The sequence below is a fragment of the Embleya sp. NPDC001921 genome (assembly GCF_053594475.1).
Genome location: NZ_JBSFEO010000032.1, coordinates 1 through 114,187, shown reverse-complemented (window position 1 = coordinate 114,187; position 114,187 = coordinate 1). Strand labels below are relative to the sequence as shown.

Annotated in this window: 105 protein-coding genes and 2 pseudogenes (1 of these 107 cut by a window edge); 32 read left to right on the top strand and 75 right to left on the bottom strand. The window is 71.6% G+C overall.

Annotated elements, in window-relative coordinates:
• Window positions 1-30, top strand: the end of a protein-coding gene (locus ACWCPW_RS32340; RefSeq protein WP_449765099.1) for a UTRA domain-containing protein. Its footprint begins 141 nt before the window's first position; only the last 30 of its 171 coding nucleotides appear in the window; its start codon lies off the left edge, out of view; its stop codon occupies window positions 28-30.
• Between the two features lie 164 nt (window positions 31-194).
• Here ACWCPW_RS32340 and ACWCPW_RS32335 read toward each other — a convergent pair whose 3' ends face one another.
• The 3 genes from ACWCPW_RS32335 to ACWCPW_RS32325 all read right to left on the bottom strand — a co-directional run bounded on the left by ACWCPW_RS32335 (window position 195) and on the right by ACWCPW_RS32325 (window position 3,264).
• On the bottom strand, window positions 195-1,280 hold the full coding sequence (locus tag ACWCPW_RS32335) for an amidohydrolase family protein (RefSeq protein ID WP_449765098.1): 1,086 nt from the start codon (window positions 1,278-1,280) through the stop codon (window positions 195-197).
• A 98-nt stretch (window positions 1,281-1,378) separates the two neighbouring features.
• On the bottom strand, window positions 1,379-2,008 hold the full coding sequence (locus tag ACWCPW_RS32330) for a response regulator (RefSeq protein ID WP_449765097.1): 630 nt from the start codon (window positions 2,006-2,008) through the stop codon (window positions 1,379-1,381).
• Window positions 2,005-3,264 (bottom strand): sensor histidine kinase, encoded by a 1,260-nt coding sequence (locus ACWCPW_RS32325; RefSeq protein ID WP_449765096.1) that lies wholly within the window; start codon window positions 3,262-3,264, stop codon window positions 2,005-2,007. Before ACWCPW_RS32325 ends, ACWCPW_RS32330 begins: the two co-directional genes overlap by 4 nt.
• A 211-nt stretch (window positions 3,265-3,475) precedes the next feature.
• Here ACWCPW_RS32325 and ACWCPW_RS32320 point away from each other — a divergent pair, with 211 nt between their 5' ends.
• The gene (locus ACWCPW_RS32320) at window positions 3,476-4,552 is read left to right on the top strand and encodes an ABC transporter permease (protein WP_449765095.1); all 1,077 of its coding nucleotides are present in this window, start codon (window positions 3,476-3,478) and stop codon (window positions 4,550-4,552) included.
• Between the two features lie 71 nt (window positions 4,553-4,623).
• Complete coding sequence (locus tag ACWCPW_RS32315; RefSeq protein WP_449765140.1) at window positions 4,624-5,328, top strand: ABC transporter ATP-binding protein; 705 nt, start codon at window positions 4,624-4,626, stop codon at window positions 5,326-5,328.
• A 117-nt stretch (window positions 5,329-5,445) separates the two neighbouring features.
• On the opposite strand, the gene ACWCPW_RS32310 is transcribed toward ACWCPW_RS32315, so the two are convergent.
• From ACWCPW_RS32310 to ACWCPW_RS32300, 3 genes are all read right to left on the bottom strand, one after another.
• Window positions 5,446-6,402, bottom strand: coding sequence for an exonuclease domain-containing protein (locus ACWCPW_RS32310; protein ID WP_449765094.1), 957 nt, complete (start codon window positions 6,400-6,402; stop codon window positions 5,446-5,448).
• Between the two features lie 53 nt (window positions 6,403-6,455).
• The gene (locus tag ACWCPW_RS32305; protein WP_449765093.1) at window positions 6,456-7,139 is read right to left on the bottom strand and encodes a YidC/Oxa1 family membrane protein insertase; all 684 of its coding nucleotides are present in this window, start codon (window positions 7,137-7,139) and stop codon (window positions 6,456-6,458) included.
• Between the two features lie 74 nt (window positions 7,140-7,213).
• Complete coding sequence (locus ACWCPW_RS32300) at window positions 7,214-7,519, bottom strand: DUF6412 domain-containing protein (RefSeq protein ID WP_449765092.1); 306 nt, start codon at window positions 7,517-7,519, stop codon at window positions 7,214-7,216.
• 375 nt (window positions 7,520-7,894) lie between these two features.
• Here ACWCPW_RS32300 and ACWCPW_RS32295 point away from each other — a divergent pair, with 375 nt between their 5' ends.
• A complete protein-coding gene (locus tag ACWCPW_RS32295; RefSeq protein ID WP_449765091.1) occupies window positions 7,895-9,103 on the top strand; it encodes a hypothetical protein in 1,209 nt (402 codons plus the stop codon).
• 93 nt (window positions 9,104-9,196) lie between these two features.
• Here the strand turns inward: ACWCPW_RS32295 and ACWCPW_RS32290 are convergent, their stop codons facing one another.
• Window positions 9,197-9,802 carry a TetR/AcrR family transcriptional regulator gene (locus tag ACWCPW_RS32290; RefSeq protein WP_449765090.1) on the bottom strand — a complete coding sequence of 202 codons (606 nt, stop codon included), beginning with the start codon at window positions 9,800-9,802 and terminating at the stop codon, window positions 9,197-9,199.
• A gap of 176 nt (window positions 9,803-9,978) precedes the next feature.
• Here ACWCPW_RS32290 and ACWCPW_RS32285 point away from each other — a divergent pair, with 176 nt between their 5' ends.
• The 5 genes from ACWCPW_RS32285 to ACWCPW_RS32265 all read left to right on the top strand — a co-directional run bounded on the left by ACWCPW_RS32285 (window position 9,979) and on the right by ACWCPW_RS32265 (window position 15,360).
• Window positions 9,979-10,773 carry an acetoacetate decarboxylase family protein gene (locus tag ACWCPW_RS32285; RefSeq protein ID WP_449765089.1) on the top strand — a complete coding sequence of 265 codons (795 nt, stop codon included), beginning with the start codon at window positions 9,979-9,981 and terminating at the stop codon, window positions 10,771-10,773.
• Between the two features lie 45 nt (window positions 10,774-10,818).
• Entirely contained in the window at window positions 10,819-11,709 is an 891-nt protein-coding gene (locus tag ACWCPW_RS32280) for an SDR family NAD(P)-dependent oxidoreductase (RefSeq protein WP_449765088.1), read from the top strand.
• A gap of 5 nt (window positions 11,710-11,714) precedes the next feature.
• Window positions 11,715-13,055: an amidohydrolase family protein gene (locus ACWCPW_RS32275; protein ID WP_449765087.1), complete on the top strand. Its 1,341-nt coding sequence runs from the start codon at window positions 11,715-11,717 to the stop codon at window positions 13,053-13,055.
• A gap of 6 nt (window positions 13,056-13,061) precedes the next feature.
• A complete protein-coding gene (locus ACWCPW_RS32270; protein WP_395862679.1) occupies window positions 13,062-14,348 on the top strand; it encodes an amidohydrolase family protein in 1,287 nt (428 codons plus the stop codon).
• A 208-nt stretch (window positions 14,349-14,556) separates the two neighbouring features.
• A complete protein-coding gene (locus tag ACWCPW_RS32265; protein ID WP_449765086.1) occupies window positions 14,557-15,360 on the top strand; it encodes an SAM-dependent methyltransferase in 804 nt (267 codons plus the stop codon).
• On the opposite strand, the gene ACWCPW_RS32260 is transcribed toward ACWCPW_RS32265, so the two are convergent.
• The 7 genes from ACWCPW_RS32260 to ACWCPW_RS32230 all read right to left on the bottom strand — a co-directional run bounded on the left by ACWCPW_RS32260 (window position 15,330) and on the right by ACWCPW_RS32230 (window position 22,147).
• Window positions 15,330-15,767, bottom strand: coding sequence for a nuclear transport factor 2 family protein (locus ACWCPW_RS32260; RefSeq protein WP_449765085.1), 438 nt, complete (start codon window positions 15,765-15,767; stop codon window positions 15,330-15,332). The two genes, ACWCPW_RS32265 and ACWCPW_RS32260, sit on opposite strands and share 31 nt — an antisense overlap.
• A gap of 37 nt (window positions 15,768-15,804) precedes the next feature.
• Window positions 15,805-17,082, bottom strand: a complete 1,278-nt coding sequence (locus ACWCPW_RS32255; protein WP_449765139.1) for an MFS transporter — start codon at window positions 17,080-17,082, stop codon at window positions 15,805-15,807.
• 63 nt (window positions 17,083-17,145) lie between these two features.
• Window positions 17,146-17,925, bottom strand: coding sequence for a hypothetical protein (locus ACWCPW_RS32250; RefSeq protein WP_449765084.1), 780 nt, complete (start codon window positions 17,923-17,925; stop codon window positions 17,146-17,148).
• Between the two features lie 102 nt (window positions 17,926-18,027).
• Complete coding sequence (locus ACWCPW_RS32245) at window positions 18,028-19,203, bottom strand: hypothetical protein (RefSeq protein WP_449765083.1); 1,176 nt, start codon at window positions 19,201-19,203, stop codon at window positions 18,028-18,030.
• Window positions 19,204-19,295: 92 nt separating this feature from the next.
• Window positions 19,296-19,805, bottom strand: a complete 510-nt coding sequence (locus tag ACWCPW_RS32240; protein WP_449765082.1) for a SigE family RNA polymerase sigma factor — start codon at window positions 19,803-19,805, stop codon at window positions 19,296-19,298.
• Window positions 19,806-19,871: 66 nt separating this feature from the next.
• The gene (locus ACWCPW_RS32235) at window positions 19,872-21,497 is read right to left on the bottom strand and encodes a protein kinase domain-containing protein (RefSeq protein WP_449765081.1); all 1,626 of its coding nucleotides are present in this window, start codon (window positions 21,495-21,497) and stop codon (window positions 19,872-19,874) included.
• Entirely contained in the window at window positions 21,494-22,147 is a 654-nt protein-coding gene (locus ACWCPW_RS32230) for a hypothetical protein (RefSeq protein WP_449765080.1), read from the bottom strand. The genes ACWCPW_RS32235 and ACWCPW_RS32230 overlap by 4 nt, the downstream gene beginning before the upstream one ends.
• Window positions 22,148-22,445: 298 nt before the next feature.
• Between ACWCPW_RS32230 and ACWCPW_RS32225 the strand changes: the two genes are divergently transcribed.
• Window positions 22,446-23,249 (top strand): SURF1 family cytochrome oxidase biogenesis protein, encoded by an 804-nt coding sequence (locus ACWCPW_RS32225; RefSeq protein WP_449765079.1) that lies wholly within the window; start codon window positions 22,446-22,448, stop codon window positions 23,247-23,249.
• A 30-nt stretch (window positions 23,250-23,279) separates the two neighbouring features.
• Here the strand turns inward: ACWCPW_RS32225 and ACWCPW_RS32220 are convergent, their stop codons facing one another.
• Entirely contained in the window at window positions 23,280-24,038 is a 759-nt protein-coding gene (locus ACWCPW_RS32220) for an SIR2 family NAD-dependent protein deacylase (protein WP_449765078.1), read from the bottom strand.
• 80 nt (window positions 24,039-24,118) lie between these two features.
• On the opposite strand from ACWCPW_RS32220, the gene ACWCPW_RS32215 reads away from it, so the two are divergent.
• Entirely contained in the window at window positions 24,119-24,883 is a 765-nt protein-coding gene (locus ACWCPW_RS32215; RefSeq protein WP_449765077.1) for an SDR family oxidoreductase, read from the top strand.
• 229 nt (window positions 24,884-25,112) lie between these two features.
• Here ACWCPW_RS32215 and ACWCPW_RS32210 read toward each other — a convergent pair whose 3' ends face one another.
• From ACWCPW_RS32210 to ACWCPW_RS32185, 6 genes are all read right to left on the bottom strand, one after another.
• Window positions 25,113-25,745, bottom strand: a complete 633-nt coding sequence (locus ACWCPW_RS32210; RefSeq protein ID WP_449765076.1) for a hypothetical protein — start codon at window positions 25,743-25,745, stop codon at window positions 25,113-25,115.
• Window positions 25,746-25,752: 7 nt separating this feature from the next.
• Entirely contained in the window at window positions 25,753-26,379 is a 627-nt protein-coding gene (locus tag ACWCPW_RS32205; protein ID WP_449765075.1) for a DUF6286 domain-containing protein, read from the bottom strand.
• Window positions 26,376-26,732: an Asp23/Gls24 family envelope stress response protein gene (locus tag ACWCPW_RS32200; RefSeq protein ID WP_449765074.1), complete on the bottom strand. Its 357-nt coding sequence runs from the start codon at window positions 26,730-26,732 to the stop codon at window positions 26,376-26,378. The genes ACWCPW_RS32205 and ACWCPW_RS32200 overlap by 4 nt, the downstream gene beginning before the upstream one ends.
• Window positions 26,732-26,914 (bottom strand): hypothetical protein, encoded by a 183-nt coding sequence (locus ACWCPW_RS32195; RefSeq protein WP_078977717.1) that lies wholly within the window; start codon window positions 26,912-26,914, stop codon window positions 26,732-26,734. Before ACWCPW_RS32195 ends, ACWCPW_RS32200 begins: the two co-directional genes overlap by 1 nt.
• A 111-nt stretch (window positions 26,915-27,025) precedes the next feature.
• Window positions 27,026-27,304: a hypothetical protein gene (locus ACWCPW_RS32190; protein ID WP_360305301.1), complete on the bottom strand. Its 279-nt coding sequence runs from the start codon at window positions 27,302-27,304 to the stop codon at window positions 27,026-27,028.
• Window positions 27,301-27,792, bottom strand: coding sequence for an Asp23/Gls24 family envelope stress response protein (locus tag ACWCPW_RS32185; RefSeq protein WP_449765073.1), 492 nt, complete (start codon window positions 27,790-27,792; stop codon window positions 27,301-27,303). The genes ACWCPW_RS32190 and ACWCPW_RS32185 overlap by 4 nt, the downstream gene beginning before the upstream one ends.
• Window positions 27,793-28,071: 279 nt before the next feature.
• Between ACWCPW_RS32185 and ACWCPW_RS32180 the strand changes: the two genes are divergently transcribed.
• The 3 genes from ACWCPW_RS32180 to ACWCPW_RS32170 are packed head-to-tail and all read left to right on the top strand — an operon-like array spanning window position 28,072 to window position 29,650.
• A complete protein-coding gene (locus ACWCPW_RS32180) occupies window positions 28,072-28,626 on the top strand; it encodes an RNA polymerase sigma factor (protein WP_360305297.1) in 555 nt (184 codons plus the stop codon).
• The gene (locus ACWCPW_RS32175; protein ID WP_449765072.1) at window positions 28,617-29,309 is read left to right on the top strand and encodes an Asp23/Gls24 family envelope stress response protein; all 693 of its coding nucleotides are present in this window, start codon (window positions 28,617-28,619) and stop codon (window positions 29,307-29,309) included. Before ACWCPW_RS32180 ends, ACWCPW_RS32175 begins: the two co-directional genes overlap by 10 nt.
• Complete coding sequence (locus tag ACWCPW_RS32170; RefSeq protein WP_449765071.1) at window positions 29,306-29,650, top strand: Asp23/Gls24 family envelope stress response protein; 345 nt, start codon at window positions 29,306-29,308, stop codon at window positions 29,648-29,650. Before ACWCPW_RS32175 ends, ACWCPW_RS32170 begins: the two co-directional genes overlap by 4 nt.
• A gap of 164 nt (window positions 29,651-29,814) precedes the next feature.
• Here the strand turns inward: ACWCPW_RS32170 and ACWCPW_RS32165 are convergent, their stop codons facing one another.
• The 5 genes from ACWCPW_RS32165 to ACWCPW_RS32145 form a co-directional block, all read right to left on the bottom strand.
• Complete coding sequence (locus ACWCPW_RS32165; protein WP_449765070.1) at window positions 29,815-31,068, bottom strand: FAD-dependent monooxygenase; 1,254 nt, start codon at window positions 31,066-31,068, stop codon at window positions 29,815-29,817.
• A 43-nt stretch (window positions 31,069-31,111) separates the two neighbouring features.
• On the bottom strand, window positions 31,112-33,001 hold the full coding sequence (locus ACWCPW_RS32160; RefSeq protein WP_449765069.1) for an ABC transporter ATP-binding protein: 1,890 nt from the start codon (window positions 32,999-33,001) through the stop codon (window positions 31,112-31,114).
• 165 nt (window positions 33,002-33,166) lie between these two features.
• The gene (locus tag ACWCPW_RS32155) at window positions 33,167-33,916 is read right to left on the bottom strand and encodes an enoyl-CoA hydratase/isomerase family protein (protein WP_449765138.1); all 750 of its coding nucleotides are present in this window, start codon (window positions 33,914-33,916) and stop codon (window positions 33,167-33,169) included.
• A gap of 226 nt (window positions 33,917-34,142) precedes the next feature.
• On the bottom strand, window positions 34,143-34,376 hold the full coding sequence (locus ACWCPW_RS32150) for a helix-turn-helix domain-containing protein (RefSeq protein WP_020553538.1): 234 nt from the start codon (window positions 34,374-34,376) through the stop codon (window positions 34,143-34,145).
• Window positions 34,377-34,785: 409 nt separating this feature from the next.
• The gene (locus tag ACWCPW_RS32145; RefSeq protein ID WP_449765068.1) at window positions 34,786-36,384 is read right to left on the bottom strand and encodes an ABC-F family ATP-binding cassette domain-containing protein; all 1,599 of its coding nucleotides are present in this window, start codon (window positions 36,382-36,384) and stop codon (window positions 34,786-34,788) included.
• 262 nt (window positions 36,385-36,646) lie between these two features.
• Here ACWCPW_RS32145 and ypfJ point away from each other — a divergent pair.
• Window positions 36,647-37,541, top strand: a pseudogene (ypfJ, locus tag ACWCPW_RS32140) (KPN_02809 family neutral zinc metallopeptidase).
• A 415-nt stretch (window positions 37,542-37,956) separates the two neighbouring features.
• Here ypfJ and ACWCPW_RS32135 read toward each other — a convergent pair.
• The gene (locus tag ACWCPW_RS32135; protein ID WP_449765067.1) at window positions 37,957-38,475 is read right to left on the bottom strand and encodes a hypothetical protein; all 519 of its coding nucleotides are present in this window, start codon (window positions 38,473-38,475) and stop codon (window positions 37,957-37,959) included.
• A 205-nt stretch (window positions 38,476-38,680) separates the two neighbouring features.
• A complete protein-coding gene (locus ACWCPW_RS32130; RefSeq protein ID WP_449765066.1) occupies window positions 38,681-39,169 on the bottom strand; it encodes an ATP-binding protein in 489 nt (162 codons plus the stop codon).
• Window positions 39,170-39,554: 385 nt separating this feature from the next.
• Between ACWCPW_RS32130 and ACWCPW_RS32125 the strand changes: the two genes are divergently transcribed.
• Window positions 39,555-42,443, top strand: a complete 2,889-nt coding sequence (locus tag ACWCPW_RS32125; RefSeq protein WP_449765065.1) for a hypothetical protein — start codon at window positions 39,555-39,557, stop codon at window positions 42,441-42,443.
• Window positions 42,444-42,666: 223 nt separating this feature from the next.
• Here ACWCPW_RS32125 and ACWCPW_RS32120 read toward each other — a convergent pair whose 3' ends face one another.
• The 8 genes from ACWCPW_RS32120 to ACWCPW_RS32085 are packed head-to-tail and all read right to left on the bottom strand — an operon-like array spanning window position 42,667 to window position 49,335.
• Window positions 42,667-42,999, bottom strand: a complete 333-nt coding sequence (locus ACWCPW_RS32120) for a metal-sulfur cluster assembly factor (RefSeq protein WP_355541487.1) — start codon at window positions 42,997-42,999, stop codon at window positions 42,667-42,669.
• Window positions 42,996-43,457 (bottom strand): Fe-S cluster assembly sulfur transfer protein SufU, encoded by a 462-nt coding sequence (sufU, locus tag ACWCPW_RS32115; protein ID WP_395862628.1) that lies wholly within the window; start codon window positions 43,455-43,457, stop codon window positions 42,996-42,998. Before sufU ends, ACWCPW_RS32120 begins: the two co-directional genes overlap by 4 nt.
• A 36-nt stretch (window positions 43,458-43,493) precedes the next feature.
• Window positions 43,494-44,753: a cysteine desulfurase gene (locus ACWCPW_RS32110; protein WP_449765064.1), complete on the bottom strand. Its 1,260-nt coding sequence runs from the start codon at window positions 44,751-44,753 to the stop codon at window positions 43,494-43,496.
• On the bottom strand, window positions 44,750-45,514 hold the full coding sequence (gene sufC, locus ACWCPW_RS32105; RefSeq protein WP_391582527.1) for a Fe-S cluster assembly ATPase SufC: 765 nt from the start codon (window positions 45,512-45,514) through the stop codon (window positions 44,750-44,752). Before sufC ends, ACWCPW_RS32110 begins: the two co-directional genes overlap by 4 nt.
• A 7-nt stretch (window positions 45,515-45,521) precedes the next feature.
• Window positions 45,522-45,839, bottom strand: a complete 318-nt coding sequence (locus ACWCPW_RS32100) for a non-heme iron oxygenase ferredoxin subunit (RefSeq protein WP_395862622.1) — start codon at window positions 45,837-45,839, stop codon at window positions 45,522-45,524.
• Window positions 45,836-47,068 (bottom strand): Fe-S cluster assembly protein SufD, encoded by a 1,233-nt coding sequence (gene sufD, locus ACWCPW_RS32095; RefSeq protein WP_449765063.1) that lies wholly within the window; start codon window positions 47,066-47,068, stop codon window positions 45,836-45,838. Before sufD ends, ACWCPW_RS32100 begins: the two co-directional genes overlap by 4 nt.
• A gap of 3 nt (window positions 47,069-47,071) precedes the next feature.
• A complete protein-coding gene (gene sufB, locus ACWCPW_RS32090; RefSeq protein WP_078977698.1) occupies window positions 47,072-48,484 on the bottom strand; it encodes a Fe-S cluster assembly protein SufB in 1,413 nt (470 codons plus the stop codon).
• Complete coding sequence (locus tag ACWCPW_RS32085; protein ID WP_449765062.1) at window positions 48,481-49,335, bottom strand: helix-turn-helix transcriptional regulator; 855 nt, start codon at window positions 49,333-49,335, stop codon at window positions 48,481-48,483. The genes sufB and ACWCPW_RS32085 overlap by 4 nt, the downstream gene beginning before the upstream one ends.
• Before the next feature lie 201 nt (window positions 49,336-49,536).
• Here ACWCPW_RS32085 and ACWCPW_RS32080 point away from each other — a divergent pair, with 201 nt between their 5' ends.
• From ACWCPW_RS32080 to ACWCPW_RS32070, 3 genes are all read left to right on the top strand, one after another.
• A complete protein-coding gene (locus tag ACWCPW_RS32080) occupies window positions 49,537-50,466 on the top strand; it encodes an ABC transporter ATP-binding protein (RefSeq protein WP_449765061.1) in 930 nt (309 codons plus the stop codon).
• An 83-nt stretch (window positions 50,467-50,549) separates the two neighbouring features.
• Window positions 50,550-51,266 carry an ABC transporter permease gene (locus tag ACWCPW_RS32075; RefSeq protein WP_449765137.1) on the top strand — a complete coding sequence of 239 codons (717 nt, stop codon included), beginning with the start codon at window positions 50,550-50,552 and terminating at the stop codon, window positions 51,264-51,266.
• Window positions 51,267-51,358: 92 nt separating this feature from the next.
• Window positions 51,359-52,312: a COX15/CtaA family protein gene (locus ACWCPW_RS32070; RefSeq protein WP_449765060.1), complete on the top strand. Its 954-nt coding sequence runs from the start codon at window positions 51,359-51,361 to the stop codon at window positions 52,310-52,312.
• A 100-nt stretch (window positions 52,313-52,412) separates the two neighbouring features.
• Here ACWCPW_RS32070 and egtD read toward each other — a convergent pair whose 3' ends face one another.
• From egtD to ACWCPW_RS32045, 5 genes and pseudogenes are all read right to left on the bottom strand, one after another.
• Window positions 52,413-53,390, bottom strand: a complete 978-nt coding sequence (gene egtD / locus ACWCPW_RS32065) for an L-histidine N(alpha)-methyltransferase (RefSeq protein ID WP_449765136.1) — start codon at window positions 53,388-53,390, stop codon at window positions 52,413-52,415.
• A gap of 252 nt (window positions 53,391-53,642) precedes the next feature.
• Window positions 53,643-54,251: pseudogene (locus ACWCPW_RS32060) on the bottom strand (hypothetical protein); the annotation flags it as partial.
• Window positions 54,251-55,726 (bottom strand): ergothioneine biosynthesis protein EgtB, encoded by a 1,476-nt coding sequence (egtB, locus tag ACWCPW_RS32055; RefSeq protein ID WP_449765059.1) that lies wholly within the window; start codon window positions 55,724-55,726, stop codon window positions 54,251-54,253. The pseudogene ACWCPW_RS32060 and the gene egtB, both read right to left, overlap by 1 nt.
• Window positions 55,723-56,976 carry an ergothioneine biosynthesis glutamate--cysteine ligase EgtA gene (egtA, locus tag ACWCPW_RS32050; RefSeq protein WP_449765058.1) on the bottom strand — a complete coding sequence of 418 codons (1,254 nt, stop codon included), beginning with the start codon at window positions 56,974-56,976 and terminating at the stop codon, window positions 55,723-55,725. The genes egtB and egtA overlap by 4 nt, the downstream gene beginning before the upstream one ends.
• Window positions 56,977-57,208: 232 nt before the next feature.
• Window positions 57,209-57,340: a hypothetical protein gene (locus ACWCPW_RS32045; RefSeq protein ID WP_449765057.1), complete on the bottom strand. Its 132-nt coding sequence runs from the start codon at window positions 57,338-57,340 to the stop codon at window positions 57,209-57,211.
• A gap of 101 nt (window positions 57,341-57,441) precedes the next feature.
• Here ACWCPW_RS32045 and ACWCPW_RS32040 point away from each other — a divergent pair, with 101 nt between their 5' ends.
• Window positions 57,442-58,011 carry a hypothetical protein gene (locus tag ACWCPW_RS32040; RefSeq protein ID WP_449765056.1) on the top strand — a complete coding sequence of 190 codons (570 nt, stop codon included), beginning with the start codon at window positions 57,442-57,444 and terminating at the stop codon, window positions 58,009-58,011.
• Between the two features lie 24 nt (window positions 58,012-58,035).
• Here the strand turns inward: ACWCPW_RS32040 and ACWCPW_RS32035 are convergent, their stop codons facing one another.
• From ACWCPW_RS32035 to ACWCPW_RS32025, 3 genes are all read right to left on the bottom strand, one after another.
• Window positions 58,036-58,974 carry a MerR family transcriptional regulator gene (locus ACWCPW_RS32035; RefSeq protein WP_449765055.1) on the bottom strand — a complete coding sequence of 313 codons (939 nt, stop codon included), beginning with the start codon at window positions 58,972-58,974 and terminating at the stop codon, window positions 58,036-58,038.
• Between the two features lie 93 nt (window positions 58,975-59,067).
• Window positions 59,068-59,427 carry a hypothetical protein gene (locus ACWCPW_RS32030; protein WP_449765054.1) on the bottom strand — a complete coding sequence of 120 codons (360 nt, stop codon included), beginning with the start codon at window positions 59,425-59,427 and terminating at the stop codon, window positions 59,068-59,070.
• Window positions 59,428-59,517: 90 nt separating this feature from the next.
• Window positions 59,518-60,462 (bottom strand): heme o synthase, encoded by a 945-nt coding sequence (locus tag ACWCPW_RS32025; RefSeq protein ID WP_449765053.1) that lies wholly within the window; start codon window positions 60,460-60,462, stop codon window positions 59,518-59,520.
• 425 nt (window positions 60,463-60,887) lie between these two features.
• On the opposite strand from ACWCPW_RS32025, the gene tkt reads away from it, so the two are divergent.
• The 7 genes from tkt to ACWCPW_RS31990 all read left to right on the top strand — a co-directional run bounded on the left by tkt (window position 60,888) and on the right by ACWCPW_RS31990 (window position 71,307).
• The gene (gene tkt, locus ACWCPW_RS32020) at window positions 60,888-62,978 is read left to right on the top strand and encodes a transketolase (protein ID WP_449765052.1); all 2,091 of its coding nucleotides are present in this window, start codon (window positions 60,888-60,890) and stop codon (window positions 62,976-62,978) included.
• Window positions 62,979-63,104: 126 nt separating this feature from the next.
• Entirely contained in the window at window positions 63,105-64,217 is a 1,113-nt protein-coding gene (gene tal / locus ACWCPW_RS32015; protein WP_449765051.1) for a transaldolase, read from the top strand.
• 194 nt (window positions 64,218-64,411) lie between these two features.
• Window positions 64,412-66,094, top strand: a complete 1,683-nt coding sequence (locus ACWCPW_RS32010) for a glucose-6-phosphate isomerase (protein WP_449765050.1) — start codon at window positions 64,412-64,414, stop codon at window positions 66,092-66,094.
• On the top strand, window positions 66,091-67,647 hold the full coding sequence (gene zwf / locus ACWCPW_RS32005; protein WP_402231660.1) for a glucose-6-phosphate dehydrogenase: 1,557 nt from the start codon (window positions 66,091-66,093) through the stop codon (window positions 67,645-67,647). Before ACWCPW_RS32010 ends, zwf begins: the two co-directional genes overlap by 4 nt.
• Entirely contained in the window at window positions 67,644-68,801 is a 1,158-nt protein-coding gene (opcA, locus tag ACWCPW_RS32000; protein WP_449765049.1) for a glucose-6-phosphate dehydrogenase assembly protein OpcA, read from the top strand. Before zwf ends, opcA begins: the two co-directional genes overlap by 4 nt.
• Window positions 68,798-69,553, top strand: a complete 756-nt coding sequence (gene pgl / locus ACWCPW_RS31995; protein WP_449765048.1) for a 6-phosphogluconolactonase — start codon at window positions 68,798-68,800, stop codon at window positions 69,551-69,553. Before opcA ends, pgl begins: the two co-directional genes overlap by 4 nt.
• 146 nt (window positions 69,554-69,699) lie before the next feature.
• Window positions 69,700-71,307: a pentapeptide repeat-containing protein gene (locus ACWCPW_RS31990; RefSeq protein ID WP_449765047.1), complete on the top strand. Its 1,608-nt coding sequence runs from the start codon at window positions 69,700-69,702 to the stop codon at window positions 71,305-71,307.
• Window positions 71,308-71,448: 141 nt separating this feature from the next.
• Here ACWCPW_RS31990 and ACWCPW_RS31985 read toward each other — a convergent pair whose 3' ends face one another.
• Window positions 71,449-72,060 carry a hypothetical protein gene (locus tag ACWCPW_RS31985; RefSeq protein WP_449765046.1) on the bottom strand — a complete coding sequence of 204 codons (612 nt, stop codon included), beginning with the start codon at window positions 72,058-72,060 and terminating at the stop codon, window positions 71,449-71,451.
• Between the two features lie 275 nt (window positions 72,061-72,335).
• On the opposite strand from ACWCPW_RS31985, the gene ACWCPW_RS31980 reads away from it, so the two are divergent.
• On the top strand, window positions 72,336-73,700 hold the full coding sequence (locus ACWCPW_RS31980; protein ID WP_449765045.1) for a tetratricopeptide repeat protein: 1,365 nt from the start codon (window positions 72,336-72,338) through the stop codon (window positions 73,698-73,700).
• A 244-nt stretch (window positions 73,701-73,944) separates the two neighbouring features.
• On the opposite strand, the gene ACWCPW_RS31975 is transcribed toward ACWCPW_RS31980, so the two are convergent.
• The 16 genes from ACWCPW_RS31975 to uvrA all read right to left on the bottom strand — a co-directional run bounded on the left by ACWCPW_RS31975 (window position 73,945) and on the right by uvrA (window position 94,339).
• Complete coding sequence (locus ACWCPW_RS31975) at window positions 73,945-74,232, bottom strand: RNA polymerase-binding protein RbpA (RefSeq protein WP_020553570.1); 288 nt, start codon at window positions 74,230-74,232, stop codon at window positions 73,945-73,947.
• Window positions 74,233-74,441: 209 nt separating this feature from the next.
• Window positions 74,442-74,678, bottom strand: a complete 237-nt coding sequence (secG, locus tag ACWCPW_RS31970) for a preprotein translocase subunit SecG (protein ID WP_026218871.1) — start codon at window positions 74,676-74,678, stop codon at window positions 74,442-74,444.
• 126 nt (window positions 74,679-74,804) lie between these two features.
• Window positions 74,805-75,158 carry a hypothetical protein gene (locus tag ACWCPW_RS31965; RefSeq protein WP_449765044.1) on the bottom strand — a complete coding sequence of 118 codons (354 nt, stop codon included), beginning with the start codon at window positions 75,156-75,158 and terminating at the stop codon, window positions 74,805-74,807.
• The gene (locus ACWCPW_RS31960) at window positions 75,155-76,816 is read right to left on the bottom strand and encodes a hypothetical protein (RefSeq protein WP_449765043.1); all 1,662 of its coding nucleotides are present in this window, start codon (window positions 76,814-76,816) and stop codon (window positions 75,155-75,157) included. The genes ACWCPW_RS31965 and ACWCPW_RS31960 overlap by 4 nt, the downstream gene beginning before the upstream one ends.
• Window positions 76,817-77,125: 309 nt before the next feature.
• A complete protein-coding gene (gene tpiA / locus ACWCPW_RS31955; RefSeq protein ID WP_449765042.1) occupies window positions 77,126-77,926 on the bottom strand; it encodes a triose-phosphate isomerase in 801 nt (266 codons plus the stop codon).
• Window positions 77,927-77,931: 5 nt separating this feature from the next.
• Window positions 77,932-79,119 (bottom strand): phosphoglycerate kinase, encoded by a 1,188-nt coding sequence (locus ACWCPW_RS31950; RefSeq protein WP_449765041.1) that lies wholly within the window; start codon window positions 79,117-79,119, stop codon window positions 77,932-77,934.
• 120 nt (window positions 79,120-79,239) lie between these two features.
• Complete coding sequence (gene gap, locus ACWCPW_RS31945; protein ID WP_449765040.1) at window positions 79,240-80,244, bottom strand: type I glyceraldehyde-3-phosphate dehydrogenase; 1,005 nt, start codon at window positions 80,242-80,244, stop codon at window positions 79,240-79,242.
• Between the two features lie 197 nt (window positions 80,245-80,441).
• The gene (locus tag ACWCPW_RS31940; protein ID WP_449765039.1) at window positions 80,442-80,990 is read right to left on the bottom strand and encodes a hypothetical protein; all 549 of its coding nucleotides are present in this window, start codon (window positions 80,988-80,990) and stop codon (window positions 80,442-80,444) included.
• 145 nt (window positions 80,991-81,135) lie between these two features.
• Window positions 81,136-84,261 carry a M14 family zinc carboxypeptidase gene (locus tag ACWCPW_RS31935; protein ID WP_449765038.1) on the bottom strand — a complete coding sequence of 1,042 codons (3,126 nt, stop codon included), beginning with the start codon at window positions 84,259-84,261 and terminating at the stop codon, window positions 81,136-81,138.
• A gap of 280 nt (window positions 84,262-84,541) precedes the next feature.
• Window positions 84,542-85,786: a GNAT family N-acetyltransferase gene (locus ACWCPW_RS31930; protein WP_449765037.1), complete on the bottom strand. Its 1,245-nt coding sequence runs from the start codon at window positions 85,784-85,786 to the stop codon at window positions 84,542-84,544.
• A gap of 143 nt (window positions 85,787-85,929) precedes the next feature.
• Window positions 85,930-86,910, bottom strand: a complete 981-nt coding sequence (whiA, locus tag ACWCPW_RS31925) for a DNA-binding protein WhiA (protein WP_020553580.1) — start codon at window positions 86,908-86,910, stop codon at window positions 85,930-85,932.
• A complete protein-coding gene (locus tag ACWCPW_RS31920) occupies window positions 86,901-87,866 on the bottom strand; it encodes a gluconeogenesis factor YvcK family protein (RefSeq protein WP_449765036.1) in 966 nt (321 codons plus the stop codon). Before ACWCPW_RS31920 ends, whiA begins: the two co-directional genes overlap by 10 nt.
• Window positions 87,863-88,756, bottom strand: coding sequence for an RNase adapter RapZ (gene rapZ, locus ACWCPW_RS31915; RefSeq protein WP_449765035.1), 894 nt, complete (start codon window positions 88,754-88,756; stop codon window positions 87,863-87,865). Before rapZ ends, ACWCPW_RS31920 begins: the two co-directional genes overlap by 4 nt.
• A gap of 24 nt (window positions 88,757-88,780) precedes the next feature.
• A complete protein-coding gene (gene uvrC, locus ACWCPW_RS31910; RefSeq protein WP_449765034.1) occupies window positions 88,781-90,874 on the bottom strand; it encodes an excinuclease ABC subunit UvrC in 2,094 nt (697 codons plus the stop codon).
• A gap of 39 nt (window positions 90,875-90,913) precedes the next feature.
• Window positions 90,914-91,390, bottom strand: coding sequence for a Rieske (2Fe-2S) protein (locus ACWCPW_RS31905; protein WP_449765033.1), 477 nt, complete (start codon window positions 91,388-91,390; stop codon window positions 90,914-90,916).
• A 102-nt stretch (window positions 91,391-91,492) separates the two neighbouring features.
• The gene (gene uvrA / locus ACWCPW_RS31900; protein WP_449765032.1) at window positions 91,493-94,339 is read right to left on the bottom strand and encodes an excinuclease ABC subunit UvrA; all 2,847 of its coding nucleotides are present in this window, start codon (window positions 94,337-94,339) and stop codon (window positions 91,493-91,495) included.
• Between the two features lie 363 nt (window positions 94,340-94,702).
• Between uvrA and ACWCPW_RS31895 the strand changes: the two genes are divergently transcribed.
• Together ACWCPW_RS31895 and ACWCPW_RS31890 are read left to right on the top strand one after the other, a co-directional pair.
• Complete coding sequence (locus ACWCPW_RS31895) at window positions 94,703-95,437, top strand: maleylpyruvate isomerase family mycothiol-dependent enzyme (RefSeq protein WP_449765031.1); 735 nt, start codon at window positions 94,703-94,705, stop codon at window positions 95,435-95,437.
• Window positions 95,438-95,507: 70 nt separating this feature from the next.
• On the top strand, window positions 95,508-96,164 hold the full coding sequence (locus ACWCPW_RS31890) for an MBL fold metallo-hydrolase (protein ID WP_449765030.1): 657 nt from the start codon (window positions 95,508-95,510) through the stop codon (window positions 96,162-96,164).
• Between the two features lie 31 nt (window positions 96,165-96,195).
• Here the strand turns inward: ACWCPW_RS31890 and ACWCPW_RS31885 are convergent, their stop codons facing one another.
• Window positions 96,196-96,753: a CGNR zinc finger domain-containing protein gene (locus ACWCPW_RS31885; protein ID WP_449765029.1), complete on the bottom strand. Its 558-nt coding sequence runs from the start codon at window positions 96,751-96,753 to the stop codon at window positions 96,196-96,198.
• A gap of 125 nt (window positions 96,754-96,878) precedes the next feature.
• On the opposite strand from ACWCPW_RS31885, the gene ACWCPW_RS31880 reads away from it, so the two are divergent.
• The gene (locus tag ACWCPW_RS31880) at window positions 96,879-97,040 is read left to right on the top strand and encodes a hypothetical protein (RefSeq protein ID WP_449765028.1); all 162 of its coding nucleotides are present in this window, start codon (window positions 96,879-96,881) and stop codon (window positions 97,038-97,040) included.
• Window positions 97,041-97,053: 13 nt separating this feature from the next.
• Here the strand turns inward: ACWCPW_RS31880 and ACWCPW_RS31875 are convergent, their stop codons facing one another.
• The 13 genes from ACWCPW_RS31875 to rpsA all read right to left on the bottom strand — a co-directional run bounded on the left by ACWCPW_RS31875 (window position 97,054) and on the right by rpsA (window position 112,738).
• Window positions 97,054-98,043, bottom strand: a complete 990-nt coding sequence (locus ACWCPW_RS31875; protein WP_449765027.1) for a TerC family protein — start codon at window positions 98,041-98,043, stop codon at window positions 97,054-97,056.
• Between the two features lie 174 nt (window positions 98,044-98,217).
• On the bottom strand, window positions 98,218-98,874 hold the full coding sequence (locus tag ACWCPW_RS31870) for a 3'-5' exonuclease (protein ID WP_449765026.1): 657 nt from the start codon (window positions 98,872-98,874) through the stop codon (window positions 98,218-98,220).
• Between the two features lie 196 nt (window positions 98,875-99,070).
• A complete protein-coding gene (locus ACWCPW_RS31865) occupies window positions 99,071-100,819 on the bottom strand; it encodes a TerD family protein (protein WP_449765025.1) in 1,749 nt (582 codons plus the stop codon).
• A gap of 104 nt (window positions 100,820-100,923) precedes the next feature.
• Window positions 100,924-101,496 (bottom strand): TerD family protein, encoded by a 573-nt coding sequence (locus tag ACWCPW_RS31860; protein WP_020553592.1) that lies wholly within the window; start codon window positions 101,494-101,496, stop codon window positions 100,924-100,926.
• A 212-nt stretch (window positions 101,497-101,708) separates the two neighbouring features.
• The gene (gene uvrB, locus ACWCPW_RS31855) at window positions 101,709-103,787 is read right to left on the bottom strand and encodes an excinuclease ABC subunit UvrB (protein WP_449765024.1); all 2,079 of its coding nucleotides are present in this window, start codon (window positions 103,785-103,787) and stop codon (window positions 101,709-101,711) included.
• A 118-nt stretch (window positions 103,788-103,905) separates the two neighbouring features.
• Window positions 103,906-104,505 (bottom strand): dephospho-CoA kinase, encoded by a 600-nt coding sequence (gene coaE, locus ACWCPW_RS31850; RefSeq protein WP_449765023.1) that lies wholly within the window; start codon window positions 104,503-104,505, stop codon window positions 103,906-103,908.
• A 149-nt stretch (window positions 104,506-104,654) separates the two neighbouring features.
• Window positions 104,655-105,410, bottom strand: coding sequence for a decaprenylphospho-beta-D-erythro-pentofuranosid-2-ulose 2-reductase (locus tag ACWCPW_RS31845; protein WP_402231693.1), 756 nt, complete (start codon window positions 105,408-105,410; stop codon window positions 104,655-104,657).
• 51 nt (window positions 105,411-105,461) lie between these two features.
• A complete protein-coding gene (locus ACWCPW_RS31840; protein ID WP_449765022.1) occupies window positions 105,462-106,847 on the bottom strand; it encodes an FAD-binding protein in 1,386 nt (461 codons plus the stop codon).
• Window positions 106,840-107,817, bottom strand: coding sequence for a decaprenyl-phosphate phosphoribosyltransferase (locus ACWCPW_RS31835; protein ID WP_449765021.1), 978 nt, complete (start codon window positions 107,815-107,817; stop codon window positions 106,840-106,842). The genes ACWCPW_RS31840 and ACWCPW_RS31835 overlap by 8 nt, the downstream gene beginning before the upstream one ends.
• Before the next feature lie 4 nt (window positions 107,818-107,821).
• Complete coding sequence (locus tag ACWCPW_RS31830) at window positions 107,822-108,385, bottom strand: phosphatase PAP2 family protein (protein ID WP_449765020.1); 564 nt, start codon at window positions 108,383-108,385, stop codon at window positions 107,822-107,824.
• Window positions 108,386-108,716: 331 nt separating this feature from the next.
• Window positions 108,717-109,766: a hypothetical protein gene (locus ACWCPW_RS31825; RefSeq protein WP_449765019.1), complete on the bottom strand. Its 1,050-nt coding sequence runs from the start codon at window positions 109,764-109,766 to the stop codon at window positions 108,717-108,719.
• Window positions 109,756-111,045: an MFS transporter gene (locus ACWCPW_RS31820; RefSeq protein ID WP_449765018.1), complete on the bottom strand. Its 1,290-nt coding sequence runs from the start codon at window positions 111,043-111,045 to the stop codon at window positions 109,756-109,758. Before ACWCPW_RS31820 ends, ACWCPW_RS31825 begins: the two co-directional genes overlap by 11 nt.
• Before the next feature lie 205 nt (window positions 111,046-111,250).
• The gene (rpsA, locus tag ACWCPW_RS31815; protein ID WP_078977653.1) at window positions 111,251-112,738 is read right to left on the bottom strand and encodes a 30S ribosomal protein S1; all 1,488 of its coding nucleotides are present in this window, start codon (window positions 112,736-112,738) and stop codon (window positions 111,251-111,253) included.
• A gap of 281 nt (window positions 112,739-113,019) precedes the next feature.
• On the opposite strand from rpsA, the gene ACWCPW_RS31810 reads away from it, so the two are divergent.
• The gene (locus ACWCPW_RS31810) at window positions 113,020-113,886 is read left to right on the top strand and encodes a class I SAM-dependent methyltransferase (RefSeq protein WP_449765017.1); all 867 of its coding nucleotides are present in this window, start codon (window positions 113,020-113,022) and stop codon (window positions 113,884-113,886) included.
• Window positions 113,887-114,187: the final 301 nt, after the last annotated feature.

The window sequence follows — 114,187 nt, the reverse complement described above, 5'->3', positions numbered from 1 at the left end:
TACATCCTGGAGTACGACTTCGACGCCTGACGCGCGGCGTTCGCGGACCTCGCCCCGACCGGCCCGCCCCCGGGGTGTGAAGCTCTCTTTCTCGGATTTCGCCGAGGCGGACCACGCCGGCGCCGAGGGCGTCTTCCGGTCCTTCGGACGCTGATCCCCGTAGTCCTCGACCCGGCTCGGCGGCGCCCGGCCGGTCAGCGGGGCATCACCGCGCCGCGCAACACCACCGCTCGGGGGTCGGCCAGGGTGGCGATGTCGGTGCGCGGGTCGGCCGCGTAGACGACCACGTCGGCGGAGGCGCCCTCGGTGATCGCGTCCCGGCCCAGCCAGGTGCGCGCGGACCAGCACGCGGCGGAGAGCGCGTCCACGGCGGGGATGCCGGCCTCGACCAGCTCGGCCACCTCGTCGGCGACCAGGCCGTGCGGCAGCGAGCCGCCCGCGTCGGTGCCGACGAAGATCGGAATGCCCGCGTCGTACGCCGCCCGGACCGTGGCATGGCGGTTCGCGTGCAGCGCTCGCATGTGCGCGGCGTAGGTCGGGAACTTGCCGGCCGCCTGATCGGCGATGCCCGGGAAGGTGGCGATGTTGACCAGCGTCGGCACGATCGCCACGCCGCGCTCGGCGAACACCGGGATCAGGTCCTCGGTCAGGCCGGTGGCGTGCTCGACGCAGTCGATGCCCGCCTCGACCAGGTCCGGGAGCGAGTTCTCGGCGAAGCAGTGCGCGGTGACCCGGGCACCCTCGGCGTGCGCGGCGGCGATCGCCTCCTCGAGCGCGTCCAGTGGCCACAGCGGGGCCAGGTCGCCGGTGTCCCGGTCGATCCAGTCGCCGACCAGCTTGACCCAGCCGTCGCCGCGCCGGGCCTCCTGGATGACGAACGCGGTCAGGTCGCCGGGCTCGATCTCGTGCGCGTAGTTGCGGATGTAGCGCTTGGGCCGGGCCAGGTGGCGGCCCGCGCGGATCAGTCGGGGCAGGTCCTCGCGGCCGTCGATCCACCGCGTGTCGGCGGCCGAGCCGGCGTCGCGCAGCAGCAGCGCGCCCGCGTCCCGGTCGGTGCGCGCCTGGCGTTCGGAGGTGGCGGCGTCGACGGCGCCGTGCTCGTCGATCCCGACGTGGCAGTGCGCGTCGACCAGGCCGGGCAGTACCCAGCCCTCCAGCGTCGCGTCCACGGCAAGCGACGTCGGCCGGTCGAACGTGATCCGTCCGCCCACCACCCACATCTCGTCACGAACTTCGTCCGGGCCGACCAGAACGCGACCCTTCACGTGCAACACGGTCATGCCGAGACCCTACGACCACCCCACCGAAAACCGCTTCGCCCCGCCCCGAACCCGCCACCCCCACACATCACGCCCACCCGCACACCACCCGACCGCGCTCAGCGCCGACCGAGCACCCCGCGCTGCACCGCCGCCGCCACCGCCGCGGTGCGGGAGTCGACGTCGAGCTTCGCGTAGATGTGCACCAGGTGCGATTTGACGGTGGCCTGGCTCAGGAACAGCGCCTTGCTGATCGCGAGGTTGGACAGGCCGTCCGCGACCAGCGCGAGCACCTCGATCTCGCGACCGGTCAGCGTCGGCAGCGGATCGCGCAGCCGACTCAGCAGCCGGCCCGCGATCCGCGGCGCGAGCGCGGATTCGCCCGCCGCGGCGGTGCGCACCGCGGCGGCCAGTTCCTCGGGCGGGGCGTCCTTGAGCAGATAGCCCAGCGCGCCCGACTCGACCGCCGCCAGGATGTCCGCGTCGGTGTCGTACGTGGTCAGCACCAGCACGTGCGGCGCGTCGGGCAGCGCCGTGATCGCCGCCGTGGCCGCGTTCCCGTGCATCGCGCCCGGAGCGAACCGCAGGTCCATCAGCACCACGTCCGGCGCGAGCGCGCGGGCCAGTTCGACCGCGCGTTCGGCGGTGTCCGCCTCGCCCACCACCGTGAAGTCCGGCTCCGCCGCCAGCACCGCGCGCAGCCCGGCGCGCACGATCGGATGGTCGTCGGCGAGCAACAACCGGATCATCGCGCCGACCCACCCGCTGCCGGCACCGGGAACGTCACCGCGATCGCCGCACCCTGCGCCGGCCCGGACTCCACCGTCAGCACGCCACCGAGCTCGGCGGCCCGCGTCCGCATCGCGGCCAGCCCGAACCCGGTCCCGGCGGACCCGCCGGCGGCCGAGTCCGCGCCGCCCCGCCCGACCCGCGCGGCCGGATCGAAGCCGCGCCCGTCGTCGACCACGTCCAACGTCACCGAGGCGTCCATGTGGCTGAGCGTCACCTCGGCCCGGGACGCCGCCGCGTGCCGCACCGTGTTGCCCAGCGCCGACTGGGCGATCCGCAACAGCGCCACCTCGACGGCGGTCGGCAACCCCACCGCGTCACCGGTGTTGTGGAAGCGCACGTCCAAGTCCGCCTCGGCGGCGGTCCGCGCGCACAACCGCTCCAACGCCGCCGGCAGCGAGGACCCGTCCAGCTCCGGCGGCGCCAGCGCCCGCACGAACCGGCGCGCCTGGGCCAGGCTGTCGGTCGCGGTGACCCGGGCCAGCCGTACGTGCCGCTCCGCGTCGAGCGCATCGCCGGGCAGCGCCCGCTCGGCCGCGCGCAGGAGCAGTTGGATGCTGCTGAAGCCCTGCGCGAGGGTGTCGTGGATCTCCCGGGCCAACCGCTCGCGCTCGGCCAGCACCCCCGCGTGCCGCTCCGCCGCGGCCAGCGACGCGCGTGCCGCGACCACGTCCTCCACCAGCCGGCGCCGCTCCTCGCTCTCCCGGTGCAGCGCCTGGTAGCCCAGTACGGTCGCCACCGCCACCGCCGCGCCCAACACCGGGCCGAGCATCATGCCCGTCGTCACCGCGCCGCGATGCGCCGCGTAGCCCACGATCGCGACCACCGTGAGCCCGGCCACCACCGGCAGCGCGACACGCACCGGCAGCAGATGAGGGACCAGGAAGAAGAGCGGGAACGCGAACCAGACCCCCTCCGCCGTGAGTGCGTACAACCCCACCCAGGCCAGGGTCAGACACCCCAGCCACAGCGCCGAGGCCCGCACCGAGGACTCCACCGACGGCATCAGGTTGCCGACCACGTACACCCCGACGGTGATCGCCACCGCGCCCACGATCAGCGCGGCCCGCGCCGCCGGCATGTCCGTGCCGATCAGGGCGCGCAGCGCGGCGAGGGCCAGGAGCAGCACCACGAGCGCGTGCATGCAGGCACGGAGCGCGCGGGGGACCCGGGTCGAGCCGGCCGGCGTGGGCGTGGAGGTGGAGGTGGGGCACATGTCGGTTCAAGGGTAGGCGGGGTGGATTCGGGCGGCATCGATCGAAAGGTTGAGTCGGGAACGACCAGGTCGATCGATGATGCCGCGGATGGTCGAGGGGCAGAGTCGAGTCGTCCGCGGACGCCGGACCGGCCGCTTTCACCGGCCCGAAGGACGGCGTCGCCGGATCCCGCGTGCCGCACATCTTCCAGCCAGGAGGCCTCGACCAGCCGTGTTCGTCGCAGTGCGGGACCTCGTGTTCGCCCGAGGGCGGTTCGCCCTGATGATCGCCACCGTGGCGTTGCTCACCGCGCTGGTCGGCCTGGTGTCCGGTCTGACCGTCGGGCTCGGGCGGGCCAACACCTCGGCGATCGACGCGCTGCCCGCCGATCGGCTCGCGTTCGCCGCGCCCGCGTCCGGGCAGGGCGTCTCGTTCGCGGACTCGGCCGTGGACGAGAGCCAGTGGCGGCGCTGGGCGGAACAACCGGGGGTGCGCTCGGCCGCGCCGCTGGGCATCGCGACGACCCGGCTCGGCGCCGGCGAGCGCACGGTCGCCGCCGCCGCGTTCGGGGTCGAGCCCGGCGGGCCGCTCGCGCCCCGGGCGCTTGCCCCGGGCACCGTGGTGTTGTCCCGGTCGCTGGCCGAGGATCTGCGGGTCGCGGTCGGCGCCCGGCTGAGCGTGGGGACCGGCACATCGCTGACCGTGGCGGCGGTGGTGCCGGGGTCCTCGTACAGCCACACCCCGGTCGCCTGGACCACGCTGGCCGACTGGCAACCGCTGCGCCCGGGGCCGGCACTCGGCGGACCGCACGCGACGGTGATCGCGCTCGACCTGGCCGGCGCGCACACCGGTGCGGCCGACCGGGCGATCGGCACCCGCAGCACCTCGCTCGGCGCCGCCCGGAGCGCGATCGGGTCGTACACCGCCGAGAACGGGTCGCTGCGCCTGATGCGCGGCTTCCTGTTCGCGATCTCGGCGCTCGTGGTGGGCGCGTTCTTCACGGTGTGGACGATCCAGCGGGCCGGCGACATCGCGGTGCTCAAGGCGCTCGGCGCGCCCACCGGCTATCTGCTTCGGGACGCGCTCGGCCAGGCGTTCCTGGTGTTGCTGGTGGGGACCGCCGTCGGCACCGGGATCGCCGCGCTGTTCGGCGCGGTGGCGCCGGCGGGGGTGCCGTTCGTGGTGGACGCCTCGACCACGGCGTTCCCGGCAGGGGTGCTGATCCTGCTCGGCATGGTCGGCGCCGGGCTGGCCGTGCGCCGGGTGACCTCGATCGACCCGCACACCGCGCTGAGCGGCACCCGATGAGCGTCGGCCCGATCGGAGCCGGCGGCCGACCCGCGCCGCGCGCCACCTCCGGCGACCCCGAAAGGCACCAGATGCACCCGTCGCACCCGTCGCCCGGTCTCGAACTCGCCGACGTCACCCTCACCTACCCCGACGGCGACACCCGGCTCACCGCCCTGGACCGGGTCGGCCTGCTCGTGCCGCCCGGCACGCTGACCGCCGTGGTCGGCCCGTCCGGGTCCGGCAAGTCCAGTCTGCTCGCCGTGGCCGCGACGCTGACCGCACCGGAGCGCGGTCGGGTCTCGATCGCCGGCCGGGACGTCGCGGCGCTGTCCGCCGCCGAACGCGCCCGACTGCGCCGGACCACGATCGGCATCGTGTTCCAACAGCCCAACCTGCTCGCGTCGTTGACCTGCGTCGAGCAGCTCCAGGTGATGGCGCACCTGGCCGGCCGCAGCCCCCGCCGGGCCCGCGCGCGAGCGCTGGAACTGCTCGACCGGGTCGGCCTCGCGGACCGCGCGGAACATCGCCCGCAACGCCTGTCCGGCGGTCAGCGGCAACGCGTCAACATCGCCCGGGCGTTGATGAACGAGCCGAGCGTGCTCCTGGTGGACGAGCCCACCGGCGCGCTCGATCACGAACGCGGCGCGGCGATCGTCGCGTTGCTCGCCGAACTGACCCGCGCGAGCGGCACGGCCACCGTCCTGGTCACCCACGACCACAGCCATCTCCCGCACGCGGACCACACGATGGAGCTGATCGACGGCCGCCTGGGCACCCTCGCCACAAGCCACTGACCCGGCGGACGACGTGCCCGGACCGCCGAAGCGGCGGACGGCCGACGCCCGGGCCGGCGAAGCTGCGGCCGACCGCGGGGCCGCACCGAAACCCCCACCGCCCCCCACCGAAAGCGCCTACCCGCCCTCCCCCGGCCGCCACGCGCTCGACCCCGACCGCTCCCGCTCGGCGTCCGGGTGCCACGCGCTGGACCCGGAGCCGGCGCCCGGCGGGCCCGGCGTCGCAGCGCCGTCCGAATCCCCCGGAATCACCGGCCAGTTCGGGTCTACCACCTCGCCGCCGTCCGGGTTGCGGCGGTCGAAGTACTGCTGGAGCGAGGCCGCCTGCTCGGCGTACCAGCGGACCTGCTTCTCGTGCAGCGTGCGCAGCGAGTCGGCGGCCAACTCCGGGAAGCGCGCGCCCAGATCCCGGGCGAGCAGCAGGCACGCGAGCGCGTCGCCGTCGGCGGTGTGCGCGTCGGTGAGCACCACCTCGTAGAACGCGCTGGTCGCGGCCAGCGTGCGCTTGCCCTTGCGGTACCGGTCCAACTGCTTGTCGATCACCAAAGGGTCGATGATCGGTGCAGTGTACGGGAGTTGCGGCAGGTTGTGCCGTCGCAGCTCGGTCTGCAGGATGGTCAGGTCGAACGGCGCGTTGTAGATCGCGATCGGCGTGCCGGCCTCCAGGTACGCGGTCATCGCCGCACCGATCTCGGCCAGGCAGAGCGCGGGCGCGCGTCCCTGGGCCCGGGCCCGCTCGGTGTCGATCCCATGGATCGCGGTCGCCTCGGCGGGGATCTCCCGCTCGCCCGGGTCGAGCAGCCAGGACCGTCGGGTGCCGGTCGCGTCGACCAGGGCGGCGGTGACCACGAAGTCCGTGCGCGGGTCGACGCCGGAGGTCTCCACGTCGAACGCGGCCATCGGCCCGCGATGCCAGCCGTCGTGGTTGCCTCTCGGTGGCGCGGCGGGCTTGGGCTCGCCGCAGGTCGCGCAGTACGTCACCCATTTGCCGTCCTTGCGGACCAACAGGCCGTCGCCCGCCTTGACGTAGGTCGTGCACGTGGCACAGGTCGCACCGAACTTGTTCGTAGCCATGGGGTGCTCTTTTCCGATCGCGGATCAGATTCACGTCGTCACTGCGCGAAACGCTAGTGCCCGGGTACGACGCGATCCGCGCGTCGGGTGGCGACCCGGCGCAGCAGCGGGCGTTCGACGGTGGTCCACGCGGTGCTCGTGAGCAGGTACACGCCGGCCGCGAGCGGCACGAGGGCCGCGGTGAGTACGGTGCCGAAGGGCAGCCACCGGATCAGCGCGGGCGCGTCCGGGACGGCGCGGGCGGCACGGTACTGCGCGTAGGCCACGCCCGCGAGCAGCGCCAACAGGCCCACGAGCACGAGCGTGTGCGGCCCGCCGAGCCCGGTCACCGGGTGCAGGCCGAGCGGTGCGCCGGCCAACGTGTGGCTCAACAGGGCGCGGTCGCCGCTGAACAGACGGTACGTCAGGAACAGGAACGGCAGGCCGGCCAGGGCCGGGAGCATGCCGGCGAACATCGAGGTGCCGGACTCCTTGTGCAGCGCGGTGAGTTCGCGGGCCAGGCGCTGCGGATCGCGCGCGTGCCGCTCGCGGAGCCGGCGGACCTGCGGGGCGAGCCGGGCGCGGGCCACCTCGGCGCGGGCCTGGGCGTAGCCCAGGGGCACGAGGGCGAGTCGCACGCACGCGGTGAACACGACCACGGCGCCGGCCACCGAGCCGGTGCCGAGCAGCGGCGCGAGGGCGTCGGCGAGAGTGAGCAGGACGTCGTGCGCGACGCCGAGAACGGGGATACCGAACATGGGAAGGGCCTTCCGTGACGCGGGAATCGGGCTGCGTCAGGCGGCCGTGCCGAACCTGTGGACCCAGGTCGGGGTCAGCAGCGGGCCGCCGGGCCCGCTCCCGGTGCTCTGGGCCGCGATCGGCCCGGCCCGTCGGGATCCCGTGCGGGCAGGAAGGCCAGCCGATCGGCTTGCCTGCGCAACACCGCGCCGCGAACGTACGCGCGCTCGGCGGACGGCGCGCACGCGGCGGCGGTACAGCAGGCCAGCGCGAGCACCGCGGTCACCGCGACGGCGACCAGACCGGGCAACGCCCCGTCCACGAACAGCCCGAAGCCGACCAGCGCGAGCAGCGCCGCGAACAGCGACGTCGACGCGGTGGCGGGGTCCGAGCGGTACATGCGCCCCACCTTAAACCGACACCGCACCGCACCGCACCGCTCCGTGCCGGCTCCGCGCGCCACCCTTGCCGCATCCCCGCTCACCCGGCCCCGGCTCCACGATCCACCCAGACCCGACACCGCACCGCACCGTGCCGCACCGCACCGGCTCCGACTCCGCGTGCCACCCTTCCGGATCCAGCCCCACCCCCGCCCCACGATCCGCCCGGGCCCGACACCGCACCCCCACAACCCGGCTCCACGCCGCACCCGCCGCACCCGGACGCGACGCACCGGCCTCGCCCCCGCCCGGATCCGAGCCCGCCCGAGCCGAGGATCCGAACCCGCACCGGCCGAGAGGTGAGCACGCACGCACGTTCGTGCCAGGATGACCCCGTGCGCGTGCTGCTAGGGGACGGCTTCGGGGTGACGTCACGTCAGATCGCGATGGCGATCGGGCGATCGGGGCAGGACGTGGCGGTGCTCGCACCGCCCGGTCGGCCGGTTCACGCACGCCCTCGCTCGGTCACGGTGGTGCACGAGGTGCCCGCGTTCGGCGCGGATCCCTGGGCCTGGCTGGCCCGGACCGAGGCGGTGCTGCGCGCCGAGCCGCACGACGTGCTGCTGGCCACGAACGAGCACGTCGCGGTGCTCGCGCGCGAGCCGGAGCGGATCACCGCGCACGGTGTGGCCCTGGCCGTACCGCCGTTCGCGGCGCTGCGCCGGGTCGCGGACCGGGCCTCGGCGGCAAGCACCCTCACCGAGATCGGGATGCCGCAGCCGGCCGGGACGGTGGTGGTGCGCTCCGCCGAGGAGTTGCGCCAGGTCGCCGATCCGCCGTTGTACGTGAAGACCTTCGCGGGTTCGCACCGGGTCGAGCGGCGCGAGCAACTGCTGCGGCTGGCCGACACGCTGGATCAGGGCGGCGCGTTCGTGGACGGCGCGGGCGTGCTGGTGCAGGAGCCGGCCCAGGGCCCGGTCCTGTCCGCCCAGGCGGTGTTCGAGCACGGACGCCTGGTCGCGGTGCACGCGTACGAACACCTGCACGGCAGCGCGGTCAGGCGCAGCGTGGTGGTGCCGGAGGTGCGCGAGCAGGTCGCGATGCTCGGCGGCCACCTCGGCTGGCACGGTGGCCTGTCGCTGGACGCGGTGCGCACCGCGCACGGCGGCCCGGCCTGGCTGGACGTGCGCCCCTACCTCGCCGAACCGGGCAACGCCGGCGCCGCCGGCACCGATCTGGTCGCGGCGCTGATCGCGGTCTCCCGGGGCGAGGCGCCCGCCTCGATGCCGTGGGGCCGGCCGGACGTACGCACCCGGCAGGCGCACGGCGCGCTGCTGACCGCCGCCCGGGCCGGGCGCCGCCGGGCCGGCCGCGAACTGCTGCGGATCGTGTCGCGGGCGAGTCCGTACCGGGACGCCGTCGAGGAGACCCTGAGCCTGCGTCGGGAGCCGCGTCGGATCGCCGGATCGATGTGGCTGACCTCGACCCTGCTCACCGCGCCGGCGCGCGTCCTGGCCCGGATCGACGCACAGGAGGCCCGGGGCACGCTGTCCCCCGCCGCGTGGCGCCGCGTCCTGGCCGGCGCCCCGCCGCGGGTGCCCTGACCACCGCGCCGAAGCGGCGTTTCCACCACCGCGGGTGCCCTGATCGCCCGCACCCGAGCGGCGACCGCGCCACCGCGGGTGTCCCGACGTCCCTCACCCGAGCAGCGACTCCACCAGCGCCCGCACCGACAGCACGAACAGCCGGTCACCGTCGGTGACGTTGCTCAGACTCGCCGCCAGTTCCGGATCCTCCCGCGCCAGCTCGCCGCGCCATCGGTCCACGGCCGGCGGTTCGGCCGCGCTGTTCTCCAGGGCCCGCTCCAGCATCACGAAGCCGGCGATCTGGTACTGCACCGCCTGCACGGCCTCGCCCGCCCGTGCGCCGCGCAGCCCGGCCGCGGTCATCTCGCGCACCAGCGCCTTGCGCGCGGGCAGCATCATCAGCGACTCCAGGCCGCGCTCGCGGACCAGGCCGACCAGGTGCGGGCGCTCCAGGATCAATCGCCGACACGATCGCGCGATCGACACCACCCGCTCGACCGGCGTGCTCCCGTCCACCGAGATCGCGCCCATGTCCGCGATCACCCGGTCCACCAGTTGGTCCACCAGCACGTCGCGGTTGCCCACGTGCCAGTAGATCGAGGTGACGGCGACGCCCAACTCGGCGGCCAGTTTGCGCATGCTGAGGTTCTCGATACCGGATTCCATGACGAGACGCATGGCGGTGTCGAGCACGGTGTCTCGCGTGATCCTGTCCATCACGTCCCATTCTCGCGCCCGGGCGGGGTCGCCCGATACAGGGGCAACCACGCCACAGGTCTTTACCTCGCCGACCTACCGGTGTAACAGTGTTACAGAACAACCGGCACCACCGCGCACGGGATCGGGCAACCGGCCCGCGCGCAGCCCTCGCACGAGCGGAAGAGGTGAGGTACGTGGCACGCATTCGGTACGGCGCCCGGCCGGCGGAAACGCTGAAGAAATCCTCGCGGGAGCGCTCCAGCCTCCCGGAGATCTGGTCCACCGGCGTGATGGCGATCTGGGAGACCGACCCCGAGGTGATCGCGGCGATCCTGCCGCCGCCGCTGGTCCCCGCGGACCGGCCGCTGGTGCGGGTGAACATCTCCGCCTGCGACATCAACGGCCACCCGCTCGGCGCGGGCGCGGTCGCGGTGCGCTGCAAGCACGGCGACATCGAGGGCGACTACACGCTGACCATGCCGATGACCACCGAGCGGGCGGTGATCGGCGGTCGCGAGGTGTTCGGCGAGCCGAAGAAGCTGGCCGACGTCAAGGTCGAGCGGGACGGCGACGAGGTCGTGGCCACGGTGAACCGGATGGGCGTCACCTACGTCGAGGTGCGCGGCACCGTGGTCGAGGAGCTGGCCACCCCCGAGCCCCGACAGACGCTGAGCTTCTACTACAAGTTCCTGCCCGCCGTGGACGGCGACGGCTTCGACGCCGACCCGATGCTGGTGCACGTCACCCGCAACGAGCGCACCCGCAGCGCGCACCGCCTGGACGGCGAGGTGATCCTGCGCGACTCGGACTTCGACCCGGTCGCCGACCTGCCGGTGCGCAAGCTGATCTCGATCACGCTCAGCGAGCGCACCTCCGACCAGCAGGGCTTCGTCGCCGAGCACGTCAAGGCCGACCTGGTGCTGCCGTACATCCACCAGCGCTACGACGACGTGCAGCAGATCACCGACGATCCGCCGCCCGCGAAGTAGCACCCCGGCAGGCAAGGCAGCCACGACAGCAAGGGATCGACAGACATGCTGCAGGAATTCGACGGCAGAGTCGCCGTCGTCACCGGTGCCGCGAGCGGTATCGGGCTCGCGATGGCCGAGCGGTTCGGCGCGGAGGGCATGAAGGTCGTGCTCGGCGACATCGAGCGGGGCGCGCTGGACAAGGCGGTCGCGCGGATCACCGACGCGGGCGGCGAGGCGCTCGGGCACATCGTGGACGTATCGGTGCGCGAATCGGTGTTCGAGCTGGCCGACGCCGCGTTCGAGCACTTCGGCGCCGTGCACGTGCTGTGCAACAACGCCGGGATCGGCTCGGGCTCCGAGGGCAAGATGTGGGAGCACGACCCCAAGGACTGGGACTGGTGCTTCGCCGTGAACGTGTTCGGCGTCTTCAACGGCATCCAGGCGTTCGTACCGAGGATGCTCGCGCAGAACACCCCCGGCCACATCGTGAACACCTCCTCCGGCGACGGCGGCATCGCACCGCTGCCGAACGCGTCGGTGTACGCGACCACCAAGGCCGCGGTGGTGACCATGACCGAGGCGCTGTACGCCCAGCTCGGCCAGGTGCACGCACAGCTCGGCGCGTCCGTGCTGTTCCCCGGGCCCAAGATGTTGCGCACCGGCCTGTGGGAGTCCTACCGCAACCGGCCCGAGCGGTTCGCCAAGTCGGTGCCGCGCAAGACGCCCTACAACACGCTCGACGCGTGGGAGAAGGCGATGCGCGACGCGGGGCAGGAGATCGAGTTCACCCCGGTCGAGTCGGTCGCGGCCGACGTGCTCGACGGCATCCGGGAGAACCGGTTCTGGATCCTGCCCGCCAGTGAGCACAGCGACGGACAGATCACCGCGCGGTCGCGGAGCATGCTCGCCCGCAGCAACCCCTCGTACCTCGAGACCTTCGTCCTGGACAAGTGAGTGACATGACCCAGAGCAGCGAACACCCCGAGCGGAACGAACTCACCACCCCCTACACGATCATCTCCTCGGACACCCACGCCGGGCTGCCGACCGAGCTGTATCGCGACTACCTGGCCACTCGGCATCACGCCGCCTTCGATCAGTTCATGTCCGAGCGCGAGGCGCAGCTCAAGGCGATCACCGACCTGGGCGTGCGCAACGAGGACTTCGCGGCGAACTGGTTCGAGACCAACGAGGAGGTGCTGCGCAGCGGTTGGGAGGTGGACCGGCGCGACCTGGAGTTGGACAAGGACGGCGTGGTCGGCGAGGTGATCTTCCCGGACGCGGACGCCGTCGAGTCGCGCACGTGTGTGCCCTTCGGCGCGGGCCTGGGCCTGTCCGGGGACATGGATCCGGAGCTGGGCCTGGCCGGCGCGCAGGCGCACAACCGCTGGCTGGCCGAGTTGTGCAAGACCAGTCCGGAACGGCGGCGCGGGGTCGCGCTGATCCCGATCACCGCGGCGATCGAGGACGTGCTCGCGGAGATCCGCCGGATCAAGGCGGACGGCCTGGGCGCGGTGATGATCCCCGCGATGTGGATGAACCAGACGCCGTACCACGATCGCAGGTACGACCCGGTGTGGGCGCTGTGCCAGGACCTGGAACTCCCGGTGGTCACCCACTCGGGTCCGGCCGACCGCGAGTCGTACGGCAACCACCTGGGCATCTACGTCACCGAGGTCACCTGGTGGCCGTCCCGGCCGTTGTGGTTCCTGCTGTGGTCCGGCGTGTTCGAGCGGTTCCCGCGGCTGAAGTTCGGGGTGACCGAGGCGGGCTGCTGGTGGGTGGGCAACCTGCTGTGGTTCACCGACCGGCTGCTGCTGGGCTCGCGCGGCGCGGCCAAGTTGGCCGGGTTCGAGGAGATCAAGCTGCTCCCGAGCGAGTACTTCGACCGCAACTGCTTCATCGGAGCGTCCAACACCAAGCGGCGCGAGATCGGCATGCGCTACGAGATCGGTGTCGGCAACATCTGCTGGGGTAACGATTTCCCGCACCCCGAGGGCACCTGGCCGGAGACCCTCAACATCCTGCGCAAGACGTTCTCCGACGTCCCGATCGCCGAGACGCGCGTGATGCTCGGCGAGGCGGTGGCGGACGTGTACGGCTTCGACCTGGCCGCTCTCGCGCCGCACGCCGAGCGGGTCGGGGTCACCCCCGCCACGCTCGGTCAGGTGAACGAGGACGGTTCGGCGAAGGACCTGACGACCAAGTGGGCAGCGGCCGCCGAGATCGGCCGGCACTGGCTCACCGGACACGACACGGGCGCCGCGATCAACCCCAACGCGGAAGCCCTGGAGGTCTGATCCCCCATGACTGACAGCACCACCCCGCTCCCCGTCCCGAGCGGCCCCCCGTCCGGCGACCACCCCGAGCGGTACACCGTGATCTCGGCCGACTGCCACGGCGGCGGCGAGATCCACGGCTATCGCGACTATCTACCGACCCGCCTGCACGCCGAGTTCGACGCCTGGGTGGCGAACTACGAGATCCCCTACCCGGATCTCAAGGGGGACCTCGGCCCGCGCAACTGGGACTCCGATCGACGCCTGCGCGACCTGGAGGCGGACGGGGTGGTGGCCGAGGTCATCTTCCCCAACACCGTGCCGCCGTTCTTCCCCAAGCCCTCGCTGACCGACCAGCCGCCGGCCGCGAACGCGGGCGACCTGGCGCTGCGGTGGGAGGGGCTCAAGGCGCACAACCGCTGGATGGTCGACTTCTGCGCGGCCACGCCCGGGCGCCGGGCGGGCATCGTGCAGATCATGCTGCACGACATCCCGGCGGCGGTGGAGGAGATCCGCTGGGCCAAGGACGCCGGGCTCACCGGCGGCGTGCTGCTGCCCGGCACCCCGCCCGGTTCCGGTCTGGTGCCGATGTTCGACTACGCGCACTACGAGCCGCTGTGGCGGGTGTGCGAGGAGTTGGGCATGCCGGTCAACCACCACACCGGCTCGGCCGCGCCGCCGGCCGGGGACACCGACGTGGACAAGGTGGTGTTCCTGACCGAGGTGTCCTGGTGGGCGCACCGCGCGTTCACCCACCTGGTGGTCTCCGGCGCGATGGATCGCCACCCGGAGCTCCAGTTCGTGTTCACCGAGCAGGGCACCGCCTGGATCCCGGAGGAGACCCGGCGGCTGGACTACTACTGGCACCGGATGAGCACCGCGGTCGGCTCCCAGGAGTACGAGTGGGGCAGCGCGCTGGTCGGCCGGATGGAGCTCAAGCCGAGCGAGTACTGGGCCCGGCAGTGCCACGTCGGGGCCAGCTTCCAGCGCCCGGCCGAGGCCAAGCTGCGGTATCAGGTGGGCGTGGACCGGATCATGTGGGGCAGCGACTACCCGCACAAGGAGGCCAGCCATCCGTTCAGCCGCGAGGCGCTCCAGTTGACCTACAACGGCATCGACCCGGTCGAGGTCGCCGCCATGGTCGGCGGCAACGCGGCGAAGCTGTACGGCTTCGACCTGGACGCGCTGGCCCCGATCGCGGCGAAGGTGGGCCCCCGGGTCGACCAGGTGTGGGCGCCGCTGGCGCCCGAGGACATCCCGGTCGGCGCGGACAAGTGCCCGGCGTTCGTGGGCGCGGTCGGCATCAAGCCGTAGCCGCGGCCGGCCGTGGCCGCGTCGAACCGCGGCCGCGACCACCCCGCGCGGACCTCGGCGTCGAGGGGCCGGAACCCGCCGTTCCGGTCCCGCCGACGCCGAGGCCGGCGCGGCGGGCGCGCGGGTGTGACGCCTCGCACAGGGCTTCCAACCGTCGGGCCGGCGATTTCTCCGGTGAATCGTGACGACACGCTTTAGAGTCCGATCCATGACTCGACCGGACTGGGCTCCAGAGCACATCGACATCACCCGCGCCAGCGTGGCCCGCGTCTACGACTACACGCTCGGCGGCGCGCACAACTTCGCGGTCGACCGCGAGGCGGCCGAACTGGTCACCCAGGCGATGCCCGAGCTGCGCGACGTGCTGCGCGGGAACCGGGTGTTCCTCACCCGCGCCGTACACCACCTGCTGGACCTGGGCATCCGGCAGTTCCTGGACCTGGGCTCGGGCATCCCGACGGTGGGCAACGTGCACGAGATCGCGCACAAGGCCGACCCGGACGCGCGCGTGGTGTACGTGGACAACGATCCGGTCGCGGTCGCGCACAGCCAGGCCCTGCTCGCCGACAACCCGAACGCGACCGTGGTGGGCGCCGACCTGACCGATCCGGCCAAGGTGATCGACTCCCCCGAGGTCCGCGAGCTGATCGACTTCTCCCAGCCGGTCGGCGTGCTGATCGTGTCGGTGCTGCACTTCCTCCCGGACGAGGCGGACCCCATCGGCGTGGTGCGTCGGTACATGGACGCGACCGTGCCCGGCAGCCACCTCGCGCTCTCGCACGCGCACCGCAGCGAGGAGCGCCCCGCCGGGATGGACCGCGCGCTCAGCGAGTACTCCTCCAACGTGCAAAAGATGCACGCCCGCTCGCACGACGAGATCCTGGCCGTCTTCGGCGGCCTGGAGCTGCTGCCCGCGCGGCTGGTCCCGGTGGACGTGTGGGGCCCGGGCGGCCCGCTCGGCGAACCCGCCGTGAAGCTGCCTCAGTTGGCGGGCGTCGCGGTCAAGGCCTGAGCGGCCGGCACCGGGTTGTAGAACTCGCGCTGGCCGACCACCAGGCCGTCCCGAAAGGCCAGCACCGCGATGTAGGTGTTGGCGTAGGCGCGGTCGGTGGGCCTGGCCCGCCCCTCGCCGGTGAACTCGACGATCACGGTGTCCGGGTCCACGCAGTCGTGGACCCGGGTCACCGTCAGGCGCAGTTCGAACACGCCGAGCGCGATCGCCAGATAGGCGTCCACCGCGTCCTTGCCCTCGATCCGCACCGGCGGCGCGGCGTACGGGAACTCCAGGACGACGTCGGGGTGGTAGCAGGCCACCTGCGCGCCGCGGTCGCCCGCGCCCACCGCCGCCAGCAGCCGCTCGGCGATCCGGACGTTGTGCGCGCGCCGCGCCCGGGCCTGTTCGGGAACACCTGAGTCCATGGCCGCAGCCTGGCCCAAAACCGTTGTCGAGAAAAGATCACGCGGTGGCCGGTTGTCCCTCCCACGCCTGAACCGCGCGGGTCTCCGGGAGCGCGGAGAAGCACGCCACGCTCAGCACCGCGGCGGCCGCGAGATAGGCCGCGACGCTCCACGGCGTGCCGTCGCCCCGGGCCAGTTCGGTGGCCACGATCGGGGTCAGCGCACCGCCGAGCACGCCGCCCAGGTTGTACGCGGTGGACGCGCCGGTGCACCGCACGCGCGGCTCGAACAACTCGGACAGATAGGCCCCGACCACCGAGAACATCGCGATGAAGGCGACCAGGGTGCCCAGGCACGCGAGCGTCATCCACACCGGCTCGCCGGTGGCCAGCAGCCCCAGCATCGGGAACGCCCACAGGCCCATCGCCGCGCAGCCCGCCACGCACAGCGGCTTGCGCCCGTACCTGTCGCCGAGCAGCGCGAACAACGGGGTGGCCACGGCCTTGCCGACGACCGCGATCATGATGCACGCGAGCATCGTGGTGCGCCCGATCCCCAGGCTGCTGGTGGCATAGTGCAGCGACCAGGTGGTGGTCAGGTAGAAGCCCACGTAGCCGCAGGTCAGCGCCCCGGCGATGAGCAGGATCAGCCGCCACTGGTCACGCACCACCTCGCGGAACGGGCTCGCCGAGAGGTCGTTCGCGACGGCCAGTTCGCGAAACGCGGGGGTCTCCTCGATCGAGGCGCGCAACATCAGTCCGACGCCCGCGAGCACACCGGCGAACAGGAACGGCACCCGCCAGCCCCAGGAGTGGAACTGGGCGTCGGTCAGCACCCCGGACAGGGTCAGCATGATGCCGTTGGCGAGCAGGAACCCGATCGCCGGCCCGGCCTGCGGAAAGCTGCCCCACAACGCGCGGCGGCCCGGCGGCGCGTGTTCGGCGGCCAGCAGCACCGCGCCGCCCCATTCGCCGCCGACCCCGAGCCCCTGGCAAAAGCGCAGCAGCACCAGCAGGATCGGCGCGGCCAGGCCGATCCGGTCGTAGGTGGGCAGCAGTCCCACCAGCACGGTGGCGACGCCGGTCAGCAGCAGCGAGACGACCAGCACCGGCCGGCGCCCGCGCCGGTCGCCCAACCGGCCGAACAGCACCGAGCCCAGCGGCCGCGAGACGAAACCGACCGCGTAGGTGGCGAACGCCGCGAGGGTGCCCGCGATCGGCGAGAAGCCGGGAAAGAACAGCGGGCCCAGTACCAGGGCCGCGGCCGTGCCGTAGACGAAGAAATCGTAGAACTCGATCGACGTGCCGGCGAAGGACGCCGCCGCGATCCGGACCATGGAGACATTTCGCGTCACACCCGGCCCAACGATCGGGTCGGGGTGTGGTCACCCGTGCGGGCGTCACCCGTCCGGGGCGGTCTGTCGCGCCTTCCCGTGCGTCTCGGGTCGGCCGGGGGTGGTCGCCTCACCCAGATCGGCCAGCCACGGCGCACCCGCGTCGTCGCCCACATGGCCGAGCGCCCAGGCCGGGTTCTGGCACATCGCGGTCTGCACGATCTGGGTGCCCGGCAACGTCACCGGCCAGCACAGCAGATGGCCCGCCAGCCACCAGAACTTGCCCAGCACCGCGACCGAGAGGTCGTCCTCACCGGGCGGCCGGTCCCGGTACTCGTGCCGGTACCAGGTGCGCACCACCTGCGACCAGGTCTGCTCGGCGATCACCGTGCCGTCCCGATCGCGCAGCGGCCCGTTGCGAAACGACACGTCGCGGGCGATCCGGTGGGTCACCCGCAGGCCCAGCGCGCGCCGCACCGGGGTGAGCACGATGGTCACCCCGCCGCACACCGACCAGGTCACCATCGACGGCCACAGCCCGAACACCAGGAACAACACCGCGCCCGCGGCGCCCAGCGGCAGGCCGACCGCGCGCGCCGCGACCGGCTCCGCGTACACCTTCAGCGGTGTGATCGGCACCCGGAAGACGGTGTCGGGCGTGGTGGCGTAGCGCGACTCGTCGAAGTCGAGCGCGCGCGCCCGGCGATACGTCCGGGTCTGGAACCACGGCAGCGTCAGGGACAACACCGCGCCGGCGACACCCAACACGAACCAGGGCAGGGACACCTCGGGCAGTTCCATCGCCACGTCACCCCTTAGCGCGTCGATGTCTCCACGGTCGCCCATGGCGGCCCCCGGCGGAAGAGTACGGCCACCACAAGTGGCAGAAAATGTGCGCCTTCGCCCGCCTCGACACCCGTCGCGGTCATCACACCCGGATCATCCGCATCATCCGGCCCAGCGCGGGGACCCCGCCATCGTCTTCAACTGCTCGAAGGAGAGCAGCGGTTCGGGCAGCGGAGCAGCGTCCGCGCCTCGGCCGTCGCGCACCTCCAGGGAGACCGCGAGGCCGCCCGGACGGATGACCAGGAGCGAGCGCGACTCGACCCGACCATCGTTCGCCACCACCTGATGGGTCACTCCGGGAGTTCCGTCAGCCAGCGTCACGTTCGCGCAGAGATTCTCACTCGCGCCGGCCGGACAAGGCGTCACAGCGGAGTCCCGGGTCGAACGCAGACGCACGGTCAGGTCCGACATCGCCCCACGGAGTCCGCCCAGGACGAAGTTGCCCACGGTCGTCTTCGCCGCGCTCAGTACCCGGACTGCCTTGGGCAGCACGGCCGACACCGGCTCGAACGCCGCGGGGGGCACGGCGGACGGATCGACCCCCACCACGGTCCACACCCGGCTGTGCGCGATGGCCGTCAACTCCTCGGGTCCCAGGACCTGGCGCGTTCCCCTCGGCTTGTCCACGACCTCGCCGGCCCGGACCTGGACGCCGTCCGGCCGCGTGTACACGACGGAGTAGGAGTGCCGTTCGGCCCCCGGCGGCCAAAACCCGGTAACCGTGAGCACGCCCCCGTCCGGCTCCACCGTGCGGACACACCGGAGTCCCGAACCGCCCTCCGCCGATGGGCAATGCGGGCCCTGCCACAGATCCTCGACCGAACCGAACAGCGGACGGGCGAGTTCCACCTCGAGCCCCGTGGAGCCGTTGCGCCCGGTATAGGTGCCGGCGATCCGGGTGTCGCCCGGCACCGGGCCCTCGCGGCTCGGCTCGAAGCGGTCGGTACGACCACCGTCCGGCAGCGCCGCGCGCACATACGGGACCAGTTCCCTGCCCACGAGCAATCTCGCCGTCCCCTCGAGCCGCCTCGCGGCGGGGCCCGAATCGGTACTCGACCCGGCGAACACCGCGTCGAGCACGCCCAGTCCGCCGCTTCCGCCGAGCACGAGCACCAGTACGGCGGCCACCGCCGCGCCCACCGCCACCCGTGCCCGGCGCTGCTGCCTGCCGCGCCGGATACCGCGCCCGATCAGATCGGGGCTGGGCCCGCGAAACTCGGCGACGGCCGAACGCATCGCGTCCGGCAGATCCCGCTCGAACCTGTCGTCGGCGCCCACGCTGATCAGATCCCTTCCGTCGATGCGACGCGATTCGGGCAACGGCGCCGACCGGCCCCCGGGCGATCGCGGCAGCCGACCCCCGCCGCCGGTCAACATGCCATGCCCAGGTCGACGAGTTCGGCGCCGAGCATCGCGCGCAGCCGGTCCAACGCCCGCTTGGACCGCACCCGGACCGCCCCGGGGCTGATCCGCAGGACGTCCGCGGCCTCCTCGACCGACCGGTCCTCCCAGTAGCGCAGCACCAGCACCGCGCGATCGGCGGGCGAGAGCCGGGCCAGGCCCTGAAGCAGCGTCAGGCGCAGCTCGATGTCCTCCCCCGCCGCCGGTGGCGGCTCCGGCAGCGCGTCGCTGGGGCGTTCCGAGGAGCGCCTGAGCCGCCGCACGGACAAGAAGGTGCGCACCAGCGTGGTGTGCGCGTACGCGATCGGCGACTCCATCTCACGGATCCGGCGCCAGCTCCGGTACAGCTTGCCCAGCGTCTCCTGGACCAGGTCCTCCGCCGCGTGCCAGTCGCCGGTGAGCAGACAGGCCGTGCGCAGCAGTTGGCCGCTGCGGGCCCGCGCGAACTCGTCGAAGCTCGCGCCCCCGTTCCCGCTCATGGTGCCTCCGCGCCTCGGTGTCGTGCGAATAACGCGTCGACCCGCCAAGCGCGTTACACCCCCGCGTCACCGGCGCCGGTAGCCGGTCGCGCCGTGGATGCGGCCCAGGTGTTGGCGCAGCGTGGCCACCCGGGGATGTTGCGGACCCAGCCGGTGCTCCTGCTCGGCCAGCAGCGGCACCAGCACGCTCTCGGACCGGTACGGGTCGCCGAGCGCGGCGAGCAGCAGCCCGATCCGCTCGCGCAGGTCGAAGCCCTGGTAGACGTCGGCCTCCGGGATCCGCCGGTGCAGGTCGAGCAATCGCCGGTACTCGCCGAGCGCGGCGGGCAGTTCGCCCAGTTCCTCCAGGCACGCGGCGACCTGCCGGCCGTATTCCATCGCCTCCGCGTCGGTCGGCCCGCCGGACGCCGCGAACACGCCCGCGATGTACTGCAACTCCGGGAGCGCGCGCCGGAACTGACGGTCCGCCAGCAGGGTGTCGGCGAGCGCTTGGCGCAACCCCAGGACGAGCGGGTCGCGTTCGCCGTGCCGCGCGATGGCCACCGGCAGGGCGACGCCGAGCACGTCCACGGCCTGGGTCAGCGCACCTTCGCCGAGCAGCCGGTTGGCCTCGTCGAGCGCGCTGCGCACGTCCAACGTGGGCGGCGCGGCGGAGGGCACCGCGGCCCAGTCCGGATCGGATCGCGGCACGTGCGCCGAGGGGCCCGCGCTCATCGCCCACGGCGGCGTGGGCGGGGCCGGTACCGACGCCCGCACCGGGCCGGGCACCCCGGGCAGCGGCTGCGGCGCGGCCGGGAAGCGCAGCGGGCGGGTCGGGTCCATCGGCGCGGTCGGCGCGAGCGCGTCGCCGCGGCTCGCGGGCAGCAGCGGAACGAGCCGCCGGTAGACCTCCTGCGCGCTCGCGGGACGCTGGTCGGGCTGCTTGCCCAGCAGGTCCAGCACGAGCCGTTCCAGCCCGGCGGGGATGTCCGGGCGGTGCGCGCCCAACGGCTCGGGCGTCGCGCTGAGGTGCCCGAGCATGACCGAGGCCATCGTCGGCCCGGCGAACGGCGCCCGCCCGGCCAGCATCTCGTACAGCAGGCAGCCGAGCGCGTACAGGTCGGTGCGCGGCTCGACGATGCCGTTCATCTGCTCGGGCGCCATGTACGCGGGCGAGCCGGGCATCGCGCCGGTCGTGGTGAGCTTGGTCGACTCCGGGTCGAGCACCGCGGCCACGCCCAGGTCGAGCACCTTGACCGTGCCGTCGCGCCGGACCATCACGTTGCGCGGCTTGAGGTCGCGGTGCACCACCGGCACCGCGTGCACGGCGGCCAGCACCGAGCAGATCTGCGCGGCCACCGCGACCGCCCACTCCCACGGCACCGGCCGGTTCTCCGCGATCAGGTCGGCCAGGTCGCAACCGTCCAGGAGTTGCATCACCAGGTACAGGTCGCCCTCGTCGGTGCCGCCGTCGAACACGGTGACCAGGCCCGGGTGATCGATGCCCGCGGTGACCCGGCACTCGCGCAGGAAGCGCCGTTCCATCGCGCCGCGGTCGCCGTCGGCCTCGACCAGGTCGGTGCGCAGCAACTTGACCGCGACCCGGCGCTGGAGGGTCCGGTCGTACGCCTTCCAGACCTGGCCCATGCCGCCGCGGCCGATCGCCGCGGACAGTTCGTAGCGGTCCGCGATCACCCGTCCGGGGGCGCTCATCGGGGCCCTCCGGGATTGCCGCCGTCCTGCTCGCGCAGCCGTTCGCTGAGCCCTTGCAGCCGGGCCCGGGCGCGCGCGGCGGGATCGTCGACCGGCACCGGCCCGGCGGCGGGCGGCGGGGCGACCGGTCCGCGCGGGGCACCGGGCCCCACCTGCGGGCCGGGCACCAGGTAGCCCGGCGGGGCCTGCGGCGGGGCCGGGGGGTAGGCCATCGGGTGCGGCCCGACGGGCGCCTGCGGCCACGGCGCGTACCCGGCCGGCCCGTACGCGCGCGTCGCCCGGGCCCAGCGGGCGGATCCGACGCACCACCAGACCGGCACCGCGACCATCAGCACCAGCAGCATGACGGTGCCCACGTCGTCCAGGATCGTCTGGGGTTCGGGCGCGCCCAGCGCCTCGCGCGCGGCCTGCTCGTCGCTCGACTCGCTGCCCATGACCAGGAACACGAAGGCGAGGACCACGCTCACCGAGGTGACCGCCAGGACCACCCAGTCCCAGTGCCTGCGGGTGCGAACTCCCGCCACGAGCGGGGGAATCCACGCCAGCAGCCCGATCGAGAGGAACGCGACCGCGGCGAGGCCGACGAGCCCGAACCAGTGACCGGCGGTACCGCGTCTACCGGGCACCGGATCGCGCGACGGACCTTGCATGCTGTGTGACTCCCGAGGCTGTGGGACTCCCGAGGCCGGACGACTCCCCCGCGGGGCGAGTCGATGCCGCGTTCGCACCCGGTGGTCTGCCGGGAGTCGCGGGCGATGGGCCGGGAGACGGCGTGCCGGAAGCCTATCGGCGGGACCGGCCGGCCGGCTGCCGACCTGGACAAGCGCCCACCCACCGACCGTTCGCCGACCGGTTCGGGTCCGGGGCACGTCGCGCCGCGTCGCCGCGAACCCCGACACCGCGCACCCGGCGGGACACACCGGGCGCGGCGAGGGGTACCGTGCTCGGGTGTACCGCTTCCTGCTGACCCCGCGCTGGATCGCGATGGCGCTGCTCGTCCTCGTGCTGGTCCCGATCATGGTCGAGCTCGGTTTCTGGCAGTTCCACCGGCACGAGAACAAGGTCGCGCACAACGACCTGATCAGTGCCAACAGCAAGCGCGAGCCGGTGCCCGCGCAGGAGATCCTCGCGGTGGGCCGGAAGCTGCCCGGCGACCTCCAGTGGCGTCGGGTCACGGTGACCGGCACCTACGACACCGAGCACGAGATGCTGGCGCGCAACCGGTCGCAGAACAACGTGCCCGGCTTCTACGTGGTCACCCCGCTGATCACCGCCGACGGCCGCGCGCTGCTGGTGGACCGGGGCTGGGTGAAGAACCCGCCCACCGCCGCCGAGCGACCCGAGGTGCCGCCAGCTCCGGCCGGGCAGGTGACGGTGACCGGTCGGCTGCGCCCGGACGAGACCCGCGAGGACTCCGGCATCCGCGATCTCGAGGTGCCCCAGGGCCAGGTGATGCGGATCTCCTCGTTCGAGCTGGCCGCGAAGTTGCCGCACCCGATCCTCGGCGGCTACGTCGAACTCACCGAGCAGACCCCGATGCCCGCGAAGGCGCCGGCGCTGATCCCCGAGCCGGACGACGAGGACCTGGGCCCGCACCTGGCCTACGCGGTGCAGTGGTGGATCTTCGCGTTCGCGCTGCTGGCGATGCTCGTCAAGCTGGTGCGCGGCGAGGCCAAGGAGTTGGAGGCCGAGTTGGCCGCGCTGGACGAGGACGCCTCGGCGCCCGCGCCCGAGGAAGCGGCCAAGGTCTGAGGGTCCCGGCCGGGCCGGCCGGGACCTCGCTCACAACCCCGCGACCAGCTCCGGCAGCACCTCGCCGATCGGCGCGCGGATCACCGCGTCGGCGACCCGGTCGTACGGCGTCTCCCCGGCGTTGACGATCACCAGCTTGGCCCCCGCCTCCTGCGCCACCCGGCACAACGACGCGGCGGGCTCGACCTGGAGCGAGGAGCCGATGGCCAGGAACACGTCGCCGATCTGCGCGGCGATCGCGGCCCGCTCCAGCACGCCGTGGTCGAGCCCCTGCCCGAACATGATCGTCGCGGTCTTCTGGATGCCGCCGCAGCGTAGGCAGCGCGGGTCGTCCTCGCCCATCGCCACCCGCTCCAGCGCCGCGTCGAGCGTGGTGCGCGCGTCGCAGTCGGTGCACAACACGTAGAACATCGTGCCGTGCAGCTCGATGATCTTCTCCGCGCCGGTACCCGCCCGCAGGTGCAGCCCGTCCACGTTCTGGGTGATCAACGCGTTGAGCCGACCGGCCCGCTCCAGCGCGACCAGCGCGGCGTGTCCCGCGTTCGGCCCGGCCAGCCGCGCGGGGTTGTCCCGGCGCAGCAGCCACGAGCGGCGGCGGATGTCCTCGTCGCCCATGTAGTAGCCGTAGGTGACCAGCTTCTCCGCGTCGGGGTCCTTGGTCCACACGCCCTGCGGGCCCCGGTAGTCGGGGATCCCGGAGTCGGTGGAGATGCCTGCCCCGGTGAGCACGGTGACCCCGTCCTCGGCCGCCCGGATCCACTCCCGCACCACGTCGATCTGCTCGGTCATGCCACCGAGGGTAGCGACCGGCCGAGCTGACGACCTGTCAATTACCGCGCGTCGGGGTCGGCACGAGGCAGGATGGTGGCATGGATCTTGGACTGCGCGATCGCGTGTATCTGGTCACCGGCGGCACCCGCGGCCTCGGCTTCGCCACCGCCCGCGCGCTGGTGGACGACGGCGCCCGGGTGGTGGTCACCGGGCGGGACGAAAAACGCGCGACGGAGGCCGTCGCCGCGCTGGGCGGGCCCGAACAGGCGCTGGGGATCGCCGCCGACAACGGCGACAGCGGCACCGCCGAGCGACTGGTCGCGGCGGCGCTGGCCCGCTTCGAGCGGCTGGACGGCGCGTTGGTGAGCGTCGGCGGCCCGCCTCCGGGCGCGATCACCGCGGTCGAGGACGACCAGTGGCGGGACGCGTTCGAGTCGGTGTTCCTGGGCGCGGTCCGGCTGGCCCGGGCCACCGCCTCGGCGCTGGGCACCGGCGGCGGATCGATCGGCTTCGTACTGTCCTCGTCGGTGCGCCAACCGATCCCCGGCCTCGGCGTCTCCAACGGTCTGCGGCCGGGCCTGGCGATGGTGGCCAAGACCCTGGCCGACGAGCTGGGCCCGCGTGGCATCCGGGTGTTCGGGCTGCTCCCCGGCCGGATCGACACCGACCGGGTGCGCGAACTCGACGATCTCAGCGGCGACGCGGAGGCGACCAGGGCCGCGCACACCGGGAGCATCCCGCTGGCCCGCTACGGCACCCCGGAGGAGTTCGGCCGGGTGGCCGCCTTCACGCTGTCCCCGGCCGCGTCCTACCTGAGCGGCGTGATGATCCCGGTCGACGGCGGCCTGGCCCGCTCGTTGTGACACCGGAGCGGCCCGGGGCCCGACACCGGTGCGGCCCGAAGCCCGCCGCGGGTGGGGCCGGGGCCTGAGACGCCGGCCGGCGCCCAAGGCCCCACGCGGCGGAGCCGGGCCCCACGCCGGAGAGCGCCCGAGCCCGACAGGGGTGGCGCCCGGGACACAACCCGGGCCCGACACACCGGTGGGGCTCGGGACACGTCCCGAGCCCCACCGTCGTCCGCCCCCGCGCCGCTCAGTCCAGGTGCCGCTTGGGCAGCCCCCGGCTGGTCCGCAGGGTCATCGTCGTGGGCAGCGTGTCCAGGCCCACCGCTTCGCGCGCGTTGGGCAACACCCGATCGCGCACCGCGCTCAGCACCGTGCGCGGCTCGGCGCCGGGTTCGGCCCGGACCATCACCCGCAGCGTCGGACCGTGCCGGCGGCGGACCAGATGCGCCGAGACGTGCTCGATGCCGTCCACGTACGACAGGTCGTCCTCGATCGCGTCGGCGAGCGCGTGGCCGTTCACCGTCAGCGTGTCCGCCTCGTCGCCGACCATGCCGAAGCCGGTGCCCAGGCCGGACGGGCCGTCGCCGGCCCCGGCCGTGGTGTCCTGCACCCGCAGCGACCGCACCGCCCGCCGGCCGAACTGCGCGAGCAGCCACCACAGCGCGAGCACCAGGATCAACCCTGGCGCACCGAAGGCGACCCACCACCACCAGCCGTGGTCGGTGAGCCGCTCGGCCTGACTCGTGGTCACGAACGGCTTGTCCGCGGTGCGCAGCAGGTCGGGATACCAACCCCGGCCCCGGGCGGCGACGGCGAGCCCGCCGCCGATCAGGCCCAGGCCGACGAGGAACAGCAGGATCCGGTTGCAGACCGTACGCATGCTCGGCTCACCTCCCGCTCACGGGCTGAAGGCGCAGATCCACCCGAGGCACCCGGGCCAACGTGAGCGCGTTCGCGCGCTCCTCCAGTCGTTCCATCAACTCGTCGTGCAGGTCGTCCGGGTCGCGGAAGTGGTAGTCCACCCGCAGCACCGCCTTGCGCCGGCCCATCCGCACCCGCGCGTCCAACACACCCGAGGACGCCAGCGCGGTGTGCCGCAGGAACGAGGCGGCCGTGCGCCGGGTCATGTACACGGTCATCGCGCCGCCCGGCGAACGCAGCCGCAGCAGGCTGCGTCGACCCGGGGTGACCGCGAGCACGATCAGCCACAGGCCCAGCACCGCGGCGATCAGCCCGGCGGCGACGGTCGCTTCGTCACGCCAGACGTGCGTCTGGGCGCGTTCCAGGAGTTCGCGCGACCAGCGCGGGGCCCGGTCGATCCGGGCCGTGATGCCGATGTACAGCGCGGTGCCCGCGACGCCGCCCACGAGCAGCGCGACCAGCCCGGCCGGGAAGCCGCGCGTCGACCAGGCCCGGTGCACCTTCGCACCGTCGCCCCAGTCGTCGATCGCGCCCGCCGACGTCTCGGCTGGCGAGGCACCGGAAGGCGCCTCCGGCGAAGCCTCCAGGCTCACTCCACTCTCCTCTTGCCGTGCCCCCCACGGGTCAACCGGCCGACCGTGACGTCCACCCGCACCACCGGCATCCCGGTCAAATACTCCACGTCGGCGCGTACCCGCCGGCGAATCGTCCGGGCGATCTCGACCACGGGCCCGGGGTAGGGCACGTCCACGTCCAGAGTCACCGTCGCGTGGTCGTGGTGCATGGTGGCGCCCGCGCGCGGCGCGCGCAGCGCGGTGTCCGGCGCGGCCTCGTCGGTGGCCTCGCGTGCCGCGCGGGCGGCGATCTTCTCCACCACGCGCCCGCCGATCTGCAGTACTCCGCGGTGCGCGGCCGGCGCCAGGCCCTCCGCCGGTACCGCGCGCATCAGCGCCGCCGGTTGCGCGAGCTGAACAGCTCGCCGAGGTCCAGGTCGCCGTCCAGGAAACGACCGACCAGGAAGCCGACCACCCCGAGCGCGGCGACCAGGAGAAAGGCCCCGAACCCGCCGAGCGCGGCGGCCAGGCCGAGGGCCATGCCGACCAACAGGCCGACCATGGGTGTAGTCATTGGCGAACGACTCCTCACTGAACCGACCATCGGTTGTTGTCGACCCTGTCGGGTCGGGTGCCCGGGGACCGTGCGGATCCGTGCTGGATTCCACCGGTCCTCGCCCGCCCGCTACTCGACGCGCGGGTTGTTGCGCCGTCGATGCCGCTCCGCCAACTGGCGCCAGAGCCGACCCGGCAGCCGGCCGCGACGGTAGACCGTGGTCTCCGCCGCGGCCCCCGAGCGAACCGGTGCCGGTGGCCCGGCCGCGTCGATCAGCGCTCTGAACCGCTCCAGCCCGGCGACGAATTCCTCCGGGTCACCCCCACGATCGGGATGGCTCGCGCGGATGAACTCCCGGTATTCGCGCAGCAGTTGGCGCCGCGCGTCGTCGCCGGGCCCGACCGTCACTGAAGCTGGCGCTCCTTGGAGTCGTCTCCGTCGTACTCGATGTGGATGTCGTCCACCGCGATGTTGACCTCGACCACCTCGAGCGCGGTCATCCGCTCGACGGAGTCGATGACATTCTCGCGGACGGCTTGTGCCAATTCGGCGATGGGCACGCCGTAATCCACGACGATGTTGAGATCCACGGCACACTGACGCTCGCCCACCTCGACGCTGACACCCTGCGCCACGTTGGGCTTGCCCCCCGGGATGCGCTGACGCACCGCGCCGAACGCCCGGGCCGCACCCCCGCCGAGCGCGTACACGCCCGGGATCTCGCGGGCGGCGATGCCCGCGATCTTGGCGACCACACCGTCCGCGATGGACGTGCGGCCCTTGTCCGTGGCCAGCTTGACGACCTCGGTCGAACGAGCCCCGCCCGCCGGCGCGCGCTCCTCGTCCTTCTGGAGCGCCTGCGTGCCGGTCTTGCCCTGGGTCGTTGTGTCCGCCATCGGCGCACTTCCTTCCTCGACTGCCCGAACCATGCGACCGGAACCCCACTCGGTCCCGCCTGACATCGGTGCCCCTTGCCGGGTTCACCACACCTGTACGACACACACACCGGGCGAACGTCACGCGTCGATCGGCGGATGTTTCGCCGAATCCGACGCTATCGGGCCGGACGGTTCCCGGCGCGGACCCGCGCCCGCGCCTCGCCGTCGGGGTGGCGGTTCTCGTGTTGCGCCCCCGGGCGCAGTACGGTCGCCGGGTTGGGACGAGGAGGGAAGCCGATGGCCGACGAGGCCGAGCTCGACGAGGGCACCCTGGTGGTGCGGGCTCAAGAGGGCGACGCCGAGGCATTCGAGGTACTGATGCGTCGGCACGGTCGATCCTTGTACACGCTCGCGCTGCGCATCCTCGGACGGCCCACGGACGCGGAGGACGCGGTCCAGGAGGCGTTCATCAGCGCGTGGCGCCGGCTGCCCGGTTTCCGCGCCGAATCGTCGTTCCTGACCTGGATGTATCGCATCGTCACCAACCGCGCGTTGAACATCGCCCGGACCAGACGGCCCACGGTCGGCCTGGACCAGGTTCCCGATCGGGCGATAGAGCAGATGGCGGACAATCCGGAGCGACGGGCGGAGGGGTCGGCGGCGCTCAAGGCGCTTCAGGAGGCGATGACCACGCTCACCGAGGAGCAGCGGGCCTGCTGGGTTCTGCGCGAGTTGCACGGGCAGAGCTACGACGAGATCGCGGCGGCCGTGGGGATCGGGGCGAACGCGGTCCGGGGCAGGATCTTCCGAGCACGACAGACCCTGGCGGAGGCGATGCGGCCGTGGACGTGACGAACGAGGCGGGCGACGCGCCCGACGCGCTGCGGCTGCCGTCCGCGGCGGAACTGCTCGCGACGACCCGGCACGCCCCGGCGGGGGCGACCGCCTCGGCCGACGCCGATCCGGATCGGGACCTGCTGCCGTGCGGGCGCGAGCCCGAGGGGGTGCTCGAACACGCCGCCGAGGGCGGGCTGGACGAGCACGAGCGCTCGTGTCCGGAATGCCAGGCGGTGCTGCGCGACCACTCGGTGCTCGATCAGGTCACCCGCGAGTGGGCCGAGTTGCCGGTCCCGGTGCCGGACGACCTGGGCGCGCGGGTGATGCGCCTGGTCCGGGCCGAATTGCACACCGGTCGGCTGCTGCCGCTGGGCGAGCCGGACGAGCGGTTGACGCTGACCGAGACCGCCGCGGCGCGTACGCTGCGCGCGGCGGTGGACGCCGAGCCTGGCGTACAGGCCCGCAGTTGCCGGATCCGGCCGTACGAGAACCGGGCGGGCGCGGCGGTGCCGGGTCCGGTCACCGTGCGGCTGTCGGTCGGCGTGCCCTACGGCGAGCCGATCCACGCGCTGGCCGAACGACTGCGCGAACGGGTGCGCCGGGCCGCGAGCGAACGACTGGGGTTGGAAGTGGCGAAGGTGGACGTGGACGTGGTCGGCCTGGAACCGGCCGCCGGGAATCGGGAGGCGGACCGATGAGGCAGCCCGCGACGCGCGTCTCGCGCGAGATGTCCATCCTGGCCCGGACCACCGCGGGCGGCGCGGCGCTGACCGTGCCGGGCGTGGTGGACCTGCAACCGGGGCTGCTCGACGCGGTCGCCCAGGTCTCCGGCGGCTTGATCCCGGGCCGGGTCCCGGGGGTGACCACGCGCGTGCTCGACGGAGTCCTGCACGTGGACGTGCAGTTCCGCGCGGCGGCGGACCGCCGGGTACTGGACGTGGCACGCGAGGTGCGCGCGGCGGTCACCGAGGCGGTGCGGCAGCGGACCGGACACAAGCACGTGGTGGTGCACATCCTGGTCACCGACGCGGGATCCTGAGCCCGGCAACCCCGGCCCGGCAGTCCGGAGCCCGGTGGCCCGGCGCCCGGTCCTGAGCCCGGGGCCCGGTCCTCCCGGGCCTCGTCGTGGTGAGTCCGGTCGTCGGTCCTCGCGGCCCCCTCGTCGCGGGCACCGTTCGCGCCCCGCGCGTCCGAGACGCGCGGTCAGACCCTCGCGAGGCTGTACGAGGGCCGCTCGTTCAGGGCCGCCGCGTCGTGCCCGGGCAGGTGGCCGTAGGCGCCGATGATGCCGCCGATCTCCTCGGTGGCGGTCAGCGGCCCGCTCGCGTCGGCGGCCCGCGGCACCCGGCCGTGACCGATCAGTTGCAGCCACTTGTTCAGCGGCAGCCGGGCCCGCTCGTACATCTCCAGGGCCTCGGTCGGATCCTGGTACGAGGCCAGCGAGCGGGCCAGCACCCGCGCGTCGACGATCGACTCGGACGCGCCGCCGAGCACGTAGGGGTACATCGGGTGGGCCGCGTCGCCGAGCAGCGTGACCCGGCCGAACGACCACTGGTCCAGCGGCGGTCGGGTCACCAGCGGATAGCCGGAGGCCTCGGTCGGCGTCTTGACCATCGCGCCCACGTCGGCGCCGGCGATGCTCCAGCCGCGGAACACCCGGGTGAGCCGGCGCAGGTCCGCGGGTCCGTTCCACCCGGTGTCGCCGAGTTCGCCGGCCGACTGCCGATCGGGCAGTTCGGCGAGCCAGTTGGTGAGCGTGGTCCCGTCCCGCGGGTCGATCGGCTTGATCGGGTGCGCCATGAAGCGCGCCTCGCCGTGCGCGGTCATGATCATCGTGTGTCCGTCGGCGAACGGCGCGCAGCGGGTGGTGCCGCGCATCAGGATGCGCGGCTGGGCCACCGGCGAGCCCTCGTCCGGCAACAGCGTCGCGCGCGTCGCCGAGTTGATCCCGTCCGCGCCGATCAGCACGTCGGCCCGCTCCCGCCAGGGCCGCCCTTCGCCGTCGACGAAGTAGCCGGTGACCCCGTCGTCGTCCTGGTCGAACCCGGTCAGCCGGGACCCGGTGCGCACCGCCGGGCGGCCGAGCCGCTGGTAGACCGCGCGCAGCAGGGCCACCTGCAACTCGCCGCGATGCACGGACAGATGCGGCCACAGGAAGCCGGCCCGCTGCCCGCGCGGTTCGAGCACCACGCGCTTGGCCGCCCGGTCGGGATAGGCCACGCCGGACAGCGGCACGCCCAGGTTGGCGATCGGATGGTAGAGGTCGAGTTCGGCGAGTTCGCGCACCGCGTGGGGCAGGAGGCTGATACCGAGCCCGAGGGGCCGGATTCTCAGTGCCGCGTCGACCACCGTCACCTCGGTGATGCCCGCGTCGTACAGGCTCAGTGCCACAGCCAGTCCACCTATGCCGCCGCCGGCGACGAGAACACGCACGTAGAAGCCCCTCTTGCCAACCATTTGGAATATCACCACACTACCCGCCGCCCCGGGCTGTGGTCGGTCAACTCGCGAGGGCCCGATCTTGTTCCTGGTCCCGGAACTGACGGTGGTACAGGTCCGCGTACAGTCCGTCCCGGACGAGCAACTCGGCGTGTGTGCCGCGCTCCACGATGCCGCCGCCGTCCACCACCAGGATCAGGTCGGCGTCGCGCACCGTGGACAGTCGGTGGGCGATCACCAGCGCGGTACGACCCTCCAGGGCCGAGGCCAGCGCGTGCTGCACGGCCGCCTCGGACTCGGAGTCCAGGTGCGCGGTCGCCTCGTCGAGCACCACCACCCGCGGTGACTTGAGCAACAGTCGGGCGATCGCGAGGCGTTGCTTCTCGCCGCCGGACAACCGGTGTCCGCGCTCGCCGACCACCGTGTCCAGTCGGTCCGGCAGCTCGGCCACCTGCTCGCCGATGTTCGCCGCGCGCAACGCGGCCCACAACTCGTCGTCGCTCGCGTCCGGCTTGGCGTAGAGCAGGTTGCCGCGGATCGTGTCGTGGAACATGTGCGAGTCCTGGGTGACCACGCCGACGGTGTCCCGCAACGACGCGAGGGTGACATCGCGCACATCGTGGCCGCCGATCCGTACCGAGCCCTCGGTGGCGTCGTAGAGCCGGCCGACCAGTGAGGTGATCGTGGTCTTGCCCGCGCCCGAGGGACCCACCAGAGCCACCACCTGACCGGGCTCGGCCCGGAACGACACGTCGCGCAACACCGGCTCGGAGCGCCGCCGATCGAGCACCGCGACGCTCTCCAGCGAGGCCAGCGAGACCTCGTCCGCGCCGGGGTAGGCGAAGCCGACCGCGTCGAACTCGACCGTCGCCGCGTCCGCCGGCAGCGGCTCGGCGTCCGGCTTGTCGGCGATCATCGCGGGCAGGTCGAGCACCTCGAAGACCCGCTCGAAGCTGACCAGCGCCGTCATCACGTCCACCCGCACGTTCGCCAGCGCGGTCAGCGGCCCGTACAGCCGGCCCAGCAACACGGTGAGCGCGACCAGCGTGCCCACGGTCAGTTGCCCGTCCACCGCCAGGTGCCCGCCGATCAGGTACACCAGCGCGGTCGCCAATGCGGCGACCAGGGTCAGCGCGGTGGCGAACACCCGGTTCACCAGGGCGATTCGGATGCCGATGTCGCGCACCCGGGCGGCCCGCCCGGAGAACAGCGCGTCCTCCTCCTCGGGCCGGCCGAAGATCTTGGCCAGCATCGCGCCGGACACGTTGAACCGCTCGGTCATCACGGTCGACATCTCCGCGTCGAGCTGCATCTGCTCGCGCGTCATGGCCTGCAACCGACGACCGATCCATTTGGCCGGCAACAGGAACAGCGGCAGCAGGACCAGCGAGATCAGGGTGATCTGCCAGGCCAGGTAGAACATCGTGCCGGCCACCAGGACCAGGCTGACCAGGTTGGACACCACGCCGGCCAGGGTCGAGGTGAACGCGCGCTGCGCGGACAGCACGTCGTTGTTCAGGCGCGAGATCAGCGCGCCGGTCTGGGTCCGGGTGAAGAACGCGATCGGCTGCCGCTGCACGTGTGCGAACACCCGGCTGCGCAGTTCGTAGATCGAGCCCTCGCCGATCCGCGCCGAGTACCACCGTTCGGCCAGGCCGAACCCGGCGGCGAGCAGCGCGATGCCCGCCACCACCATCGCGAGCACGGTCACCAGGTGACCGTTCCCCTCGAGCACCCCGTCGTCGACGATCCGCTGCGCGAGCAGCGGCGGCACGACGGTCAGCACCGCGCCGATCACGACCAGGATCAGATACACGGTGATCTGCCGCGCGAAAGGTCTCGCGAACTCGCCCACCCGCCGCACCGTGCCGGGCGCGAGCTTGCGCTCGACCACCGACGCGTCGCGGGTGTAGGAGCGCAGGTTCATTCCCATCGGGCCGCCGCCACTCATCACGCCTCGCTCCCGTACATATCGAATGATGAAACGAAATCCTGAGTCAACCTCAGCACTTCGTGTACAGGAACACCGAGGCGGGCCCGCTTACTCCCGGGGAGCCCCGGGCCCGACACGGCTTCGCCGGCCGCCGGCGGCGGCCCGATGTGACGTGGGTCTCGTCTATTCGCCGGCGCCCGCGAGGTCGCGCAGGCGGCGCGCCTGGGCGGCGCGTTCGGCGGCGCGCTGTTCGTCGTAGGTACGCCCCGCGGCACCCGCGAGCAGGGCCTTCGTCTCGATCACCGCGTCGCGCGGCGCGGCCAGGAGCGCGGCCAACAGGTCGCGCGCGGCGCCGTCGAGGTCCTCGCGCGGCACCGCGAGCGTGGCCATCCCCATCGACACGGCCTCCTGGGCACCGACCCAACGACCCGTGACGCAGATCTCCAGGGCACGGGCATAGCCCACGAGGTCGGTCAACGGCTTGGTCCCGGCCAGGTCCGGGACCAGACCGAGCGCGGTCTCGCGCATCGAGAACCGCGCGTCGTCGGCGCACACCCGCAGATCGCACGCCAACGCCAACTGGAACCCGGCGCCGACGGCGTGCCCCTGCACCGCGGCGACGGTGAGCAGGTCGGGGCGGCGCCACCACGTGAACGCCTCCTGGAACGAGGCGATGGTCGCGTCGAGTTCGTCGTCGCTCGCCCCGGCCAGCGAGACGAGATCCGACTCCCCCGAAATGCCCCCGCCGCCCGGGAACATCCGCCGATCCAGGCCCGCGGAGAAGGAGGCGCCCTCCGCGCGCAACAACACGGCTCGGACGTCACCGGGCAGGTCGCGGCCGACGGCGGCGAGCGCGCGCCAGAGCGCGGGAGTCTGCGCGTTGCGCCGATCGGGATTGGTGAGGGTCACCACCGCGAACGAACCTTCGATCACGACCGAAAGATCCTGCCGTGCGGCGACGTCGGCACCGCCGACCTCACCGCCGTTGCCGTCCGTACCGCCATTGCCATTCGTACTGTCGAGCTGATTCGCCACCACGTCCACGGTCCCTCCCGTGTTCGGGTCGCTTCCGTCGAACGACCACGCGCCCGACGTTACCGGTCGGTCACATGGTCGTTCGACGGACGGTACGGTGATGCGGATCCTCCGGAGCTCGACCTCAGGCCGAGGACGACGCGGCGGTCTTGGCCTTGCCCCGCGTTGCCCCACCCCTGCCTCGGAGGGTCACCCCGGACTCACTGAGCATCCGGTGCACGAAGCCGTAGGAACGGCCCGTCTCCTCCGCGAGGGCGCGGATGCTGGCACCGGAGTCGTACTTCTTCTTGAGGTCAGCCGCGAGCTGCTCGCGCGCGGCACCGGTCACCCGGCTGCCCTTCTTCAGAGTCTCGGCCACACGTGCCTCCTCATAGGAAGTGCGCTCTGGAATCCCATGATCACCCCTGGGGCATGGCATGGCCAGTGATTCCACCAGGCCCGATGGCTTGATCATCGCGGCGCGTGGTCCGTTGCACACAAAGATCACCCGAGCGGAATCACGCCTTCCCGTGCCGAATGCTTGACCGAATCCTGTGTCCGCCGGCAAAGGCCCTGGTCACCCATGAGATTCGCGACCTTGCTCTGCGTCGCCGTCGAGGCTGGTGACCGGCATCACGTGCGGACCGGAAGGATGGCTTCCCCTTGTGAGGGTTTCGTGGTGAAAACCGGTCGGGGGGACGAAAGCGATCACCCCGTCGGGTTGCCGGGGACGGCAACCCGACGGGGTGTCGGTGGTTCGGGCTTCCCGGGCGCGCGGGCCCGAACGATCAGGCGAGCGCGACCAGGTCGGCGTAGTCCTCGTTCCACAGGTCCTCGACGCCGTCCGGCAGCAGGATGATCCGCTCCGGCTGGAGCGCCTCGACCGCGCCCTCGTCGTGCGTGACGAGCACGACCGCGCCCTCGTAGGTGCGCAGCGCGTCCAGCACCTCGGCGCGGCTGGCCGGGTCGAGGTTGTTGGTCGGCTCGTCGAGCAGCAGCACGTTCGCCTTGGAGACCACCAGCGTCGCCAGCGCGAGCCGGGTCTTCTCACCACCGGAGAGCACCCCGGCCGGCTTGTCCACGTCGTCGCCGGAGAACAGGAACGAGCCGAGCACCTTGCGCACCTCGACCAGGTCGAGGTCGGGCGAGGACGAGCGCATGTTCTCCAGCACCGTGCGCTCCGGGTCGAGCGTCTCGTGCTCCTGTGCGTAGTAACCCAGTTGCAGCCCGTGGCCGGGCTCGATCTTGCCGGTGTCCGGGTTCTCGACCCCGCCGAGCAGGCGCAGCAGCGTGGTCTTGCCCGCGCCGTTGAGGCCCAGGATGACCACACGCGAGCCCTTGTCGATGGCCAGGTCGACGTCGGTGAAGATCTCCAGCGAGCCGTACGACTTGGACAGGCCGGTCGCCATCAGCGGGGTCTTCCCGCACGGGGCCGGCTTGGGGAAGCGCAGCTTGGCCACCTTGTCCGACTTGCGCTCGCTCTCCAGTCCGGACAGCAGCTTCTCGGCCCGGCGGGCCATGTTCTGCGCGGCCACCGTCTTGGTCGCCTTGGCCCGCATCTTGTCGGCCTGCGAGAAGAGTTGGTCGGCCTTCTTCTCGGCGTTGGCCCGCTCGCGCTTGCGGCGCCGCTCGTCGGTCTCGCGCTGGAGCTTGTAGGCGTTCCAGCCGACGTTGTAGATGTCGATGGTGGTGCGGTTGGCGTCCAGGTAGAACACCTTGTTGACGCACGCCTCCATCAGGCCGACATCGTGACTGATCACGATGAAGCCGCCCTTGTAGGTCTTGAGGAACTCGCGCAGCCACCCGATCGAGTCGGCGTCGAGGTGGTTGGTGGGCTCGTCCAGGAGCAGCGTGTCGGCGTCCGAGAAGAGGATCCGGGCCAGCTCGACCCGGCGGCGCTGGCCGCCGGAGAGGGTGTGCAGCTCCTGACCCAGGATCCGGTCCGGCAGACCCAGGCTGGCCGCGATGGTGGCCGCCTCGGCCTCGGCCGCGTAGCCGCCCTTGGTCAGGAACTCGGTCTCCAGGCGCGAGTACCTGCGCATCGCCTTCGCCGCGGTCTCGCCACTCGCGCTGGCCATCAGGCCCTCGGCCTCGCGCATCCCGGAGAGCGCCACGTCCAGCCCGCGCGCGGACAGGATCCGGTCCCGGGCGAGCACGTCCAGGTCACCGGTACGCGGGTCCTGCGGGAGGTAGCCCACCTCGCCGGTGCGGGTGATGGTCCCGGACGCGGGCTGGGTCTCCCCGGCCAGCGTCTTGGTCAGCGTGGTCTTGCCGGCGCCGTTGCGGCCGACCAGCCCGATCCGGTCGCCGGCCGCGACCCGGAAGGAGGCCGGCTCCAGCAGGATGCGGGCGCCGGCGCGTAGTTCGACGTTGGTTGCGTTGATCATGAAGGACTGGACTCCCGGTCGGGGACTGACGAAGACGGACGGTCGCGCGGGGCTCGCGGGGAAGCCGCACCGCTCTAAGGCCGCTCGCGGGGATATCCAGAGAAACCGACCATGCCCACGAGTCTACGGGAGGGCTCGCACCGGATTCCCGGGCGTCCCGCGGCCACGAACGGGACGCCGGCGATAAAGACCCGGAAAAGGGATATCCGTCACCCGACGTCTTTCGTCTGGCCCTGTTCCCCAGCCCGCAGGCGGTGCCGTGATGCAGTTCAACGACGACGCGGATCTCGACACGTCACAGATCGAGGACCGTCGCGGCTCGGGCGGCGGCGGTCTGCGCCGGCCGGGGCTCGCGGTGGGCGGCGGGCCTGATCGCGGTGGTACTCGGCCTGATCTTCGGTCTGAGCCCCGACCGACTCGGGCTGAGCGACGGCGGCGCAGGCGACTCGGTGCCGGCGGACAACCGGGCCCTCCGGGACTCGTGCCGCAAAGGCACCGACGCCAACGCGCGCGAGGACTGCCGGATCGTGGGCGTGGTCAACAGCGTGCAGGCGTATTGGACGGACGAGTACCGGCGCCGGGGCGCGACCTACAAGCCGGCGCCGACCCGATTCTTCACCGGCAGCACCGCGACCGCGTGCGGCGGGGCGACCTCTGCGGTGGGCCCCTTCTACTGCCCCGGCGACCGCAGGGTCTACATCGACCTCGGCTTCTTCGACGACCTGCGCACCAAGTTCGGCGCCAAGGGCGGCCCCTTCGCCGGGGCATATGTACTCGCCCACGAATACGGCCATCACATCCAGGACCTGACCGGCCAGATGGCCAAGGTCGGCAACGACCGCCAGGGCCCGCAAAGCAGCTCGGTCCGCCTGGAACTCCAAGCCGACTGCTACGCGGGCGTCTGGTCCCACCACGCCACCACCACCCCCCAGGCCAACGGCCAACCCCTGATCACCAGCCTCACCGACCAGGACATCGCCGACGGCCTGGACGCCGCGGCCGCAGTTGGCGACGACCGAATCCAACAACAATTCCAGGGCCGAGCAACCCCCGAATCCTGGACCCACGGCTCCGCGACCCAACGCCAACAATGGTTCCGCCAGGGCTACACCACAGGCGACATGACCAAATGCAACACCTTCACCTCCCGCATCTGACCACCCCGCAGCCCACACACCCCTCACCCAACCCGACCGAAAGCCCCCCACCCGCGCGGCACATGAGCACACTCGGCCCGGCCGGCGCTTGAGCCCACTCGGCTCGACCAGCGCATGAGCCCACCCAGCCCGACCGACGCATGAGCCCACCCAGCCCGGCCGGCGCTTGAGGTCAGCCGAACCAATCCAGCCCGGCCGGCGCTTGAGGCCAACCCAACAGACCCAACGCCCAACGCCGGCCGAACACCACATCAGCCCGGCCGGCGCTTGAGGCCAACCCAGCCCGACCGACACTTGAGGTCAGCCGAACCAATCCAGCCCGGCCGGCGCATGAGGCCAACCCAGCCCGTGCGGCGCATGAGCACAATCAGCCCGGCCGGCGCTTGAGGCCAACCAACCGCCGGCCGACCCGAGTTCAACCAACCGCAACCCGCGCCCGATCCACGATGTCCTCCGCATCGGCGACAGCCGAAAGATGCCGCCCCAACCGAGACCGCACCTCACGCCCCCCACCATCGGCGACAACCAGCGAGACCCACGCCGCCGAAGCCTCCAACGCCGCCCGCGCACTGGCCGCCGCAGCCGCGAGGTACGGAAGCACGTCCTCGTCCCCGCCATCGCGGACCGTACCCGCCAGCCCGATCAGATCCGCCGCCAACGCCGCGATACGCAAAGGCACTTCGGCTTCGCCCACGGCAACGGAGTCGACCCCGGCCGCATGGCCCACCCGCATCGCCCGCTCCCGCATCCGCCCCGCCTCGGCCCGGGCCGCCCGCATCGTCTCCTCGGCGTCGGTCGTGTGCAGCGCCAGCGCGGCCGCCCGCTCGATCAGCGCCGCGGCCTGCGCGGCCTGGAGCGCGGCGGCGGCCCCTCGTACCGCGACGTCGGGACTGGCCAGTCGGTCGAGGTGTTCCCCGATGGTCTGTTCGCGCAACGGACCCTCCTTGCACAGCATGGACAAACAGTCGAACCGTCCCTGCCAGAGTGCACGCCGAGATCCAATTACGCCATTTTTCCGCCGTGTTGGTTTAAACCAGCCCCAACTCCGATCACCAACCGCACACACCCGCACACCCACCCAGCCCCACAGACCAAACCCCGCGCGCTCCGCGCCTCTCCGCGCCTCTCCGCGCCCGAGTTCACTCCACGGTCTTCACATCGCACCAGACGACCTTCCCGTCCGGCACGGGATAGCTCCCCCACTCCTCCGCCATCGCGTCCACGAGCAACAACCCACGCCCGTGCTCGTCGAGCAGGTCCACCGCGTCCCCGGGCTCGGGGAGCGCCGGGTCGTTGTCCACGACCGCGACCCGAATCGAGTTCTCCCGGCGCAGAACCGCCACCGCGACCGTATGACCCCGCGCCGAGTGCTTGACCGCGTTGGTCACCAGTTCCGACAGCAGCAGTTCCAGGGTGTCCACGGGCGCGTCCGGAACCCGTTCCTCGAGCACCCGCCGCAGCGCGTGTCGCGCCCGAGGCACCGCCTCCACCGTGGCCGTCAGCCTCAACGACAGGAGCAGTGGGCCGGCCGGAGACTCCCCGGCTCGCGGCGATGATGCGGTTTCGCCCACGTCTCCCCCTGTATCCCCGGTATCCCCTGGTGGCGCGGATGAGGCGGCCGGAGGCATCGGCGACCTTTGTCCAAACTAGCCGCCCTTGTCTCCACTGTTGGTGAGATCGACTTCTTTCCCCCCGATGAAACGTGGCGCGGGCCGGCGATGGACGTGCGACCGGCGCTCGATCGGCGCACACGATCGGTACGAGCGCCGTCGGGCGCCCGGGGCGCGGTTCCCGGCCCGCGTCGCGGGGTAGCGATCTGCGACGACAACCGCTCCGAGCAGCGCGCCGAGGCCGACACGTGACCGGTATCGCAGGACCCGGGAGGGCGCTCGGGGAACCAACCGATCCGCCGCTTCGTCCCGCAAGCAGATGGCAACGGCCCGGGACACCCGGTGCCGGCTCGCCACCCGGCCGCTAACGTCGGGGGTACCGACCGCGTCACGGAGGACCTGCATGCAGCCCCGGCTCCAGGCCACTCTGGCCGATTTCGTCCCAGCCCTGCGCTTCGTCGCGCCCGAACTCGTCGCCGACTACCTCGAACACGAGGACCTGCCCGCGGCCTGGTGGATGAGCGTGCCCGTGGTGCGAGCCGCGGACACCTTCGGTCGCGACGAGCTCCCGGGGCGGCTCGCGGATCTGGCCTACACCGAGCTTCGCCACCTGCGCCTGGGCGACCTGCTGCCGGGCGCGTGGCTGGCCCGCAACGGCTTCCGGCTGTCCCAGTGGCCCGACGGCGCCCGGACGAACGTGATGGTGCGTACGCCGGACTGGGCTGACCTGCTGACCACGACCGTGCGCGAGGTCGGCGACTGGACCCAGATCGGCACCTCGACGGTACGACCGCTGGTGGCCCGGCTGTTCGAGGAGGTGCTCGGGCTGCTGCCCGCGGACGACGAATCGGTGGACGTGGACGCGGTGTTCGGTACACCGGAGACCGCCGCGAGCGCGCCGGCCGTCGCCTCGACACCCGAGCCGGAACCGAGCCCGGCCGAGTCGGAGCCGCACCCCGAGCAGGAACCCGAGCCCGAGCCGAAGCCGGTCCCCGCCGCGTCCACCGCGATCCCGGCCGCGCCGCCCGAAGGCGACTGGGACACCCCGGACGAGTGGGGCGACCTGGACGAGGACGAGCTGTACCCGGTCAAGCTGCCCGAGCCGTTGACCGCCGAACTGGGCACGGTGGTGCGCTGGCTGGCCGCCCAGGCACCGGACGTACCGCTGATGGCCCAGCTCGCCCAGGTCACCCTGGAGACCGCCGCCGTGGTCGGCCTGGAGGAGGCCACGGACGAGGTCCGGACGGCGCTGACCGCACTGCTCACCCAGGTCCCGTCCGGGCTGCGCGCGTCGCTCGCGATGCCGCCCGCACCGGTGGCGGCACCCGTCGCGCCCGAGGCGGACGAGGCGGAGTCGGCGCCGACCGCCGGCACCGCGGCGGGCCGGGACGCGTACGGCGAGGTCCCGCCGCCCACCCGGGCGGACGTGGCCCCGACCGCCCCGACCGGACGCAATCCGGCCGGTCCGGCCGAACCGCGCCCCGTATCCGAGCCCGCGGCCGAGTCGACGTCCACCGGAAAGCGGCAGCCGCGGATCCGGACCGAGGACACCTCCCAGGACGCGCCGCCGCGCGCCGTGTCCGCCGAGCCGGCGACCGAAGGCGACCTGCCGGGTCTGGACGCGTACGGCGAGACGCCGCCGATGACCGTCGCGGACATCCCGATCCGCGCGATCAAGGACCGCGGCCGGGCCGACGCGCCCGCCGCCCGGTCGCCCGAGCAGGCCCCCGAGCAGGCCGAGGACGAGGACGAGGACCCCGGACAGGACGCGTTCGGCGAGGTCCCACCGCCCACCGCCGGCGAGCTGCCCGTCGTCGCCGAATCGAACGCGCCGCGCACTCCCGAGGGACTGCGCATCCCGCCCCGTCCGAGCCACCCGCCGCGCACCGCGCCCGCCGCGGGCCCGAGCGCCCCGAATCCGACCACCGCGATGCCCGCCGCCGAAGCCGCCGCGACCGCCGCCGAGATGCCGTCCGTGCCCGCGCCGCCGGACCACTCGGTGGTGCCGCGGACGAACCGGGGTACGAAGGCCGCCGCCGACCCGGAGGCCACCGTCGAGATGGTGCCGGGCACGCTGCCCGGGACCGAGGACGTCACGATGCTCGTCGACCGGCCGCTGCCCCGCGCCGGCGAACCCGGCGGCGGTGACCTCGTCGCGATCCTGACCTCGTGGTTCGCCGCCGTCGAACCACAGCGCAAGGTGCTCGCCCGGGATCGGCTGTTCACCGACACGCCGCGCGAACTGGAGTCGCTGGCAGCCGAGTTCGGTATCTCGCCGGCCGAGGTCAAGATCATGGAGCGGGACCTGCGGCGCACCCTGGACGAGCGGATCGCCCGCTCCGACGGCGCGCCGGTCCGGGTCCACCTGAGCTTCGTCCGGGACCGGCTCGGCGTGCTCACCACGGTGTCCGAGCTGCGCGCGCTGCACCCCAAGCACACCGAGACCGTGCCGGGTCTGGAGATCCAGGTCTGGCAGGTGCTGCGCGGCCTGCTCGGGCTGCACATGTCGGTGGACGGCTGGCTGTCGAGCGCCCCGCTCGGCGAGTTGTCCGACCGCACCCAGAGCACCCTGGACGCGGCCTGCGCCCACGGCCCGGTGCCGCTCGAGGCGCTGGAGCGGGACCTGGCCGCGATGGGCATCCGCAAGCCGCTCCAGACCGCCTGGGTCGGCCGGCTGGACGGCTTCCAGGTGGAGAACGGCCACGTGCTGTCCCGCTCGGCGGACACCCTGGAACGGCCCGCCCGCAAGCAGCAGTCGGCGCCGATCGGCGACCCGTCCTGGACGGCGGGCTGCTTCCGCGAGGACACCGGCGCGTGGGCGTTCCGGGTGGACGTGCTCACCGCGATGCTCGAAGGCGAGCCGGTGAAGCTGCCGCCGGCGTTCGCACAGTCCCTGGGGGTCACCCCCGGCGGCCAGGTCCGCCTGCACCACGGGCACGGTCCCGCCGCGCTGCGCTGGTCCGACACGCCCTACCTGGTGTCGATGCGGGCGATCCTGACCGGTCTGGCCGCGCACGAGGGCGACATGGTCTTCATCTCGTCCATCCACCAGGGCCGCCTGGAGGCACGCCTGGTCCGCGGCGACGCCACGGTCCGCCTCCCCCGCTGGGCCCGCGCCCTACGCCACACCGGCGTCGACCCGGTCCCCGAGCAGGTCAATCTCCCCGAACTCCTCGGCGCCCGGATCGGCCTCGACCCCGGCATCGACCTCAAGGCAGTCCTGCACCGCCTCCAACAACGAGGCGACACCGACGTCCTCGAACTCCTCGGCGTAACCCAACCCCGCCCCTGACCCAACAAAAAAGTGCCGGGCGGGCCGAAATCGACCCACCCGGCACTCAATCCCACTCAGCCCGGCCGGCGCTTGAGGCCACCCCAACCAAACCAAACGCCAACGCCGGCCAAAAGCCAAAATCAGCCCGGCCGGCGTTTGAGGCCACTCAGCCCGGCCGGCGCACGAGGCCAACCAAGCCCGGCCGGCGCATGAGGCCAAAGGGCCCAGCCGGCCCGGAAGGCTACAGGTTGAACCCGAGCGCCCGCAGTTGCTCACGCCCGTCATCGGTGATCTTGTCCGGCCCCCACGGCGGCATCCAGACCCAGTTGATCCGCATGTCCGCGACGATCCCCTCGGTCGCGGTCCGCGTCTGGTCCTCGATCACGTCCGTCAACGGACACGCCGCGCTGGTGAGCGTCATGTCGATGGTGGCGATGTTCGCGTCGTCGACGTGCACCCCGTACACCAGGCCCAGGTCGACGACGTTGATCCCGAGTTCCGGGTCGACGACGTCGTACATCGCCTCGGTGACGTCCTCCGGCGTAGCCGCGGGACGCGCCTGCGTCTCGGTCATTTCTGCCCTTCCGTCGTCTGCAGCGTCTGCAGCGCCTGCGCGGTGGCGTCCTTGAAGGCCATCCACCCCAGCAGCGCACACTTCACCCGCGCCGGGTACTTGCTGACGCCGACGAACGCCACGGCGTCCTCCAGGACGTCCTCGTCCGGCTCACCCTGCCCCTTGGACTGCATGAGCGCGAGGAACTCGTCCCCGGCGTGCAACGCGTCCTCGATGGTGTGCCCGATCACCAGATCGGTCATCACGGACGCGCTGGCCTGGCTGATCGAACAGCCCTGACCCTCGTAGCTGACGTCGAGAACCTTCTCGCCGTCCAGCTTCACCCGCAGCGTGACCTCGTCCCCGCAGGTCGGGTTGACGTGGTGTACCTGGGTGTCGAACGGGTCGCGCAGCCCCTTGTTATGGGGGTGCCGGTAGTGGTCCAGGATGATCTCCTGGTACATCCCGTCAAGCTTCATCTCTTCGCCTCCCGCCCCACTGAGCCGGAACCAGTGCTAACCGAAAAACTGTCGGACATGTTCCAGCCCGGCCACCAGCGCGTCGACCTCGGCCGGCGTGGAGTACAGGTAGAACGAGGCTCGCGTGGTCGCCGGCACGCCGTAGCGCAGGCATACCGGACGCGCGCAGTGGTGACCCACCCGCACCGCGATGCCCTGCTCGTCGAGCACCTGACCCACGTCGTGCGGGTGGATGTCGCCGAACGTGAAGGAGATCGCCGCACCGCGCGCGACGTTGTCCGCCGGGCCGATGATCTTCAGGCCCTCGACGCCGTTCAGCGCGTCGATCGCGTACCCCGTGATCGCGTGCTCGTGCGCGGCGATGCGGTCCATGCCGATCGCCGACAGGTAGTCGATCGCCGCACCGAGCCCGACCGCTTCCGCGATCGGCGGGGTGCCGGCCTCGAACTTGTGCGGCGCGGGCGCGTACGTGGACGCGCTCATCGTGACGGTCTCGATCATCTCGCCGCCGCCCAGGAACGGCGGCAGCTCCTCCAGCAGACCGAGCCGGCCCCAGAGCACGCCGATGCCGGTCGGACCGCACATCTTGTGGCCGGTGAACGCGACGAAGTCGGCGCCCAGGGCCTGTACGTCCAGCACGGTGTGCGGCGCGGCCTGCGACGCGTCGACCACGACCAGCGCGCCGACGTCGTGCGCGCGGCGCACGATCGGCTCCAGGTCGTTGACCGTGCCGAGGATGTTCGAGGTGTGCACCACCGAGACGACCTTGGTCTCCTCGGTGATCACCTGCTCGATGTTCGACAGGTCCAGCCGGCCCTCGTCGGTGAGCCCGAACCACTTGAGCTGCGTACCGGTGCGCTGCGCGAGCAACTGCCACGGCACGATGTTCGAGTGGTGCTCCATCTCGGTGATCACCACGTCGGCGCCCACGCCGACCTTGAACGGTTCGTCCGCCCAGGTCAGCATGTTCGCCACGAGGTTGATCGCCTCGGAGGAGTTCTTGGTGAAGATCACCTCGTCCCGGCTGGGCGCGTTGATGAACTCCGCGACCTTGTCCCGGGCCCCCTCGTACAGCGCGGTGGCCTCTTCGGCCAGCACGTGCACGCCGCGGTGCACGTTCGCGTTGCTGTTCGCGTAGTAATGCGTCATGGCGTCGATCACCTGGCGCGGGGTCTGCGACGTGGCCGCGTTGTCCAGGTAGACAAGCGGTCGGTCGCCGTGCAGGAGCCGTTCGAGGATCGGGAAATCCTTGCGGATCGCGTCCGTGTCGAGCAGCCCCGGCAGGTGCACTGTCATGCAGTCTCCCCCTTGCCGGTGTAGGCCTCGTAGCCTTCGTCCTCGAGCTTGTCCGCGAGTTCGGCGCCGCCGGATTCGACGATCCGGCCGCCCGCGAAGACGTGCACGTGGTCGGGCTTGATGTACTTCAGGATGCGGGTGTAGTGGGTGATCAGCAGGGTGCCGATCTCGCCGGTCGCCTGCACCCGGTTGACACCCTCGGAGACCACGCGCAGCGCGTCGACGTCCAGACCGGAGTCGGTCTCGTCGAGGATCGCGATCTTCGGCCGGAGCAGTTCGAGCTGAAGGATCTCGTGGCGCTTCTTCTCACCGCCGGAGAAGCCCTCGTTGACGTTGCGCTCGGCGAAGGCGGGGTCCATCTGGAGGCGCTCCATGGCCTCCTTGACCTCCTTGATCCACAGCCGCAGCTTGGGGGCCTCGCCACGGGTGGCGGTGGCGGCGGTGCGCAGGAAGTTGGACACCGAGACGCCGGCGACCTCGACCGGGTACTGCATGGCCAGGAACAGGCCGGCGCGGGCCCGCTCGTCGACGGTCATGGACAGCACGTCCTCGCCGTCGAGCAGCACACTGCCGCCGGTGACCTTGTACTTCGGGTGGCCCGCGACCGAGTACGCGAGGGTCGACTTGCCGGAGCCGTTCGGGCCCATGATGGCGTGGGTCTCGCCCTGCTTCACGGTCAGGTCGACGCCGCGCAGGATCTCGCGCGGACCGTTCTCGGCGTCCACACTGACGTGCAGGTCGCGGATCTCAAGCGTTGCCATAACGGACTCAGGACTCCTGGTTCACTTCGACGAAGACGGCGCCGCCGTCGATCTTCACGGGGTACACGGGGACCGGCAGGTTTGCCGGGGGGCCCGAGGGGCGGCCGGTGCGCAGATCGAAGCGCGAGCCGTGCAGCCAGCACTCGATCGCGCAGTCCTCGACCTCGCCCTCGGAAAGCGACACGTTGGCGTGCGAGCACACGTCGTTGATCGCGTACACGTCGCCCTCGGTGCGCACGAGGGTGACCGGGATGTCGTCGAGCACGACCCGCAGGGGCGTGTCCTCGTGCAGGTCGGTCTCGGCGCAGGCCTTGAGGTAGCTCATCGGGCCCCGCCTTCGAGGCGCGCCTCGATCTGCTTCATCAGGCGCTCCTGGAGGTCGGCGATGCCGACCCGGGCGATCACCTCGGCGAAGAAGCCGCGCACGACCAGGCGGCGGGCCTCGTCCGCCGGGATGCCGCGCGACTGCAGGTAGAAGAGCTGCTCGTCGTCGAAGCGCCCGGTCGCGCTGGCGTGCCCGGCGCCGGCGATCTCGCCGGTCTCGATCTCCAGGTTGGGCACCGAGTCGGCGCGGGCGCCGTCGGTGAGCACCAGGTTGCGGTTGAGCTCGTAGGTGTCGGTGCCCTCGGCCGCGGCCCGGATGAGCACGTCGCCGATCCACACCGTGTGCGCGTCCGCGCCCTGGAGCGCGCCCTTGTAGGTGACCAGGCTGCGGCACTGCGGCACGTCGTGGTCGATGAACAGGCGGTGTTCCAGGTGCTGGCCGGCGTCGGCGAAGTACACGCCGTACAGCTCGGCGTCGCCGCCCGGGGCGTCGTAGACCACCCGCGGGAAGAGCCGGACCAGGTCGCCGCCGAGGGTGACCACGACGGACGTGAAGGACGCGTCCCGACCCACCCGGGTCAGGTGCGAGCCCACGTGCACGGACTCGGCGTCCCAGTCCTGGATCGAGACGACCTTGAGCCGGGCGCCGTCGCCGAGGATGAACTCGACGTTCTGCGCGTAGGTCGCCGAGCCGCTGTGGTCGAGCACCACGGTCGCCTCGGCGAACCGCTGGACCTCGATGGTGACGTGCCCGAACGCGGTGCCGCCGGTGCCGCGCAGGTCGACCACGACCGGCTCGGCGAGCTGCGTGTCCTTGCCGACCACGATCAGCGTGGCCTTCTCGAACGAGCTGTACGCCTGCGCCGCGACCCGGTCGACGGGCGCGCCGGCCCGGCCGATCCGCGCGTCGGTACGGTCCACCGTCTCGACGGTGACACCCTCGGGCGCGGTCACCGAGACGGTGACCTCGCCCCGGTCGCCGGCGGCGGCGGTGCCGTCGTGCAGACCGCGCAGCCGGGCCAGCGGGGTGAACCGCCAGTCCTCCTCGCGGCCGGTGGGCACCACGAAGTCGGCCACGTCGTAGGACGCGACGGCGACTTGGCGGGCGTCCGCGGGCTGGGCGACCGAGCGGCCGGTGCCGGGGCCGGCGAGCACGTTCGCGGCCCCGGCCTCGCGCACGGCGATCGATCCGGCGGTCGTGCTACCGGGAGTGTTGGTGTTCGCAGCCATGGACTAGCCCACAGCCCCTTCCATCTGAAGCTCGATCAGGCGGTTCAATTCGAGGGCGTACTCCATCGGGAGTTCGCGCGCGATGGGCTCGACGAACCCGCGCACGATCATCGCCATGGCCTCGTCCTCGGTCATGCCGCGGCTCATGAGGTAGAAGAGCTGGTCGTCGGAGATCTTGGAGACGGTCGCCTCGTGACCCATCGACACGTCGTCCTCGCGGACGTCGACGTACGGGTAGGTGTCCGAGCGGCTGATCGTGTCGACCAGCAGCGCGTCGCACTTGACCGACGACGTCGAGCCGTGCGCGCCCTCCTCGATCTGCACCAGACCGCGGTACGACGTGCGGCCACCGCCGCGCGCGACCGACTTGGACACGATGTTGGACGACGTGTTCGGGGCGCAGTGCACCATCTTCGAACCGGCGTCCTGGTGCTGACCCTCGCCCGCGAAGGCGATCGACAACGTCTCGCCCTTGGCGTGCTCGCCGAGCAGCCACACGGCCGGGTACTTCATGGTGACCTTGGAACCGATGTTGCCGTCGATCCACTCCATCGTGGCGCCCTCGTGGGCCACCGCGCGCTTGGTCACCAGGTTGTACACGTTGTTCGACCAGTTCTGGATGGTCGTGTAGCGCACCCGGGCGTTCTTCTTGACCACGATCTCGACCACGGCCGAGTGCAGCGAGTCCGACTTGTAGATCGGCGCCGTACAGCCCTCGACGTAGTGCACGTAGGAGCCCTCGTCGGCGATGATCAGCGTGCGCTCGAACTGGCCCATGTTCTCGGTGTTGATCCGGAAGTAGGCCTGAAGCGGGATCTCCACGTGCACGCCCGGCGGGACGTAGATGAACGAGCCACCGGACCAGACCGCGGTGTTCAGCGCGGAGAACTTGTTGTCGCCGGTCGGGATGACCGAGCCGAAGTACTCCTTGAACAGCTCCGGGTGCTCGCGCAGCCCGGTGTCGGTGTCCAGGAAGATGACGCCCTGCTCCTCCAGGTCCTCACGGATCTGGTGGTAGACGACCTCCGACTCGTACTGCGCGGCGACACCGGCGACCAGGCGCTGCTTCTCCGCCTCCGGGATGCCCAGCCGGTCGTAGGTGTTCTTGATGTCCTCGGGCAGGTCCTCCCACGAGGCGGCCTGCTTCTCGGTCGAGCGCACGAAGTACTTGATGTTGTCGAAGTCGATCCCGGAGAGGTCGGAGCCCCAGGTCGGCATCGGCTTCTTGCCGAAGAGCCGGAGGCCCTTCATGCGCTGCTTCAACATCCACTCGGGCTCGGACTTCTTCGCCGAGATGTCCGCGACGACCTCTTCGGAGATGCCCCGGCGCGCGGAGGCGCCGGCGGTGTCCGAGTCGGCCCAGCCGTACTCGTAGGTGCCCAGACCCTCAAGCTCTGGGCGAGCGTCGGTGGTCATGAAGTAGTCCTCCCGGAAGCCGGGGTGGCGTCGGTCGATTCCCGCGAACGGGAAGGGCCCCGGCGCGGCGGATTCTTGTCTTCGGTGTTCAGGCCGGAGGAAACGGCCTTCGGGCCGGACGAGCCGACCCTGCGGCCGGTCGGACCGGCCGATTCAGCCTGCACAGCAGGAACGTGCGTGGTGCAGACGCCGTCGCCGTGGGCGATCGTCGCCAGCCGTTGCACGTGCGTACCGAGAAGGCGCGCGAACACCTCGGCCTCGGCCTCGCAGAGCTGCGGGAACCGCTCGGCGACGTGAGCCACCGGACAGTGGTGCTGGCAAAGCTGCTCTCCGCCGGGTGCGGGCCGCGCACTCGCGGCATACCCGTCGGCGGACAGCGCCTCGGCCAGCGCTCGGGCCCGCCCCCCGGGGGGCGCGGACTCGACCGAGGGACGATACCTCTCCTCGCGGGCGGCAAGCCGCTCGCGGGCGAATTTCGTCACGGCCTCGTCGCCGAGATGCTCGGCGACGAAGCTCAGCGCCTCGGCCGCCAGCTCGTCGTACTCCTGGTGGAAACCGGAGCGGCCGACGTCGGTGAGCGCGAACACCTTGGCCGGACGACCCCGGCCCCGGCGTCCGTAGACGCGCTGCTCGGTGGCCTCGACGACCCCCTCGGCGACCAGTGCGTCCAAATGGCGACGCACGCCCGCCGGGGTCAGCTCCAACCGCTCGGCCAGGTCCGCCGCGGTGGACGGGCCGTGGTCGACGATCGAGCGGGTGACCCGGTGCCGGGTGCCCTCGTGACCGTCATGCTCGGGCGTGCCGGCAGCCGCTGCGGTGGCCCGCCGCGGTGCCTCTTCGCTCGTCCGCATGTTTTCCACAACACCATTGTTGCGTTAATCGCCCCCCAGGCCAAACGGCGATCGCGTGCGGTCCGTCACTTAGGTGTGCCTAACAACACACGCCCGTCGACACCCGTTCCGACCTGCGGATTCTCCTGACGCACCGTCAGATGAACCGAACCGGACAACCCCCGCGCCGGGGGCGTCGAGACCTTTCTAGACTGACTCGTCATGGACTCCTCGCCGCCGGCAGTCGCGATCACGGGCCTGGTCAAGCGCTACGGCGACAAGACCGCCGTGGACGGGCTCTCGCTCACCGTCGAACGCGGGCTGGTGACCGCGGTGCTCGGTCCCAACGGCGCCGGGAAGACCAGCACGATCGAGATCTGCGAGGGCTACCGCCGCGCCGACGCGGGCGAGGTACGGGTGCTGGGCCTGGACCCGCGGCGCGACGCCGCCGCGCTGCGGCCCCGGATCGGGGTGATGTTGCAGTCGGGCGGCGTGTACTCGGGGGCGCGCGCCGAGGAGATGTTGCGACACGTGGCGAAGCTGCACGCCCACCCCCTGGACGTGTCGATGCTGATCGAGCGGCTCGGCCTGGGCTCGTGCGGGCGGACCACCTACCGGCGGTTGTCCGGCGGCCAACAGCAGCGGCTCGCGCTCGCGCTCGCCGTGGTCGGCCGTCCCGAGCTGGTCTTCCTGGACGAGCCGACCGCCGGACTCGACCCGCATGCCCGGCACGCCGGCTGGGACCTGGTGCGCGAGCTGCGCGCCGACGGGGTGAGCGTGGTGCTGACCACCCACCTGATGGACGAGGCGGAGAAGCTCGCCGACGAGGTGGCGATCGTGGACGGCGGCCGGGTGATCGCCTCCGGCTCGCCCGAGGCGCTGTGCCACGACGGCGCGGAGAATTCGCTGCGCTTCGCCGGACCGCCCGGCCTGGACCTGGGATCGCTGCTGAACGCGCTGCCGGTGGGCGCCAAGGCGCTGGAGGTCTCGCGCGGCGCGTACCGGATCGAGGGCGAGATCGACCCGCAACTGCTGGCCACGGTCACCTCGTGGTGCGCGCAGCACGGGGTGATGCCGGAGCGGCTGACCGTGGAGCGACGCAGCCTGGAGGACGTGTTCATGGAACTGACCGGACGGGAGCTGCGCAGTTGAGCACGCCGACGCGGGATTCGGTGTCGGAGGAACGACACCGCGGTACGTTCGCGCCCGCCCCCGGGGCGGCGCCGCTGTCCCGGATGATCGGGGCGCAGACCGCGTTGGAGACGCGGATGTTGTTGCGCAACGGCGAGCAGCTGTTGCTGACGGTGATCATCCCGACGCTGCTCCTGGTGGTCTTCGGGTCCGCGGACATCGTCGACACCGGGGACGGCGAGCGGGTGGACTTCCTGGCGCCGGGCGTGCTGGCGCTGGCGGTGTTGTCGACCGCGTTCACCGGTCAGGCCATCGCCACCGGGTTCGAACGGCGCTACGGAGTGCTCAAGCTGCTCGGTTCGACGCCGCTGCCCCGCTGGGGGCTGATGGTCGCGAAGACGGCGTGCGTGATCCTGGTGGAGATCCTCCAGGTGGCGCTGCTCGTGGTGATCGCGCTGGCGATGGGCTGGTCGCCGCACGGCAATGCGGTCTGGGTGGTCCTGCTGCTCGTGCTGGGCACGGCGGCCTTCTCCGGACTCGGCCTGCTGATGGCCGGGACGCTGCGCGCCGAGGCCACCCTGGCCGCCGCGAACCTGGTGTTCATCCTGCTGCTGCTGGGCGGCGGGGTGATCGTGCCGCTGGACAAGTTCCCCTCCGGGGTGGAGCACGCGCTCGCGCTGTTGCCGATCTCGGCGCTGTCCGACGGGCTGCGGGACGTGCTCCGGGACGGATCGGGGCTGCCGCTGGGCGATCTGGCGATCCTGGCGGTCTGGGCGGTTTTGGGCCTGGGCGCGGCGGCGCGCTTCTTCCGCTGGGAGTGAGGTCCGCGAGTGGTTCGAAGGTGCGGCCGGCCGGGCGTCGGCCGACACCCCTGGTGCGCTTGTGAATTCATTCACGACGTAGCATGTCGCGCATGAGTCTGCAGGCCGTCTCCCCCGTCGTCGCCCGCCGCGTGTTCCTCGCGAACCTGGTGGCGCAGATCGGCATCGTCGTCACGGGCGGTCTCGTCCGACTCACCGACTCGGGCCTGGGGTGCGACACCTGGCCCCGGTGCGACAGCGACACCAGCAACTGGACGCCGCACGAGGCGGTCGGCCACCACGCGTACATCGAGTTCGGCAACCGCATGCTGACGTACGTGGTCGGCGCGATCGCGGTGGCCTGCGTGGTGGCCGCCTACCGGCTGACCGTGCGCCGCAAGGACATCACCACGCTGGCCTGGATCCAGATCGGCACGGTCGTCGGCCAGGCCGTGCTGGGCGGCATCACCGTGCTCACCGACCTGCACCCGATGGCGGTGGCGAGCCACCTGCTCCTGTCGATGCTGCTGATCGCGTCGGCGGTGACGCTGTACGAACGCGCCGGCGAGGGCGACGCGCCGGCCCGGCTGCTGGTTCGCCAGGAGATCCGCTGGTTCGGCTACGGCGCCCTCGCGGTGGCCGCCGCGCTGATCGTGATCGGCACCGTGGTCACCGGCTCCGGGCCGCACGCGGGCGACCTCAAGGCCAAGCGCTTCGACGTGGACATCGACCAGATGGCCTGGCTGCACGCGGACCTGGCCTTCCTGCTCCTGGGCGCGGCCGTCGCCCTGGCGCTCGCGCTGCGCGTCACCGACGCCCCGCTCGCCGCCCAGCACCGCGTGTGGTGGCTGCTCGCGGTGCTGATCCCGCAGGGCCTGATCGGCTACGTCCAGTACTTCAACGGCCTCCCCGAGTGGATGGTCCTCACCCACATGTTCGGCGCCGCCCTGACCGTGGTCACCGCCACCCGGGTCCTGTTCGCCCTGCGCATGCGCGGCGACACCCCGCCCGAGGCGGCCGACGACCTCGACGCCGAGCCGCGCGAGCCGGTCGCCACCCGTTACTGACCGCCCGATGCCGGGCCCGAAACGGGTCGAACCCTTGCGGGGCCGACCCGTTTCGGCGCTCCGGGCACCGTCTCGATCAGCGGCTGGGGACCGCCGACAGTCAGCGGCTGGGAACCGCCAACAGGAGGGCGAAGCGCTCCTGCGGGTCGGTCCACCACTGGCGGACGGTGAAGCCCGCCTCGGCCAACTCGGCGAGCAGGGCCTCGCGACGGAACTTGGTGGAGATCTCGGTGCGCAACATCTCCCCTTCGGCGAAGTCCACCGACAGGTCCACCACCGGGATCTTGACGGTCTGCTCGACGCGGGAGCGCAGGTGCATCTCGATGCGCTCCGCCTCGGCGTTCCACACGGCCACGTGGTCGTAGGCGTCCGGGTCGAAGTCGGCGTCGAGTTCGCGGTTGAGCACGTGCAGCACGTTCTTGTTGAAGGCGGCGGTGACGCCCTGGCCGTCGTCGTAGGCCGCGACCAGGACGCCCGGGTCCTTGACCAGGTCCACGCCGAGCAACAGGGTGTCGTCGGCGCTGAGGGCGCGGCGCAGGATGCGGTAGAAGTCGGTGCGCTGGGCCGGGTCGAGGTTGCCCAGCGTGCTGCCCAGGAAGCTGAGCAGCCGTGGGCCGGGTTCGTCGGCGAGTGCCAGGTCGTGTTCGAAGTCGGTGACCGTGGCCGCGACCCGCAGGCCGGGATAGTCGCGGCAGAGCGCCTCGCCGGCCTGGGTCAGCGCCGAGTCGCTCACGTCCAGCGGCACATAGCGGTCCAGCGTGCCTGCCGCGGTGAGCGCGTCCAGGAGCAGCCGGGTCTTGCGGGAGGAGCCGGAGCCGAGCTCGATCAGTGTGTGCGCCCGGGTGGCGGCGGCGATCTCGGCGGCGCGCCGGGTGAGGATCTCCTGCTCGGCGCGGGTGGGGTAGTACTCGGGCAGGTGGGTGATCTGTTCGAACAGTTCGCTGCCGCGCGCGTCGTAGAACCACTTGGGCGGCAGCGACTTGGTCGGTGCCGTCAGGCCCCGGAGCACGTCGGCACGCAGCGTGGTGTCGAAGTAGTCGGCCGGCAGCCGGTGGTCGAGGGTGAAGCGGCTGTTCATAAGACGCCGTTCCTGTGGGGCGGATGACGGACCTGCGGCGACGGCCCGTACCGGGCGGATCGCGGCGATGCGGACCCCGCTGCGGGTGGCCAGCAGAAGGGAGTGTTCGGGTACCTCGAGCCACTCGCCCCAGCCGCCGCCCGTGTTCGCGTCGGGCTCGGAGGCGACCAGGACCCGGCCGGGGGCGGTGCGGTACCAGAGGGTGTCGCCGTACCGGGTGGCGAAGACGGTGCGGCCGTCGGTGAGCAGCAGGTTGAGCCGGGCGTTCGCACGCACCTCGGCGATCCGCCGGACCAGGTCGGCCAGTGCGCCGCCGACCGGCTCCCGCTGCCGGAGTCGGCGCGCGAGCATGGCCCAGAGCAGCGCCGAGTCGCAGCGCGACTCCAGGGCGAGCAGGTCGGCCGGATCGAGCGCGGGCCCGATCGGCAGCCGGGTCCAGTCCGGGATCGCGCCGTTGTGGCTGAACAACCAGCGGCCGTCCCGAAACGGCGCGGCCGCCGCCTCGTCCTGGCTGGTGCCGGCGGTGGCGCTGCGGACGGCGGCCAGGAAGGCACCGCTGCGGACGGTGCGCGCCAGGTCGGGCAGATTGGGATCGGCCCAGATCGGCAACGCCCGCCGATAGCGGGCGGGTTCGACGTCGACACCGGTCCCGGCGCCGGTCTCGGCTTCGGCTTCGGTTTCGTCCCGGGACGCCGAGGCCGGCCCGCCCGGATACCAGCCGAAGCCGAAGCCGTCCACGTTGACCGTCCCGTACCGCTGCCGACGTGGCGCCCAGGACTGCTCGTACAGGCCGTGCGCCGGGTCCACCAAGACCTCGGCGAGGGTGATCTCCGGTCCCAGATAGGCCAGATGACGGCACATCAGCGCGCCTCCCGGGGCGCCGCGTCGCGGGCGGTCCGGAAGCCGGCGAAGATCTGCCGGCGGATCGGCAGGTCCCAGTTGCGGAACGTGCCCCGGGCGACCACCTCGTCCACCCCGAACGCGCCACCGCGCAGCACCTTGTGCCCGGGGCCGAAGAACACCTCGGAGTACTCCCGGTAGGGGAACGCGGCGAATCCCGGATAGGGGGTGAAGTCGGAGGAGGTCCACTCCCAGACGTCGCCGATCAACTGCCGCGCCCCGCACGCGGCGGCGCCCGCCGGGTAGGCGCCGGCCGGCGCCGGCCGCAGGTGCCGTTGGCCCAGGTTGGCGTGCTCGGGTGTGGGGTCGGCATCGCCCCACGGATACCGCCGCGAGCGGCCCTCGGCCGGATCGTGCCGGGCCGCCTTCTCCCACTCCGCCTCGGTCGGCAGCCGCCGCCCGGCCCAGCGCGCGTACGCGTCGGCCTCGTACCAGCACACGTGCAGGACCGGCTCGTCGAGCGGCACCGGCTCGATCCGGCCGAACCGCCGAACCAGCCACGTGTCACCGTCGCGCCGCCAGAACAGCGGGGCGGTGAGCTCGGCCTCCTGTCGGTGCCGCCGACCCTTTGGGCTCCACCAGCGGTCGTCCGCGTACCCGCCGTCGGCGATGAACTCCAGGTAGGCCGCGTTGGTCACCGGCACGGTGTCCAACCAGAACGCCGGTACGTCCACCATGTGCGCGGGTCGCTCGTTGTCCAGTGCCCACGGATCCGCCGTGGTGCCCATCTCGAACGGCCCGGCGGGGACCAGCACTTCACCGTCGAGCGCATCCGCATCGGCCGCGCCCGGCGGCTCCGGTGCATGCAACACCGCTTCCCCGGCCCGCAGTTGATGGGTGGCCAGCATGGTCTCGTCGTGCTGTTGCTCGTGTTGGGCGAGCATGCCGAACACGAATCCGTCGGCCAGGAGCGGATCGCCGCCCGTGCCGAGCTCGGCGGATTCCAAGACGTCGAAGGTGTGTTCACGCACCCGCCCGACGTACTCCCGGGCCTGCTCGGGATCGAGCAGGGGCAGCGCGGGCCGGTCCGCGCGCGGATGCCGGAACGCGTCGTACAACGGATCCAGGTCCGGGCGCAGCGCGGGTCTCCCGCCGGCGCGGCGGACCAGCCACAGCTCCTCCTGGTTGCCGATGTGGGCCAGGTCCCAGACCAGCGGCGACATCAGCGCGGAGTGCTGGGCGGTCAGTTCCTCGTCGGTCAGGCAGTCGGTCAGGGCCAGTGTCCGACGTCGGGCCCGGGTCAGCGCGGCCCGGGCTATCGCACGGCGATCGGCGGTCGAGGGTTGCGGACGGGATCCGCCGGATCCCGCGGACCGTGTGGCCTCTGTGGATGGTGTGGGTGGTGTGGGCTGCGACGTCTTCGTCGACGCCGCCGGGCCGGACCGCTTCGACGGCTTCGGCGCCTTCTTCGGCTGCGATGGCTTCAACGACTTCATCGACGGGTCCTTTCCAGCAGGTCGTCCGCGGGACATCGGCCCCGTTCGGCGTAGCGCCGGGTGAATTCGGCGACGGCCGCGCGCAGCGGGCCGGGGGCACCGCTGTCGGCCAGGGCGTTCTCGGTGGCGGCGAAGCACGCGCGGACCACCTTGCCCAGCACCGGGTCGGCGGGACCGAGCCGGGCGGCCCGGGTCCACATCGACTCGTCGGGTACCGCCGCGCCGTCGAGGCACAGCGGCTCGGTCGCCGCCCAGGCCGCCTCGGCCGCGACCGGGTCGTCCATCAGGGTGGCGGCCATCGCGGCGGGGACGACCCAGTCGTCGCCGCGCTGGGCGTCGATCATCCGCAACTCCAGCCAGCCGCGCGGGCGGACCGGCGGGAAGAGCGTGGTCAGGTGGTAGTCGAGATCCTCCAGGGTGGGTGGGCGCACGCCGGGTGCGCCGCGCAGCCAGGAGCGGAAGGTCAGCCCCTCGGGTGCGTTCCAGCCGTCCTCCTCGCTGCCGCGTACGCACAGCAGCGGGGCGTCCAGCGCGTAGCGCGCCCAGGCGGCGCGCGGATCCGGGTCTGCTCCCGGCGGCGGCTCCGGCGGCCGGGTGCGGCCGGGGTCCATCCGGGTCCAGACGAGTTGTCGGGTCGACCGCCAGCCGGTCGGTCTGCCCTGCCACAGCGGCGAGTTGGCGAAGGCGGCGACCAGTACCGGGCCGAGTCGGTGGGTCAGTTCCCAACGCGACCGATAGCCCTGGCGGCCCTCGCCCTCGTCTCCCGCGTCCAGGTTGACCTGCACGGACGCGGTACCGCGCATCATCATCCGGCCCCACGAGCCGGCGCGGTCGAAGTACGCCTCCATCGCCCGATAGCGGGGATGGTCCACGATCCGCGGTGGGTTTCGATACGGCTCCAGACCGTGGCCGGCGAGCACCAGTCCGCTCGCGGCCAGCGCCTGCTCCAGGGCCGCCATGTCGGCCCGGAGGTCCTCGGCGCATCCGGCGAGCGTGGTGGCGGGCGGTGAGCTCAGCTCGACCTGCCCACCCGGCTCGCGGGTCAACCTACTGCCGAACGGCAGCCCGCCCGCCGCCTTCAGCGGGGCCAGGGCCTCGTCCAGTCGCTCCGGCGCCACCTCCCGGCGGGCGTCGGCGCCGTCGTGCACGATCCATTCCAGCTCGATCCCCACCCGTGCGGGTGGTCCGGTCTTGAAGCACACCCCGTGTACGTGGGCCTGTGCGTCGTCCTCCCTCAGAGCGGCAGCCATCGCCCTCACTCCTTCGGTCCATCGTGTGGGGCCGTGGCCGGTCCCACTCGTGGCCCCATTTTGGTCCCGCACGTCACTTTCCGCTCTGCTGTACCCGGCGAATGGGACCGGAACACCCGTACCCCGGTGAAGCCGGAACCACGCCCCGGTAACGCCCGAGCGACCCCTCGGCCGAACGATCCGGTTGCCCACCGGGGCCCGGACGGAGGTTCGTTCGGCCATGCGACCGGGTTCAGCCGGACAGGTGGATGGACCACGGGCGGTCGATCTCGATGAAGCCGACCGAGTCGTGGAGGCGGTTCGCCGGGCCTCGGTCGCGGTCCGGGTCGCCGGGTGGGGCGTCGTCGTCGACGTACGCGATCACCTCGCGCGCGCCGCGGCCGGGGCGCGCGGTGGCGAATATTCGGCCGGCGCGCCACCGCGGCCGGGCTGGACAACGCCGTACGGGTGCCCTGTCATGGTGCGATGACCGCCGCGCAGCCGACACCGACACCGACGTCGCCCATCGACCTGGACGGCTACACCGGCACGCACGCCCACGACTTCCCGCTGCACCGAGAGCGCGGCTTCGCCTTCTTCGCCCCGCCGCCCGAGGGCGCGACGCAGGACCCGGGTCGGCAACTGGAAGCGGCCCGGAAGGACACGCTCCTCTTCGACCTGGCCTCCTGGCACCACGACCTCGCGCCGACCCACGCCCGGGCCCGCGCGGCGGCGGAGCACGCACTGGAGGTACTGCGAACCGGCGGGCGTCGCGAGGAGGCGCTGCGAGCGGTCAGGACGTACGCCTGCGCCCGCTCCGACCTGCTCACCCTCCTCGATCGCCGACCCATGCCCCGCGGCGCGGAATCCCTCTACGAGCGCTACGTCCCCGCCCCCACCCGCGTCGACCCCACCACCCTCCCCCCGGAAGCCGGCCTCCGCCGCCACGCCGATCTGCTCCACCCGGACCGCGACGCACGACACCCCGTCGGCGCCCCCGCCGTCCCGCCACCGGGTGGCCGCGAGATCGACCCTGGAAGCGACGACCCGGCCTGAGCCCGGGTCCCGGCCATGCCGGTGCTATGCCGGTGTAGTCGCGTGCAAGGCGTGGATGGACCAGGTGAGTTCGGGGGTGGGGTCGATCGGGGTGGGCCAGCCGTTGACGAGTGCGAGCAGGTGGAGGTAGCGGTGGCGGCGGGGGTCGTTCGCGGAGCGTAGGCGGGTGAGCAGGTGGCGGCGCAGGTGGACGTCGTCGGGCAGGCCGGTGGTTCGGGCGCAGTCCGCTGTGAGCGCGGCCACGATCGGGGCGGCTTCGGGCGCGGTCGGGGCGATGCCGGCCGCCAGGGCCGCCGCCGCGTGGGTGCGGGCGACGGCGATGGTGTCGCGGCGCAAGATCGTGGCGCCGGACCGGGTGCGTTCGGTGCCGTGTTGCTCGGCCAGGTGTCGCAGGGCGGTGCGGAAGTCCGGATCGCGGGTGAGTTCGGCCAGTTCGACCCACGCCTCGACCTGTTCCGGCTCGGGGTGGTCGGGGAGTTCGGGGGTCATCGAGCGGATGATCCCGGCGAACGCGGGATCGGCGTCCCGGTCGCCGAAGGCGGCAGTGAGGAAGTCCGCGATCAGGCGTCGGCGTTCGTCCTCGGAGAGCTTGGCCAGGGTGTGCATGAGATCCATCTCCTTGGGGCCGGCCCCGCGTCGGGCCGCCGCCGTGAGCACCGCGCGACGCAGGCGCAGCGTGTGGATCTGCGCCGCCAGGGCGTCGGCGTGCGCCGCCGCGACCTCCGGGAGGGACAACTCCCGGTCCACGACCCGGCGGATCGTGGGCAGGTCCAGTCCCAGGTCGCGCAGTGTGCGGACGAGGTCCAGGCGGGCGACGGCGTCGGTGTCGTAGCGGCGGTGGCCGGCCGGGCCGCGGTCGGTGGGCGGCACGATCCCGGAATCGGAGTAGAAGCGAATGGCCTTGACCGTCAGCCCGGTCCGCCGAGCCAGGTCCCCGATCGTGTGGAGCGCGTCGCCGTTCATGCCCCCACCCTCGCGGCTCCCCCTACCGGAGATGCAAGCCCCCGCGCCGACCTGCGCGCGCGGGCCGATGCCACCCACCGCGGCCCCGCCGGGTCAGCCCTGCGAGCCGCCCAGTTGCATGCCCGCCATCCGGTTCCACTCGTACTTGGTGGTCCGTACCTTCGCCGCGAGGTCGTTCGGGAACTCCTCGTGCAGCGTGACGCCCGCCTTCGCGATGGCCGCGCGCGCGATGTCCGGGTTGCGGACGACCTGGTCGCCCCACGCCCCGTCGGTCCCCACGAGCACGATCCGGGTCGCGTCGCGCCCGACGTACTCGACGATCGCGTCGCCTCCGCCGCCGTGCGCGGCGGTGAAGCGCTCGATGTGCTTGGCGATCCTGCGCACCTGTCGCTCGACCCGCGTGTCCGGGGTACCCGGGTCCGGCGTGGCCGTCGTGGTCTCGGTGTCCGTCATGGCGCCCACATTACCGAGGGCGCGTCACCGGATCCGAGTGAACCCGCGTGGTCCGGGTCACGTCCCCGGAGCCGATCGACGAAACGCGGCTCAGAACACCAGCGGGTCCACCGCCACCGCGACGAACAGCAGCGTCAGGTAGGTGATCGACCAGTGGAACAGCCGCATCTCCTTCAGCTTGCCGCCGGTGATCTCGGCCTTGGCCCGACGCTGGAGACCGTGCGCCTCCCACAACCACGCGATGCCGAGCAGCGCCGCCGCGATCGGGTAGAGCGGGCCGGTGTCGGCGGCCGGCCACAGCAGCATCGACACACCGACCATGACCCAGCTGTAGGCCACGATCTGGTTCGCCACGACCTTGTTGCCCGCCACCACCGGCAACATCGGCACGCCGGCGTTGGTGTAGTCGTCGGTGAACTTCATGGACAGCGGCCAATAGTGCGGCGGCGTCCAGAAGAAGACCACCGCGAAGAGCACCACCGGTGCCCAATCCAGCGAATTCGTCACCGCTGTCCAGCCGATCAACACCTGCATGCAGCCGGCGATGCCGCCCCACACGATGTTCTGCGGCGTGCGCCGCTTCAGCAGCATCGTGTACACGACCACGTAATAGAAGATCGCGAAGACCGAAAGCGCCGCCGACAGCGGATTGACCAGGAACCAGAACCACGCGGTGGAAATCACCCCGAGCGCGCTCGCGAACACGATCGACTCGCGCGGGGACACCATCCCGGTGACCAGCGGTCGCCGCTCGGTGCGGTGCATCAACCGGTCGATGTCCCGGTCGATGTACATGTTGAAGGCGTTGGCACTGCCCGCCGAGAGGTAGCCGCCGAAGACGACCAGAAGCACCAGACCCAGATCCGGCAGCCCGTCGGCCGCGAGGAACATCACCGGAATCGTGCTGATCAGCAGCAGTTCGATGATGCGCGGCTTGGTGAGGGCCACGAATGCGAGAACCCGGGCCATCGGCGGGCGGGCGCCTGCGGGCGCATTTCCCACCAGCCCGGCCGGTCGGGATTCGACGGCTGTCACGAACACCCCATCAGCAGCGTTTTCGGCCGGGCCCGGGTGCCGCCCGGAAGCCGGTTTGCTCGTCAATATGTAAGCGGTATCGAGCGGCGTCGGGATGTCGAGGCCCGGACCCACTAGCAGGAAACTGTAGTCCCTCACCAGGGGCACAAACCCTCCGGGGCATGCCCGCCGCACGACCGGGTAGCCGAGGCCCGGGTGGCCGCGCGTCGAGTCCCGCACCCACCGCGTGTCCCGCGTCGTCCCGCCCGTACCTCCCGTCCTGTCCACCAGGTGAACGTCACCACCCGGGTGGCCGTCCTCCGAGCGAGGCAGCAGGTCGCCCCCGGTAGGCTCGGCCACGTGCCTGAGGCGCCGGGGCGTAGACCCCGAGCCGGCCGCTTTTTTTCGGCCTACACCGGAAGACCCCGGAAGGAGCCCTGACCAGGGTGAGCAGCAAGCCGACCCCCGACAACAGCTCTCTCGACTGGAGCGACCTCGACAAGCGAGCCGTCGACACCGCTCGTGTGCTGGCGATGGACGCCGTTCAGAAGGTCGGTAACGGCCACCCCGGAACGGCCATGAGCCTGGCACCCGCGGCCTACCTCATCTGGCAGAAGTTCCTGCGCCACGACCCGACCGACCCGGACTGGACCGGTCGCGACCGCTTCGTGCTGTCCCCGGGTCACACCAGCCTGACCCTGTACACGCAGCTCTACCTGTCCGGCTACGGCCTGACCCTGGACGACCTCAAGTCGTTCCGCACCTGGGGCAGCCGCACCCCCGGCCACCCCGAGCACGGCCACACCGCCGGCGTCGAGACCACCACCGGCCCGCTCGGCCAGGGTGTGGCCAACGCGGTCGGCATGGCGATGGCGGCCCGCTACGAGCGCGGCCTGTTCGACCCCGAGGCGGCCCCCGGCACCTCGCCGTTCGACCACACCATCTGGGTGATCGCCTCCGACGGCGACCTGGAGGAGGGCGTCTCCGCCGAGGCCAGCTCGCTCGCCGGCCACCAGAAGCTGGGCAACCTCGTCGTGGTCTACGACGACAACCACATCTCGATCGAGGGTGACACCGAGACCGCGTTCAGCGAGGACGTCCTCGCCCGCTACGCGGCCTACGGCTGGCACACCATCCGGGTCGAGCCGCAGGCCGACGGCGACATCGACGTCGCGGCGCTGAACGCGGCGCTGGAGGCGGGCAAGGCGGAGACCGGCCGGCCGACCATGATCGGCATGCGCACGATCATCGCGTGGCCCGCGCCGAACGCGCAGAACACCGGCAAGGCGCACGGCTCGGCGCTGGGCGCCGAGGAGGTCGCGGCCACCAAGCGCATCCTGGGCTTCGACCCGGAGCAGAACTTCGAGGTCGCCGCGGACGTACTGGCGCACGCCCACAAGGTGGTCGACCGGGGCCGTGCCGCGCACGACTCCTGGAAGAGCGCGTACGCCAAGTGGGCCGAGACCAACCCGGAGCGCGCCGCCGAGCACGCCCGGATCTCCGCCCGTCGGCTGCCCGACGGCTGGGAGAAGGTGCTGCCGGAGTTCGAGGCCGGCAAGCCGGTCGCCACCCGCAAGGCCTCCGGCAAGGTGCTCGCCGCGCTCGGCGCGGTCATCCCCGAGCTGTGGGGCGGCTCGGCCGACCTGGCCGAGTCCAACAACACCACCATCGACGAGGGCAGTTCGTTCCTGCCCGAGGGCAACCCGCTCAAGGGTGCGAACCCCTACGGCCGCACCGTGCACTGGGGCATCCGCGAGCACGCCATGGGTTCGACCATGAACGGCATCGCCCTGCACGGCGGGACGCGCATCTACGGCGGCACGTTCCTGGTGTTCAGCGACTACATGCGCCCGGCCGTACGGCTGGCCGCGCTGATGAAGCTGCCCACGACGTACGTGTGGACGCACGACTCGATCGGCCTCGGCGAGGACGGTCCCACCCACCAGCCGATCGAGCACATCGCCGCGCTGCGCGCGATCCCCGGCCTGGACGTGGTCCGCCCGGGCGACGCGAACGAGGTCGCGGTGGCCTGGCGCAAGATCCTGGAGACCACGGACCGCCCGGCCGGCATCCTGCTCACCCGCCAGGACGTACCGACCTGGGACCGGGGCGAGTTCGGTTCGGCCGAGGGCACCGCGCGCGGTGGCTACGTGCTGGCCGAGGCGTCCAGCGGCACCCCGCAGGTGATCCTGATCGGCACCGGCTCCGAGGTGCAGATCGCGGTCGCGGCGCGCGAGGTGCTGGAGGCCGAGGGCGTGCCGACCCGGGTCGTCTCGCTGCCGTGCCTGGAGTGGTTCAACGAGCAGGACCAGGCGTACCGCGAGCAGGTGCTGCCGCCGTCGGTCAAGGCGCGCGTGTCGGTGGAGGCGGGCATCGCGCAGGGCTGGCGCGAGCTGGTCGGCGACACGGGCCGGATCGTCTCGCTGGAGCACTTCGGCGCGTCGGCGGACTACAAGAAGCTGTTCGCCGAGTTCGGGCTGACCCACGAGGCCGTCGTTTCGGCCGCCCGGGAATCCCTGGCGCAGGCCGGTAGCTGAAGACCACGTAACCCTGTGGGCGGTGTCGGGTGGGAACACCCGCCCGACACCGCCCACGACGGGCGCCGGTCCGGCACCCGAGAGCGCACCGGACCCGGTCGCCGACTCGAGAAGGAGCAAAGTGTCATGACGGAACCCCTGCGTCGCCTGTCCGCCGAGGGCGTGGCCGTATGGCTCGACGACCTGAGCCGGACGCGGCTGGAGTCCGGCAACCTGCACGAACTCGTCCGCGACCGCGAGGTCGTCGGCGTGACCACCAACCCGGCGATCTTCCAGAAGGCGATCACCGGCAACGACGTCTACGACGCGCAGGTGCGCGACCTCGCGGTGCGCGGCGTCACCGTCGAAGAGGCCGTGCGGATGATCACCTCGGCCGACGTGCGCCAGGCCTGCGACGTGCTGCGCCCGGTCTACGAGGCGACCGGCGGTGTCGACGGCCGGGTGTCGATCGAGGTCGACCCGCGGCTGGCGCACAAGACCGAGCCGACCATCGCCGAGGCCCGCCAGCTCTGGTGGCTCGTCGACCGGCCGAACCTGTTCATCAAGATCCCGGCCACCAAGGCCGGCCTGCCCGCCATCTCGCAGGCGCTCGCCGAGGGCATCAGCGTCAACGTCACGCTGATCTTCTCGCTGGCCCGCTACCGCGAGGTGATGGAGGCCTACGTCGAGGGCATCGAGCGCGCCCGCGCGGCCGGCCTGGACATCTCCGGGATCGAGTCGGTGGCGTCCTTCTTCGTCTCCCGCGTGGACACCGAGATCGACAAGCGGCTGGTCGCCCTGGGCACCGACGAGGCCAAGGCCGCGGCCGGCAAGGCGGCGGTCGCCAACGCGCGACTGGCCTACCAGGCCTACGAAGAGGTCTTCGGTACGGAGCGGTGGCAGGCCCTCGCCGCTGCCGGCGCCCGGCCGCAGCGCCCGCTGTGGGCCTCGACCGGCGTCAAGGACCCGGCGTACCGCGACACGATGTACGTGGACGACCTGGTCGTCAAGGGCGTGGTGAACACGATGCCCGAGGCCACCTTGAACGCGGTCGCCGACCACGGCGCCATCACCGGCGACACCGTGCACGGCACGTACGAGTCGGCCCAGGCCGACCTGGACGCGATCGCCAAGCTCGGCATCTCCTACGACGAGGTCGTCGACCTGCTCGAGGAGGAGGGCGTCGAGAAGTTCGAGACCTCCTGGAACGAGCTGCTCGCGTCCGTACAGGGCGAGCTGGACCGGCTCGCCAAGGGCTGACGCCCGCCGGACCGACGACCAGTCGTTCGAGAGACCGCAGGATCCGGTCGGCCTCCCTCGCCGACCGGCGCAGCACCCCTTCGTCCCGTCGTCGCCGAACGTGACCCGTTCGGCGGCGACGGGACGGATACTCCACGCAATCAGGGCATGATTTCAGCACACTCCCACCCCATTAATAGGAGGGCTGACCGCCCGTGGTACACGCAAACGACGAACGCGTGACCGCCGGCGGCGTGGATGTCACCGTTTCCGGTGACCTATCGCACGCCGTCGCAGTCGCCGAAGTCATCACCGCCTGCGTCGTGGACAAGGTGCCCGCGCGCCTGGTCGCCTCCGACGCCACCCTGTGGGGTCCGGAGGCCGAGTCGTTGGCCGCGATCCGACTGGGTTGGGTCGACCTGCCCGCCTCCTCGCGCGCGCTCCTGCCGCAGCTCGCCGAGCTGCGCGAGCGGCTGAGCACCGAGGGCCTGGACCACGTGGTCCTGGCCGGCATGGGCGGCTCGTCGCTGGCGCCCGAGGTGATCGCCGCCACCTACGGCAAGAAGCTCACCGTCCTGGACACCACCGACCCCGCCCAGGTCCGCCGCGCGCTCGGCGAGGACCTGGCGCGCACCGTCGTGGTCGTCTCCAGCAAGAGCGGCGGCACGGTGGAGACCGACAGCCACCGCCGCGCGTTCGAACAGGCCTTCCTGGACGAGGGCTTGACCAACGACCAGCTCGCCGGCCGGATCGTGGTCGTCACCGATCCGGGCTCGCCGCTGGAGAACACCGCGCGCAACGCCGGCTACACCATCGTGCTCGCCGACCCCAACGTCGGCGGCCGCTACTCGGCGCTGACCGCGTTCGGCCTGGTGCCCAGCGCGCTGGCCGGCGTGGACGTCGAGCAACTCCTCGACGACGCCGCCGCGCTCGCGCCGGCGCTGGCCGGCGACCGGGACAACCCGGGGCTGCTGCTGGGCGCGGTGCTCGGGGCCGCGGCCAACCACGGCCGGGACAAGCTCGTACTCGCCGACACCGGCGACATCGTCGGCTTCGGCGACTGGGCCGAGCAGTTGATCGCCGAGTCCACCGGCAAGCAGGGCCGGGGCATCCTGCCGGTCGTGGTCGAGGGCGTGGACGCGCCCGGGTTCGGCCACACGGTGGGCACCGACGCGGTGCGTACCATGATCGGCGCCGAGGAGATCGAGCGACCCGACGTCGACCTGCGGGTCGGCGGACCGCTGGGCGCGCAGTTGTTGTTGTGGGAGTACGCGACGGCGATCGCCGGTCGGGTGATCGGCATCGACCCGTTCGACCAGCCGAACGTGCAGGAGTCCAAGGACAACACCGGCGCGCTGCTGACCAAGGCGGGCGACGACGGCCCGCTGCCGGTGGGCACGCCCGCCTTCGTCGACGGCGCCGTCGAGGTGCACGGCGACGCCGCGCTGCTGGAGGGCGCGAGCGACCTCACCGGTGCGCTGCGCGCGCTGCTGGCGACGGTGCCGGACAACGGCTACCTCGCGGTGATGGCCTACCTGGACCGGCTCGGCGACACCGACGCGCCCAAGCTGCGGCCGCTGCTGGCCGAGGCTTCGGCCGGCGGGCAGGTCACCTTCGGCTGGGCGCCGCGATTCCTGCACTCCACCGGCCAGTTCCACAAGGGCGGCCCGCCGGTCGGGGTGTTCCTCCAGATCACCGGCGCGAACGCCGAGGACCTGGACGTGCCGGGCAAGCCGTACAGCTTCGGCCGACTGCAACTGGCCCAGGCCCTGGGCGACCTCGGCGCGATCACCTCGCGCGAGCGCCCGGTGCTGCGCCTGCACCTGACCGACCGCGCGGCCGGACTCGGGCAACTGCTCGACGCCGCCCGCGCCCTCGTGGACGGAGCGGCTCGATGAGCCCCAAGGCCGCCAAATCCAAGCCGGCCGTGTGGCCGGAGAACCCGCTGCGCGACCCGCAGGACCGCCGACTCCCGCGCATCGCGGGCCCCTCCGGTCTGGTCATCTTCGGCGTCACCGGCGACCTGTCCCGCAAGAAGCTGATGCCGGCGATCTACGACCTGGCCAACCGCGGCCTGTTGCCGCCGGGCTTCGCGCTGACCGGCTTCGCCCGACGCGACTGGGAGAACCAGGACTTCGCCCAGGTCGTCTACGAGGCGGTCAAGGAACACGCCCGGACCCCCTTCCGGGAAGAGGTCTGGCAGCAGCTCTCCGAGGGATTCCGGTTCGTCCAGGGCGAGTTCGACGACGGCAAGGCGTTCGACCAGCTCCGCCAGACGATCGACGAGCTGGACGAGCAGCAGGGCACCCAGGGCAACCACGCGTTCTACCTGTCGGTGCCGCCGAAGGCCTTCCCCGAGGTGGTGCGCCAGCTCAAGGAGCACGGCCTCGCCGATCCCAAGGCCGACTCGTGGCGCCGCGTGGTGATCGAGAAGCCCTTCGGGCACGACCTCAAGAGCGCGCGCGAGCTGAACAAGGTCGTCGACGAGGTCTTCCCGCCCGAGGCGGTCTTCCGGATCGACCACTACCTGGGCAAGGAAACCGTCCAGAACATCATGGCGTTGCGCTTCGCCAACACCATGTTCGAGCCGCTGTGGAACCGGTCCTACGTGGACCACGTACAGATCACCATGGCCGAGGACATCGGCATCGGCGGCCGGGCCGGGTACTACGACGGCATCGGCGCCGCGCGCGACGTGATCCAGAACCACCTGCTCCAACTCCTCGCGCTCACCGCGATGGAGGAGCCGGTGTCCTTCGACGCCGACTCGCTGGTCGCCGAGAAGCTCAAGGTGCTCAGCTCGGTCAAGCTGCCCGACGACCTCTCGCGCGGCACCGTCCGAGCCCAGTACACCCGCGGCTGGCAGGGCGGCGAACTGGCCAAGGGCTACCTCGAAGAGGACGGCATCCCGCCGGACTCGCGCACCGACACCTACGCCGCGATCAAGCTGGAGATCGCCAACCGCCGCTGGGCGGGCGTGCCGTTCTACCTGCGCGCGGGCAAGCGGCTCGGCCGCCGGGTCACCGAGATCGCGGTGGTCTTCCAGCGCGCGCCGCACCTGCCCTTCGACGCCACCGCCACCGAGGAGCTGGGGCAGAACGCCCTGGTCATCCGGGTGCAGCCGGACGAGGGCATGACGGTCCGGTTCGGCTCCAAGGTGCCCGGCACCGCGATGGAGGTGCGCGACGTGAACATGGACTTCGCGTACGGCGAGTCGTTCACCGAGTCGAGCCCGGAGGCGTACGAGCGCCTGCTGCTCGACGTCCTGCTCGGCGACGCGCCGCTGTTCCCCCGGCACGAGGAGGTCGAGCTGTCCTGGAAGATCCTCGACCCGATCGAGGAGCACTGGGCGCAGCACGGCAAGCCCGAGCCCTACGTGTCCGGGACCTGGGGTCCCGACGCGGCCGACGAGATGCTCGCACGTGACGGACGGAGCTGGCGCCGCCCATGATGATCGATCTGACGGACACCAAGTCGAGCAAGATCAATGCCGCACTGGTGGAGGCCCGCCGGGGAATGGGCAGCCCCACCCTGGGCATGGTGCTCACCCTGGTCATCGTCACCGACGAGGCCAACCAGTACGACGCGATGAAGGCCGCGAGCACCGCCGCCCGCGAGCACCCGTCCCGGATCCTGGTGGTGATCGGCCGCCCCGGTCAGGAGATCTCGCCGCGCCTGGACGCCGAGGTCCGGGTCGGCGACTCGGGCGTGGGCGAGACCGTACTGCTGCGCATGCACGGCGAGTTGGCCAACCACGCCGAGTCGGTCGTGCTGCCGCTGCTGCTGCCGGACGCGCCGGTCGTGGTGTGGTGGCCCGGGCGTGCGCCCGAGGTGCCGAGCAAGGACCTGCTGGGCGCGCTGGCCACCCGCAGGGTGACCGACGCCGCCGCGCCGCCGCGCCGGGCCGATGTGCTGCGGCTGCGCGCGAGCGCGTACACGCCGGGCGACACCGACCTGGCCTGGACCCGGACCACGCCGTGGCGCAGCCTGCTGGCCGCGGCACTGGACCAGAAGTACAGCCGGATCCTGCGCGCCAAGGTCGGCGCGAAGGCGGGCAACCCGAGCGCGGAACTGCTCGCGCTGTGGCTGACCGACCGGCTCGAGGTCGACGTGGAGCGGGTGGAGACCGGCGGCCCCGGGATCACCTCGGTGACGCTGGTGACCGAGGACGGCGAGATCGTGATCGATCGCCCGGACGGGATGATGGCGTCGCTGTCCTCGCCCGGCCAGCCGGACCGCGTGGTCGCGCTCAAGCGCCGCGAGGCCTCCGATCTGGTGGCCGAGGAACTGCGCCGGTTGGACCCGGACGACGTGTACGCGGCGACCCTGGCCCGGGCCGCGCTGGAGGCGGCGCGGGATCCCTCGCCGGGCTCGTTCACCGAGTCGCCGGTGTCGCAGACGCCGGTGCAGGACGCGGAGCGGATCGAGGAGGGCGAGGCACCGCGCCCGAAGGCGACCAAGGACGTCGGTACGGCTCCGCCGCTCAAGCGCGCGTCGAGCGCGACGGCGACCGGGCGGGTGGCCACCCGCCAGGCCGTCGACAAGGGCGAGGGCAAGGCCGCCGCGCCGCGCACCCCCCGGAAGAAGAAGGGCGACGACGCGTGAGCGCGCACGGGCCGGTACGGGTGCACGCGGACACCGCGCTGATGGCCAAGGCCGCGGCGACCGGGCTGATCCAGCGGGTCGCGGACGCCCAGGCCGAGTTCGACGTCGCGCACCTCGTGCTGACCGGTGGCCGCAACGGCAACGCGCTGTTGCACGAGTTGTCGCTCACGCCCACGCTGGGCGCGATCGACTTCGACCGGCTGCACATCTGGTGGGGCGACGAGCGCTTCCTGCCGGCGGGCCACCCCGACCGGAACGAGACCCAGGCGCGCGAGGCGTTGCTGGACACCGTCCCGGTGTTGCCGGAACTGGTGCACGCGATGCCGGCCAGTGACGGTCCGGACGGCGACGACGTGGACGCGGCGGCGCGGCGCTATGCAGCCGAGCTGGCCGCCGCCGCGTCGGACGGCGCGGCGGTGCCGGCCTTCACGCTGGCCATGTTCGGGGTCGGTCCCGACACGCACGTGGCGTCGCTCTTCCCGGGCTTCGCCGCGACGGAGGAGTCGGTGCGCACGGTGGTCGCCGTACGCGAGGCCCCCAAGCCGCCGCCGACCCGGATCACCCTGACCTTCCCGGCGATCCGAGCGGCGCACGAGGTGTGGCTGCTCGCCGCGGGCGAGGACAAGGCGGACGCGGTCGCCGCGGCCCGGGCTTCCACCGATGCCACGAAGACCCCGGCGGCCGGGGCCTACGGCACGGGCGCGACGTTGTGGCTGCTGGACCGGGCGGCGGCGGCGAAGTTGCCCGAATAGGTCGAAACGGCTGAGGCCGCGAGGCCGCGAACCAAGGGTGGGGCGGGAGCCGAACGGCTCGCGCCCCACCCTTGGTTCCCACCTGCCATGCGGGCCCGGGTGGACCGTCGGCAACCGCCGCGGCACGGTGGCGCGTCCTCGTCGCCGTGAAGCTGCTCTTTGGGTCGTTGCCGGAGCCGCGTTGTGCCGACGGCGCCGACGCGTTGCTCGATCCCGACGGGTGCCGTGGGGCGCGGGTGCCCGGGTACGAGGCGTGTCTGGCGCACGTCGACCCGGCCGGGCGAGCCGACTACCTGACGGGCCTGGCACCGGGGGACGACGTGGACCACAGCGGCACCGTGCTGTCGCGCGCGCTGCTCCGGGAGCTGCTCGCCGCGCTGTGCGATCCCGCGACCGGCAAGGCCCGCTTCGGGAGTGCCCGGTTCGCCCGCACGACGTTCGCCGAGGAGACCCGGTTCGAGGGTGTGACGTTCGAGGACCGGGCCGAGTTCGACGACGCGACGTTCGCTGCCGACACCTCCTTCGCCGAGGCGACGTTCGCCGGGACCGCCGAGTTCGGCGACACGACCTTCGCCGCCGGCGTGACCTTCTACGGCGCGAACCTGTCGAACGCCTGGTTCGTCTCCGCCACTTTCACCGACCTGGCCCATTTCTCAGGCGTGACGTTCGTCGAGGACACCGATTTCATCGCCACCACCTTCCTCGGGACGGCCTGCTTCGACCGTGCCACGTTCACCGCCCCGGCCTCGTTCTCGGGCACGAGGTTCCACGGCGAGACCCGGTTCCACCTGGCGACCTTCGCCGCCGACGCGGGTTTCGACCACACCGTCCTCGCCGGCCCGCGCCTGGGGGCATTGACCTGCCGAGGTCGACTCGACCTGTCGCGAGCGGTGTTCGCCCGGTCCGTGACCATCGAGGCGGAGGCGGCCTCGGTGCGATGTGTGGACACCACGTGGGAGGCCCCGGCCACGCTGCGGCTGCGCTCGCCCGACGTCGACCTTTCCGACGCCGTGCTCGAACACCCGCTCACGGTCACCGGCGCGGGCGACCCGGGCACCCGCGTGGTCTCGCTGCGCGGCGTCGACGCCGGACACCTGGTGCTGACCGACCTCGACCTGAGCGACTGCCTGTTCACCGGCACCGTCCGACTCGACCGGCTCCGGACCACCGGCCGCATCCGCTTCGCCCGCACGCCCGCCGGCCGACACCGGCGCGGCGGCGTCCCGACGTGGTGGACGTCGCGGAGCGTCCTGGCCGAGGAACGGCACCGGCGGGGCTGGGCGCCCGGACCGGATCGCTCGGGCCCGGACCCCGGCCCGGCCGACCTCGCACCGCTGTACCGAGACCTGCGGAAGGCCTTCGAGGCGGGCGGGAACACCTCGGACGCCGCCGACTTCCGCTACGGCGAGTCGGAGATGCGCCGCCACGACCCCGACCGGCCGCGAGCCGAACGCGCCCTCCTGACCGCCTACTGGGCGCTGTCCGGCTACGGCCTGCGCGCCTCCCGCGCCCTGGCCTGGCTCGGCCTCACGATGCTCATCGCCATCGTGACACTGGCCGGGTACGGCCTGCCCGCGGGCGCCACGGGACGAACCTCCACCGCCACCCGCATCACCCTCGACGCCCTCGTCCTGCGCACCGAAGGCTCCCACCTCACTACCGTGGGCACGTGCGTCGAAACCGCCGTCCGGCTACTGGAACCGGCCCTGCTGGTCCTGGCCGCACTCGCCGCCCGAGCCCGCGTCAGGCGCTGACCGGCGCGGTCGGATCCCGCCGCTCGGCCTGCCGCCGCATCACCGGGTGCTCCTCGCGTACCGAGCCCATCCTCTTCCCGCGTGCGGCCCATGCCGGACCCTCCCTTGGTGGGAGGGCCCGGCACCGGACCCGCGCCGCGCTCAGGAGTGGAAGATCTCCTTGATGTCGGTGATCTCGTTCGCCGCGTTCAGGGTGATGTCGTACGCGCCGTAGGACGAGCAGAGGTTGTCGCCGTCGCTCTGCCGGGACAGGCACTTGTCGATGTGCTCCCAGATCTGGCCGATGTACTCCGCCTTCCGCGCCGGCGGGCCGGCGAAGGTGCCGGTGGCCTTGGGGGCGAACAGCAGCGGCGTCTGTTCGGCGCCGACCGGCTCGTAGTGGCCGTCGTTGGGGTCGCAGACGAACTTGGTGTTCTTGTAGTACAGCGAGCCCTTGGTGGGCAGCTTGGTCGGGTACACGATCTTGTGCCCGGCCTTGGCCTCGGGCGGCGGGCCGCAGTCCTCACCCGGTTCGCCGCTCGCGCCGCCCGTCGACGGCTTGGCGGACTTCGGCGCCTGGGTGCGCGCCGGGCCCGGGGCGGTCGGCCCGCCGCTGGGCGCGGGAGCCACCACCGGTGCCGTGGCGGCCGGCGTGTCGGCCGCCTTCGGCGTGTCCTTCTTGTCCTTGTCGTCCGCGTCGCACGCGACCAGCGCGAGCGCGGCGACCGTCGCGGCGGTGATTCCGCCCAACATCCTGCGAGTCGTCGGATACATCGAACCCCCTGTACGCCGGGCGCCGAGCGCCCGCACTTCGATGGAACTCGCACACATTAGCGATCTTGGAATCCCGCCATTCGTGAACCAACACGCGTATGGTAAAGGTAATCTCAAGATATCTACCGATTCAGGTAAAATCGCGCTCGGTGGATATCTCGTCACCACCCGGACGAGCCGGCCGTGGCCGGATCCGCACCCGTTCGGCCCCGTCGGCGGCCCGCTCGCGATAGCGTCACGCGGAGGTCTTCGGGACCAGAGGCGAGGTGGGACCCGTGCGGTTCGGATGGCTGCGGCGCCATGAGCGTCACCTGGAGGAATACCGGCACCGGCGCGAGGCGGCGTCGCCGTGTCCGGGCCGTGCCACGCCCGAAACCCCGCCCGCCGCGCCGTCCTTCGCCGAATTCGCCCGCCGCGAGGGACACAATCCGGCCGAACCGGAATCGAATCCGCCGGGCGGCGCCGGCCCGCCGGCCGAGTCCGACGACGCCGAGGCCACCCGGGCGCGGATGCTCACCGAGAAGGCCCAGCAACTGACCCGGGCCGGCCGACACGCGGACGCGGCGGCGCCCGCCCGCGCCGCGGTGCGGATGCTGGGCGCGTTGGCCGGCAAGGACCACCACCGGCACGGGCCCGCGCTGGTCGGCGGGTTGCGCGCGTTCGCCGCCGTGCTGGCGGCCGACGGCCGGGCCGAGGACGCGGTCAAGGTGGCCACGAGCGCCACCGAACACGCCCGCCGACTGGCCGCCCTCGACCACCGCGCCCACCGCCCGCTGCTCGCGGTGGCACTGCGCGAACTCGGCGCGCGGCTCGGCGACCACGGCGACGAGTCGGCGGCACTCGGCGCGCTGCGCGAGTCGGTCCAGGTGTTCCGCACGCTCGCCGCCCAGGCACCCGAGCGACATCGCGCCGAACTGGCCATGTCGCTGGACGAACTCGCCGGGCGACTGGCCGCCACCGGAGCCGGCGAAGCCGCGCTCGCCGCGTTCACCGAGGCCGAACGGCTGCTCGGGATCGGCCCCCCGCAGGCCCGCCAGGCCGCCGTACTGCTGCGCCACGCGACCCTGCTCGCCCGGCTCGGCCGAGGTCCCGAGGCGATCGCGCTGGCCACCGAGGCGGTCGAGGTCCGCCGGGGCCACGCGGGTGCCGAGCACGCGCCGGCCGGCCGCCGCGAGGACGAACTCGCCGCGTCGTTGCAGAGCCTGGGCCTGCTGCACAGCGCGGGCGGCGCGCACGACGAGGCGGTGGACGCGCTGGAGGAGGCGGTCCGGCTGCGGGCCCGACGGGTCAGGGCCGACCCGGTGCTGGCCCGCCGCCCCGAAGTCCCGGTCACCTACGCGCTGTACGGCATCGTCCTGGTCGCCGCCGGCCGGCCCGCCGACGCCGTCCCACCCCTGGCCGCGGCGCTGGGCGTGGGCACCGCGCTGAACCTGGACCGGGTCTCCGACCTGGCCGGCGACACCCTGGTCCGGGCGCATCGCGCCGACCCGGAGGCGGTCCGCAACCGCTGGATCGCGGCCACCGGCGAGGAGTTGCCCGACTGGATCGAACGCGGCCAACGCCCGCTCCCGCAGCAGGCCAACCGCCGCCAGGTGCGGCACCGCCCCGAACCCCGCGAGGCGCTGCCCGTCCACGACTGACCTCGCGCGACGACCCCGCGGCCCAGACGAAGGCACACGACGAAGGCGCACGACAGTAGGAACACGACAAAAGGCGCATGACAAAGGCGCACGACAAAAGAGCCGCCGGGAGCGACGACGCACCCGAAGGTGTATCGCCACTCCCGGCGGCTCACCCACGACGGCCTACGGCCGTACGTGTGGGTCGAGACTCACCGACTCCTCGCGACTCGCGGACGTGCCGACTCGTCGAGACTGGGAGAACTCAGAGCTCGCCGCGCAGCTTCGCCAGCGCCTCGGCGAGGATCGCCTCGCCGTCGGCATCGCTGCGACGCTCGCGCACGTAGGCGAGGTGCGTCTTGTAGGGCTCGGTACGCGGGGCGTCCGGCGGGTTGTGCTGGTCCTGCCCGGCGGGCAGGCCGCAGCGGGGGCAGTCCCACGTCTCGGGGACCTGAGCGTCGGTCGCGAAGCTCGGCTGCGTCTCGTGCTTGTTCGCGCACCAGAAAGAAATACGGAGACGTGGGGCTGCTTCGCCGCGCTCTGCCTCCCCCATCGGGCCGGCGCCGACCCGACTCCCACGGATGGCGTTGCCACTTGCCACGGTAAAAACTCCCCTTGGTCCTTGAGGTCGCGCCCCCGTTGCGCGGCTTGGCGTCCAGTGTACGTGCGCCTCGCGCAAGGTTGAACCGAGCGGTGGGCCTTTTCCGACAGTCCGTCAGAAAGGCCACCGCGCGGGTGGAAACAGCGGCCGAACCGGCGCTGTCAGTACGTGTTCTTGAGCAGCAGACCGAGTACGACGATCGTCACGAACCAGCACACACCGACGATGATGGTCATGCGGTCGAGGTTCTTCTCGACGACGGACGAACCGCCGAGCGAGGAGGACATGCCGCCGCCGAACAGGTCGGACAGGCCGCCGCCCTTGCCCTTGTGCAGCAGCACCAACAGCACCATGAGCAGGCTGAAGACGATCAGGGCGATCGAGAAACCGGTGACCACGGCCGGGCCCAACTCCTTCTGGCGGAACGCGGGGGCCGAGGATTCCCGGCCATCGGACAGAGTACGCTGCCGCGCCCCGCATGTGGGAGCCGTGCGCCCCTTCGGCTAATCCGGCGGATCATACTATTACGGTCGACCGGGCTCGGACCCCTCCCCCTGCGACCCGTGCCCTCCGGGCTCGCCCGCGGCCTCGCCGGCCGGCTCCGGCGCGGCCGGATCCACGTCGCCGGTGTCCTCGACCTCCACCTCGTGGCCGGTGCCGCCGACCAGCGCACCCGTGCTGGTCAGCGGGTGCCCGGGACCGGTGCCGCGGGATCCGCGCGCGGAGCCCGTACGACGCACCACGACGCGGTTGTCGCCACCGGCGACGATCGCCCCGGTGTTGGTCACCGGGCCGCCCGACAGACTGATCCCGTCGTTGCCGCGCGGCTCGTCCTCGTTCTCGTCCGGTTCGTCGGCATGCGACGCGGAACCGTTCACGTGGCACCTCCCGGTGTCGATCGTGCTCCCGATCCGGCGGCACCGGAACCCCGCACGGACGCCTGATTGCCCCGCCCGGCGACGATCGCGCCGCTGTTGTTCAGATCACCCGAGACGTGCTGGATGATGCCGTTGTTCAGGACCAGCTCGTTGCGCTGCCGATACTCGGTCACGTCCACGTTCCGGCGCTGGAGGAAGTCCAGCACGAACACGGTGAACTTGCGCTCGATCAGCTTGAGGTACTTCTCCGCGTCCGAGTTCTGGAAGAACGTCGCGTAGTTCGCCGACGCGCCCAGCTCGCGCACCGACGCCCGGGCCCCCCGGTCCACCGGAAGGTTGCGCACCGCGCGCTCCTGCGCCGCGCGCAGATTGCCCGACCGGCGCCACCACGAGGCCCACACCCGCATCAGTCGACCCGCCGAGGAGACCATCAGCCCCGGCGCCTCCACCAGCGAGCGGCCGAACGCGCCCCACAACGTCGCCGCGTCGGCGGTGTGCAGCCACTCGTCGGCCACGTGGTAGTCGGGCCGGATCGGCGGCAGCACCAACTCGTGCAGTTCGGTGTACAGCAATCGGCCGTCCATGGTGAAGCGGATCAGCACCGAGACCACCACCTCCTGCGACCACGTGCCCACCCGCACGCACAGGTACCGCCGGGTGGCCTCGGCCGGCGGCGGCACCGCGCCGCCGGTCACCCCGCTGCTGAACTCGTGCATCTGCACGCTCAGTCCGGACAACCGGTGCCGGCCCTCCTCGGACCGGGCCAACTCCTCGAACGACGCGCAGATCGCGCTGGTCAACTCCTCGACGGTGAACGGCGTGAAGGCCTTCGCCCCGCCGGACGGGCGCGCCGCGTCCAGCACCGAGGGCTCGGCCCCGCGCAACTCGACCGGGAAGGTCCAGCTCTCCACCAGTTCACCCGCGCCGACGAACGGCAGGTATCCGCTGTAGCGCACCGTGGAGGGAATCGGCGGCCCGGCCGGGAGCGTCCCGGCCGGGCCGTCGACCGGCGCGTGCGTCGGGCGCGGCGGCAACACCTCGGCCAGGGCCCCCTGGAAGCCTCCCGGCGGGACCGGCGTCGCGTCGCCGGCCGGCGGCGTCGGCATCCAGGTCCGCCCCGGCCCCAGGTCGGTGACCACGGTGGCCCGCTGCTGCATGCGTTCGATCCACACCACGAACACCACGACCGCGTAGGTCGGCAACACCGTCGCCGCCAGCGTGCCGCCGGACGGGAAGCCGCTCTCCCCGCCCGCGACGTACAACATCAGCGCGAACAGCAGCGCCGCCACCCAGGACACCTGCGCCGCCGCCCGGGCCCGGAAGTCGCGGACACCACCGCCGCCGGCGACCCCGGCGCGCACCGTCACCAGCCCGACGAAGACCACGATCGCGAGCCAGAACAGGCCGGGCGCGAACCCGAAGCCGATCAGGAACATCACCGCGGGCACCAGCAACGCGATCACATCGCGCAGGATCCGCCGCCGCCGAGCGGCCAACGCGTGTTCCAGGACCGCCTGTTCGTTGTATCCGTAGGACGGCGCCCGGTCGCGGTGGGCGTTCTCCCACAGTTCCTCGATCACCCGGGCGGCGAACCGCTCGTCGATCTCCGCACCCGTACACAGATACCGCGTCGCTCCGGTATCCGCTGTTCTGGACATGTCTGGAAATGACACCCGGACCCCCTGGGGTCGGCCGACCGAATCGCCCTGGAGAGGCGACTACCGGCCACTTGGCGATGACTTATGGTCAGGTATCGGTTACGGGAGGGGCAAGCGGATTGGAAATACTTGCGTGGGGTTTATGAGGAACGAACGATTCCGGCCGGCGACCGGATCGCGCACGGTCGGCGGACCGGGGCGGACGCGCCTCGGACGGTCGCGAACAGGCGCCTTCGGACATGGCGAAGGGCCCGGAGCGATCTCCCGCTCCGGGCCCTTCGCCGCGTGTCACCCGCGAGCGCGCGACCGCTAGGCCTTCTGCTCCTGGTAGCGGACGATCTGCGCGAACTCCTCGGCCGCCAGGCAGGCGCCGCCGACCAGGCCGCCGTCCACGTCCGGCTGCGCCATCAGCCCGGCCACGTTGCCCGGCTTCATCGAACCGCCGTACAACACCCGGACCCGGTCCGCCAGTTCCGGCGTGTACAGCTCGGCGAGCCTGCCCCGGATCGCCGAGCACACCTCCTGCGCGTTCTCCGGAGTGGCCACCTCGCCCGTGCCGATCGCCCAGACCGGCTCGTACGCGATCACCACGGACTCGGCCTGCTCGGCCGTGACGCCCTTGAGCGCGCCCTCGACCTGCGCGAGCGTGTGGGCCACGTGCTCGCCCGCCTTGCGCACGTCCAGGCCCTCGCCGACGCAGACGATCGGCACCAGGCCGCTGCGGTACGCCGCGTGCGCCTTCGCGTTCACCAGCGCGTCGTCCTCGGCGTGGTACTGCCGCCGCTCGGAGTGCCCGACCAGCGCGTAGGTGCAGTTGAGCTTGGCCAGCATCGCGCCGGAGATCTCGCCGGTGTAGGCGCCGCCCACGTGCTGCGAGATGTCCTGCGCGCCGTAGGTGAACCGGAGCTTGTCCGCGTCGACCATGGTCTGCACCGAGCGCAGGTCGGTGAACGGCGGCAGCACCGCGACCTCGACCCGGTCGAAGTCCTTGTCGTTCAGGGTGAAGGCGAGCTTCTGCACCAGGGAGATGGCCTCCAGGTGGTTCAGGTTCATCTTCCAGTTGCCCGCCATCAGCGGGATGCGACCGGAGCTGTTCTTGACGGCAGACATCGGGTTCAGCCCTCCAGGGCTTCGAGGCCGGGCAGGGACTTGCCTTCGAGGTACTCCAGGCTCGCGCCGCCACCGGTCGAGATGTGACCGAAGGCGTTCTCGTCGAAGCCCAGCGTGCGAACGGCCGCGGCCGAGTCGCCGCCGCCGACCACGGTGAACGCGTCGGAGTCGATCAGACCCTGTGCCACCGCGCGGGTGCCGTGGCTGTACGGCTCCATCTCGAACACGCCCATCGGGCCGTTCCAGAACACCGTCTGCGCGTCCGCGAGCTTGTCCGCGAACAGTTCGCCGGACGCGGGGCCGATGTCCAGACCGAGCCGGTCCGCCGGGATCGCGTCGGTGGAGACCACCGCGTGGTCCGCGTCGGCCGCGAACGCGGTGGCCGCGATCACGTCGACCGGCAGCACGAACTCCACGCCGTTCGCCTCGGCGCGCGCGAGGTACTCGCGGACCCGGTCGAGCTGGTCCTTCTCCAGCAGCGACTTGCCCACCTCGTGGCCCTGGGCCGCCAGGAAGGTGAACACCATGCCGCCGCCGACCAGGATCCGGTCCGCCTTGTCCAGCAGGCTGTCGATGACGCCGAGCTTGTCGGACACCTTCGAGCCGCCCAGGATCACCGCGTACGGACGCTGCACGTCCTCGGTGAGCCGCTTGAGCACGTCCAGCTCGGTGGCGATCAGGCCGCCGACCGCGTGCGGCAGCCGGGCCGGCACGTCGTACACCGAGGCGTGCTTGCGGTGCACCGCGCCGAAGCCGTCGCCCACGTACACGTCGGCGAGCTCGGCGAGGCGGTCCGCGAAGGCGCCGCGCTCGGCGTCGTCCTTGGCCGTCTCGCCCGGGTTGAAGCGCAGGTTCTCCAGCAGCGCGACCCGGCCGTCGGCGAGCTTGCCGACCGTGGCCCGCGCGCTCTCGCCGACCGTGTCGGTCGCGAACGCCACGTCGGCGCCCAGCAGTTCGCCCAGCCGCCCGGCCACCGGCGCGAGCGAGTACGCGGGCTCGGGAGCGCCCTTGGGCCGACCCAGGTGCGAGCACACGATCACCTTGGCGCCGCGGTCGACCAGCGCCTTGATGGTCGGCACGCTCGCCCGGATCCGGCCGTCGTCGGTGATGCGTCCGCCGTCGAGCGGGACGTTGAGGTCGGCGCGCACCAGGACGCGCTTACCGGATACGTCGATGTCGTCGATGGTCTTCAAGTTCGACTCGTCCTCGGATGTCGAAGAAACGGGGTGGGGGTAGCGCAAGAAACGGGCCCGAGTGACGACGTGTCACCCGGGCCCGCATCGTCAAGCGTTATCGGTGCGTGTGCCGCACCCTCAGAGCTGACCACCGATGTAGCCGACCAGGTCGACCAGGCGGTTGCTGTAGCCCCACTCGTTGTCGTACCAGCCGACGACCTTGACCTGCTTGCCCTGGGCCATGGTCAGGCCCGAGTCGAAGGTGCACGAGGACGGGTCGGTCACGATGTCCGAGGAGACGATCGGGTCCTCGGTGTAGGTGAGGTAGCCCTTGAGCGAGCCCTCGGCGGCCTTCTGGAAGGCGGCGTTGACCTCGTCGCGGGTCACCTCGCGCTCCAGCTCGACGACCAGGTCGGTGACCGAGCCGGTGGGAACCGGGACGCGCATCGCGATGCCGTCCAGCTTGCCCTTGAGCTCGGGGATGACCAGGGCGGTGGCCTTGGCGGCACCGGTCGAGGTCGGGATGATGTTGGTCGCGGCGGCCCGGGCGCGGCGCAGGTCCGAGTGCGGGAAGTCCAGGATGACCTGGTCGTTCGTGTACGCGTGGACCGTGGTCATCATGCCCTTGACCAGGCCGAAGTTCTCCAGGAGAACCTTGGCCATCGGCGCGACGCAGTTGGTCGTGCAGGAGGCGTTCGAGATGATCGTGTGCGCGGCGGCGTCGTACTTCTCGTGGTTGACGCCCATCACGATCGTGACGTCCTCATTCTTGGCCGGAGCCGAGATGATGACCTTCTTCGCGCCGGCCTCGATGTGCTTCTTGGCCTTCTCGGCGTCCGTGAAGATGCCGGTGGACTCGATCACGATGTCCGCACCCAGCTCGCCCCAGGGCAGCGCGGCCGGGTCACGCTCGGCGATGACCTTGAAGGTCTTGTCGCCGACGGTGATCGCGTCTTCGGTGTAGGTGACCTCCTGGCCGATCCGGCCGAGGATGCTGTCGTACTTCAGCAGGTGGGCCAGGGTCGCGATGTTCGTGAGGTCGTTGACCCCGACGATCTCGAAGTCCGCGCCCGAGGCCAGCGCCGCGCGGAAGAAGTTGCGGCCGATACGGCCGAATCCGTTGATGCCTACCCGGATCGTCACGAACCGATCTCCTCTGTCGAACGCCGAATGCCCTGATGGTGAATGGCCGAGGAGATGGTCAGTGGAATCTGCGATATCCCCGGCCATGTCCGACCCTACCGTGACGCCCCGGGCACCTCCACGCAGGCTTGCTGCGCAAGACACCCGGAGCCGTACGGACCATCACAAAAGCGGATCAACGGCGCTCGATATCGCGGTCACTTCTCGCCGACGGTCTTGGTGATACCGAAGGCCGCGAACCCGGCGACGATGAAGGCGAGGTAGTCGCGGAACCCCAGCGCCTCCCGCCACCCCCGGAAGAGCTCGCTGCCGAAATCGGTGACCACGTCGAGCACCGGCATGCCCAGCGTGTCGGCGGCGAACAGGGCGACCGCGGTGAGCTGCCCCAGCGCGACACCGACCAGCGCGAGCAGCGTCGCGACCACCGGCAACACCGGGTTGGCACCGCCGATCCGTCCCATCGCGAGCGCGATCAGCGCAGCGACGCCCACGCCGAACCAGGTGCTCTGGGTGTCCAACGCCTTCAGGATCAGGCCGTACACGCCGGCGGCGACCAGCATCGCCACCACCCCGGCCACGACGGCCAGTCCGGCGTTGCCCTGCCGGCGCGGCGGCTGCTGCGGCGGCGGGCCGCCGTACGGACCCGGCCCGAACGGCCCGGGCGGACCCGGCTGTTGCTGCTGCCACTGCCCCGGGCCGGGCTGCCCCTGCGGCGGTCCCCAGGGACCGGGCGCGTTGTTGCTCAAGGTGATTCCCCCCGAATAAAAATTCGCACACGCGGGAACTCGCGTGTGCGCAGAGACGTTAATGGCCCCCGACGGAGGAGTCTCCGCCGGGGGCCGTCGTTTCGCTACCGCTTTTCGCCGATCAACACATCGTGATCATCGGCGACTACTTGTACAGCTCCCGCAGGATCCGGTCGACGACCACCTTGCGGTCCTCGGCCGAGGCCAACTGCTCCAGGCCGAAGCCGAAGAGCATGGTGTCGTCGGTGGCGATCACCGACGAACCGAACGCGGCCTGGCTGCGGCTGAAGCCGACGAGCGCGAGGTCACCGGGCGGCGGGCCGGCCAGGGCCCACGGGCCCAGACCGGTCTCGAAGCCCTCGGCGTCCAGGACGCCGGCGCTGGTGGTGACCTTGGTGTCGTCCACGAACAGGCCGGTGCCACCGGTGTTCGAGTCGCTCACGTACGAGATCGAGACCTCGATCTTCTTGCCCGCGTACGCGGACAGGTCGAACGCGACCGGCTTCCAACCACCCGAGTTGCCGGTGAAGGAGTTCCACGCGCCGGTGGTGCCGGTGCTCAGGCACTTCGGGGTGGTCACCGTCAGGTAGTGCCGCAACTGCGTGTGGGTCCGGACGAAGTCGCCACCCTCACAGGAGGTGGGCGGCCTGGTGCTGGTCGCGCCGTTGAGGTCGGGCAGCGTCGTCCAGTCGTCGGCGCCGACCGTGTGCGCCTCCACGATCGCGTGGTCCCACTCGCGCTCGGTGTCGTACGAGAACTGCGCGGTCAGCTTCGCCGCGTCCGCCGCCGTCACCCCGGTGAGGTCGATCGTGCGGGTCAGTCGCTTGTACGCGTTGTCCGAGTGCAGGCCGTTGATGTACCACGAGCCCTCGGCCGGCGAGTACGGCCCGGACGTGTTGCCCGAGTAGGTCGCCACCGAACGGCTGTCGAACATCGGGAACTGCTCCGGCGTCAGGATCGCGCTGGTGGGCAGGAAGCCGCCCGCCTCGTTCAGCGGGTTGCTCGCCGTGCCCGGCAGCGGCTTGTCGACGCCCTGCAGCGGCGGGGCCGAACCGACCACGCCGGTGGCGCCGTTGGTCGCCGACCGGTCGTACGCGCCCAGCCAGTACTGGCTGAAGTCGTCCGAGACGATCAGGCAGTCGCCGGCCGCGTCGGCGGTGACCTTGCAGGGCTGGTCCGGGTGCCCGTTCAGGCCGTAGTAGATGCCGCCGCCCGCCGCGCTGCGCAGGGGACCGTAGTAGGCCGCGGTCTCGCCGAGGAAGGCCAGCTTGCCGCCCTCGTTGAGGAAGTCGCGCACGTTGACGGTCACGTCCTGGACCACCGGCGTGACCTGGGCGTCCTGGACCGGCTCACCGAAGAAGTCGGTGTTCTCCCGGGCCGCGTCCTGGGTCAGTCGGTTGTCGCCGAGGTACCAGAACACCCCCTTGAAGTGCGAGAGCACGCCGAGGTGATGCGGTGCGCCGAGCTTGTCGACGTCGTACACGGCCGCCTTGATGCCGTTGGCCGCCAGCGCGTCCACGTACTGCTGGGCGTACTTGGGGCCGACCGTGTTCGGGGGGTAGGTCGGGTTGACGCCCTTGTAGTCCTCGTTGGCCAGGACCAGCGTCTCGGTCTTCTCGGCGATGCCGCTCTCCACCGTGAAGGTGAAGCGATCGCTCTCCACCTTGCCGGTGCCGGCCTTGTCGCCGGTGAACCACACCTCGATCCGGTCACCGGTACGCACGTTCTTGATGTCGCCGCGGTACTCGGCGTAGTAGTCCGAGCCCTGCTCGCCGTACCGCTCGCCGCCCTTCCACTCCTTGACGCCCGCGGTCTTGGTCGGGCCGCCGTTGACGCGGTAGTTGAGCTTGCGGTTGGTCAGCGCACGCTTGGCGATCACCGCGACGGTCTGGTCGTCGTGGTCCTCGGCGTAGGAGTGCGCGAACCGGTCGGCCACCAGGTCGGGGGCCTTGCGCCCGATCGAGGAGATGGGGTCGTCCGGGTCCTTGGCCGACTTGGCGATCGAGAGCGCGAACGCCTGGTTCTTGGCGTACTCCATCCCGACCAGCGTCTCGTCGTTGGGGAAGCTGAAGATGCTGCCGCAGTTGTCCACCGTGTACGGGTCGTCCGGCAGGTAGCCGGCGGCCGTGGCGCACGTGGACATCTCCGGGGTGAACGACAGCGTCTTGTACGCCTCGTTCATCTGCCCGTCGGTGTCGCCGTTGGTGGTGTACAACTCGGCCGACAGGTCCGGGTCGAAGTCCGGGACCGCCGGGTGCTCGTCGTCGCCGGCGAGCGCGACCATGATCTCGTCGTCGGGGCTGGGCGTGGCCACCTGCGAGCCCACGCCGTACAGGATCAACTGCGCGGCGGAGTGGTAGTTGACCACGAACTCCGCCTTGATGCGCTTGGCGAAGTTCTGGATGGCCCGGGTCTCCGGCTCGGAGGCCGGAGCGGTGCCCCGGTAGGTCTCGTTCAGCGGGTCGGGCGAGGAACCCTCGTTGTCGTAACCCCACTTGTACTCGAAGTTGCGGTTGAGGTCGACGCCGTCGCCGGCGGTGATCACACCGTCGCCGTTGTTGTCGCGCAGGTTCTTGCGCCACAGCCGCTGGCCGGTCTGGAAGGTCCAGTCGTAGCCGTCGGGGTTGGCCGAGAGCACGAACCACAGTTCGTTCTCCGAGACCAGCTTGGTGGCCTCGGCGTCCGTGCCGTAGCCGTCCACGTAGTGGTGCAGGAGCCGGCGGGTCATCTCCGGCGTGATCCACTCGCGCGCGTGCTGGTTGGACATGTACAGCACGCCGGGCTTGGATCCGTCCGTGCTGGTCCGGACGTTCTTGGTCACCTTGACCGCGAGGATGTCCTGGCCGAGCACGGTCTTGCCGATGCTGACGGTCTTGGCGATGTCGGGGTGGTCCTTGGCGATCTGGACCAACTCCGCGCCGAGGCCGCCGGGGCCGCTGTACTTGCGGAAGACGCCCGCGGCGGCGGGCGCGGCCTGCCGGTTCTGCGCCTGGGACTTCGTCTCCAGGGCAATGCCGGCGGCACGCAGCTTGGCGGCCTGGGCATCCCCCAGGACCACGTCCAGCTTGGCCTTGCCGTCGGCCGCCTTGGTCACCTGGGTCTCGTGTCGGTCCACGCCGAGGTCGAAGATCTGCTTCAACTGCGCGGCGTCGGCCGTGACGGAATAGGACTGCGGACCGCTGTCGCCCGCCGGAGGAAGTTTCGCTTCCGGCGGCGCACTGGTCACTTCGGGATAGGAGACCGGATTGTCGGCGGGTGCCGCGGTGCTCACCGGCGCTGCGGTCAACAGACCGAGCGCCAGTGAGAGCGCCGCGATTCCCGTCGTTCCGATCCGGACTCGTGTGGTGGTGCCCCTGGAACGATGACGCCTCATCGACCCCCCAGTCGTGTGGTCGGCGTGCATAGGGACGGCGCGAAATCACGACCTAAGGGACGGAACGTGACTCCTGCGCCCGGGTGTTGCGCATGCTACGGCAACTACCGTGTGGTACACGAGACCTGACGGACGGTCATATTCGGTCAAGGCTACGCGCAAAGATTCCGCATTGTGGTCAGAACCAGTCGGGGCACCACGGCTCGCGCGGCGTCCGCAACAGGGCCTCGGCACGCTCTGCCGCACCGGGCGTGCGCTCGGATATGCGGTCGGCGACGGCGAGCCGCACCGGCGATCCCGAGCCCAGGTACAGCGCGCCCAGCGTCGAGGCGTCCAGGACCAGATCGGCCGGGTCGCCGGTGGGCACACACCGCGCGTCCTCGGCCGCGCCGTCGATAGCGAACCGCCCCGCGGCGTAGCCCATGTCGTCGCGCACCTCGACCACGAGCCGGTCGCGGGCGCCGTACGTGCGGGCCGAGAACGCGGCGGGCACATCCAGGATCCGCGCCCACACGAAGTCGCGGCGCGACTGCGTGGTGATCGCCCGCGGGTCCCGCACCAGCATCGGCAACAACTCGTCGGGGCTGCGGTCGGGGCCCTCGACGCGCTCGACGTAGTCGACGCTCGCACAGAACCGCCACAGCGCGATCTCGGCCGCCGGGGTGAGCGCGAGCAGCGAGTCCACGGTCAGCGTGACCTTGGGTACGAACTCGTCCCAGTGGTCGTCGGTGCGGTAGCTCACCAGTCCGGCGACCTTGCCGGACGGATCGCGGTACACCGCGTGGAAGCGCGGCGGCACCGGGTTCATCGGCAACGAGACCAGACCGGTGTACATCTTCCACCACAACGGGGTACGGCCGATCGCGCCGGGACGCAGGGGACGGAACTCCTCGTGCAGCGGCGGCCCCAGCTCGGCCACCTCCTCGGCGGAGACCAACTCGATCCGGGCACCGGGCTCCACCGGCGCGTCCGGCACGAAGTCGGTGCGCACCGCGTCCAGGGTCAGCTTCTGGTACTCGGTGGCCGCCCCGAAGCCGAACCGGCCGTAGATCCGGTACTCGGCGGCGATCAGGATGGCCAGCGCCTCGCCGCGCGCGGCGGAGTCCGCCAGGTCCAGGCCCATCATCTCGGTGAGCAGGCCCCGGCGGCGGTGGGTCGGCGAGACGGTGACGTTGGTGATCGCCGAGACCGGCACGATCGCGCCGCCGGGCACCGTCAGACCGGTGGCGAAGCTACGGAAGGTACCCACACAGCGTCCGCCGTCGAAGGCACCGCGCGTACGGGCGAAGTCGGCCCGCTCGCGCCAGTGCTCGATCCGCTTCTCCCGAGTCTCCTTGGCATCGTCGGGAACCCGGAGAAAACCGATGCCGACGGCGTCGGTCCAGGGGATGATCTCGTCCTCGCCGATCGTGCGGATGTCCACTGCGGTGGTTCCTTCCTCGCGTGTGCGGCCTCCCTCCGACTACGGACGAAGGCGCCGACCCGGAGACCCTATGTCTCGCGGTTCGACGCCTTCGAGTGGTTTTCGGGTGCGCCCGGCCCGGATCCGGGCCGGTCGGGGCCGGATCAGGACACGAGTATGTCCACCGACAGGCCGGCGTCGGTGCCGGGCATGCCCAACTCGCCCGCGCGCTTGTCGGCCATCGCGAGCAGCCGACGGATGCGACCCGCGACCGCGTCCTTGGTCAGCGGCGGCTCGGCCAGCCCGCCCAGCTCCTCCAGGGACGCCTGCTTGTGGTCCAGCCGCAGCTTGCCGGCCGCGGCCAGGTGCTCCGGAACCTCCTCGCCGAGGATCTCCAGGGCCCGCTGTACGCGCGCGCCCGCCGCCACGGCCGCGCGGGCCGAGCGGCGCAGGTTCGCGTCGTCGAAGTTGGCCAGCCGGTTCGCGGTGGCCCGCACCTCGCGGCGCATCCGCCGCTCCTCCCAGGCCAGCACGCTCTCGTGCGCGCCGAGCCGGGTGAGCAGCGCGCCGATCGCGTCACCGTCGCGAACCACCACGCGGTCCACACCGCGCACCTCGCGCGACTTGGCCGCCAGGCCCAGCCGACGGGCCGCGCCGACCAGCGCGAGGGCCGCCTCCGAACCGGGGCAGGTCACCTCCAGGGCCGAGGAGCGGCCGGGTTCGGTCAACGAGCCGTGGGCCAGGAACGCGCCGCGCCAAGCCGCCTCCGCGTCACAGGTCGCGCCGGAGACGACCTGGGGCGGGAGACCCCGCACCGGGCGCCCGCGCGCGTCCAGCAAACCGGTCTGCCGGGCGAGCTGGTCGCCGCCGACGGCGACCCGGACCACGTAGCGGCTGCCGCGCCGCAGCCCGCCCGGGGCCACCACCACCAGGTCCGAGCTGTGCCCGTAGACCTCCAGGATGTCCTTGCGCAGGCGGCGCGCGGCCATCGCCGTGTCCAACTCCGCCTCGATGACGATCCGCCCGCCCACGATGTGCAGTCCGCCCGCGAAGCGCAAGAGCGCGGAGACCTCCGCCTTGCGACAGCACGACCGGGTGACCGGGAGGCGGCTGAGCTCGTCCTTCACTGCTGCCGTCATCGCCATGGAGCGATCCTTTCACGATCGACGAAGATCCGGCCGTAGGCTGCGGCCAACCGTTCGGGGTCGTGTCGCGGGGAGCCGTCGACCGCCGAAACGGCGGCCAGGTGGACGTGTCCACCGAGCGCCGCCGTGGCCCGTTCCAGGCCCGGTACGTCCTCCACACGGTCGCGGTCGCCGAGGACGATGTCAAAGGTCAGTCCGGGCGCGTGCGCGGCCAGCACCTCCAGGTGCTGCTGCGGCGAGAAGCCCGCCGTCTCACCCGGCTGCGGGGCCAGATTCAGCGCCAGCAGCCGCCTGGCCTTGGTCTCCACCAGGGCCGCCGCCAACTCGGGAACGAGCAGGTGGGGCAATACCGAGGTGAACCAGGAACCGGGCCCGACAACCACCCAATCGGCGTCACGAACCGCCGCGACCGCCTCCGGCACGGCGGGCGGATCGCCCGGCAGCAGCCGGATCCCGCGCACGTCGCCCGGGGTCACCGCGACCTGCGCCTGCCCGCGCACCACCGACACCTCGTCCGGCCGGACCGGGTCGTGCCCGGCCACGTCCGCCTCGATGTCCAGCGGGACCGCCGACATCGGCAGCACCCGCCCGTGCGCGCCGAGCAGCCGCCCCATCCAGTCCAGCGCCGCGATCGGGTCGTCCATCAGTTCCCACAGGCCGACCAGGAGCAGATTGCCGACCGCGTGTCCGTTCAGCTCGCCCTCGCGGCGGAACCGGTGCTGGATGACCCGGCTCCAGGTCACCCCCCACTCGTCGTCACCGCACAGCGCGGCCAGCGCCATCCGCAGATCGCCGGGCGGCAACACGCCCAGGTCCTTGCGCAGCCGCCCGCTGGAGCCGCCGTCGTCGGCGACCGTGACGATCGCCGTCAGGTCGTCGGTGAGCCGGCGCAGTGCCGCCAGCGAGGCCGAGAGCCCGTGTCCGCCGCCCAAGGCGACCACCTTGGGGCCGCTCATTCCCTGCCCATGTCGCGGTGCACGAGCACGGTGTCCAGACCGTCCTCGGTGAGCCGGCGGGCCAGCCGCTCCGCCATCGCCACGCTGCGGTGCTTGCCACCGGTGCAGCCCACCGCGAGCGTCACATAGCGCTTGCCCTCGCGGCGGTAGCCCTCGGTGACGATGTGCAGCAGCTCGGCGTAGCGGTCCAGGAACTCCTTGGCGCCGGGCTGGTCGAACACGTACCGGCTGACCGCCTCGTCCATGCCGGTGTGCGGGCGAAGCTCCGGAATCCAGTGCGGGTTGGGCAGGAAGCGGCAGTCGACCACCAGGTCGGCGTCCACCGGCAGGCCGTACTTGAAGCCGAAGGACATCACGGTGGCCCGCAACTGCGGCTCGCCGGACCCGGCGAACCGGTCGTCCATCCGCGCGCGCAACTGGTGCACGTTGATGTCGGACGTGTCGATCACCAGGTCGGCCTCGCCGCGCAGCTCGCGCAGCAGTTCGCGCTCGCGGGTGATGCCGTCCGGGATCCGCCCGTCGCCCTGGAGCGGGTGCGGCCGGCGCACACCCTCGAAACGACGCACCAGGACGTCGTCGGAGGCCTCCAGGAAGACGATCCGCCGCACCACGCCGGCCGCGTCCAGCTCGCTCAGCGCCGAGCGCAGGTCGTCGAAGAAGGTACGACCGCGCACGTCCACGACGACCGCTATCCGCGCGACCGCCCCTTGGGTGCGGGCCCCGAGGTCGACCATCGCGGGGATCAGCGACGGCGGCAGGTTGTCGACCACGAACCAGCCGAGGTCCTCCATGCCCTTGGCGGCGGTGCTGCGACCGGCACCCGACATGCCGGAGATGATCACCAGCTCCGGAGTGCCCTCGACCTCCGCGTTCGTGATCTCGGTACTCATGCGTCCCCCCGGTGCGTGCCGCACCTACGGCTGGGCGAGTTCAACGCTTCCTCCTGCTGTTTCCTGCCTCGGGGGTACAACCGGGACCGCCTCATCGGCTTCGACAACCTCATCCACCGCAACAACGGCGTCGTCTTCAATGATCTCGCCCGTCGCGGTGTTCACCGCCGGCGCCGCGGGCGCCCGCGCGGCGAGCGAGGCCACGATCGCCGCCGCGGTGGCGCGGCCGATCCCGGGCACCTCGGTGATCTGCTCGATGGTCGCCGTGCGCAGCCGCTTGAGCGAGCCGAAGTGCGCGAGCACCGCCTTGCGACGGGTCTCGCCCAGCCCCGGGATGTCGTCGAGCGCGCTCGCCGTCATCGCCTTGGACCGCTTGGAGCGGTGATAGGTGATCGCGAAGCGGTGCGCCTCGTCGCGGATGCGCTGGAGCATCAGCAACGCCTCACCGCTGCTGCGCGGGAGCACGACCGGGTCGTCCTCGCCGGGCACCCAGACCTCTTCGAGCCGCTTGGCCAGCCCGCACACGGTGACGTCGACCACGCCGGCCTCCTCCAGGGCCCGCACGGCGGCGGCGACCTGGGGCTGACCGCCGTCGACCACGATCAACTGGGGCGGGTAGGCGAACCGCTTGGGCTTGCCGGTCTCGGGATCGATCGGACCGGCGTTCTCCGCGTCGTCCACGCCGCCGTCGCCCGCGGCCGCGTCCGTGGCCGCGTCGCGCGCCAGGTCGGACCGGTACCGCCGGAATCGCCGGGTGAGCACCTCGTGCATCGCCCTCGGGTCGTCCTGCCCCTCGAACGTCTTGATCGCGAAGCGCCGGTACTCGCTCTTGCGCGGCAGACCGTCCTCGAAGACCACCATCGAGGCGACCACCTCGGTGCCCTGCAGGTGCGAGATGTCGAAGCACTCGATACGCAGCGGCGCGGTGTCCATCTCCAGCGCCTCGGCCAGTTGTTGCAGCGCGAGCGAGCGCGCGGTCAGGTCGCCGGCCCGGCGCAGCTTGTGCAGGTTCAGCGCCTGCGCGGCGTTGCGCTGCACGGTCTCCTGGAGCGACTTCTTGTCCCCGCGCTGCGGCACCCGCAGTTCCACCTTGGCGCCGCGCAGCTCGCACAACCACTGGGTCAGCGCCGCGGTGTCCGCGGGCAGCGCGGGCACCAGCACCTCGCGCGGCACCGCCTCGCCGCGCTGCTCGCCGTAGAGCTGCTGGAGGAAGTGTTCGACCAGGTCGGCGGTGTCCACGTCCTCGACCCGCTCGGTGACCCAGCCGCGCTGACCGCGAACCCGGCCGCCGCGCACGTGGAAGATCTGGACGGCGACCTCGAGTTCGTCCTCGGCCAGCGCGATCACATCCGCGTCGGTGCCGTCGCCGAAGACGATCGCGTTCTTCTCCAGCGCCCGGGTCAGCGCCGTTATGTCGTCCCGCAGCCGGGCCGCCTTCTCGTACTCCATCGCCTGCGCGGCCCGCTTCATCTCCCGCTCGACGCGCTTGATGTAGGGGCCGGTGCGGCCGGCCATGAACTCGCAGAAGTCCTCGGCGAGCGCGCGGTGGTCCTGCGCGGAGATCTTGCCGGTGCACGGCGCCGCGCACTTGCCGATGTAGCCGAGCAGACACGGCCGGCCGGTGCGGTGGGCGTTCTTGAAGACGCCGGCCGAGCAGGTACGCACCGGGAAGACCCGCAGCAGCAGGTCGAGCGTCTCGCGGATGGCCCACGCGTGCCCGTACGGGCCGAAGTAGCGCACGCCCTTGCGATGCGGACCGCGCATCACCTGCGCGCGGGGGAACTCCTCGTTCAGGGTCACCGCGAGCGAGGGGTAGCTCTTGTCGTCGCGGTACTTGACGTTGAACCGCGGGTCGAACTCCTTGATCCAGGAGTACTCCAACTGGAGTGCCTCGACCTCGGTGCCGACCACGGTCCAGTCCACCGCCGCGGCGGTGGTGACCATGCTCTGGGTACGCGGGTGCAGGTTGGCCAGGTCCTGGAAATAGGACGAGAGCCGGGCCCGCAGATTCTTCGCCTTGCCGACGTAGACCACGCGCCCGTGCTCGTCGCTGAACCGGTACACACCGGGCGACGTCGGGATCTGGCCGGGAGCGGGCCGGTACGACGACGGGTCCATTTCTCCACCCTATGTGCTGGCTCCAACAGATTTTCGCGGTCAACCCACGACGATCTCACCGTTCGCCACCGCGACCGGCAGCGGCGTCAGACCGCGCCTGGCGGGCCGGCGAACGACGGAGCCGTCGTTCATCGAGAACTGGCTGCCGTGGCACTGGCACTGGATGACACCCTGGTCGACCTTGGTGACCAGACACCCCTGGTGCGGACAACGGGCGTCGAACGCCTTGTAATCGTCCTTGGCGGGCTGGGTGACCACGATCGAGGTGTCGGTGTACACCTTGCCCTTGCCGACCGCCACGTCCTCGGACCGACCCACCGTGACCGGCCCGTCCAGCAGCTTCTTCTCGTGCGGCGACGCGGCCTGGTTGTCCGCGGTGCACGCGCTCAGGCCGAGCCCGGCGGCGCCGACCGCGCCGACCACCGCGGCCCCCCGCAGCACCGCGCGCCGGTCCGGTCCGTGATCGCCCCGGGGGTCGGTCGCGGTCTCGGGCCGGGGCTGCTGCTGCGCGGTCATGCGGGATCTCCTTGTGAACGGTGACGCCGGTGGCGTGGCCCGGCCGGGCCACGCCACCGTGAGGCCGGTCAATCCTCGCACCCGGCCCGGATGCCGATCACGTCACCGTCGGTCGTACAGCACGTCCTGGAGGAACTTGCCGGTGTGGCTGCCGGCCACCTCGGCGACCTCCTCGGGCGTGCCCTCGGCGACGATCAGGCCGCCGCCGCTGCCGCCCTCGGGCCCCAGGTCGACCACCCAGTCGGCGGTCTTGATCACGTCGAGGTTGTGCTCGATCACGATCACCGTGTTGCCCTTGTCGACCAGGCTGGTCAGCACGCCCAGCAGCCGGCGGATGTCCTCGAAGTGCAGACCCGTGGTCGGCTCGTCGAGCACGTAGACCGTCTTGCCGGTGGAGCGGCGCTGGAGCTCGGAGGCGAGCTTGACCCGCTGCGCCTCGCCACCGGAGAGCGTGGTCGCGGGCTGGCCGAGCCGCACGTAGCCCAGGCCGACGTCGTTGAGCGTGCGCAGGTGCCGGGCGATCGCGGGGACCGCCTCGAAGAAGGCCAGGCCCTCCTCGATCGGCATGTCGAGCACCTCGGAGATGTTCTTGCCCTTGAAGTGCACCTCGAGCGTCTCGCGGTTGTAGCGCGCGCCGTGGCAGACCTCGCACGGCACGTAGACGTCCGGCAGGAAGTTCATCTCGATCTTGATGGTGCCGTCGCCCGAGCAGTTCTCGCAGCGACCGCCCTTGACGTTGAACGAGAACCGGCCCGGCAGGTAGCCGCGCACCTTGGCCTCGGTGGTCTCCGCGAACAGCTTGCGCACATGGTCGAACACACCGGTGTAGGTGGCCGGGTTCGAGCGCGGGGTGCGCCCGATCGGGCCCTGGTCCACGTGCACGACCTTGTCCACCAGGTCGGTCCCGGTGATCCGGGTGTGCCGGCCCGGCACCAGCCGCGCGCCGTTGAGCTCGCGGGCCAGGTGGGTGTACAGGATGTCGTTGACCAGGGTCGACTTGCCCGAGCCGGACACGCCGGTGATCGCGGTGAACACGCCGAGCGGGAACGCCACGCTGACGTCCCGGAGGTTGTTCTCCCGGGCGCCGTGCACCACCAGTCGGCGCTTGGTGTCGGGCACCCGGCGCTCGGTCGGGGTGGGGATGGACTTGCGGCCGGAGAGGTAGTCGCCGGTGGCCGAGCGCTTGTTCTTGAGCAGTTCCTTGTAGCTGCCCGAGTGCACCACCTCACCACCGTGCTCGCCCGCGCCGGGGCCGATGTCCACGACCCAGTCGGCGATCCGGATGGTGTCCTCGTCGTGCTCGACCACGATCAGCGTGTTGCCCATGTCGCGCAGCCGCACCAGGGTCTCGATCAACCGGTGGTTGTCCCGCTGGTGCAGGCCGATGGACGGCTCGTCGAGCACGTACAGCACGCCGACCAGGCCGGAGCCGATCTGGGTGGCGAGCCGGATGCGCTGCGCCTCGCCGCCGGACAGGGTGCCGGCGGCCCGACTCAGCGAGAGGTAGTCCAGGCCGACGTCGACCAGGAACCTCAGCCGCTCGTTGACCTCCTTGAGCACCCGCTCGGCGATCTTCTTCTCCCGCGCCACCAGCTTGATCCGGCCGAGGAACTCGGCGCAGTCGCTGATCGACATCGACGCGACGTCGGCGATCGACTTGTCCGCGATGGTCACCGCGAGCACGATCGGCTTGAGCCGGGCGCCGTGACACGTGGCACACGGCACCTCGCGCATGAAGCCCTCGAAGCGCTCGCGACTGGTGTCGGTCTCCGCCTCGGAGTGCCGGCGCACGATGTAGGGCAGCGCGCCCTCGAAGGACGTGTAGTACGAGCGCTCGCGGCCGTACCGGTTCTTGTACTTGACGTGGATCTGCGTCTTGTGGCCGTTGAGCAGCGCCTTCTTGGCCCGCTGCGGCAGACCGTCCCAGGCGATGTCGGTCCGGAAGCCCATCTCGCCCGCGAGCGCGGAGACCAGCCGGCCGAAGTACTCCGACGCGTGTCCGCTCGACCACGGCGCGAGCGCGCCCTCGTCCAGCGACTTCTGCCCGTCGGGCACCACCAGTTCGGGGTCGACCTCCATCCGGGTGCCGATGCCGGTGCAGTCGGGGCACGCGCCGAACGGCGAGTTGAAGGAGAACGAGCGCGGCTCCAACTCCTCGAACGACAGGTCGTCGTACGGGCAGTAGAGGTGCTCGGAGAACATCCGCTCGCGGTGCGCGTCGTCCTCGGGCAGGTCGACGAAGTCCAGGATGACCATGCCGGAGCCGAGCGAGAGCGCGGTCTCCACCGAGTCGGTCAGCCGGCGCTTGGCCGAGGACTTGACGGTCAGGCGGTCGATGACCACCTCGATGGTGTGCTTCTCCTGCTTCTTGAGCTTGGGCGGGTCGGTGAGCTGGATCACCGCGCCGTCCACCCGGGCCCGGCTGTAGCCCTTGGACTGGAGCTCGGCGAACAGGTCGACGAACTCGCCCTTGCGCTCGCGCACGATCGGCGAGAGCACCTGGAAGCGGGTGCCCTCCTCGAGCTCCAGCACCCGGTCGACCACCTGCTGCGGACTCTGCCGGGCGATCGGGCGGGAGCACTGCGGACAGTGCGGGTGGCCGATCCGGGCGTAGAGCAGGCGCAGGTAGTCGTAGACCTCGGTGATCGTGCCGACCGTGGAGCGCGGGTTGCGGTTCGTCGACTTCTGGTCGATCGAGACCGCGGGCGACAGGCCCTCGATGAAGTCCACGTCGGGCTTGTCCATCTGCCCGAGGAACTGGCGCGCGTAGGACGACAGCGACTCGACGTAGCGGCGCTGTCCCTCCGCGAAGATCGTGTCGAACGCGAGCGAGGACTTGCCGGACCCGGACAGGCCGGTGAAGACGATGAGCGCGTCGCGCGGAAGGTCGAGGGAGACGTCCTTGAGGTTGTGCTCGCGCGCGCCACGGACGATGAGACGGTCGGCCACTTGAGAATCGAAACCCTTCGACGACATGCCGCTGCGGCTGGATGGTGTCGGATCGGTACGCGTCGACGGCGCGGAACGAGGTCGACAGTGCGGATCGCGGCAGAGTTCGAGCAGTGTCGGACCAGTGCTCGATGATGTGCCTCGCGCCATCGTAAGCAGCCCGGGGCAGGTTTTTGTTCCCTTTGAGCCGCCAGGCTATCGCACATTTATTCGAACAAAACTTCTTGCGGCCACTCTTCACTCGATCGTGTGAAGCACGGGCCCGGGAGTCCGCGCCACTAAGGTGAGACCCCAAGACTTCGTCGCTCCGGGACCCGTCTCGTCCCGCAGGTCGGCGGCGAGGCCGATCCGGGGGAGGTATGCGTGACCACGGACGGGTTCGACCCCGCCGCACTGCTCGCGGAGATCAACGACGCGACCGCGCAGGTATTGGCGACCGCGGAACGGCTGACGCCCGAGCACCTGGCCGGTCCGTCGTTGCTGCCCGGCTGGACCAGGGGCCACGTGCTGACCCACCTCGCGCGCAACGCGGACGCCCTGACCAACCTGCTCGACTGGGCCCGCACCGGGATCCCGACTCCGATGTACCCGCCCGGGGACGCCCGTGACCGGGCCATCGAGGAGGGCGCCGGGCGGCCCGCCCAGGAGCAGCTCACCGACCTGTACGAAGCGTCCGGCCGGTTCGCCCGGGCGTTCACCGCGATGACGCCGACCGCGTGGGGTGCCAAGGTCACCGCGCGCAACGCGGGTGAGATCGCCGCCACGACGCTGCCCGCGAAGCGACTGCGCGAGCTGTACATCCACCACGTCGACCTGGACGCGGGCTGGACGCCGGCGCACTGGCCGACCGAGTACACCGAGCGCGAGCTGAACGAGGTCGCGGCCTCCTTCCGCGGCCGCCCGGACTGCCCGCCGCTGCTGCTGCGCGACGACATCACCCACCGCGAGCTGCGCATCGGCCCGGAGGGCGTGGCTCCGGCCGCCGTGGTCTCCGGCCGCCGGCAGTCGCTGCTCGCGTGGCTGATCGGCCGCACCAACGGCGACGGCTTGATCGTCGAGCCGTTCGGCCGACTGCCACCGCTGCCCGCGTGGATGTAGCGGGTGGATCCGGTCGGCGACGGCGCCGGTCGGTAGCCGGAAGGGCGCGCGGACGGGGAGGATGGCCCACATGACGTATCACGGATCCGTGAAGGTCGGCGGCGCCCCGGCCGTGCGCGAGCTGGCCAATCTGATGATCACCAAGGTGGCCGTCGGGCCCTACGACAACGACGCCTACCTGCTCCGCTGCCGCGCCACCGATCGGCAGTTGCTGATCGACGCGGCCAACGACGCGAGCACGCTGATCACCCTGGTGGGCGACGGCGGCCTGGCGAAGGTGGTCACCACCCATCGGCACCAGGACCACTGGCAGGCACTCGCCGAGGTGGTCGCGCACACCGGCGCGACCACCGTGGCCGGGCGCGCGGACGCCGAGGCCATCCCGGTGCCCACCGACGTGCTCGTGGACGACGGCGACACGGTCGCCTTCGGCGCGATCGAACTGCGGGCCATCCACCTGGTGGGCCACACCGAGGGCAGCGTGGCGCTGTTGTACGACGACCCCAAGGGCCACCCGCACCTGTTCACCGGCGACTGCCTGTTCCCGGGCGGGGTGGGCAACACCTTCGGCGACCCCGCCGCGTTCGACCGGCTGATCGACGACGTCGAACACAAGCTCTTCGACCGGCTCCCGGACGAGACCTGGGTCTACCCGGGCCACGGCAACGACACCACGCTGGGCGCCGAGCGCCCGAGCCTGACCGAGTGGCGCGAGCGCCGCTGGTGATCCGCGCGCGCCGGGCGCCGGTCCGGCCGGCTCAGGCCGACCCGGCGCTCGGCGCGTTCGCCTTGCGCCGGGCCCGGTGCGCGGCCACGTTCGCGCGGTTGGCGCACGCGTCCGAGCAGTAGCGCTTGCGGCCGTTGCGGGAGGTGTCCGCGAACACCCGGTCGCAGTCGGCCGCCGCGCACACGCCCGAGCGGCCCACACCGTAGTCGGCCACCAGGTTGGCCAGCCCCATCGCCGTGTTGATCCGCATGCGCTGCACGAACGGCACCCCCGAAGGCGCGTGGTGCAGGTGCAGCCCGTGACCGTGGTCCACCAGTCGCGGCCGCACCTCGACCCGCGCCAGCAGGTCGTTGACGTGTTCGACGGCCGCCTCCAGGTCGGTGATCGCGAAGAACGCGCGCAGCTCGCCGGCCCACTCCAGCAGGGGTTCGAGCGCGTCCCGGTCCAGGTCCTCGACCAGGAACGAGAACACCCGCAGCACATCCCGCGCGGATTCCAGGTCCGGCGGCGAGCCATGCGCGCCCGTCCACGCGTTGACCATCGCGACGGCAGCGCCGACGCCGTCACTACGGTAACCGTTGACTTCCATTGAACCCTTACCTAGGCTACGAAGTATGTAAGGAGCTACATCAGAACACTCATTACCCTATGCGATACGGGGGCAAAACGATGTCTTCCCGGTGCGACGCCTGCGGGCGGATCGAGGATCCGCGCATGACCGTACTGTCCCGGCACCCCACATCCCAGGGCGAGATCGTCTACACCCGCTGCCTGTGCGGCAGCGTCGGCGTGCGACTGCGGCCCGGAACGACACGACGGCCCCCGCACGAGGTGGTCCTCGCACAGGGGCCGTCGGCCGTACCGCTTCCGGATTGACCGCTTCCGGGGTCTAGACGCCGGCGTCCTTGTCGGCCCGCTCCGCCGCCTCGGCCGCCTCGCGCTCGTCCTTCTTCGTCTTGCGCAGGCTCAACACCGTGGTCACCGTCAGCGTCGCCACGATCACGCCGAGCGAGAGCGGGATGCCGATCTCCGGCACGTGCACACCCTGACCGTGCAGCGCCTCGAAGATCAGCTTGATCCCGATGAAGCCGAGGATCACCGACAGGCCGTACGACAGGTAGACGAGCTTCTTGAGCAGCCCGCCGATCAGGAAGTAGAGCTGGCGCAGCCCCATCAGCGCGAACGCGTTCGCGGTGAAGACGATGTACGGCTCCTTGGTGAGGCCGAAGATCGCCGGGATCGAGTCCAGGGCGAACAGCACGTCCGTGGTGCCGACGGCGATCATCACGATCAGCATCGGGGTGACGAGGCGCTTGCCGTTCTCCTTCACCACGAGCTTCATGTCGCGGTAGCCGTCGGTGGTCGGCAGGACCTTCTCTACCTTGCGCAGGAGGGCGTTCTCCTCGAACTCCTCCTCCTCGTCCGACTGGGCCTCCTTGATCAGCTTCCACGCGGTCCAGATCAGGAACGCGCCGAAGATGAAGAAGACCCACGAGAACGCGGCGACGACCGCGGCGCCCGCGGCGATGAAGATGCCGCGCAACACCAGCGCGAGCAGTACGCCGACCAGCAGCACCCGCTGCTGGTACTGCGGCGGCACCGCGAACTTGCCCATGATCAGGACGAACACGAACAGGTTGTCGACGCTCAGCGACTTCTCGGTGATGAAGCCGGCGAAGAACTCGCCGGCGGGTGCCGATCCGGAGAAGACCCACAGGCCGATTCCGAATACGACGGCGAGGCCGACCCAGAAGATGCCCCACAGGGACGCTTCCTTGAGGGTGACCTCGTGCGGTTTGCGATTGAGGAACAGATCGACTGCCACCAGTGCCAGCAGCACGACGATGGTCAGGATCCAGGCAACGGGTGAAACGTCCACTGCGCCTCCGGCAGACGTGGGGGGTCGCGTCATAGCCGGAGGGGGGATGTACCCCTCCGATTGCCTCCAGGATGCCAGAAGGTAAAGGAAACACCAAACAATCCTTTGCCAAATCCTGGTGACAGGTCGTCAGAAGGCCTGCCCGTCGGCGCGCTCGGAGTCCCCGAGTACCCGTCAGGCCACCGGCGCGAACCCCCGACGCGGCTTGAGCGCGGGCGCCGGCAATCCCTCCGGGGCCCGGGCGGGCGGGACCGGCAGACCCAGCCTGCGGGCGCCGAGACCGGCCAGCAGCAGCGGCAGCAGGCGGGCGGTCACCCGGGCGTCGGCCAGCGCCGCGTGCGCGTCGGGGAAGGTCAGTCCGAAGTGCGCGCAACACGTCCCGAGCTTGTGGTCGGCCAGCGGCAGCGCGGACGCCTTCGCGAGCTTCATCGTGCACAGCGCGGGCAGCGTCGGCGGGGTCATCCCGGTCGCGACGAACTCGGCCTCCAGGAATCGCTGCTCGAAGGACGCGTTGTGCGCGACCACCACGGCGCCCGCGAGCAGCCCGGCCAACTCGGTGGCGACCTGTGCGAACCGGGGCGCGCCCACCACGTCCGCGGCGGTGATGCGGTGTACGTGGCTCGCGCCGACCGAGCGCCCCGGATCCAGCAGCGTGGTCCACTCGCGCAACACCTCACCGGTGCCGCGCATCCGCACCACGCCGATCTCCACGATGCGATCGCCACGGGCGGGCGAGAACCCCGTGGTCTCCAGGTCGACGACCGCGAACTCGGTACGAGCGACCTCGGCGGGCACCCCGAGCACGCGCGCGGGATCGACATAGGCGAACAAGGCGACATCCCTCTCCCCCGGCCGCCTTGACACGACCGACGGGGCGAGAGTCTATGACCCCCGCCCCGCCACATTTACCGCATCGCCACGATCCGCCCCATTCGAGCGACCCCACCATCCGCCGGACCAAACCCACCTCGGCCCACCGGCGTTCGAGGCCACCCCGGCCGGAGGCCGAAATCCCGCGCGCTCCGCGCTAACGCGTGCCGGCCACCCACGACAACAACTGCCGCGTCGCATCCGCACCGCCGGAGGGCAAGTCCGCCGTGTACACCCAAGGCAGCCCGATCCACGGGTCCATGATGTGGTCCTCGGGAATCGCGGTGAGCCGCAACAACGACCGCCACAGCGGATCGAGCAACGGCCCGAACGACTCGGCGTCACCGCGCGAACCCACCACGATCACATGCACCCCGACCCGGGGCCCCTCCTCGACGATGTGCCGCAGTTGCGCCGCACTGCGATCGTCGAAGCCGAACGGGAAGTCGTGCACCAGCAACAACTGCCGGGCCAGGTCCAGCTCGCTGGGCAGCGAGTCCACCGCGTCGTTGGCCACCGCCATCCGGACCAGCTCGATCCGGTCCAGCAGCCGCCCGAGCAGCGCGGACACGTCGGCGGCGTCGGTGGCCACCGGGCCCACCAGCAGTCCGGAGGCCGCGAGCGGCTGCAACGGCGCGGCCGCCGTGCCCTTGCCCGCCGGATCCACCACGTGCACCTTGAACTCGCCCACCGGGAACGCCGCGAACATCCGGGCGGTCAGCGACACCGCGAGCTCGTCGGCCCGCTCCGAGCCGTTGCCCCGCTCACCCTCCAGGCCCGACGCGGCGGTGTCGATCCACAGCCCGCGATCCATCGGCAGCCGCAACACCATCGGCACCCGCAGCTCCGGCCGCTCCGGCAGATGCAGGTCGCCGAGCCGAATCGCCGGCGCCCCGTCCTCGGGAGCTTGCCACCCGGCCCACGACGTGCTGTCCCAACGCGCCATCACCGGCGGCAGGTTCGGCTCCAACTGCTCGATCTCGCCCACCAGTTGCGTGGTGTCCCGGTCCAGCACGGCCTTGGCCTGCTCGGCCAGCGCCCGGTGCCGATCGCGCGCGGTGTCCTGTGCGGCGAGCCCCGCCGGCGAAAAGCGCGCGGCCGGGTCGTTCAGGACGCCTTCCAGCTCCTTGTCCAGCCGACCGTCGGCGTACTCGATCGCCGACCGGTAGGCGGCGGCGGATCGGGCCGCGTCCTCGAACACGCCCCAGACCTGCTCGTACAGCTTCTCCACCTCGCGGCGCGCGGCCCGCTGCGCGGCCTCGCGCTCGACATCCGGCGGAGCCGCGGCCCACGCCATGCCGCCGTTCGGGTCCACCCGGGGCACGGTGCCCGGCTCGCGCGGCTCGGTGGGGGCGTTCGCGGCGCTGAACGGCGCGGCGGTGGAACCGCCGAGCGCGGTGCGCGCCCGGTCCACCACGCGGGCCCGGTTCGCCACCCCGACGTCCTTGAGCAGCGCCTCCAAACCGGCCTCGTAGCCCTGCCCGACGGCCCGCACCTTCCACGCGCCCTGCCGGCGGTACAGCTCGACCGTGTGCAGCGCACGCTCGCTGCCCAGGTCGGTGATCCGGAACGCGGCCAGGTCCTCGCCGGCCGCGCGCACGGTGACCACCGGCGCCGCGACCACACCGAACCGGTCCACGCCGCCGCCCTCGATCGTGACGCCGACCAGTGCCCGCTCGATCCCGGCGGGCAGCCTGTCCAGCTCGAAGGTCGCACCGGCCTGACGGATGCTCACCCCGGCAGCGTCGACACCGCCACGCTGGATCACATCGTCGTCGTCGCGGACCCGATCGTCGGCCCCTACCAGGGTCACCACCAGCTCGACCGGGCATTGCGCCGCGATCTCGACCTCCACCCGGGTGTCGGGCAGCGCCAGGTTCTGACCCCGTACCAGTTCGGTGCTCACGTGCGTTCGTCCCCTCCCCGCCCCGCCGGGACGGACCCCGCGCGAGCGGGCCGGGAGGCGTGTTCCGCCCGTCCCGGCCCGCTCACCATGTTTGGTTGTACGTCCTACAGGTGCGCCATCAGAGCCGGGAGCAGGTCGCGCAGCGTCTGCCCGTGCGCGGGCTCGCCGATCGCGGCCATCTTCCAGCCGGTGCCGTGCCGGTACAGCTTGGCCATGATCTGGCCGGTGTAGTTGCCACCGCCCGAGAGCGTGTAGCGCGCCAGCTCGGTGTTCGTGGTCTCGTCCACGATCCGGCAGAACGCGTTCTCGATCTCCTGGAAGGTCTGCCCCTGGAACGAGCTGACCGTGAAGATGATCTGGTCCACGTGCACCGGCACGCGGGACAGATCCACCAGGATCGACTCGTCGTCGCCGTCACCGTGCCCGGTCAGGTTGTCGCCGGTGTGGCGAACGGACCCGTCCTTGCTGGTGAGCTGGCCGAAGTAGCAGACGTCGACCGGCTGGTTCTCGGCGAACAGGACGCACGACGCGTCCAGGTCGACCTCCTTCTCCCGGCTGCCGAACAGGCCGCGGCGCTTGATGGCGTCCCATCCCAGGCCCATCCGGACCATGGTCAGCTCGCCACCACCCGGCTTGTCGAGTGAAATCCTCTGGCCCTTGGACATGTTGACGGCCACTGGCGACGTCTCCCCTCACAGAATTTGGTCACGCGGCTCGCGGGCCCCGCCCCGACGGGGCGGGCCCACACTGGCCGCAGAGTAGTCCTCGGAGGTCGCCGGTGTCCCGGCGAGCCCCCTCGGTCGCGTTCCCGATCACGAACCTACCGGTCAAGACGTACAGGCTTCACAGGCCGTTCCCTCATATCCGGCAATCCGTCCCGGACATCCTGCTACGCGATGCCCGCCGCCTTCATCCCGCGCAGCTCCTTCTTCAGCTCCCCGACCTCGTCGCGCAACCGCGCGGCCAGTTCGAATTGCAGTTCCGACGCGGCGGCGTGCATCTGCTCGGTCATCACCCGGATCATGTCCGTGAGATCGGCCGCGGGCAGGTTGTCCGAACCCGTCTTCCTGCCCAGCGACGGCACCGGCGCCTTGGTCCGGCCCTTGTTGCCGGCCAGCAGATCGGCGGTGTCCGCGTCCTCGCGCGAGATCGAGTCCAGAATGTCCACGATCTTCTTGCGCAGCGGCTGCGGGTCGATGCCGCGCTCGGTGTTGTACGCGATCTGCTTCTCGCGCCGCCGGTTGGTCTCGTCGATCGCCTTGGCCATCGACGGCGTGATCTTGTCCGCGTACATGTGCACCTGGCCGGAGACGTTGCGCGCCGCGCGGCCGATGGTCTGGATCAGCGAGGTCCCCGAGCGCAGGAAGCCCTCCTTGTCCGCGTCCAGGATGGACACGAGCGAGACCTCGGGCAGGTCCAGGCCCTCGCGGAGCAGGTTGATGCCGACCAGCACGTCGTACTCGCCCAGCCGCAGCTCGCGCAGCAGCTCGACCCGGCGCAGCGTGTCGATGTCGCTGTGCAGGTAGCGCACCCGCACACCCTGCTCCAGGAAGTAGTCCGTGAGGTCCTCGGACATCTTCTTGGTGAGCGTGGTCACCAGCACCCGCTCGTCCTTGTCGGCCCGGGTGCGGATCTCGTGCAGCAGGTCGTCGATCTGGCCCTCGGTGGGCTTGACCACGACCTCGGGGTCGATCAGGCCGGTCGGGCGGATGATCTGCTCGACCACCGCGTCCGCCTTGGCCAGCTCGTACTTGCCGGGCGTCGCGGACAGGTACACCGTCTGGCCGACCCGCTCCAGGAACTCCTCCCACTTGAGCGGGCGGTTGTCCATCGCGGACGGCAGCCGGAAGCCGTGCTCGACCAGGGTGCGCTTGCGCGACGCGTCGCCCTCGTACATCGCGCCGATCTGCGGCACGGTCACGTGCGACTCGTCCAGCACCAGCAGGAAGTCCTCGGGGAAGTAGTCCAGGAGCGTGTTCGGCGCGGTGCCCGCCTCGCGGCCGTCCATGTGCCGCGAGTAGTTCTCGATGCCGGAACAGGTGCCGATCTGGCGGAGCATCTCGATGTCGTACGTGGTGCGCATGCGCAGGCGCTGGGCCTCCAGCACCTTGCCCTGCTTGTCCATCCGGGCGAGCGTCTCCTCCAGCTCCCGCTCGATCCCGGCGACCGCGCGCTCCATCCGCTCGGGGCCGGCCACGTAGTGCGTGGCGGGGAACACGTAGAGCTCGTCGTCCTCGCTGACCACCTCGCCGGTGAGCGGGTGCAGCGTCATCAGCGACTCGATCTCGTCGCCGAACATCTCGATCCGCACGGCCAGCTCTTCGTAGACCGGGAAGATCTCGATCGTGTCGCCGCGCACCCGGAAGGTGCCGCGCGTGAACGCGACGTCGTTGCGGGTGTACTGGTTGCCGACGAAGCGGCGCAGCAGCGCGTCGCGCTCGATCTCCTCGCCGACGCGCAGGCGGACCATCCGGTCGACGTACTCCTGCGGGGTGCCGAGGCCGTAGATGCAGGACACGGAGGCGACCACGACCACGTCACGACGGGTCAGCAGCGAGTTGGTGGTCGAGTGCCGCAGCCGCTCGACCTCCTCGTTGATCGAGGAGTCCTTCTCGATGTAGGTGTCCGTGGTGGGGACGTACGCCTCGGGCTGGTAGTAGTCGTAGTACGAGACGAAGTACTCGACGGCGTTGTTCGGCAGCAGCTCACGGAATTCGTTGGCGAGCTGCGCCGCGAGGGTCTTGTTGGGCGCCATGACGAGCGTCGGCCGCTGGAGCCGTTCGATCATCCACGCGGTCGTCGCCGACTTGCCGGTGCCGGTCGCGCCGAGCAACACCACGTTCTTGTCGCCCGCGTCGATCCGCTGTTCGAGCAGATCGATCGCCTGCGGCTGATCGCCGGACGGCTGGTAGGGACTGACGACCTCGAAGGGCGCCACTTTGCGTTCGAGATCGGTGATGGGTCGCACTGAACCTACGTTACGACCTCGGGCCGACAAACGGCGTGGACGCGGTTTGTCGGCCCGAGGTCGTAACGTTCCGGCGGCTCCGGCCGCTCTCCGCGCGGGCTCGTCGATCGACCGGGCCTCAGTCGCCCGTCAACCGCTCCCACAGCGCCAGCACCTGCGGCTCCAGCGCCGACAGCGGACCGTCGTTGTCGATCACCACATCGGCCACGGCCAACCGCTGCGCCCGAGACGCCTGCGCGGCCATCCGGGCCCGAGCGTCCGCCTCCGGCATGCCCCGCAGCCGGACCAGCCGGTCGAGCTGGGTCTCGGGCGCGGCGTCCACGACCACGACCAGGTCGTACAGCTTCGCCAGGTCGTTCTCCGCGAGCAGCGGCACATCGTTGACCAGCACCGCGTCCTCGCCGGCCGCAGCCGTGAGCTCCGCCGCCCGGCCGCCGACCAGCGGGTGCACGATCGCGTTCAGCGCGGCCAACCGCTCCGGCGACCCGAAGACGATCCGGCCCAGGCCCGGTCGGTCCAGCGAGCCGTCCGGCAGCAGCACCCCCGGGCCGAACTCCGCCACCACCGCCGCCAGCCCCGGTGTCCCCGGCGCCACCACCTCACGCGCGATCCGGTCCGAGTCGATCACCACCGCGCCCAGTTCGGCGAGCCGCCGCGCCACCTCGCTCTTGCCCGCCCCGATCCCACCGGTGAGCCCGACGTTGCCCCTGCTGCCCATGCCGCGCCCCTCGTACGTCTTCGGGTGGACCAGAACCGGGCCACGGTAGGCCAGGCGACCCCAGGGTAGAAGGGCCCGGCTCCCGAACACACAAGAGCCCGTCCCGGATGCACCGGAACGGGCTCTCTCGACGACGGACGGACCGCGGGTCAGATGTTCAGCTTGCGGAAGATCGGGCGGGGGACGTGCCGCAGGGCGGACATCACGAAGCGGAACTGGCCCGGGACCCACACCACCGAGGACTTGCGGCGCAGGCCCTTGACGATGGCCTCGGCGACGACCTCCGGGGTGGTCGCCAGCGGCGCGTCCGGCAGGCCCTCGGTCATCCTGGTCTTGACGAAGCCCGGCCGCACGACCATCACGTGCACGCCGGTGCCGTGCAGCTTGTCGCCCAGGCCCTGGGCGAACGCGTCCAGGCCGGCCTTGGTCGAGCCGTAGATGAAGTTGGACTTGCGGGCCCGCTCGCCGGCCACCGAGGAGATCACCGCGAGCGCGCCGTGGCCCTGCCGGGACAGCGCGTTCGCCGCCGCCAGCCCGGCCGAGACGCCGCCCACGTAGTTGACCTGCGCGACGCGCGCGGCGGCGGCCGGGGACTTCTCGTCGGCCTCCTGGTCGCCCAGCACCCCGAAGGCGAGCAGGACGACGTCGATGTCGCCCGCCGCGAACACCTCGTCGATGGTCTTCTCGTGGTCGTCGGTCTCGGCCGCGTCGAACCCGACCACCTCGACCGAGGCACCGAGGCCGCGCAGTTCCTCGGCGGCGGCGTCCAGCGCGGCGGAGGGGCGGCCGGCGAGCACGACCCGCCGGACCCGCTCGGCGACCATCGCGCGGGCCGTGGTCAGCGCGATCTCGGAGGTACCGCCGAGAACGAGCAGGGACTGCGGTGCGCCCAGGGCGTCTTTCACGGTGCGTCCTTCACAAGAGCGTGGTTCACAAGTAGACGGAAGAGGGGTGGATCAGAGCCCGAGCCGGCGGGCCTGGTCGGAGACGAAGATCCCGTCCGGGTCGACCTTGGCGCGCACCTCGCGGAACCGCTCCAGGCGCGGGTACATCCGGGCCAGGTCGGCCGGGTCCATCCGCGAGTCCTTGGCGAGGTAGAACCGGCCCTCGTTGCTCAGCACGATCTCGTCGAGCTGCTTGAGCAGCCGCGCCAGCCCCGGGGTGTTGGTCGGGAAGTCGAGCGTGAGCGTCCAACCCGGCTTGGGGAAGGACAGGAAGCCCTCGTTGCCGGGGCCGAAGCGCTTGAGCACGGTGAGCGAGGAGGGCGCGCCGTGCGCGCTGATCGTCTCGACCGCCTTGACCAGCGCGTCCTCGCGCCCGAACGGCACCACGAACTGGTACTGGAGGAAGCCGGTCCGCCCGTACACCCGGTTCCACTCCTGGACCAGGTCGAGCGGGTGGAAGAACGCGGTGATCGACTGGAGCTGGCCGACCTTGTGCTTGGGCGCCTTGCGGTACCACAGCTCGTTGAACAGACCCATGGTGAGCTTGTTCGGCAGCCGGCCCGGCACCACGTCCGGCACGGTCAGCAACGAGCCGGTCCTGAACCGCAGCGGGTCCCGGCGCTTCTTCGCGGGCAGGTCGTCGAGCGCGGCGAACTCGCCGCACGTGAGCACGCAGCGGCCGAGGTTGGGGCCCTTGGCCAGGCAGTCCAGCCACGCGACGGTGTACGTGTACTTCTCGTCCGTCTCGGCCATCAGCGCCATGGCCTCGTCGAGGTTCTTCGTCCGGTCGGTGTCCACCGACGCGAGCGAGGTCTCGATGGGCGTCATCCGGATGGTCGCGGACAGGATCAGCCCGGTCAGGCCCATTCCGCCGGCGGTGGCCCAGAACAGCTCCGGGTCGCCCTGCGGGGTGACGGTGCGCTGCGTGCCGTCGGCCATGAGCATGTCGATCGACAACACGTGGTTGCAGAAGCTGCCGTCCGCGTGGTGGTTCTTGCCGTGCACGTCCGCGCCGATCGCGCCGCCCACGGTGACCTGCCGGGTGCCCGGGGTCACGGGCACGAAGAACCCGAACGGCACGAACAGTTCGATCAGCCGGTCCAGGCTCACCCCGGCCTCGCAGGTGACCAGGCCGCGTTCGAGGTCCACCGCGAGGATCCGGTCCAGCCCGGTCATGTCCAGGACGGTGCCGCCGCCGTTCTGCGCGGGGTCGCCGTACGAGCGGCCGAGGCCGCGGGCGATCACGCCGCGCGAGGTGCGCCGCCCCAACGCGGTCACCACCTGATCGCGGGTGGTGGGGCGCACGACGTCGGCGAAGGTGGGGGCAGTGCGTCCCCAACCGTGCAGGCCGACCCGCCGAGCGGTTGGTCGTACGTCGGCCGACGGGCCGTCAGACATGGAAAACTCCCAGAACAAAGGTGAGAAGCCAGGCGAAGCCAAGGCCGACGAGGACCTTGTCCTTGAGAAGAACGTCCTCGGGGGACCCGGCGGTTCCGGCGTCCACGTACACCGCGTAGCGCAGGAACGCGAAGCCGAACGGAATCAGCGACAACTGGTGCCAGGCGAGCGTGGAATCGCCCTCGGGAATCTGAAATGCCCACAGGGAGTACGTGAGCAGCGTCACCGACACCGCCATCTGCCACACGAAGCGCAGGTAGGTGATCGAGTAATTGGCCAGCGAGGCGCGCGTCTTGGCCGCCTCCTCGCCCATCAGGACCATCTCCGAGTAGCGCTTGCCGGCCACCATGAACAACGAGCCGAAGCCCGCGGTCAGCAGGAACCAGCGCGACAGCGGCAGTTCGGAGGCGGTACCGCCGGCCATCGCCCGGAACAGGAAGCCGGAGGCGACCATGGCCAGGTCGAGCACCACGACGTGCTTGAAGGAGAAGCAGTACGCGACGTTGAGCACCACGTACAGGCCCAGCACCAGCGCGGTCCCGGGGTTGCACAGCAGCACCCCGAGCACGACCGCGGCGATGCCCAGGATCGGTCCCAGCACCCACGCGAGCTTGACCGGCACCACGCCGGAGGCGATCGGGCGGTTGCGCTTGGTCGGGTGCTCGCGGTCGGCCTCGACGTCGAACGCGTCGTTGATGTAGTAGATCGCCGAGGCGGCCAGGCAGAACAGCGCGAACATGATCGCGCTGTGCCCCAGGACGTAGCCCTCGTCCAGCCGCCCGGCCGCCAGTGGCGCGGCGAACACGAGTACGTTCTTGACCCACTGTTTGGGCCGGGCCAACTTCAGCAGGCCGCCCGCGAGTCCCCCGCGCGGTGGGCGCCCGGGCGCCTGGGCGGGGGCGGCTTCGACCGCGGCCGGAACCAGGGCCTCACTCGACTCGATCGGCGATTCGACTTCGGATGTACTCAAGACCTCAGAACCCCTTCGGACGCTCTGCGCGACGAGCCCAGGCGCGGCCCAAGCCGCCGGCCGCGAGCCCCATGGTCGCGCCCGCGGCCACGTCGGACGGATAGTGAACGCCCACGACGAGCCGCGAGAAACACGTCGCAGCGGCGGCCGTACCCGTGACGGCGGTGGGCAGCAGGCCGTGGAACGCCACGGCGGCGGCGGCGGAGGACACCGAGTGCGAGGACGGGAAGCTGTGCCGGCCGGCGGTACGCACCGTCGGCTCCAGGCCCGGTATGGCCGGCCGCGGTCGGCGCACCACGCGCTTGACCACCATGCTGGCCACGTGCGCGCCGGCGACCGTGGCGGTGGCGCGCAGCCACTCGTGCCGACGACCCCGGTCCACGGCGGCGCCGACCAGACCGGCGGCGAGCCAGACACCGGCGTGCTCGCCGGCGAAGGACAGCGCCTTGCTCGTGCGCTGGACCACAGGGTGCCCGGTGCGCCCGCGCACGCCGCGGTACAGGGCGACGTCGGACGCGCCCACCGTCTTGACTACCTGCCCGGTGGCGAACGCTCCACCAAAGGCCATCGATACCCTCATTCCTACCGCAAGTCGAATGGGCGCCCTGCCCCGAGGTCCGGGGGCCTACGTGCTTCGGCGATCTTCCCGACCGCCCCACGGGCCACATCCGTACGAGCCCGGCGCATGGCACCAATGAGTCAGGGTACGCGAACCCGGCGCCGGCGCTTCGCCGGCCCATTGCGGCACCCGTCGGCCGGGCCCGCGCTTCCTCGCTCCCGCACCGACGCTGCCAAACATGCGGCGGGCGCACCACGAGGTCGGCCTTTCGTGACGGAACTGTGGCAGACCCGCAGCCTGCGCGACGCCGGAGCGATACGCGGAACCGTCCCCCGGACGGTCAACTCAGCGGCGCCGGCGAGAAGGCGCCCACCACGATCCGCGCCGGCGCGCCGCTCCCGTCGGCGGGCACCGACCACACGTCGCCGGCCGCCGCCGACCCGGTCGGCAGTCCGTAGCCGATCGTGCGCTCGTCCAGCCACACGGCCTGGTCGTCCACGCTGCGGGTCTCCGCGAGCGGCGTCTCGCGCATCGTCGCCAGGTCGAGCACGTGCAGCCGCCACGGGTTGCGGGTGCTCTGCGAGACCTTCTTCTTGAACACCAGGCGGGTGCCGTCCGGCGACAACGACGGGCACTCCACGTTCTCCCGCAGCACCGTCATGGTCCGCGCCCGCAGGTCGCCGCGGACCAGGTAGGTGCGGCCGGAGGTGTTCGTGGACAGCGTGGCGTAGAACGTGTTGTCGTCGGCGGTGAAGGTGACACCCCAGAAGTTGCGGTCCGGCGACTTGAGTTCCTTGCCGTCCCGGGTGGTGGTGAAGTCCTCCAGGTTGGCGGCGAGTTCACCCGTGTGAGTGTCCAGGATCGAGGTGCGGGTGGAGAAGGTCATCGACGCGTACGAATCGCCGTAGACGAACACCGTCCACGAGGCCATCCGGCCCGACGCCGACACCCGCGCCCGGTTGGGCGTGCCCGCGAGCTCGACCCGGCGTACCTGGCGCAGGTTCGCGTCCAGCACCAGCGCCACGTTGGTCCTGGTGATCCCGCCCTCCGTGGCCAGGCACACCGCGGTGCCGCCAGCCGCGTAGACCCGGTCGCACGAGCGCTCGCCCACCGTGCGCGGCCCGCCGGGATCGGCCGCCGCGACGGTGGCCAGGTGCCCGTATCCCGGACCCGACTCGGTGCTGCGGAACAGCAGCCTCGGCGCGCCGGCCAGGGTCAACGGCGGCCCGCCCGGCGCGGTACCGGAGCCGCCGTGCAGCTTGTCGTCCTCGCGCCGGACCGCGTAGCGCGTGTAGACGATCGCGATCCCCGCGAGCAGGACCACGATCAGCCCGAAGATCAGCACGCGCGCCTTGGTGACGGCCGGTTTCACCGGTGCGTCAACGGACATCGGACACCTCCCGCGCCTGTCGCGCGCGCCCGGCCCGGCGCACCCGACCACCCGCGAGGGCCAGGGCCGAGCCGACCAGCGCCACCGCGAGCGCGAGCGCGAGGACGCGGATCGCGGCGGCCGGCCCCCAGGCCGTCCACAGCGCGCCGAAGATCATCGACGAGGCGAAGCGGCCCGTCGCCTGCCCGGTCTGCACCACGGCCAGCCCGCCCGCGCGCCCCGCCGCGGGCAACCGCGCGCCCACCGCCGCCGAGAGCACGCCGTCGGTCGCCGCGTAGAAGACCCCGTGCAGGGCCAGCACCGCGATCAGCAGCCCGACTCCGCCGAGCGGGCCGCCGAGCAGCAGATAGGCCGCCAACAGCACGCCGTGCCCGGCCAGGAACACCCGCCGCCGGCCCACCCGGTCGGCGAGCCGACCCAGCGGCAGCGCGAGCACCAGATAGACCCCGGCGGTGCCCAGCGGGAGCAGCGGGAACCAGTGCGGCTCGATCTCCAGCCGGTGCTGGAGCAGCAGGTAGACGAACGCGTCGCTGACCGTGACCAGGCCCAGCACCGCCGCGACCACGCACAGCCGCCGATAGGGCCGATCCCGCAACAGCCGTATCCCGTCCCGCCAACCGGGCTTGTGCTCGAGGCGATCGCGATGGTCGCGGACGAACAGCACCAGCATCGCGACGCCGACCAGTCCCACGCAGAAGCTCACCACGAACACCGCGTCGTAGGCCGTGCCCACCGCGGCCAGGATGGTGAACGCCACCAGCGGCCCGGTGAACGCCCCGGCGGTGTCCAGCGCGCGATGCACGCCGAACGCGCGGCCCTGCGCCCGCGGACTGCTGGAGAGCGAGATGAGCGCGTCCCGGGGCGCGGTGCGCAGCCCCTTGCCCGCGCGATCGGCGGCCAGCACCGCGCCGATGCCCGGCACCGAGGCGCCGGCCAGCGGCAGACCGAGCTTGGCCACCGCCGACATCCCGTAGCCGACCGCGGCCACGTGCTTGCGCGCGGCGAAGCGGTCGGCGAGATGGCCGCCGACCAGCCGCAGGAAGACCGTGACGCCGGAGTACAGGCCGTCCAGGAAGCCGAACTGAAGCATCGTCAGGCCCAGCCCGGTGACCAGGTAGACCGGCATCACCGCGGTGACCATCTCCGAGGAGACGTCGGTGACCAGGCTGACCATGCCGAGCGCGATCACATTGCCGGTGACCACCGCGCCGGCCGCGGGCCCGGCCCGCCCGGTCGCCGCCTCGGTCGCCGCCTCCGGACGTCCGGACGAGACGTACACCCCCGCACCCTCCCCCGGCTGCCGTGTGACCGTCCCCGACCCTAGTCCCGTTCCGGTGCTCCCACCGCAAAAGCCGAAAGGCCCCACCTCCCCGAGGGGAGATGGGGCCTTCGCGTCCGGCGGTATCGCTACCGGCGGATCAGTCGAACACTTCGGCTCGAAACCCTAGGGTTCGAACACCGCGTCCGGCACGAGCGGACCGAGGTCAGCTCTGGCCGCCCGCCAGCTTCTCGCGAAGCGCGGCGAGGGCCTCGTCGGACGCCAGGGCGCCGCCGGTGGTGTCGGCCTCGACCTCGTCGTCACCGCCCGAGGAGTACGCGCCCGCGGCTTCGCCGGCCACGGCCTCGGCCTCGGCCTCGCGGGCCTTGACGACCTGCTGCTGGTGCGACTCGAAGCGCGCCTGGGCGTCGGCGTACTGCTTCTCCCACTCCTCGCGCTGCTTGTCGAAGCCCTCGAGCCAGTCGTTGGTCTCCGGGTCGAAGCCGTCCGGGTAGATGTAGTTGCCCGCGTCGTCGTAGGTCGCGGCCATGCCGTAGAGGGTCGGGTCGAACTCGGCCGTGGCCGGGTCCGCGCCGAACGCCTCGTTGGCCTGCTTCAGCGAGAGGCTGATGCGGCGACGCTCGAGGTCGATGTCGATGACCTTGACGAAGATCTCGTCGCCGACCTGGACGACCTGCTCCGGGATCTCCACGTGGCGCTCGGCCAGCTCGGAGATGTGGACCAGGCCCTCGATCCCCTCGTCCACACGGACGAACGCACCGAACGGAACGAGCTTGGTGACCTTGCCGGGAACGACCTGGCCGATCTGGTGCGTCCGGGCGAACTGCTGCCACGGGTCTTCCTGGGTCGCCTTCAGCGACAGGGAGACGCGCTCGCGGTCCATGTCCACGTCGAGCACCTCGACGGTGACTTCCTGGCCGACCTCGACAACCTCGGACGGGTGGTCGATGTGCTTCCAGGACAGCTCCGAGACGTGCACGAGACCGTCGACGCCGCCGAGGTCCACGAACGCGCCGAAGTTGACGATCGAGGACACGACGCCCGTGCGGACCTGACCCTTCTGCAGGGTCGTGAGGAAGGTCTGACGCACCTCGGACTGGGTCTGCTCGAGCCAGGCACGGCGGGACAGGACCACGTTGTTGCGGTTCTTGTCCAGCTCGATGATCTTGGCTTCGAGCTCCTTGCCCACGTACGGCTGGAGGTCACGCACACGACGCATCTCGACCAGCGAGGCCGGGAGGAAGCCGCGGAGGCCGATGTCCAGGATGAGACCACCCTTGACGACCTCGATGACGGTACCGGTGACGATGCCGTCTTCTTCCTTGATCTTCTCGATGGTGCCCCAAGCGCGCTCGTACTGAGCCCGCTTCTTCGAGAGGATCAGGCGGCCTTCCTTGTCCTCCTTCTGGAGAACCAGGGCCTCGATGTGGTCACCGACAGTGACGACCTCGTGGGGGTCCACGTCGTGCTTGATGGAAAGCTCGCGGGACGGGATGACGCCTTCGGTCTTGTAACCGATGTCGAGCAGGACCTCGTCCCGGTCGACCTTGACGATCACGCCATCCACGATGTCGCCGTCGTTGAAGTACTTGATCGTCTCATCGATCGCTGCGAGGAAGTCTTCCTCGGAGCCGATGTCGTTGACCGCCACCTGCGGGGTGGTGCTGGGCGTGGCCTCGGTGCTGCTCGTCATGTGGGTAAGGGCTCCGGGTACGGACAGAAGTCGTTTTCAAACACGCTTGTGGACCCGGTTTCGCCCCCGACGCCCGCGACCATGCAAGAGGATGGCGTGGGATCGACAAAGGTGAGCGCGACCTGCTCCGTCTGAGTTCACGCAGGCCCGCGGCGCAACTTGCAGCATACGGGGCCGACCGGGTGCGGTCAACGCGCACGGGATGCATGGGGTCAACCGGGACGTCCCGGAGGGAGTACCCTACGCGCGTCCGTGCCCGCCCGTAGTGCAACTGGAGCACCGTGAACCGCCCCCTCTCCCCCGACCCGCACGCGATCGCGGCCCGATTCGTCGACCCCGACGAACTCGACGACGCCGACGACGACGCGGTGCGGCGCAAGGTCGGCCTGGTGGAGAGCGTGCGCGCGGGCCGGCGGTGGTGGGACGCCAACGCGGACGAGTACCAGGTCGAACACGGCGACTTCCTCGGCGACGCGCGCTTCACGTGGTGCCCGGAGGGGCTGGACGAGGACCGGGCCGGGCTGCTGGGGCCGGTCGAGGGACGCACCGTGCTGGAGGTGGGCGCGGGCGCCGCGCAGTGTTCGCGCCGACTGCTCGCGCGCGGCGCCTTCCCGATCGCGCTGGACCTGTCGCTGCGCCAGCTCCAGCACTCGCGCCGGCTCGACCTCGAGCACGGCACCCGGGTGCCGGTGGTGCAGGCCGACGCGGCGCGCCTGCCGTTCGCGAACGAGAGCTTCGACCTGGCGTTCTCCGCGTACGGCGCGCTGCCGTTCAGCCCCGACGGCGCGGGGATCATGCGCGAGGTGTTCCGGGTGCTGCGGCCGGGCGGGCGGTGGGTCTTCTCGATCACCCACCCGGTGCGTTGGGCGTTCCCGGACGAGCCGGGGCCCGAGGGGCTGACGGCGGTGACGTCGTACTTCGACACGACGCCCTACGTCGAGCAGGACCACACCGGGCGGGCGACCTACGTCGAGCAGCACCGCACGCTCGGTGACCGGGTGCGCGAGGTGGTCGGCGCGGGGTTCCGGCTGACGGACATCGTGGAGCCGGAGTGGCCGGAGGGGCTGGAGTCGGTATGGGGCGGCTGGAGCCCGCTGCGGGGGCGGTTGTTGCCGGGGACGGCGATCTTCGTGTGCGAGAAGGGGTGAGGGGCGGGGGCGTGACGTGAGAGGAGGGCGGGCCAGGGTAGGTCGTGAGTGGGGTGGGACGGGCCGCGGTGGGTCGTGAGCCGGGCCGGACGGGCGGGCGGAGTCGCGGCGGGGGCGTTGCTGTTTGTTGGGCGACTTCGTCGCCGGCTCGCGAGGCACCACCTTTTTTCTCTCCTCCGCAAGCTCCTCCGAGAAAAAAGGCGGCGCCTCGCTCGGGGCTTCGTGTCCCTCCGCTTCGCTCCGGGCCACGAAGCCCAAAGTCTGCGGCTCCGCCGCTCTCCGCGCTTCGCGCGTCGATCAC

Bases quoted from the DNA above. Each gene is read 5' to 3' on its own strand.
- ACWCPW_RS32335 (WP_449765098.1), bottom strand. From the start codon at position 1,280: ATGACCGTGTTGCACGTGAAGGGTCGCGTTCTGGTCGGCCCGGACGAA.
- ACWCPW_RS32330 (WP_449765097.1), bottom strand. From the start codon at position 2,008: ATGATCCGGTTGTTGCTCGCCGACGACCATCCGATCGTGCGCGCCGGG.
- ACWCPW_RS32325 (WP_449765096.1), bottom strand. From the start codon at position 3,264: ATGTGCCCCACCTCCACCTCCACGCCCACGCCGGCCGGCTCGACCCGG.
- ACWCPW_RS32315 (WP_449765140.1), top strand. From the start codon at position 4,624: ATGCACCCGTCGCACCCGTCGCCCGGTCTCGAACTCGCCGACGTCACC.
- ACWCPW_RS32310 (WP_449765094.1), bottom strand. From the start codon at position 6,402: ATGGCTACGAACAAGTTCGGTGCGACCTGTGCCACGTGCACGACCTAC.
- ACWCPW_RS32305 (WP_449765093.1), bottom strand. From the start codon at position 7,139: ATGTTCGGTATCCCCGTTCTCGGCGTCGCGCACGACGTCCTGCTCACT.
- ACWCPW_RS32300 (WP_449765092.1), bottom strand. From the start codon at position 7,519: ATGTACCGCTCGGACCCCGCCACCGCGTCGACGTCGCTGTTCGCGGCG.
- ACWCPW_RS32290 (WP_449765090.1), bottom strand. From the start codon at position 9,802: ATGGACAGGATCACGCGAGACACCGTGCTCGACACCGCCATGCGTCTC.
- ACWCPW_RS32280 (WP_449765088.1), top strand. From the start codon at position 10,819: ATGCTGCAGGAATTCGACGGCAGAGTCGCCGTCGTCACCGGTGCCGCG.
- ACWCPW_RS32275 (WP_449765087.1), top strand. From the start codon at position 11,715: ATGACCCAGAGCAGCGAACACCCCGAGCGGAACGAACTCACCACCCCC.
- ACWCPW_RS32270 (WP_395862679.1), top strand. From the start codon at position 13,062: ATGACTGACAGCACCACCCCGCTCCCCGTCCCGAGCGGCCCCCCGTCC.
- ACWCPW_RS32265 (WP_449765086.1), top strand. From the start codon at position 14,557: ATGACTCGACCGGACTGGGCTCCAGAGCACATCGACATCACCCGCGCC.
- ACWCPW_RS32260 (WP_449765085.1), bottom strand. From the start codon at position 15,767: ATGGACTCAGGTGTTCCCGAACAGGCCCGGGCGCGGCGCGCGCACAAC.
- ACWCPW_RS32255 (WP_449765139.1), bottom strand. From the start codon at position 17,082: ATGGTCCGGATCGCGGCGGCGTCCTTCGCCGGCACGTCGATCGAGTTC.
- ACWCPW_RS32250 (WP_449765084.1), bottom strand. From the start codon at position 17,925: ATGGGCGACCGTGGAGACATCGACGCGCTAAGGGGTGACGTGGCGATG.
- ACWCPW_RS32240 (WP_449765082.1), bottom strand. From the start codon at position 19,805: ATGAGCGGGAACGGGGGCGCGAGCTTCGACGAGTTCGCGCGGGCCCGC.
- ACWCPW_RS32235 (WP_449765081.1), bottom strand. From the start codon at position 21,497: ATGAGCGCCCCCGGACGGGTGATCGCGGACCGCTACGAACTGTCCGCG.
- ACWCPW_RS32230 (WP_449765080.1), bottom strand. From the start codon at position 22,147: ATGCAAGGTCCGTCGCGCGATCCGGTGCCCGGTAGACGCGGTACCGCC.
- ACWCPW_RS32220 (WP_449765078.1), bottom strand. From the start codon at position 24,038: ATGACCGAGCAGATCGACGTGGTGCGGGAGTGGATCCGGGCGGCCGAG.
- ACWCPW_RS32215 (WP_449765077.1), top strand. From the start codon at position 24,119: ATGGATCTTGGACTGCGCGATCGCGTGTATCTGGTCACCGGCGGCACC.
- ACWCPW_RS32210 (WP_449765076.1), bottom strand. From the start codon at position 25,745: ATGCGTACGGTCTGCAACCGGATCCTGCTGTTCCTCGTCGGCCTGGGC.
- ACWCPW_RS32200 (WP_449765074.1), bottom strand. From the start codon at position 26,732: ATGCGCGCGGTACCGGCGGAGGGCCTGGCGCCGGCCGCGCACCGCGGA.
- ACWCPW_RS32195 (WP_078977717.1), bottom strand. From the start codon at position 26,914: ATGACTACACCCATGGTCGGCCTGTTGGTCGGCATGGCCCTCGGCCTG.
- ACWCPW_RS32185 (WP_449765073.1), bottom strand. From the start codon at position 27,792: ATGGCGGACACAACGACCCAGGGCAAGACCGGCACGCAGGCGCTCCAG.
- ACWCPW_RS32180 (WP_360305297.1), top strand. From the start codon at position 28,072: ATGGCCGACGAGGCCGAGCTCGACGAGGGCACCCTGGTGGTGCGGGCT.
- ACWCPW_RS32170 (WP_449765071.1), top strand. From the start codon at position 29,306: ATGAGGCAGCCCGCGACGCGCGTCTCGCGCGAGATGTCCATCCTGGCC.
- ACWCPW_RS32165 (WP_449765070.1), bottom strand. From the start codon at position 31,068: ATGGTTGGCAAGAGGGGCTTCTACGTGCGTGTTCTCGTCGCCGGCGGC.
- ACWCPW_RS32160 (WP_449765069.1), bottom strand. From the start codon at position 33,001: ATGAGTGGCGGCGGCCCGATGGGAATGAACCTGCGCTCCTACACCCGC.
- ACWCPW_RS32145 (WP_449765068.1), bottom strand. From the start codon at position 36,384: ATGATCAACGCAACCAACGTCGAACTACGCGCCGGCGCCCGCATCCTG.
- ACWCPW_RS32130 (WP_449765066.1), bottom strand. From the start codon at position 39,169: ATGCCTCCGGCCGCCTCATCCGCGCCACCAGGGGATACCGGGGATACA.
- ACWCPW_RS32125 (WP_449765065.1), top strand. From the start codon at position 39,555: ATGCAGCCCCGGCTCCAGGCCACTCTGGCCGATTTCGTCCCAGCCCTG.
- ACWCPW_RS32120 (WP_355541487.1), bottom strand. From the start codon at position 42,999: ATGACCGAGACGCAGGCGCGTCCCGCGGCTACGCCGGAGGACGTCACC.
- sufU (WP_395862628.1), bottom strand. From the start codon at position 43,457: ATGAAGCTTGACGGGATGTACCAGGAGATCATCCTGGACCACTACCGG.
- ACWCPW_RS32110 (WP_449765064.1), bottom strand. From the start codon at position 44,753: ATGACAGTGCACCTGCCGGGGCTGCTCGACACGGACGCGATCCGCAAG.
- sufC (WP_391582527.1), bottom strand. From the start codon at position 45,514: ATGGCAACGCTTGAGATCCGCGACCTGCACGTCAGTGTGGACGCCGAG.
- ACWCPW_RS32100 (WP_395862622.1), bottom strand. From the start codon at position 45,839: ATGAGCTACCTCAAGGCCTGCGCCGAGACCGACCTGCACGAGGACACG.
- sufD (WP_449765063.1), bottom strand. From the start codon at position 47,068: ATGGCTGCGAACACCAACACTCCCGGTAGCACGACCGCCGGATCGATC.
- sufB (WP_078977698.1), bottom strand. From the start codon at position 48,484: ATGACCACCGACGCTCGCCCAGAGCTTGAGGGTCTGGGCACCTACGAG.
- ACWCPW_RS32085 (WP_449765062.1), bottom strand. From the start codon at position 49,335: ATGCGGACGAGCGAAGAGGCACCGCGGCGGGCCACCGCAGCGGCTGCC.
- ACWCPW_RS32080 (WP_449765061.1), top strand. From the start codon at position 49,537: ATGGACTCCTCGCCGCCGGCAGTCGCGATCACGGGCCTGGTCAAGCGC.
- ACWCPW_RS32075 (WP_449765137.1), top strand. From the start codon at position 50,550: ATGATCGGGGCGCAGACCGCGTTGGAGACGCGGATGTTGTTGCGCAAC.
- ACWCPW_RS32070 (WP_449765060.1), top strand. From the start codon at position 51,359: ATGAGTCTGCAGGCCGTCTCCCCCGTCGTCGCCCGCCGCGTGTTCCTC.
- egtD (WP_449765136.1), bottom strand. From the start codon at position 53,390: ATGAACAGCCGCTTCACCCTCGACCACCGGCTGCCGGCCGACTACTTC.
- egtB (WP_449765059.1), bottom strand. From the start codon at position 55,726: ATGAAGTCGTTGAAGCCATCGCAGCCGAAGAAGGCGCCGAAGCCGTCG.
- egtA (WP_449765058.1), bottom strand. From the start codon at position 56,976: ATGGCTGCCGCTCTGAGGGAGGACGACGCACAGGCCCACGTACACGGG.
- ACWCPW_RS32040 (WP_449765056.1), top strand. From the start codon at position 57,442: ATGACCGCCGCGCAGCCGACACCGACACCGACGTCGCCCATCGACCTG.
- ACWCPW_RS32035 (WP_449765055.1), bottom strand. From the start codon at position 58,974: ATGAACGGCGACGCGCTCCACACGATCGGGGACCTGGCTCGGCGGACC.
- ACWCPW_RS32030 (WP_449765054.1), bottom strand. From the start codon at position 59,427: ATGACGGACACCGAGACCACGACGGCCACGCCGGACCCGGGTACCCCG.
- tal (WP_449765051.1), top strand. From the start codon at position 63,105: ATGACGGAACCCCTGCGTCGCCTGTCCGCCGAGGGCGTGGCCGTATGG.
- zwf (WP_402231660.1), top strand. From the start codon at position 66,091: ATGAGCCCCAAGGCCGCCAAATCCAAGCCGGCCGTGTGGCCGGAGAAC.
- opcA (WP_449765049.1), top strand. From the start codon at position 67,644: ATGATGATCGATCTGACGGACACCAAGTCGAGCAAGATCAATGCCGCA.
- ACWCPW_RS31985 (WP_449765046.1), bottom strand. From the start codon at position 72,060: ATGTATCCGACGACTCGCAGGATGTTGGGCGGAATCACCGCCGCGACG.
- ACWCPW_RS31975 (WP_020553570.1), bottom strand. From the start codon at position 74,232: ATGGGGGAGGCAGAGCGCGGCGAAGCAGCCCCACGTCTCCGTATTTCT.
- ACWCPW_RS31960 (WP_449765043.1), bottom strand. From the start codon at position 76,816: ATGTCCAGAACAGCGGATACCGGAGCGACGCGGTATCTGTGTACGGGT.
- tpiA (WP_449765042.1), bottom strand. From the start codon at position 77,926: ATGTCTGCCGTCAAGAACAGCTCCGGTCGCATCCCGCTGATGGCGGGC.
- whiA (WP_020553580.1), bottom strand. From the start codon at position 86,910: ATGGCGATGACGGCAGCAGTGAAGGACGAGCTCAGCCGCCTCCCGGTC.
- ACWCPW_RS31920 (WP_449765036.1), bottom strand. From the start codon at position 87,866: ATGAGCGGCCCCAAGGTGGTCGCCTTGGGCGGCGGACACGGGCTCTCG.
- rapZ (WP_449765035.1), bottom strand. From the start codon at position 88,756: ATGAGTACCGAGATCACGAACGCGGAGGTCGAGGGCACTCCGGAGCTG.
- uvrC (WP_449765034.1), bottom strand. From the start codon at position 90,874: ATGGACCCGTCGTCGTACCGGCCCGCTCCCGGCCAGATCCCGACGTCG.
- ACWCPW_RS31905 (WP_449765033.1), bottom strand. From the start codon at position 91,390: ATGACCGCGCAGCAGCAGCCCCGGCCCGAGACCGCGACCGACCCCCGG.
- ACWCPW_RS31890 (WP_449765030.1), top strand. From the start codon at position 95,508: ATGACGTATCACGGATCCGTGAAGGTCGGCGGCGCCCCGGCCGTGCGC.
- ACWCPW_RS31885 (WP_449765029.1), bottom strand. From the start codon at position 96,753: ATGGAAGTCAACGGTTACCGTAGTGACGGCGTCGGCGCTGCCGTCGCG.
- ACWCPW_RS31880 (WP_449765028.1), top strand. From the start codon at position 96,879: ATGACCGTACTGTCCCGGCACCCCACATCCCAGGGCGAGATCGTCTAC.
- coaE (WP_449765023.1), bottom strand. From the start codon at position 104,505: ATGGGCAGCAGGGGCAACGTCGGGCTCACCGGTGGGATCGGGGCGGGC.
- ACWCPW_RS31840 (WP_449765022.1), bottom strand. From the start codon at position 106,847: ATGTCTGACGGCCCGTCGGCCGACGTACGACCAACCGCTCGGCGGGTC.
- ACWCPW_RS31830 (WP_449765020.1), bottom strand. From the start codon at position 108,385: ATGGCCTTTGGTGGAGCGTTCGCCACCGGGCAGGTAGTCAAGACGGTG.
- ACWCPW_RS31825 (WP_449765019.1), bottom strand. From the start codon at position 109,766: ATGTCCGTTGACGCACCGGTGAAACCGGCCGTCACCAAGGCGCGCGTG.
- rpsA (WP_078977653.1), bottom strand. From the start codon at position 112,738: ATGACGAGCAGCACCGAGGCCACGCCCAGCACCACCCCGCAGGTGGCG.